85 protein-coding genes are annotated in these 82670 nt (G+C 72.7%); 29 read left to right on the top strand and 56 right to left on the bottom strand.

Annotated elements, in window-relative coordinates:
* On the bottom strand, positions 1-428 hold a 428-nt coding region (locus AB0H83_RS02275; protein ID WP_360085449.1), incomplete at its 3' end, for a class I SAM-dependent methyltransferase.
* 226 nt (positions 429-654) lie between these two features.
* On the opposite strand from AB0H83_RS02275, the gene AB0H83_RS02270 reads away from it, so the two are divergent.
* A complete protein-coding gene (locus AB0H83_RS02270; protein WP_360085446.1) occupies positions 655-1659 on the top strand; it encodes a LacI family DNA-binding transcriptional regulator in 1005 nt (334 codons plus the stop codon).
* 140 nt (positions 1660-1799) lie between these two features.
* Here the strand turns inward: AB0H83_RS02270 and AB0H83_RS02265 are convergent, their stop codons facing one another.
* On the bottom strand, positions 1800-2750 hold the full coding sequence (locus tag AB0H83_RS02265; RefSeq protein WP_360085444.1) for a WYL domain-containing protein: 951 nt from the start codon (positions 2748-2750) through the stop codon (positions 1800-1802).
* A gap of 63 nt (positions 2751-2813) precedes the next feature.
* Between AB0H83_RS02265 and AB0H83_RS02260 the strand changes: the two genes are divergently transcribed.
* From AB0H83_RS02260 to AB0H83_RS02240, 5 genes are all read left to right on the top strand, one after another.
* Entirely contained in the window at positions 2814-3224 is a 411-nt protein-coding gene (locus AB0H83_RS02260; protein WP_360085441.1) for a VOC family protein, read from the top strand.
* Positions 3224-3769, top strand: a complete 546-nt coding sequence (locus tag AB0H83_RS02255) for a YdeI/OmpD-associated family protein (RefSeq protein WP_360085438.1) — start codon at positions 3224-3226, stop codon at positions 3767-3769. The genes AB0H83_RS02260 and AB0H83_RS02255 overlap by 1 nt, the downstream gene beginning before the upstream one ends.
* Positions 3770-3852: 83 nt before the next feature.
* Positions 3853-4764, top strand: a complete 912-nt coding sequence (locus AB0H83_RS02250) for an LLM class flavin-dependent oxidoreductase (RefSeq protein ID WP_360085435.1) — start codon at positions 3853-3855, stop codon at positions 4762-4764.
* Positions 4765-4808: 44 nt separating this feature from the next.
* The gene (locus AB0H83_RS02245; RefSeq protein ID WP_360085432.1) at positions 4809-5312 is read left to right on the top strand and encodes a YbaK/EbsC family protein; all 504 of its coding nucleotides are present in this window, start codon (positions 4809-4811) and stop codon (positions 5310-5312) included.
* A gap of 389 nt (positions 5313-5701) precedes the next feature.
* The gene (locus AB0H83_RS02240; protein ID WP_360085429.1) at positions 5702-6589 is read left to right on the top strand and encodes an NlpC/P60 family protein; all 888 of its coding nucleotides are present in this window, start codon (positions 5702-5704) and stop codon (positions 6587-6589) included.
* 56 nt (positions 6590-6645) lie between these two features.
* On the opposite strand, the gene AB0H83_RS02235 is transcribed toward AB0H83_RS02240, so the two are convergent.
* Positions 6646-7080 carry a cupin domain-containing protein gene (locus AB0H83_RS02235; protein WP_360085426.1) on the bottom strand — a complete coding sequence of 145 codons (435 nt, stop codon included), beginning with the start codon at positions 7078-7080 and terminating at the stop codon, positions 6646-6648.
* A 174-nt stretch (positions 7081-7254) separates the two neighbouring features.
* On the opposite strand from AB0H83_RS02235, the gene AB0H83_RS02230 reads away from it, so the two are divergent.
* Together AB0H83_RS02230 and AB0H83_RS02225 are read left to right on the top strand one after the other, a co-directional pair.
* Entirely contained in the window at positions 7255-7689 is a 435-nt protein-coding gene (locus AB0H83_RS02230) for a hypothetical protein (protein ID WP_360085423.1), read from the top strand.
* Positions 7690-7734: 45 nt separating this feature from the next.
* Complete coding sequence (locus tag AB0H83_RS02225) at positions 7735-8916, top strand: hypothetical protein (protein ID WP_360085420.1); 1182 nt, start codon at positions 7735-7737, stop codon at positions 8914-8916.
* Positions 8917-8966: 50 nt separating this feature from the next.
* On the opposite strand, the gene AB0H83_RS02220 is transcribed toward AB0H83_RS02225, so the two are convergent.
* The 3 genes from AB0H83_RS02220 to AB0H83_RS02210 all read right to left on the bottom strand — a co-directional run bounded on the left by AB0H83_RS02220 (position 8967) and on the right by AB0H83_RS02210 (position 10564).
* Positions 8967-9332 (bottom strand): VOC family protein, encoded by a 366-nt coding sequence (locus AB0H83_RS02220; RefSeq protein ID WP_360085417.1) that lies wholly within the window; start codon positions 9330-9332, stop codon positions 8967-8969.
* Between the two features lie 66 nt (positions 9333-9398).
* Complete coding sequence (locus AB0H83_RS02215; RefSeq protein ID WP_360085414.1) at positions 9399-10007, bottom strand: trimeric intracellular cation channel family protein; 609 nt, start codon at positions 10005-10007, stop codon at positions 9399-9401.
* An 89-nt stretch (positions 10008-10096) separates the two neighbouring features.
* Positions 10097-10564, bottom strand: a complete 468-nt coding sequence (locus tag AB0H83_RS02210; RefSeq protein ID WP_360085411.1) for a hypothetical protein — start codon at positions 10562-10564, stop codon at positions 10097-10099.
* A gap of 201 nt (positions 10565-10765) precedes the next feature.
* On the opposite strand from AB0H83_RS02210, the gene AB0H83_RS02205 reads away from it, so the two are divergent.
* Both AB0H83_RS02205 and AB0H83_RS02200 read left to right on the top strand, forming a co-directional pair.
* Positions 10766-10975, top strand: coding sequence for a hypothetical protein (locus tag AB0H83_RS02205; RefSeq protein ID WP_327005529.1), 210 nt, complete (start codon positions 10766-10768; stop codon positions 10973-10975).
* 345 nt (positions 10976-11320) lie between these two features.
* Positions 11321-11494: a hypothetical protein gene (locus tag AB0H83_RS02200; protein WP_360085408.1), complete on the top strand. Its 174-nt coding sequence runs from the start codon at positions 11321-11323 to the stop codon at positions 11492-11494.
* A 157-nt stretch (positions 11495-11651) separates the two neighbouring features.
* Here AB0H83_RS02200 and AB0H83_RS02195 read toward each other — a convergent pair whose 3' ends face one another.
* From AB0H83_RS02195 to AB0H83_RS02180, 4 genes are read right to left on the bottom strand one after another with little or no spacing between them, the layout of a single operon-like run.
* Complete coding sequence (locus tag AB0H83_RS02195; protein ID WP_360085405.1) at positions 11652-12215, bottom strand: GNAT family N-acetyltransferase; 564 nt, start codon at positions 12213-12215, stop codon at positions 11652-11654.
* A 58-nt stretch (positions 12216-12273) separates the two neighbouring features.
* Entirely contained in the window at positions 12274-13278 is a 1005-nt protein-coding gene (locus tag AB0H83_RS02190; RefSeq protein WP_360085402.1) for an NADP-dependent oxidoreductase, read from the bottom strand.
* Entirely contained in the window at positions 13275-13691 is a 417-nt protein-coding gene (locus tag AB0H83_RS02185; RefSeq protein WP_360085399.1) for an organic hydroperoxide resistance protein, read from the bottom strand. The genes AB0H83_RS02190 and AB0H83_RS02185 overlap by 4 nt, the downstream gene beginning before the upstream one ends.
* Positions 13669-14154: a MarR family transcriptional regulator gene (locus AB0H83_RS02180; protein ID WP_360085396.1), complete on the bottom strand. Its 486-nt coding sequence runs from the start codon at positions 14152-14154 to the stop codon at positions 13669-13671. The genes AB0H83_RS02185 and AB0H83_RS02180 overlap by 23 nt, the downstream gene beginning before the upstream one ends.
* A gap of 76 nt (positions 14155-14230) precedes the next feature.
* On the opposite strand from AB0H83_RS02180, the gene AB0H83_RS02175 reads away from it, so the two are divergent.
* Positions 14231-14842, top strand: a complete 612-nt coding sequence (locus AB0H83_RS02175; RefSeq protein WP_360085393.1) for a DUF998 domain-containing protein — start codon at positions 14231-14233, stop codon at positions 14840-14842.
* Here the strand turns inward: AB0H83_RS02175 and AB0H83_RS02170 are convergent.
* From AB0H83_RS02170 to AB0H83_RS02115, 12 genes are all read right to left on the bottom strand, one after another.
* Positions 14826-15812 carry a GMC oxidoreductase gene (locus AB0H83_RS02170; protein ID WP_360085390.1) on the bottom strand — a complete coding sequence of 329 codons (987 nt, stop codon included), beginning with the start codon at positions 15810-15812 and terminating at the stop codon, positions 14826-14828. The two genes, AB0H83_RS02175 and AB0H83_RS02170, sit on opposite strands and share 17 nt — an antisense overlap.
* 65 nt (positions 15813-15877) lie before the next feature.
* Positions 15878-16102, bottom strand: a complete 225-nt coding sequence (locus tag AB0H83_RS02165) for a hypothetical protein (protein ID WP_360085387.1) — start codon at positions 16100-16102, stop codon at positions 15878-15880.
* Between the two features lie 17 nt (positions 16103-16119).
* Positions 16120-17565: an AAA family ATPase gene (locus AB0H83_RS02160; protein WP_360085384.1), complete on the bottom strand. Its 1446-nt coding sequence runs from the start codon at positions 17563-17565 to the stop codon at positions 16120-16122.
* A 1-nt stretch (position 17566) separates the two neighbouring features.
* Entirely contained in the window at positions 17567-17947 is a 381-nt protein-coding gene (locus tag AB0H83_RS02155; RefSeq protein WP_360085381.1) for a DUF6011 domain-containing protein, read from the bottom strand.
* Positions 17948-18718: 771 nt separating this feature from the next.
* Entirely contained in the window at positions 18719-19225 is a 507-nt protein-coding gene (locus AB0H83_RS02150) for a hypothetical protein (RefSeq protein ID WP_360085378.1), read from the bottom strand.
* Positions 19226-19256: 31 nt separating this feature from the next.
* A complete protein-coding gene (locus AB0H83_RS02145) occupies positions 19257-19760 on the bottom strand; it encodes a hypothetical protein (protein ID WP_360085375.1) in 504 nt (167 codons plus the stop codon).
* A gap of 1070 nt (positions 19761-20830) precedes the next feature.
* Positions 20831-21682 (bottom strand): helix-turn-helix transcriptional regulator, encoded by an 852-nt coding sequence (locus AB0H83_RS02140; RefSeq protein WP_360085372.1) that lies wholly within the window; start codon positions 21680-21682, stop codon positions 20831-20833.
* A gap of 9 nt (positions 21683-21691) precedes the next feature.
* Positions 21692-22195, bottom strand: coding sequence for a DUF6879 family protein (locus AB0H83_RS02135; protein ID WP_360085369.1), 504 nt, complete (start codon positions 22193-22195; stop codon positions 21692-21694).
* Positions 22173-22403 carry a hypothetical protein gene (locus AB0H83_RS02130; protein WP_360085366.1) on the bottom strand — a complete coding sequence of 77 codons (231 nt, stop codon included), beginning with the start codon at positions 22401-22403 and terminating at the stop codon, positions 22173-22175. Before AB0H83_RS02130 ends, AB0H83_RS02135 begins: the two co-directional genes overlap by 23 nt.
* Before the next feature lie 828 nt (positions 22404-23231).
* Positions 23232-23633 carry a sigma factor gene (locus AB0H83_RS02125; protein WP_360085363.1) on the bottom strand — a complete coding sequence of 134 codons (402 nt, stop codon included), beginning with the start codon at positions 23631-23633 and terminating at the stop codon, positions 23232-23234.
* Positions 23634-23641: 8 nt separating this feature from the next.
* Positions 23642-23899, bottom strand: a complete 258-nt coding sequence (locus tag AB0H83_RS02120) for a hypothetical protein (protein ID WP_360085360.1) — start codon at positions 23897-23899, stop codon at positions 23642-23644.
* A complete protein-coding gene (locus AB0H83_RS02115) occupies positions 23896-24336 on the bottom strand; it encodes a carboxymuconolactone decarboxylase family protein (protein ID WP_360085357.1) in 441 nt (146 codons plus the stop codon). Before AB0H83_RS02115 ends, AB0H83_RS02120 begins: the two co-directional genes overlap by 4 nt.
* 97 nt (positions 24337-24433) lie before the next feature.
* On the opposite strand from AB0H83_RS02115, the gene AB0H83_RS02110 reads away from it, so the two are divergent.
* A complete protein-coding gene (locus AB0H83_RS02110) occupies positions 24434-24922 on the top strand; it encodes a hypothetical protein (RefSeq protein ID WP_360085354.1) in 489 nt (162 codons plus the stop codon).
* 15 nt (positions 24923-24937) lie between these two features.
* Here AB0H83_RS02110 and AB0H83_RS02105 read toward each other — a convergent pair whose 3' ends face one another.
* Positions 24938-26536 carry a hypothetical protein gene (locus AB0H83_RS02105; RefSeq protein ID WP_360085351.1) on the bottom strand — a complete coding sequence of 533 codons (1599 nt, stop codon included), beginning with the start codon at positions 26534-26536 and terminating at the stop codon, positions 24938-24940.
* 126 nt (positions 26537-26662) lie between these two features.
* Here AB0H83_RS02105 and AB0H83_RS02100 point away from each other — a divergent pair, with 126 nt between their 5' ends.
* Both AB0H83_RS02100 and AB0H83_RS02095 read left to right on the top strand, forming a co-directional pair.
* Positions 26663-27208, top strand: a complete 546-nt coding sequence (locus AB0H83_RS02100) for a hypothetical protein (protein WP_360085348.1) — start codon at positions 26663-26665, stop codon at positions 27206-27208.
* Positions 27209-27460: 252 nt separating this feature from the next.
* Entirely contained in the window at positions 27461-28468 is a 1008-nt protein-coding gene (locus AB0H83_RS02095) for a hypothetical protein (protein WP_360085345.1), read from the top strand.
* A gap of 65 nt (positions 28469-28533) precedes the next feature.
* Here the strand turns inward: AB0H83_RS02095 and hrpA are convergent, their stop codons facing one another.
* On the bottom strand, positions 28534-32580 hold the full coding sequence (hrpA, locus tag AB0H83_RS02090) for an ATP-dependent RNA helicase HrpA (RefSeq protein WP_360085342.1): 4047 nt from the start codon (positions 32578-32580) through the stop codon (positions 28534-28536).
* Positions 32581-32720: 140 nt separating this feature from the next.
* On the opposite strand from hrpA, the gene AB0H83_RS02085 reads away from it, so the two are divergent.
* Positions 32721-33416 (top strand): pentapeptide repeat-containing protein, encoded by a 696-nt coding sequence (locus AB0H83_RS02085; RefSeq protein ID WP_360085339.1) that lies wholly within the window; start codon positions 32721-32723, stop codon positions 33414-33416.
* 6 nt (positions 33417-33422) lie between these two features.
* Here the strand turns inward: AB0H83_RS02085 and AB0H83_RS02080 are convergent, their stop codons facing one another.
* Entirely contained in the window at positions 33423-33842 is a 420-nt protein-coding gene (locus AB0H83_RS02080) for a RidA family protein (RefSeq protein ID WP_360085336.1), read from the bottom strand.
* A 76-nt stretch (positions 33843-33918) separates the two neighbouring features.
* Here AB0H83_RS02080 and mug point away from each other — a divergent pair, with 76 nt between their 5' ends.
* A complete protein-coding gene (mug, locus tag AB0H83_RS02075; RefSeq protein WP_360085333.1) occupies positions 33919-34578 on the top strand; it encodes a G/U mismatch-specific DNA glycosylase in 660 nt (219 codons plus the stop codon).
* Here mug and AB0H83_RS02070 read toward each other — a convergent pair.
* Genes AB0H83_RS02070 through AB0H83_RS02060 form a run of 3 tightly spaced genes read right to left on the bottom strand, consistent with a single transcriptional unit; the run spans position 34512 to position 36641 of the window.
* Positions 34512-34871, bottom strand: coding sequence for a hypothetical protein (locus AB0H83_RS02070; protein ID WP_360085330.1), 360 nt, complete (start codon positions 34869-34871; stop codon positions 34512-34514). The two genes, mug and AB0H83_RS02070, sit on opposite strands and share 67 nt — an antisense overlap.
* Positions 34872-34896: 25 nt before the next feature.
* Complete coding sequence (locus AB0H83_RS02065) at positions 34897-35979, bottom strand: S-adenosylmethionine:tRNA ribosyltransferase-isomerase (RefSeq protein WP_360085327.1); 1083 nt, start codon at positions 35977-35979, stop codon at positions 34897-34899.
* On the bottom strand, positions 35976-36641 hold the full coding sequence (locus AB0H83_RS02060) for an SDR family oxidoreductase (RefSeq protein ID WP_360085324.1): 666 nt from the start codon (positions 36639-36641) through the stop codon (positions 35976-35978). Before AB0H83_RS02060 ends, AB0H83_RS02065 begins: the two co-directional genes overlap by 4 nt.
* 125 nt (positions 36642-36766) lie before the next feature.
* Here AB0H83_RS02060 and AB0H83_RS02055 point away from each other — a divergent pair, with 125 nt between their 5' ends.
* The gene (locus tag AB0H83_RS02055; protein ID WP_360085321.1) at positions 36767-37936 is read left to right on the top strand and encodes a GAF domain-containing sensor histidine kinase; all 1170 of its coding nucleotides are present in this window, start codon (positions 36767-36769) and stop codon (positions 37934-37936) included.
* On the top strand, positions 37926-38564 hold the full coding sequence (locus AB0H83_RS02050) for a response regulator transcription factor (RefSeq protein ID WP_360085318.1): 639 nt from the start codon (positions 37926-37928) through the stop codon (positions 38562-38564). The genes AB0H83_RS02055 and AB0H83_RS02050 overlap by 11 nt, the downstream gene beginning before the upstream one ends.
* Positions 38565-38577: 13 nt before the next feature.
* Here AB0H83_RS02050 and AB0H83_RS02045 read toward each other — a convergent pair whose 3' ends face one another.
* Positions 38578-39927 carry an aspartate aminotransferase family protein gene (locus AB0H83_RS02045; protein WP_360085315.1) on the bottom strand — a complete coding sequence of 450 codons (1350 nt, stop codon included), beginning with the start codon at positions 39925-39927 and terminating at the stop codon, positions 38578-38580.
* An 89-nt stretch (positions 39928-40016) separates the two neighbouring features.
* Here AB0H83_RS02045 and AB0H83_RS02040 point away from each other — a divergent pair, with 89 nt between their 5' ends.
* On the top strand, positions 40017-40907 hold the full coding sequence (locus AB0H83_RS02040) for a LysR family transcriptional regulator (protein WP_360085312.1): 891 nt from the start codon (positions 40017-40019) through the stop codon (positions 40905-40907).
* A 28-nt stretch (positions 40908-40935) separates the two neighbouring features.
* On the opposite strand, the gene AB0H83_RS02035 is transcribed toward AB0H83_RS02040, so the two are convergent.
* The 3 genes from AB0H83_RS02035 to AB0H83_RS02025 form a co-directional block, all read right to left on the bottom strand.
* The gene (locus tag AB0H83_RS02035) at positions 40936-41763 is read right to left on the bottom strand and encodes a DUF1028 domain-containing protein (RefSeq protein WP_360085309.1); all 828 of its coding nucleotides are present in this window, start codon (positions 41761-41763) and stop codon (positions 40936-40938) included.
* Positions 41764-41877: 114 nt separating this feature from the next.
* Complete coding sequence (locus AB0H83_RS02030) at positions 41878-42432, bottom strand: hypothetical protein (protein WP_033359696.1); 555 nt, start codon at positions 42430-42432, stop codon at positions 41878-41880.
* On the bottom strand, positions 42429-43337 hold the full coding sequence (locus AB0H83_RS02025; RefSeq protein ID WP_360085305.1) for a TetR/AcrR family transcriptional regulator: 909 nt from the start codon (positions 43335-43337) through the stop codon (positions 42429-42431). The genes AB0H83_RS02030 and AB0H83_RS02025 overlap by 4 nt, the downstream gene beginning before the upstream one ends.
* A gap of 49 nt (positions 43338-43386) precedes the next feature.
* On the opposite strand from AB0H83_RS02025, the gene AB0H83_RS02020 reads away from it, so the two are divergent.
* Genes AB0H83_RS02020 through AB0H83_RS02005 form a run of 4 tightly spaced genes read left to right on the top strand, consistent with a single transcriptional unit; the run spans position 43387 to position 46106 of the window.
* Positions 43387-44919 (top strand): MFS transporter, encoded by a 1533-nt coding sequence (locus AB0H83_RS02020; RefSeq protein WP_360085302.1) that lies wholly within the window; start codon positions 43387-43389, stop codon positions 44917-44919.
* 58 nt (positions 44920-44977) lie between these two features.
* Positions 44978-45463, top strand: a complete 486-nt coding sequence (locus tag AB0H83_RS02015) for a phage holin family protein (protein WP_360085299.1) — start codon at positions 44978-44980, stop codon at positions 45461-45463.
* On the top strand, positions 45460-45849 hold the full coding sequence (locus AB0H83_RS02010) for a DUF3618 domain-containing protein (protein WP_360085296.1): 390 nt from the start codon (positions 45460-45462) through the stop codon (positions 45847-45849). The genes AB0H83_RS02015 and AB0H83_RS02010 overlap by 4 nt, the downstream gene beginning before the upstream one ends.
* On the top strand, positions 45846-46106 hold the full coding sequence (locus tag AB0H83_RS02005; protein WP_360085293.1) for a DUF4235 domain-containing protein: 261 nt from the start codon (positions 45846-45848) through the stop codon (positions 46104-46106). The genes AB0H83_RS02010 and AB0H83_RS02005 overlap by 4 nt, the downstream gene beginning before the upstream one ends.
* A gap of 497 nt (positions 46107-46603) precedes the next feature.
* On the opposite strand, the gene xylB is transcribed toward AB0H83_RS02005, so the two are convergent.
* The 3 genes from xylB to AB0H83_RS01990 form a co-directional block, all read right to left on the bottom strand.
* A complete protein-coding gene (gene xylB, locus AB0H83_RS02000) occupies positions 46604-48037 on the bottom strand; it encodes a xylulokinase (RefSeq protein WP_360085290.1) in 1434 nt (477 codons plus the stop codon).
* On the bottom strand, positions 48034-49194 hold the full coding sequence (xylA, locus tag AB0H83_RS01995) for a xylose isomerase (RefSeq protein ID WP_360085287.1): 1161 nt from the start codon (positions 49192-49194) through the stop codon (positions 48034-48036). Before xylA ends, xylB begins: the two co-directional genes overlap by 4 nt.
* 330 nt (positions 49195-49524) lie before the next feature.
* Positions 49525-50808: an ROK family protein gene (locus tag AB0H83_RS01990; RefSeq protein WP_360085284.1), complete on the bottom strand. Its 1284-nt coding sequence runs from the start codon at positions 50806-50808 to the stop codon at positions 49525-49527.
* Between the two features lie 222 nt (positions 50809-51030).
* On the opposite strand from AB0H83_RS01990, the gene AB0H83_RS01985 reads away from it, so the two are divergent.
* A complete protein-coding gene (locus AB0H83_RS01985; RefSeq protein WP_033359691.1) occupies positions 51031-51486 on the top strand; it encodes an Rrf2 family transcriptional regulator in 456 nt (151 codons plus the stop codon).
* A 49-nt stretch (positions 51487-51535) separates the two neighbouring features.
* Positions 51536-51760 carry a hypothetical protein gene (locus AB0H83_RS01980; RefSeq protein WP_360085279.1) on the top strand — a complete coding sequence of 75 codons (225 nt, stop codon included), beginning with the start codon at positions 51536-51538 and terminating at the stop codon, positions 51758-51760.
* Between the two features lie 84 nt (positions 51761-51844).
* Here the strand turns inward: AB0H83_RS01980 and AB0H83_RS01975 are convergent, their stop codons facing one another.
* From AB0H83_RS01975 to gltB, 13 genes are all read right to left on the bottom strand, one after another.
* The gene (locus AB0H83_RS01975) at positions 51845-52345 is read right to left on the bottom strand and encodes an NADPH-dependent FMN reductase (RefSeq protein WP_360085276.1); all 501 of its coding nucleotides are present in this window, start codon (positions 52343-52345) and stop codon (positions 51845-51847) included.
* 354 nt (positions 52346-52699) lie between these two features.
* Complete coding sequence (locus AB0H83_RS01970) at positions 52700-53155, bottom strand: Rrf2 family transcriptional regulator (protein ID WP_360085273.1); 456 nt, start codon at positions 53153-53155, stop codon at positions 52700-52702.
* Between the two features lie 3 nt (positions 53156-53158).
* Entirely contained in the window at positions 53159-54037 is an 879-nt protein-coding gene (locus AB0H83_RS01965; protein WP_360085270.1) for an acyl-CoA thioesterase II, read from the bottom strand.
* A gap of 19 nt (positions 54038-54056) precedes the next feature.
* Positions 54057-55487 carry a pyruvate kinase gene (gene pyk / locus AB0H83_RS01960; RefSeq protein ID WP_360085267.1) on the bottom strand — a complete coding sequence of 477 codons (1431 nt, stop codon included), beginning with the start codon at positions 55485-55487 and terminating at the stop codon, positions 54057-54059.
* A gap of 153 nt (positions 55488-55640) precedes the next feature.
* Positions 55641-56801, bottom strand: a complete 1161-nt coding sequence (locus tag AB0H83_RS01955; RefSeq protein WP_360085264.1) for a mechanosensitive ion channel family protein — start codon at positions 56799-56801, stop codon at positions 55641-55643.
* A 31-nt stretch (positions 56802-56832) separates the two neighbouring features.
* Positions 56833-57786, bottom strand: a complete 954-nt coding sequence (locus tag AB0H83_RS01950) for a S8 family serine peptidase (protein ID WP_360085261.1) — start codon at positions 57784-57786, stop codon at positions 56833-56835.
* A gap of 155 nt (positions 57787-57941) precedes the next feature.
* Positions 57942-59066, bottom strand: a complete 1125-nt coding sequence (locus AB0H83_RS01945; protein WP_360085258.1) for a hypothetical protein — start codon at positions 59064-59066, stop codon at positions 57942-57944.
* The gene (locus AB0H83_RS01940; protein ID WP_360085255.1) at positions 59066-59470 is read right to left on the bottom strand and encodes a hypothetical protein; all 405 of its coding nucleotides are present in this window, start codon (positions 59468-59470) and stop codon (positions 59066-59068) included. The genes AB0H83_RS01945 and AB0H83_RS01940 overlap by 1 nt, the downstream gene beginning before the upstream one ends.
* A 104-nt stretch (positions 59471-59574) precedes the next feature.
* Entirely contained in the window at positions 59575-60627 is a 1053-nt protein-coding gene (locus tag AB0H83_RS01935; RefSeq protein WP_360085252.1) for a S8 family serine peptidase, read from the bottom strand.
* A gap of 32 nt (positions 60628-60659) precedes the next feature.
* Positions 60660-61712, bottom strand: a complete 1053-nt coding sequence (locus AB0H83_RS01930; RefSeq protein WP_360085248.1) for a hypothetical protein — start codon at positions 61710-61712, stop codon at positions 60660-60662.
* A 52-nt stretch (positions 61713-61764) separates the two neighbouring features.
* Positions 61765-62550: a neutral zinc metallopeptidase gene (locus AB0H83_RS01925; RefSeq protein WP_360085245.1), complete on the bottom strand. Its 786-nt coding sequence runs from the start codon at positions 62548-62550 to the stop codon at positions 61765-61767.
* A gap of 56 nt (positions 62551-62606) precedes the next feature.
* Complete coding sequence (locus tag AB0H83_RS01920; RefSeq protein ID WP_360085242.1) at positions 62607-64082, bottom strand: glutamate synthase subunit beta; 1476 nt, start codon at positions 64080-64082, stop codon at positions 62607-62609.
* Positions 64075-68619: a glutamate synthase large subunit gene (gltB, locus tag AB0H83_RS01915; protein ID WP_360085239.1), complete on the bottom strand. Its 4545-nt coding sequence runs from the start codon at positions 68617-68619 to the stop codon at positions 64075-64077. Before gltB ends, AB0H83_RS01920 begins: the two co-directional genes overlap by 8 nt.
* A 477-nt stretch (positions 68620-69096) precedes the next feature.
* On the opposite strand from gltB, the gene AB0H83_RS01910 reads away from it, so the two are divergent.
* The 3 genes from AB0H83_RS01910 (at position 69097) to AB0H83_RS01900 (ending at position 72571) form a co-directional block, all read left to right on the top strand.
* Positions 69097-70344, top strand: a complete 1248-nt coding sequence (locus AB0H83_RS01910) for an Ig-like domain-containing protein (RefSeq protein WP_360085236.1) — start codon at positions 69097-69099, stop codon at positions 70342-70344.
* A gap of 102 nt (positions 70345-70446) precedes the next feature.
* Positions 70447-71307: a CPBP family intramembrane glutamic endopeptidase gene (locus tag AB0H83_RS01905; RefSeq protein ID WP_360085233.1), complete on the top strand. Its 861-nt coding sequence runs from the start codon at positions 70447-70449 to the stop codon at positions 71305-71307.
* Entirely contained in the window at positions 71249-72571 is a 1323-nt protein-coding gene (locus AB0H83_RS01900) for a hypothetical protein (protein WP_360085230.1), read from the top strand. The genes AB0H83_RS01905 and AB0H83_RS01900 overlap by 59 nt, the downstream gene beginning before the upstream one ends.
* A 6-nt stretch (positions 72572-72577) precedes the next feature.
* Here the strand turns inward: AB0H83_RS01900 and AB0H83_RS01895 are convergent, their stop codons facing one another.
* Positions 72578-73888 (bottom strand): hypothetical protein, encoded by a 1311-nt coding sequence (locus AB0H83_RS01895; RefSeq protein WP_360085227.1) that lies wholly within the window; start codon positions 73886-73888, stop codon positions 72578-72580.
* A gap of 146 nt (positions 73889-74034) precedes the next feature.
* Here AB0H83_RS01895 and AB0H83_RS01890 point away from each other — a divergent pair, with 146 nt between their 5' ends.
* Positions 74035-74367 (top strand): helix-turn-helix transcriptional regulator, encoded by a 333-nt coding sequence (locus AB0H83_RS01890; RefSeq protein WP_344503111.1) that lies wholly within the window; start codon positions 74035-74037, stop codon positions 74365-74367.
* 91 nt (positions 74368-74458) lie between these two features.
* On the opposite strand, the gene AB0H83_RS01885 is transcribed toward AB0H83_RS01890, so the two are convergent.
* The 7 genes from AB0H83_RS01885 to AB0H83_RS01855 form a co-directional block, all read right to left on the bottom strand.
* Complete coding sequence (locus AB0H83_RS01885; RefSeq protein ID WP_360085223.1) at positions 74459-75160, bottom strand: permease prefix domain 1-containing protein; 702 nt, start codon at positions 75158-75160, stop codon at positions 74459-74461.
* Between the two features lie 33 nt (positions 75161-75193).
* Complete coding sequence (gene cydC, locus AB0H83_RS01880; RefSeq protein WP_360085221.1) at positions 75194-76825, bottom strand: thiol reductant ABC exporter subunit CydC; 1632 nt, start codon at positions 76823-76825, stop codon at positions 75194-75196.
* 157 nt (positions 76826-76982) lie between these two features.
* On the bottom strand, positions 76983-78683 hold the full coding sequence (gene cydD / locus AB0H83_RS01875) for a thiol reductant ABC exporter subunit CydD (RefSeq protein ID WP_360085218.1): 1701 nt from the start codon (positions 78681-78683) through the stop codon (positions 76983-76985).
* Between the two features lie 16 nt (positions 78684-78699).
* Entirely contained in the window at positions 78700-79668 is a 969-nt protein-coding gene (locus tag AB0H83_RS01870) for a cytochrome d ubiquinol oxidase subunit II (protein WP_360085215.1), read from the bottom strand.
* A gap of 174 nt (positions 79669-79842) precedes the next feature.
* Positions 79843-81096 (bottom strand): cytochrome ubiquinol oxidase subunit I, encoded by a 1254-nt coding sequence (locus tag AB0H83_RS01865; RefSeq protein WP_360085212.1) that lies wholly within the window; start codon positions 81094-81096, stop codon positions 79843-79845.
* A 107-nt stretch (positions 81097-81203) separates the two neighbouring features.
* A complete protein-coding gene (locus AB0H83_RS01860) occupies positions 81204-81740 on the bottom strand; it encodes an ACT domain-containing protein (protein ID WP_360085209.1) in 537 nt (178 codons plus the stop codon).
* A gap of 77 nt (positions 81741-81817) precedes the next feature.
* Positions 81818-82591 (bottom strand): amino acid-binding protein, encoded by a 774-nt coding sequence (locus AB0H83_RS01855; RefSeq protein WP_360085206.1) that lies wholly within the window; start codon positions 82589-82591, stop codon positions 81818-81820.
* Between the last annotated feature and the right edge of the window lie 79 nt (positions 82592-82670).

Genomic DNA, 82670 nt, shown 5'->3' with positions numbered 1-82670 from the left:
AGGGGCACGGTTGAGCCGGAGGTCTGTGCCGCACCCGTAGCAAGGGGCACGGTGGAGCCGGGGGTCCGTGCATCGCCCGTGGCCAGGGGCACGGTTGAGCCGGAGGTCTGTGCCGCACCCGTAGCAAGGGGCACGGTGGAGCCGGGGGTCCGTGCATCGCCCGTGGCCAGGGGCACGGTGGAGCCGGAGGTGAGGCGCGACTTCGCCGTGGTCAGAAACGCCTGTGACGGGTCGATGCCGGTCACCTCGGCCGGTGCGGCGGTGGCCAGGACGGTGCCGGTGAGGGCGCCGGTGCCGCAGCCGACGTCGAGCCAGCGCCGGCCCGGCGGCACTGCCAGCCACGGCACGAACAGGGCCGCGACGGGGCGGCTCCACCGGCCGACGTACGCCTCGTAGGCATCGCCCCCGGCCCACAGGTCCCGCGTCATGCCGTCACCGTAAGACGCGACGACAAGCGCCCAGCCCCGGGGACCGCCGAGAATCACGCCGCGCCACCAAGAGCCGCCACCAAGAGCCGCCACCAAGAGCCGCCGGCAAGAACCGCCAGCAGGAGCCGCCGCCGAGAGCCGCCGCCGAGAGCCGGTGCGGGGTGCGCTGTCCCACGGCGGGACTGCGTCAACCGTGGCGGCCGGTGGATGCTGCCATAATCCTCCGATGGGTAGCCGGCCGAGCCTCGCACAGGTGGCGGCGCTGTCGGGAGTGTCGGTCAAGACGGCGTCGCGGGCGTTGAGCGGCGAGGGGTACGTCGCCGTGGAGACGAAGGCGCGGGTGCAGAGCGCCGCGGACGAGTTGGGGTACCGGCTGAACCGGACGGCCAGGGAGCTGCGCCGGGGCGGGAACACCTCGACGCTCGTCGGGCTGCTCAGCGGGGACCTGGCGAACCCGTTCTACTCGCGGCTGGCCAGCGGGCTGGAGCGGGAGCTGCGGATGCACGGGTTGCAGCTCATCACCGCCAGCACCGACGAGAACCCGGAGTGGGAGGGGCGGCTCACGGACTCGTTGCTGGAGCGCAGGGTCCGTGGGCTGATCGTCGCCTCGACGATGGCGGAGCACGGGCATCTGGCGGCGGAGCGGCGGCACGGGAGTCCGTTCGTGTTCGTGGACCGGCCGCCGGTGAACCTGACCGCGGACGCGGTGCTGCTGGACAACCGGGGCGGGGCGAAGCGGGCGGCCGAGCACCTGCTGGAGCGGGGGCACCGGCGGATCGGGATCGTCGGGGACCTGTCGCGGTTGAGCACCCACCAGGACCGGGTCGAAGGGTTCGCGGAGGCGATGGAGGCCGCCGGGGTCGCGGGTTGGCGGGAGTACCTCCTGGAGGACGCGCACGACGTCGACAAGGCCGAGCAGGCGGTGCTGGCGCTGCTGGCCCGGGACCCGGCACCGACGGCGGTGTTCACGACCAACAACCGGATCACGACCGGCGCCCTGCGGGCGCTGCGGCAGGGTGGTGGCGCCGGGCGCGGGACGGCGTTGATCGGGTTCGACGAGCTGGACCTCGGGGACGTGCTCGGGGTGAGCGTCATCGCGCATGACCCGGAGGAGATGGGCCTGCACGCGGCGCGGCTGTTGCTGTCCCGGCTCGACGGCGACGACGGGCCGGCGCGCAGAGTCGTGCTGCCGACGCGCCTGATCGAGCGGTCCACCACCACCGCGCCCTGACCACGCCACCCACCGGAAGCCGCACGAAGCCGAGCCGCACGAAGCCGAGCCGCACGAAGCCGAGCCGCACGAAGCCGAGCCGCACGAAGCCGCCCGACGGAAACCACAAGAACACCCGGCGGGAAAGCCAGAAGCACTGCCTAGCCGTCGGCCTCGGCAGCCGCGGCCTGGTACCGCGCCGCAAGGTCGCGCAGCAGGTCGCGCAGCTCCGGCGGGTCCAGCACCGTGAACCCGAACCCGATCGCCCCCAGGAAGCCGGCCAGATCCATCAGCTTGTCCGCGCCGGTCTCCAGCTCGCAGGTGGCGTCGCCGGTCGGGGTGAGCAGCCCGGCCGTCGACGCCAGCCGCGCCGTCACCTCCGCGATCGGCGCGTGCAGCCGGATCCGGGCAGGAAACCGCCAGGCCGTGGAGGCGACGCCGCGCAGCACGTGGGCGACGGCGTCGCCGCCGGGTGGCTCGCGGGGGGCGAAGCGCGGGCCGGTCGGGGTGTGCAGCACCACGAGGTCGGCGCGGAACGTCCGCCAGTCGCCCCGGTCGACGTCCCAGGCGAGCAGGTACCAGCGCCGCCCCGTGTAGACCAGGCGGTGCGGCTCGGCGCGGCGCCGCCGGTCCTTGTAGTCGAAGTTGATCCGCTCGTGGTCACGGGTCGCCGCGGCCAGGGCGGTGAGCAGCGCCGCGTCGACGGTGGGGCCGCCCCCGGCGGCGGAGACGGTCGCCGAGCGCAGCGCGTCGACGCGGCGGCGCAGCCGGGGCGGCAGGGTCTGCTCCAGCTTGATCAGTGCCCGCAGCGCCGGATCCTCCAGGCCGGTCACGGATCCGGCGGCCGCCGCGCGTAGCCCGACCGCGACCGCGACCGCCTCCTCGTCGTCCAGCAGCAGCGGCGGGGTCGCGGTGCCCGCGCCGAGGCGGTAGCCGCCGGTCCTGCCGGTGCTGGAGTCGATGTGGTACCCGAGGCTGCGCAGCCGCTCGACGTCGTTGCGCACGGTCCGGGTGGTGACGGCGAGCCGGTCGGCGAGGTCGGCGCCGGACCAGTCGCGGCGGCTCTGCAGCAGCGACAGCAACCGCAGCAGCCGCGCCGAGGTCTCCAACATCCGCTGAAGTCTGCCAGACATTGCGGAACCAACCTTTCCGCAATTGTCGTTAGCGTCGTACCCATGACCACCACGTTCCGCGGATTCGCGACCCTGAGCTTCTTCGCCGCCGACCACGACGCCGCCAAGCGGTGGTATGCGGAGCTGTTCGGCGTCGAGCCCTACTTCGAGCGGCCCGGCTACGCCGAGTTCCGCATCGGCGACCACCAGGACGAGATCGGCATCGTCGACAGCCGGTACGCGCCGCACGACACCACGACCGCACCGGCCGGCGCGTTCATGTACTGGCACGTCGACGACCTCGAAGGCACCCTGCGGCGGCTCACGTCGATGGGCGCGACGCCGCTGCAGCCGGTCACCGAGCGCGGGCACGGGTTCGTGACGGCCGCGGTGACCGACCCGTTCGGCAACGTCGTCGGCGTCATGCACAACCCGCACTACCTCGAGGTCGTCGCCGGGATCGCGGGCGCCTGATGGAGCCGGTCCTGTTCGCCGACGAGGCGGCGTTCGAGGCGTGGCTCGCCGAGCACCACGCCACCGCCGCCGAGGTGTGGATCCTCGTCGGCAAGAAGGGCAGCGGCGTGCAGAGCCTGTCGGTGCGGGAGGCGCTCGACGTGGCCCTGTGCTTCGGCTGGATCGACGGGCAGCGCAAGGGTCTGGACGAGCGGCATTTCCTGCAGCGGTACGTCCCGCGCCGCCCTCGCAGCACGTGGTCCCAGGTGAACGTGGCGAAGGTGGAGGCGCTGACCGCGGCCGGCCGGATGCGGCCCGCGGGGCTGGCCGAGGTGGCGAGGGCGCAGGCGGACGGGCGGTGGGCGGCGGCGTACCCGTCGCAGCGCACCGCGACCGTCCCGCCCGACCTCGCCGAGGCCCTGGCGGCCGACGACCGGGCGCGGGCGGCGTTCGACGCGCTGCCCGGCACCGAGCGGTACCTGCTGATCCTGCAGTTGCTGAAGCTGCGCACCGAGGCCGGCCGGGCCGCCCGCGTACGGGCGATCGTCGGGCAGCTCGGCGGGTGATCGCGCGGCACCGGCGGCGGAAGGCCGGCAGCACGGCGGGTGATCGCGCGGCACCGGCGGCGGGCGGCTGGCAGCATGGCGGGATGACGACTCTGGGTGCCGTGTTCGTGCCGCAGCTGCCGCCCGAGCGGCTGCGCGCCGTGGTCCGTGCCGCCGACGACAGCGGGCTGGAGGAGCTGTGGCTGTGGGAGGACTGCTTCCTCGAGAGCGGGGTGGCGACCGCGGCGGCGGCCCTCGCCTGGTCACAGCGGCTGCGGGTCGGGGTGGGGCTGCTGCCCGTCCCGCTGCGCAACGTGGCGCTGACCGGGATGGAGCTCGCGACGCTGTACCGGCTGTTCCCGGGGCGCGCGCTCGTCGGGGTCGGGCACGGGGTGCAGGACTGGATGGGCCAGGTCGGCGCGCGGGCCGGGTCGCCGCTGACGCTGCTGCGCGAGTACGTGACCGCCCTGCGCGGGCTGCTCGCCGGTGAGCGGCTCAGCGTCCAGGGCACGTACGTACGGCTCGACGGGGTCGCCCTCGACTGGCCGCCGGCCGGTCACGGAGCCGACGGTCAGGCCGGGGGCGACCGGGCGCTGAATCCCGGGGTGCTGGTCGGCGCGACCGGGCCGAAGACGCTGCGGCTGGCCGGCGAGGTGGCCGACGGCACGATCCTCACCGGCGGCACCGACGTCGACGGGGTTAGGGCGGCGCGCCGGCTCATCGACGAGGGGCGGCAGGCCGCCGGGCGCAGCGCCCCGCACCCGGTCGTGGTGTACCTGCACGCCGCCACCGGCGCCGGCGCCGAGGAGCGGATGGCGGCCGAGCGGGTCCGGTGGGGGTACCGCGACGGGCAGGACGTGTCCGTCGCCGGGGACGCACACGCGGTCGCCGACGCCGTCAACCGCTGGGCGGACGCGGGCGCCGACACCGTCGTCCTGCAGCCGACGCCCGACGACCCCGATCCGGAAGGGTTCATGCGGTTCGTAGCGGAGCGGGTACGCCCACTGGTCGGCTGAAGCATGCCGGTACCGTTGCCGGAGAACGACGAAACGGAGCGCCGATGTCCCCTGATCCAGCACCCGGCCCCGGCGGGAACCCGGCGGTGGCGGCGGCCGAGGCCAGCGGGATCGCGTTCCGGGTCGTCGAGCACGGACCGGTCCGCAGCCTCGCCGAGGCCGCCGCGGCGCGGGGCGTGGCGGTCCCTGACGTCGTCAAGACGATCGTGGTGCGGCTCGGCGACGGCGACTACCGGTTCGTGCTCGTGCCCGGTGACCGGGTCATCTCCTGGCCGAAGCTGCGCGCCCTGCTCGGCGTCAACCGGCTGTCGATGCCGGACGCGTCGACCGCCCGCGACGCGACGGGCTACGAGCGCGGCACGATCACCCCGTTCGGCGCGACGACGGCGTGGCCGGTGATCGCCGACGAGCGCGTCCTCGGCCGCGAGATCACGCTGGGCGGCGGCCGGCACGGCGTCGCGCTGGCCGTCGACGCCGGCGCCGCCGTCGAGACCCTGAAGGCGACGGTCGCGGACGTCTCGGATCCCGAGCCGCCGGCCGGGCGCTGATCGACGCGCACGTTTCCGGTTGGTACCCGGCGGCAACAGCCCTCGCCAATAGCAATTTGCGCAAAAAGCCGGACTTATCCGGAATTTGTGGAAACGTGGCGCTGGCCAGCCATCATTACCCGGGTCTCCGGTGCCCCGCGTTCCGGCGGTTTCCGCCGCCGGAGCACGCGATCCGGGCCGTAGTGGCGCACGACGTGCGCCCCGCGGCCGGGTCACCGGAGAGCGCAGGTGAGCCCCGGGCCTAGCGGGGAGTCGCACTGTCCACATATCCGTTACGCCGCCGTGAGGCGGCCCGCCGCGGCCTTGTCGCGGCGAAGACCTCGTACGCCGGCCGGGGGCACCGCCCGCGGATCAACCTCCGGACCCAGCTGCGCACCGGCCTCGGCACCGTGCTCTGCGCGATCCTGTGCACGGTCACCGCGAGCGGCCCGGCGCGCGGCGCCGACGGTGACGCGGGCGCCGCCGGCACCACCTTCGTCAGCATCCAGGCGCCGCCTCCAGGGGTCCGCTCGCTCGCGTACCACCAGCAGCCCGCACTCGACGCGTTCGCCGAGGTCCGCGAGATCCGCGCCGCGAGCCGGGCCGCCCTGCGGGAGCGGCTCACCGCGGCGGCGGCCACGGACCGGCCCGCCTGGCCCGAGGCGGCCACGGTGACCGGCCCCGCAGCGGGGTCGACCGCCACGGGGGCGACCACAAAGACGGCCGCAGGGAGCCGGCCTGCGGGGGCGGCCACGAGCCGCGGCCGGCCGCGGGCCCGGCCGGCGGGTAAGGCCACGCCACGCACGGTGCCCGGCCGGCAGCGCCCCTCGGCCGCCCGGGCCACCACGGCCCGCGGCACGGCACCGCACCAGGCCGCGCCCCGCCGCCCGGCGGCCCGCACCATGCCGCCGCGCCCCGCGCCGGGCACGGCATCAGGCACGGCGCTGTGGACCGGAGCGCCCGCGGTCGGCGGTGACGGGGTGGTCGGGTTCGCGCTTGCTCAGGTCGGCAAGGGGTACGGCTTCGGCTCCGCCGGCCCCGACCGGTTCGACTGCTCGGGGCTGGTGGCCGCCGCGTTCCGGCGGGCCGGGATCTCACTGCCGCACCAGACCGGGGCCCTGGCGAGGGTCGGCCGGCCGGTCGGCCGCGGCGAGCTGCGCCCCGGTGACCTGGTGTTCCCGTCGGCCGGCCACGTCGGCATCTACATCGGCGGGGGCCGGATGGTGCACGCCTCCACCGAGCGGGGCGGGGTGAAGATCTCGCCGGTCTACGCGTTCCGCTTCGCCCGGCGGGTCTAGGCGGCGGACGGGTCCACACCGGACGGTCCACACCGGACGGTGTGGACCGTCCGGCGTCAGTGCTCCAGGCGGAAGTCGGCGAAGTCGAACCCCGGCGCCACCACGCAGCTGACCAGCACCGGCTCGGCACCGGTCGGCGTCGCGGCCTGCCACACGCCGGCGGGGACCAGCACCTGGGGCCGCTGCCCCGCCGCGACGTCGCCGCCGAGCAGGGTGGTCGGCCCGTCGCCGGGGCGCTCGCCGGAGCCGCCGAGGCGCAGCGCGAGCGGGCCACCCGAGTGCCAGAACCACAGCTCGGCGGAGCGCACCACGTGCCACGCCGACTCCTCGCCCGGATGCAGCAGGAAGTAGATCGCGGTGGCCGCGTTGCGGGGGCCGTCGTAGCCGTCCGGGGAGAACGTCACCGGCGAGCGCCACGTCTCCCGGAACCAGCCGCCTTCCGGGTGCGGCGCCAGGTCGAGCAGCTCCGCCAGCCGTGGTCGCGTCGTCATCCCGCCACGGTAGCGACCGCCGCCGGGCAGCCAGCGTCCGGCCGAACGTCCGGTGCGCTCGGGGCGGCGGGCTTGCGATGCTGGGCTGGGTCAACCGTCGCCGTTGCGACGGCGGGCGCAGCGAGGTCGAGATCGAGGTCGAGGAACTGGTGGCACTGTGAAGCTGGAAGCGCTGTGAGGCTGGAGGCACCGGGCGGCGGCACCGTCGAGCTGCGCGTCGTGGACCGCACGCGCCCCCATCCGGATGCTCCCGCCGGACTGCTCGTCGTCGAGGGTGTCGTCGACGCCGGGGACGGGCGGGCGTGGACGTTCCGGGACGCGTGCCTCACCGCGGAGGAGGCGGCGACGCTCGGCGGCTGGCTGCTCAAGGCCGCCAAGGGCCGGCTGGAGCTGCCGGACCGGCTGTCGTTCGCGGCGCCGAGCCTGACGTTCACCTTGGAGGAGCACGACCACCTGCAGCCCCGGGTCACCGTCGGGTTCTCCCTGGCGGCGGCGCCGCCGTGGCTCGGCGAGGAGCGCCACCGCACCTACGACTACCCGGTAACCCTGGACCTCGACCCGGAGACCCTCGAGGCCGCCGCCGTCGACTGGGAGCGCGGACTGCGCTGACGGCACCCTCTCCGCCGCCGCGTCCGGCGGTCGTAGGATCGCCGGATGCGACGACGCGCCCTGGCAGCGGCACTGACGACGGTCGTTCTCGCGCTCGGCGGGTGCGGCGGGTCACCGGCGAAGCCACGGCCCGCTGCGGCCGCCGGCAGCGCTTCGCCGCAGTCCGCGGCGCCGTCGGTACCGGCGACGCCCGGCACCACGCCGCCGTCCAGTTCGGCGCCGGCCGCGCCCGCGCAGGTCAACGGCAACCCGAACGGGCGGGCGAGCGTCCCGGCGGAGGCGCGGGCCGTCGACACGTCCAAGCCGTCCCGGGTCGTCGGCACCGGCACACCGGGCAGCTGCACGTCGGAGGCCGTCGTGTCGGCGGTCGGCGCGGGCGGGATCATCACGTTCAACTGCGGGCCCGACCCGGTGACGATCGCCATGAAGGCCACCGCGAAGGTCAGGAACGTGCAGGGCGCCAAGATCGTGCTCGACGGCGGCGGCAAGGTGACGCTCAGCGGCGAGGGCAGGCGGCGCATCCTGTACATGAACACGTGCGACAAGAACCAGGGCTGGACCACGTCGCACTGCCAGGACCAGGACCACCCGTCGCTGACGGTGCAGAACCTGACGTTCGCCGACGGCAACTCGACCGGCGACACCACGGAGGGTGGCGGCGGCGGCGCGATCTTCGTGCGCGGCGGCCGGTTCAAGGTCGTCAACTCGCGGTTCGTGCGCAACCGCTGCGACCAGACCGGGCCCGACCTCGGCGGCGCCGCGATCCGGGTGCTGAGCCAGTACCACAACCAGCCGGTGTACGTCGTGGGCAGCACCTTCGGCGGTGCCTCCGGCCAGGGCGGGGTGTGCGCCAACGGCGGCGCGCTGAGCAGCATCGGGGTGTCGTGGGTGGTGCTCAACAGCGTGCTGTCGTACAACTCGGCGGTCGGCAAGGGCGCCAACCCGGCCCGCGGCGGCACCCCGGGGGGCGGCAGCGGCGGCGCGATCTACTGCGACGGCAACCTGTTCACCGTGCGGCTCGCCGGCACGCTCGTGGAGCAGAACAAGGCGAACGAGGGCGGCGGGGCGGTGTTCTTCGTCAGCAACGACCGCACCGGGACGATGTCGATCGAGAGCTCGACGCTGCGGAAGAACCCGAGCGCCGGGTTCGAGACGCCCGGCTTCCCCGGCATCTACTTCCTCGGCGCCCGGCCCCCGTCGGTGTCGTCGTCCTCGCTGACCCGCTGACCCGCTGAGCCGCTGAGCCGCTGACCTGCTGATCCGGTGGACGGCCCTCGCTACGACCGCAGGCAGGCGCAGAACGGGTGGCCCGCCGGGTCGAGCAGCACCAGGTACCGCTCGGGCGCGGGCTGGAAGTCCGGGCGGGTCGCGCCGAGCTTGAGCGCGCGTTCCTCGGCGTCGGCCAGGTCGTCGACGTAGAAGTCGAGGTGGAACTGCTTCGGCACCGGCCCCTCGGGCCAGGTCGGCGGCGTGTGACCGGGGATCTGCCCGAAGCCGATGGACGTGGTGCCGTCGCTGATCATCGCGTACTCGGCCTGGGTGTGGGTCACCTCCCAGCCGAGGACCTCGCTGTAGAAGGTGGCGAGCACGGGCGGCTCGGCGCAGTCGATGTTGACCATGATGAGCGTGGCGAATCCAGACATGCCCTCATCCTGCCGCCGGTTCCTGCCACCTCATGTCAGGATTCCCGGACGGGTTCCCGGCGGCCGTCAGGAGGCCGTCGGGGCCGACCAGTTGCGGCGCAGGGCGACCATCCGCAGGACGAAGACGAGCACCGCGGCCAGGCCGATGCTCACCGGGCGCTGGACGTGCAGCGCGTCCAGCGCCGCGACCGAGGCGCAGCCGAGCAGGCCGGCCACGGCGTAGATCTCGCGCCGCAGCACCGTGGGGATCTCCCCGGTGAGCAGGTCGCGGATCAGCCCGCCGCCGATCCCGGTGATCATGCCGATGATGCAGGCGCCGAGGGGCGGGATGCCGGCGTCGAGCGCCTTCAGCGTGCCGGTCACCGTGAACAGGCCGAGGCCCGCGGCGTCCAGCACGAGGACCGTCCAGTGCAGCCGGCTCACCGTCGGGTGCAGCCAGAACGCCGCCGCGGAGGTGACCGCCGCGACGGCCGCGTACCGCCAGTCGACGAACGCGAACGGCTGCACGTTGACGAACACGTCCCGCAGGATGCCGCCGCCGAGCGCCGCCATGAACCCGACGAACACGACCCCGAACAGGTCCAGCTTCTTCGCCACGCCGGCGGTCGCCCCGGAAGCCGCGAACACGGCGATGCCGGCGAGGTCGACGACGAGCAGCAGGTTGAGCTCGGACACGGTTGGGCTCCACCAGAACGGAGTGCGGCAGGACGAAACGGGCGCGGCGCCGCTCGGCACCGCGCCCGTTCTGTATACGGCACGCGCGATCAGATGTTGTTGATGATCGCCATGTTCGTCTCGTGCTGCATCGCCATCATGTCGGAGACGGCGGCGGCGTCGTAGTAGCCGCCCGTGCTGCCGGTGCTCGCGGTGTCGGCGGCCTGGGTCTCGGACTGCACGACGTCGCCGTCGAGGTTGCCGCCCGAGCCGTCGTAGTCGGCGGCCTCGGCGTCGTACTGCGCGACGTCACCGTCGAGGTTGCCGCCCGAGCCGTCGTAGTCGGCGGTGTCGGCGGTGTCGGCGGTCAGGTCGGTGTACTCGCCGGTGAGGGCGTTGTACGACACCTCGTAGACGCCGTCGCCGTTCTCGTCGAGGGCGGCGAAGTCCGCCTCGCCGTCGCCGTTGATGTCGCCGACGATGACGTTCGCGCCGTCGTCGGTCGTGTAGATGACGGCCTGGTCCTCGACGCCGTCGCCGTCGAGGTCGGTGCTGAAGGGGGTGAAGTCGTCGCTCATATCGGTGGCTCCCAGGTATGCGGTTCAAGTGGATCAGGAAACGAGGAGAACCGTACGAGCGGGCCGGGCCCGTTGACTCCCCGATTGCTGCCAACCGGACAGCGACGAAGATCACCAGGCGGGTTTGCGTCAGCGGGGGTACGGGGTATCCAACCGTCGATTCGAAGAAGACGAGTTCGTTCGATAGATGGAGGCAGTCCCGTGGGCAGAGGATCCGGTATCGGCGGGGTCATCCTCGTCATCTGGCTGATCATCGGCGTCATCGCGGCCGGTCAGCGCGGCTACTTCGACAGCGAGGACACCAACTGCGCGAAGACCGGCACGATCCTCGTGACGATCGTCGCCGGCCCGCTGAACTACCTCGGCGTCAACCCCAAGATCAACTGCGACCTGCCGGAGCCCTCGAAGTAGGACGCACGGCCGTTGCCCGGAGCCGGTGCCACCGTCATGGCGCCGGCTCCGGCCGTCTCCGGCGGCGGCAGCCGGGTCGGAGCGGGTTCACGGCGTACTCCCGGTTCGCTTCCAGCGTGCCGCGTCAGCTTCGGCGCATGGACGAACACAAGGCGCGACGGGTGGTCGACGCCCTGCGGGAGCGGGGCGTCCCCGCCCACCTGGAGCCGGCGAAGGCCGGGCTGTCGGCGTTCGGGGTGCGCATCGCGCTGCCCGGCGGGCGCGACGCCATCTGGGACACCGACGGCACCGCCGGCCTGGAGGCGCAGGTGATGCGCGACGGCGTCCTCGTTCGGATACGTGCCGATGATCGAGGGCTCGGACACCTTCACCGAGCCGCAGGTCGTCGACGCGATCGCCCGCACCGACTACGACCGGCCGATCGCCAGGCAGCGCGCGGTCGCGCCGCCGGCCGGCCCGGCGCTGCCCTACGAGAGCGGGTTCTTCCGGCGCTTCCGCTCGGGCTTCCGCACCGGCTGACCATCCCGCCCCGCCGCTTTGATCCTGCCTGGTTGATCGAAGTCGCGCCGTGGTCGTCCAGACGACCGGGACACGACTTGGATCACCACGGCGGCCCGGCCGCCGCGACGGCAACCACCGGCTGCCGCGCGCAGCGCGGGCAGTGCGAGCGGCAACGTCAGAATCCGGCGGCGGGGCGGCGCAGGCGGTACAGGACGTGCTCGACCAGCGGGTGGTCCGGCTCGACGTTGGGGTGGCGGAAGTCGTCGGCCGGGTCGCGGGTCATGCCGATGCGCCGCATCACCGCTTGGGAGGGCTCGTTGGTCCGCGTGGTCATGGACACGATCTCGTCCATCCCGGCGCCGGCCTCACCGGCGGGTCGGAACGCGAAGTCCCGCACCGCCGTCGCCGCCTCCGTGGCGTAGCCGTGGCCCCAGGCGTGCCGGGCCAACCGCCAGCCGATCTCCAGCGCGGGCGTGAAGTGCGCCGGGAACCGCTGCCAGACCAGCCCGACGAACCCGATGAACCCGGTGCCGCCCGGCGCGACGACGTCGACCGCCCACAGCCCGTAGCCGTGCTCGTCGAACGCCGCCTCGATCCGGTCGACCAGCATGTCGCTCTCGGCGCGGCTCAGCGGGCGCGGGAAGAAGCGCATGACCTCGGGGTCCGCGTTGAGCGCCGCGAACGGCGCCCGGTCCTCGTCCCGCCACCGTCGCAGTACCAGCCGGTCAGTTCGCAGCATCCTGCCATTCAACCGCAGCGATGGGCGCTCCGGGGCGCCCCCGTGCAGCGCGGACCGCTCAGGTGAGCCGGACGATCATCTTGCCGACGTTCTCGCCGCGGAGCATGCCGAGGAACCCGTCGACGGCGTGGTCGATGCCGTCCACGAACGTCTCCGCGACCTGCACCCGGCCCTCGCGCAGCCAGCCGGTCATCTCCTCGACGAACGCCTCCCGCCGGCCCCAGTGGTCGAGGACCAGGAAGCCCTGCATCGTGATCCGCTTGCTGATGAGCAGCGTCAGGTTGCGGATGCCGGTCGCGTCGGGATTGTTGTACTGCGAGATCGCGCCGCAGATGGCGACCCGCCCGTGCAGGTTCATCCGGAACAGCGCCGCCTCCAGCTGCTCGCCGCCGACGTTGTCGAAGAACACGTCGATGCCGTCGGGCGTGAGCTGCTTGAGCTGGGTGCGGATCGAGCCGTCCTTGTAGTTGAACGCCGCGTCGAAGCCGAGCTCGTCGACGAGATACCGGACCTTCTCCGCCGACCCCGCTGACCCGATGACCAGCCGCGCGCCGCGCAGCCGGGCGATCTGCCCGACGAGGGTGCCGACGGCCCCGGCGGCGCCGGAGACGAAGACCGTCTCGTCGGGCCGCATCTTCGCGACGTCGAGGAGGCCGGCGTACGCCGTGAGCCCCGGCATCCCGAGGACACCCAGGTACGCCGAAGCGGGCGCGACGGTGGTGTCCACGACCCGCGTGTGCCGGGCGTCGAGCAGCGCGTACTCGCGCCAGCCGAGGCCGTGCAGGACGCTGTCGCCGACGGCGACGTCCGGGCTCTGCGACGCGACGACGGTGCCGACCGCGCCGCCCTCCAACGGCGCGTCGAGCTGGAACGGCGCCACGTAGGACGGCACGTCGTTCATCCGGCCGCGCATCGCCGGGTCGACCGACATGACCTCGTTGCGCACGAGGACCTGACCGGGGCCGGGCGCCGGCAGCTCCTCGGTGACGAGCCGGAAGTCCTCCGGCGCCGGGAAGCCGGTCGGCCGGGCCGCGAGCTGCCAGACCTTGCCGCTGGTGGTCACGCGACCTCCAGCCGCACGTCGATGTTACCGCGGGTCGCGTTGGAGTAGGGGCACACCTGGTGCGCCGCGTCGACGAGCTGCCGGGCGGCGGCCGGGTCGACCCCGGGCAGGGTGACGGTCAGCGTGACGTCGAGGCCGAACCCGCCGCTGCCGTTGGGGCCGATGCCGACCCGGGCGTTGACCTGGCTGCCGTCGACGGACGCCTTGGCGCGGCGGGCGGCGATCCGCAGGGCGCTGTGGAAGCAGGCCGCGTAGCCGGCCGCGAACAGCTGCTCGGGGTTGGTCGCCCCGCCGGCGCCGCCCATCTCCTTCGGCACCGCGACGTCGACGTCGATGATGCCGTCGGAGCTGGTGACGTGGCCGTCGCGGCCGTCACCGGTGGCGGTGACGTCAGCGGTGTACAGGACTGCCATCAGGGATGTCTCCTTGCGGGTCGCTGGGTTCGGTCAGTTCGGTCAGGGCCGTGGTGAGGCGCACCAGGGTCTCCCGGAGCGCGTCGAGCTCACCGGCGCCGAGGCCGCCGTCGCAGACGAGCCGGGCGGGGACGGCGCGGGCGCGGTCGCGCAGGGCGCCGCCCGCCTCGGTGAGCCGGATGATGACGGACCGCTCGTCGTCGGTGCGCCGCGCCCGCGCCACGAGGCCGGCCGCCTCCAGGCGCTTGAGCAGCGGCGACAGCGTGCTGGAGTCGAGCCGCAGCGCGGCGCCGAGCTCCTTGACGGTCCGCGCGTCCCGCTCCCACAGCACGAGTAGGACCAGGTACTGCGGGTATGTGACGCCCAGCTCGTCGAGCAGTGGACGGTAGCGCGCGGTGACGGCCCGCGAGGCCGTGTACAGCGCGAAACACACCTGCTGGTCAAGTGCCAGGACGTCCCTCACCACCGAAACGTAGCACACTATTCAGTCGCGCACGATCTAAATGCACCGCGGAAGGTCCAGGCGGCATACTCCTGGCATGCGTCGCCCGGCCCAACGGCACACGGTGCGGTGGTTCGCGGTGGCCTCCGCGGCCGCCGCACCGGTCCTGCTCATCGGCGGCTGGGCCCTCGCCGCCGCGCTGCAGCCCGCGGGCTTCGACCCGCTGCGCGACACCATCAGCGCCCTCGCCGGGCACGGCGCCGCGCACCGCTGGGTGATGACCGTGGCCCTGCTCGGCGTCGGCGCCTGCCACTGCGTCACCACCCTCGGCCTGCGCCCGCTCGCGACCCCGGCCAGGCTCATGCTCGCCGCCGGCGGCGTCGCCACGGTCCTCGTCGCCGCGTTCCCGTTGCCGCGCACCGGCTCGTCCGGGGCGCATCAGCTGGCGGCGACGCTCGCGTTCGCCTGCCTCGCGGTGTGGCCCGCGCTCAGCCGGGTCCCGGGCGGCGCACCCCAGCCGGTCCCGCCGGCGCTGATGCGGGCCGGGGCGGTGGGGCTGGTCATCCTCGTCGCGCTCTTCTGCGCAGCGCTCGCCGCAGGTGTACTGGTAGGGCTCGCGGAACGGCTCGCCGCCGGCGCCCAGTCGCTCTGGCCTTTGACAACGGTCATCGCCCTCCGCCGGGGAGCCGCGGTCAGCGGCCCGAGGTGATCAGGTCGGCCGCCTTCTCCGCGACCATGTAGACCGGCGCCATCGTGTGCCCCCGGTTGATCGCCGGCAGCACGGAGGCGTCCACGACCCGCAGCCCGGCCAGCCCTCGCACCCGCAGCGACGGGTCGACCACCGCGTCGTCGCCGGTGCCCATCCGGCAGGTGCCGACCGGGTGGTACAGCGTCTCGCAGTTGCCGCGGATCGACTCGGCGAGCCCGTCGTCGTCGAGGACCCCGGCGTACGGCGCCATCGGCGCACCGACGAACGGCGCCAGCGCCGGGGACCGGGCCAGGCGTTCGGCGACCCGTACCCCCCAGATCAGCCGGCGCAGGTCGGCCTCGTCACCGAGGTAACCCGGCTCGATCACCGGTGGCGTGGCGGCCGTCGGCCCGGCGATGCCGACCGTGCCGCGGCTGCGCGGCTGCAGCAGCACCACGCCGATGGTCAGCCCGTGCCCGGGCGGCGGCACCATCCCGTGCTCGACGAACGGCACCGGCGCGAAGATCAGCTCGATCTCCGGCGGGGTGCCGCGGTCCGGGGCGATGAACGCGACCGCCTCGGCGACGTTCGACGACAGCATGCCGGTCCGGCCGAACAGGTAGCGCGCGACGCTGCCGAGCGACTCCGCGGCGAACATCGTGATCGGCTGCGGGCACGTCACGATGATGCCCGTGGACAGGTGGTCCTGCAGGTTCGCCCCGACGCCGGGCAGTTCGTGGACCGGCTCGACCCCGCCGGCCCGCACCGCGGCCGGGTCGCCGATGCCGGACAGCAGCAGGATCTGCGGCGTGTTCACCGCGCCGGCGCACAGCAGCACCTCCCCCGACTCCACGGCGAGCGTGTACGCCCCGTGCGCATCCATCAGGCTCTCGCGGGCTCCGGCCGCACGCTCTCGGGCTTGTCGAATCTGTGGAGGCGTGAGCGGAGCGATCCTCGTTCGGTCTGTCGTCGGCGCGGCGACAGGGTCCACGTCGGCCGTGGAAGTGCCATCGGCGACTGAGCCCCAGATGTTTGCGCCCGGTCCGATTGCCTCGATCACGCCGCACCTCCCGCGCTCCACCGGAGCGAGCCATCGTCACTGACCGTTGAGAAGGCCCGCTCCTCCCGGCGCATCCCCTGCAACACGATGCGGACCGCGGTGCGAGTGGAGTTCATCCGCTCGGCAACCTGTCGGGCGCTCAATGGCGTATCAGCGCTCGCGAGGATGCGCTCCACCTTGGCGGCGACCGCGACGTACGCATACGGCGTCATGCGGTTCATGGTTGTGTGCCCTCCTGTTAGGCGAGAACGATCTTCGTTGAGTTGGACCCAGCGCCAAGCAGGCCAGCCCTGATGCCGGGCTTCACGATGTTGGGCAGATTCGTGGCGCGCACGCCCAAAAGCTTTGCCAGTTCGCCACGCCGGAACGTGGCCACGCCGCCCGCTGCCCGCATCCTGGCGACATCGAGAAGCCGCGCGAGATGCTCACCGCCGCCCAGGGGGCGACCACCCCGGTTCCTCGCCCTCTGGAACGTCACCGGCTCGACGTAGGGCAGAATCTCCAGGCGCGAGCGTGCCCGCGATGCTCCGACGTACCAGTGCCTATTGCGTAGGTCCTGCGGAAGCCACAGCTCATCGGCCCAGTCGGCAACGAGTACCACGTGGTCCCATTCGAGCCCCTGTGATGACCACACGGTCCCAAACTTGCCGAAGCCGGCGGCCACAGCGACACCGGGCCGCGCCAGGGCCTGTGCGGCGATCTCGTACGACTTGAACTCGTTCCATCGACCCTTGTCCGGCTCGATCCCGTGTGGCACGAGCCACTCCGGGGGGTCGTCCCTGTACCAGCGAAAGCCCGTCATCAGCATCGGTAGCTCGATTTCGCGCCCGTCCACGGTGCCGACCACGGCGGTCAGGATGTCGTCGGAGCCTTCCCTCGGCTGCGGATTGCCGCAGACCTCCAGGACGTTTACCAGTTCGTTCCGTAGCAGCCCGAGCGTGTCGTCGCGGGCGAGGATGCGCACCGCGTCACCGGGAACGGGCCGCGCCTGCGGCAACCCAAGCCGAAGCCGTAGCCCTTCGTTCATGCGCACACGGGTTTCATGCTTGAACATCAGCACCGCGCCAGCCGCCTGCATCGACTCGACGTTGAGTCGATCAACGCCACGGAACGTGATGCCCTCGGCGGTGTCCTGGCCCGTCTCCAGCGCCTCCAGCGCCGTATAGACGACGTCGTGGATGCGACTCCCTACGGGAAAGCGGTGCTGCGCGGTGAGCCGGTGCACGGCGGCGGGCAGGTTGAACATGCCCGACAGCCCTTCCCCGACAGGCGGAAGCTGGTACGGGTCGCCGGTGTAGATCTGCCTCGCGAACGAGGCTTGGGCAGCGGCGGCATGCGCGTCAACCAGGTCTTTGCCGTACATGCCGATCTCGTCGTGGATGACCGTGTGGTGCCCGGCATACGAGACGCCCTTCGGCGGGAACCAGAGTCGTCCATCGCTGGTCGTGGCGGGGAACGTCAGAAAGCTGTGCGCTGTCTGGGCTTGCCACCCCATCGACCGCCAGTTCGCCGCCTGGCGCTGCGTCGGCGCCAGCACGAGGACACCCTCCGGCCCGCCGACGTACTCGCGGGCTGAGTGCGACTTCCCGGTGCCGGGTGGACCCTGGAAACTCGTTGCGACGGGCGTCCTACTGAGATCCGTCGGTGTCCTGGCGAGCTTCCCGGACAGGCGTACCAGCGCCATCTCAGCCTGCCAGGCGTGAGGCGCAGACCGGGCCGATCCCGGCAGTGATCGACTTCTCGTCGTCCAGTCGGCGACCGCAGACGACGCAACAGCCGTACTTCTGGCCGAGGCGAGCGGCCTCCCTGGCGGTCAGGACGGCGAGCCCGGCAATGCGACTGATCAGGCCCTGGGCGTACACCCAACGGCCGGTGCGCTTGTAGAGGTCGACCTCCAGGACCTGGGCGTACTTGCGGGAGCCTTCGCGATTCCACTTGACCCACACAATCTCGTCGGCGCCGTACAGGTAGTAGCCGACCTGAATGGTGTTGAAGTCGATGCCGGAGCGGTTCGGCTGCCGATTGGCGGGCCGGTCCAGGTCTCGCTGAAGTCGTGTAAGCGCCATTCTCTCGCCCTCTATCGCTAGCCTCGGCATGGCCGAGTGCGTTTTCCCGACGCCCAATCGGATAGCGGGTGCATGTTGAGATTCGGCTACCAGCCGATAGACACTGGCGAAGCGGAGGTACGCCACCTCGTCGCGATTACCGCAGCCATGGCGAACGCGGCCCCCCTCGACGGTCTTGAACCCGTCAGCGTCGACCGTACAGCGCAACCCGGACACGAGTTCCGGCGAAGCCTTGGGAAGTTAATCGAAAGGCCGGGGAGAGGCTCCAGGAGCCGAAGTTAATCGGAAACCCCGGTATAGAGACTCCGCCCTCCAGGAGACGGAGTTCTTAATCAAGAACCCCGGGTATAGGCATGGAGGGGGTAAGGGGGTGGTGCTCGCTTCGCTCCCACCACCTCTAGGTACCTGCGACGGAGGGGTAATGGGTTGTATCGTTCGAATTACTGGTTGCCCAGCCACACGACCCTTGCCCCTTACGGGGCATAACTGGTTACTAATTGCTGGTTACACGGTTATTGCCCCTTACGGGGCAAACTGGTTACTTGGTTACACGATCGCTGGGCTATTTTGGCGCACCGATACAGCTTCCGTCGCGGAACGCGTCTCGTGTCGGTGAGCGGCCTCACAGGTGTGAGAGCAGTGTCATTGCGACAGCACGAAGCAGCCCCGGCCGCTCGGAACACCTGCGACCGGGACTGCTCTTGCCAACGGTGTAACCATGGACTGTGCGGTCCCTTGGTGTCGACAGCATCAAGGGACCGTGCCCGGCGCTTACGCGTCGACCACCAACCGACAGAAGGCCGGCGGGCTTGTGAACCCGAAGCACGCTGCGGCGAAGTTCGTATCTGGCGACTTGGGCACCGCCAGAATCCCAACTCCGTCGAAGACGTAGATCTCGCCCGGGATCTCCCGGCCCTCGACCGCCAGGGTCGCCGGCTCGCCCGCACTGTCGATCAGCGACATGACGCGCTGCGTTGCGGACTGAACGGTCTCCCCGGCGTGTGTTTCGAGGGGCTGGATGAAGGCCAGTGCTGCCATTCGCGTCAGGTAGCTCGAATCCTGCGCCATTGCGGCCGGATCGAAGGACCACACAACGAAACCGGGTGACATTTCATCCCCCCGTTCAAGTGGTGGCCTCCCACGGACAACAGACACGCCGTCAATTGCGTCGGCCGAGTCGATCGTGCTTCCGAGTTGACTGTCGCGCGGCAAATCCGTCACCACGTCCCACACGGGAAAGTCGATCTCAGCCGAATGCGGGCCGAAGGTAAATCTCATTGCCCCACCTTACGTGCCCGCCTTGTAGGTGTTACGTGACGAGATCCTTGCGGTGCGAGCCGTAGCCCTGCGGCCCACTGGAGTAGGTGTAGAGCTGCCAGGTGCCGTGGATGCAGGTGCAGCCCGTCCAGTGCGTCGGGTACGTGCATGACGTGCTGTTGAGGCACGTGTTGTGGTCTTCACCGGCGAGGGTGTTGTTCGGGTAGTACAGGTAGGCATCGATCGTGATCGTGCCTCGGCTCCACCCGACCGTGACGCCGGTCCACTGGACGGTGGTGCCGTTGGTGCTCAGGAAGCCCTGGGTACTGATGCCGGGCGGGTCTCCGAGCAGACCCTGCTTCCGCTTCTCGTTGTCCGCGTCGATGCGGAGCTTCAGATCCTTGCCGCTGAGTTCCCGGATCGGCTTCGTCATGTACGCGGGTTCAGCCTTCGCGTCCACGCTGCCGCCGACCGGGCTAGCGGTGGCCGGCACGCCGACGAGGGTGGCACCGAGCATCAGCCCGGCGAGCACCGCGCATAGCCTTCGTTTCAACATCCGTTCCTCCCGTACCTCATCCGAGCGATTCCGTCGGAGTTGGGAAGAACATTAGCCAGACATTCACATATGTCAATAGACCGTAGTTGCGCGATTTGAATCGAATTTCGGGCACACGGAATTGGGGAACGGCGTTGATTTCACGCGCGCCCAGAAAAGGCCCGGCCGCCCCTGGAAGTGCAGTTGGCCGGGCCTTTCCCCCGTTGCAGGCGTCGCTCGCGACAAGCTGTACCTGCGCGGGTTGTCGGACGGCGTCAGAGTCCATGTCTTGACGCCGCCCTGCTTTGGATGGTGCGGACGGCGAGCGCCCAGCAGGAACTAGGTGAAGTCCGTCACCGCGTGCCCCTTGCCAGCGCTCGGGTTGCGGCGTCTCGGAGGACGAAAACCGAGCGCTCGATGCCGCGATTACCATTCCAGAGAATCTGCGTTCCGGTGATCTCCAACCAACCTGGCATCGCCGTGCTCATGCTGGCCGCAGTGACGCGGAGTTGGAGGGCGCCGAGCCGTAGAGGTACTCCGCCTCCGGCAAGTTCAGGATGTCGCCAGCCTTGACCGGCAGGCTCTGGTCACTCACGCCGCAGCCACCCTCAGTTTCCAGGCACGGGGTGCCGGCCCGCCACGCGCTGCGGTGGACACTCTGCCGCCGCCGAACCAGTCGACCGGCGACCAGGCAACCCGACACTGGTCGGCCGGCGAAGCCGGCGTGCGCCTCGGCAGTCGAGCCGCGTCATGAAAGGACTTGCCCGCCCGGCCTCGCGCGTCACAGGGCCAGGCGTTTCCGCACTCCATGCACCGGCCGAAACACTCGGGACTGGTGCGGTGATCGTCGATGACTGCCTGCGCAGCATCCAGGACGGCACTGGAGCCAACCCGTGCATGCGACATGAATGCCTCCACTCTGCGCGCTTAAGTGGGGGCTCCGGCTGCAACCGGACGCCCCCATTCCCAGATCGCTGAACCCTCGAAAGGCCGTACCGGGAGTCGATGCGGGGCGTGAGCCCCACGTGACGTTGACGTTATGAGCCGAGGCGAGCGCAGGGGAACGATGTTTCTCGAAGTTGCTCGGCGGTTCAGGCGTCAAGCGCCGTGATCGCGTCGGTGATGATCCGGCGGGCGGCCGATCCAACGACGGCCATTGAGGACAGCTCCACGAACCATCGGGCATAAACGGCGACTTCGCGTGGCTGCGTAACAGTGAGCTGCGCCGAGGGCGTCTCCACAATGACCCGCTCGTCGTCGTAGATCCAGAACCCCGGACTGGCCCACATGGTCCGGTCCGCATCGCGGGGGATGACGCCGACGCTCACGTTTGGCAGCACCGCGACGGTGATGAGGTGGGCGAGCTGGGCCGCCATCATGTCCGTGTCACCGATGCGAGCGTGAAGCGCGTTCTCTTCGAGCACCACGGCGAACGTATGGTCCCCGGCGTGCACAACGCGCTGCCGGTCCATTCGTGCCCGGACGGCGTTCTCCAGGTCGTCGGGTATGCCGTTGAACTCGATGATGCGACGCATGCGTGCCCTGGCGTACTCGGCTGTCTGGAATAGCCCGGGGATCACTCCCGCCTCGTAAATGCGGAACTGCCGCGTGCGCTCCCACAGTGGCACGAAGGAGTCTTGGAAGCGGCGAAGGCCCGTGCGTTGGAGACGTCGAAGCTCAACCCACATGCCTTCGACGGCGTGACGCGTGGCGACCAGGTCGGCGGCTTGGTCCGTGGCGCCGACATGCTGACACCACGTTCGGATGTCGTCGATGCTGGGCGCTTGGCGAGCATGCTCGATCTTGCTGACCTTCGACCGCGGCCAACCCGCGCGCCTGGCGAGATCGATGGCCGAGACTCTGGCATCAGCTCGGATCTCGCGCAGGCGCGCGGCGAGGGCGGCGCGTGCTTCGCCGATCGCGGGGGTTGGTTCGTTGGGCAAGGTGCGGGCTCAGGCGGGACGGTAGTTGCTGTGGTCGACCGCGCGAGCCCATGCCGTTTCGAATGAGTCGAGGCAGAAGGCGATCACGCCTGGATCGTCGTTCGGCTGCACGCCGAGCCACTCACCGTCGCCGCCAGAGAGGTTGAACAACAGCGCATCATCGATGAGCCAAAAGTCGTTGCCGGGGAGCCTGAGATCGGATGCTTGATCGCGCGACAGCCAGCGCACGGCCTCACCCGCAGCAAGGTTGGCGAGCGGCGTGACCTCGTACTCGTAGCGGACGTACTCCGTGATCGGCTCTGAGACGATGCGCAATCGGCGGATGTCCGCGCCGTTCTCCACGAGGGGCGCCAGCAGTGCCCGCCATTCGGCGTCGGCCTCGGCCCGCCCTTCGGTGCTGCCGGCCTTCCAGGCGTCAAACCGAGCCGTGCGGGCGTACGTGTCGCGCATTTCCAGGTGCAGAGCGCGACGCTTGCCCGCCAACAGCAGGTCAGCCAGCTTCGGCAGCGCCATGACCACCGCTCACCTCCGGGAATACAGGCATCAGCCGCTTGGGGATGCGGATCAGGGTCTCATGCGCGGGGATGTCGCCGATCTGGGCAAGGGTTGTAGGGTCGTCGATCCTCCACCCTTGAACGACGTAGGTGTCTCCGTCCTCCCAGACGGTCGGCGATTGCCCCCCATCGGAAGCGGGGTCTTTTCCGAGGTAACGCAGTGCCATGGTGGCCTCCCTTGACAACCGGTGTCGACCTTGTAGCCCGAGTGTGCGTGGAGGCGGAGCCCGGAGCAAGACTTGTTTCTCAAAGTTTCTCGATACCGCGCATAACCGTTCCTGCGGCACGTCGCCGGGAGCGGAATTCGTTCAAGGGATCGCCGTTTAGGCACAAAGACAGTTATTACAGCGCGTAACCGCCGATTTCGGCCGCTTGAGAGCCCTCACGGGGAGAGATCATTTGCCGGTGTCCCGAGATGCCTACGGAGGGGGCGTTTGGCGCTCTACGCGCCTGCTGGAGCTGCGGTTGCGCGCCTCAGATCGGCCCTGAAACCTGCGCTGAATGCGAGGCGCCATCAGTGGTTGGCCTGATGACGCATTGATGGGGGTCACACCCCCCTCCTCTGTGGACAGTCGCTAGAACCGTTGCCACATAAGGGTTTCAGCCGATCCACATTGGACGAGGTTGGTACACCGTCCACAGTGGAATCGTTGCTGTATAAGGGTTGTAGCGCTGGTCCACAGTGGAGTGTCCACATTGGATCGCGCATCGGTGCTGTTCACTGCGTCGTGCGACGGTACCCGCGCTTCGCATGGCCTACCCGGACCGACTAGGCATGAGCCGACGTACAGGCCGGAGAGCTGGAGCGGAGTACCCGCAAGCATACAGCCCTCTAGCCCGCTGTGCTGCACGCTGGCGACCTAAAGTACCGGACCGGTACCCATTGTACCGGACCGGTACCCACCCCCTAGGGGATGCGGCACGGAGGCTCTACACAGCATTCTAGACGCGCCTTACTGTAGGGAGCTGTGCAAGTCAAGGGCTTGCCGACAATCTCACATTTTCAGTAACTCTGCTTGACACGACAGGTCGACGTAGTAGCGCAGCACGATCGCGGCCCGCTCCCGCCGGGTCAGCGACTGCAGCGCGGCGACGAGCGCGGCCCTGTCCTCGACCGCGCCGTGCCCGCCGTCGTGCCCCGTGCCCTCGGCGGGCAGGTCGGCGCGGGGCTGCTCCCGCCACGGGCGCCGGCGCAGCCAGTCGGTGTGCAGGTTGACCATGACCCGCCGGGCGTAGCTCAGCGCGTCGTCGTGCCGGACCCGGTGCCACGCGCCGTACGTGCGGATCAGCGTGGTCTGCGCGAGGTCCTGCGGCTGCTCGGCGTGGCCGGTCAGCAGCCAGCCGAGCCGCAGCAACGGTTGGGTCGCCGCCGCGGCGAACTCGTCGAAGTCGCGCATACCCCCTACTACGAGGCCGGTGCGCCGAAGGTTGAGAGCTTCGCCGGATTCGCGACCCGGAGCCGCTCGAACGCGGTCCGCAGCACGTACCCGGCGCGCTGCGGCGTCAGGCGCTCCATCAGGCGCAGGACCGCGATCGGGGGCCGCGCCACCACCCTGGTCAGGTAGCGGCGCGGCTCGGCGATCTCCGGCCGGTCGGCCCGGGTCCGCCGCGGGTACGCCAGGCCGCGCAGCATCCGCCGGTGCTCGAGGAACGCCCCGGTCATCCGGTCGGCGGCTGGGTCCTGGTCGGCACGGCGAGGCGGTTCCACACGTTGATCGTCGCAATGACCATGAGCAGGTCGGCGACGCCCTTGGTGCCGTAGTGCTCGACGGCGGTGTCCCACACGTCGTCCGGCACGCCGTGCTCACCCAGCCGGGTGACGTGGTCGGTGAGGTCGAGCGCGGCGCGCTCCTTGTCGTCGAAGAACGGCCCTTCCCGCCACGCCGAGACGGCGAACAGCTTGCGGCTGTCCTCGCCGTCGGCGAGCGCCTCCCGGCTGTGCATGTCGACGCAGAACGAGCACCCGTTCAGGATCGACGCCCGCAGCTTGAGCAGGTGCAGCAGGGCCGGGTCGACGTGCGCCCGGATGTACTTCTCCAGGCCGAGGACCACCTGGTACGCCTCTGGGTTGATTTCGCTGAGCGACAGTCGTTGGTTCATGGGAAGAGGACGGGACAGCCCACCTGGAACGTGACACTTCCGGGCCACCGGTGCTGTGGCGTAGGACACCCTTTGCACAGGACTAAGGTTCGACGGTGTGGACACCACCCGCACCCCGTCCGGCTGGCGGCACCTGCCGCCGCCCGCCAGGGCGATCGCGACCGCCGCCTCGGCCGCCGTGGAGGCGGCCCAGGGCCGCGACAAGGAGGCCTACGACGCCGCCGTCGAGCAGCTCGCCGCGCTCGACGCCGAGCAGGTCGGCCTGGTCCTCGGCGCCGTCGTGCGCACCCTGCTGGAGGACCGGCACCCCGACGGCCTCGACGGCGACGACGTGCGCGCCGCGCTCGAGCACGCGGTCCGCTCCGCCGCGCAGTGGCAGGACGTCGACCCGCAGGTCATGGTCGTGCTGCTGGTCGGCGCCCTCGGCGTCCAGGACGACGGCGACGACGAGGGCCGCCCGTCCCCGCAGGCCCTGGCGAGGCACACCCCGCTGCTGCTGGTCGACCTGCTGCAGGCGCGGCCGTTCGCGCGGTACCTGCAGGCCGCGTTCACCGAGATCGAGCGGGCCCAGACCCAGGACGGGTGACACCCGCCGGGCGGGTCAGCGGAACAGTTGCAGGTGCAGCTGGAACGCGACCTCGCTGTGCCGGATCGCCGGCGGGCGCAGGGCGAGCAGCTGGCGCTCCAGGACGACCTGCAGCTCGCGGGGCGGTGCCTCGGGGCGGGCCATGATGCGCACCGCGACCGGCCGGGACGGGCCGAGGCGGAACTCGACCATGAGCTCCTCGGTGCCGTGCCGCACGCCGGTGAAGGCCCGGTCGACGATGCCCCTGGCCCGGTCGATGAAGTCGCCGAGTTCGGCCGCGGTCGTGGCCCGGCGCACCTGCTCCTCCGGCGTGAGCAGCACGATCCGGCCCCGGTCCACGTGCCGCAGCTCACGGCCCACGGCGTCGGGTCCGGAGCGGCCGGTGTCCTCGGCCGGTGGCGGGCGGTAGATGGTGAGCTCGCCGGTGCGGTACCGATCGGCGGCGGCCTGCGCGGCCACGGCCGGGACAGCCGGGACAGCCGTCAGGCCGGACCCGGACCGGCCGTCGACCCCCAGGTCCACCCCCACCGGGAGTGCGGGCAGCGGCGCGGCCTGCGTGCCCGGCCCCGGCCGGACCGCCTGCACCGGCCGCGACGCGGGGCCCCGCCGCGGCTCCAGCCGCAGCGCGATGGTCCTGACCGCGCCGGCCGGCAGGCCGATCTCGATCGGGCGGCCGGCCTCGACGGCCTGGCGGAGGCGGGCGTACATGGCGCCGGTCAGCAGCACCGCGAAGCCGTCCTCGATCTGCCGGGCGGTCGGCTCCAGGGTGCCCCGGACCAGGAGCAGGAAGTTGCAGCCGATCCGGGTGGACCGCTCGCCGCCGGGCGCGACGATCGCGGCGGGTCCCTGCTGGCCGGGCGCCCACACGTACGTCTGCGGGACGTCGGCGAGGCCGGGCAGGAACGCGCACACGTCGGCGGCCTCGCGCAGCGCCTCCTCGAACGCCTCCAGCTCCTCGTCGGCGCCGCCGATGTAGGAGGTCGCGTCGCCCGCGGTGATCGTCAGCTCGAGCCGGTCGCCGATGTGCACGACCCGCAGGAACGGCAGGTTGTACGCGGGCGCCTTGGACAGCATCGTCGCGGCGCGGAACTCGGTGTCGTCGACGACCGGGGCGCGGCCGGGGCGGAACCAATACGGATGGGGGTAGTACCGCTCCTGCGCGCCGAGCAGCGACAGCACCCGCGCGTGCCCGAACCGCTGCACCACCGCGGTCTCGCCGGCCAGCAGCGGCAGCGCGACCAGCGGCGGCCGCTCGAACCTGACCGTCGACGGGATGTCCTCCGGGGCCGCGGCGTACACGAACCCGGTCACCCGCCCGTCGATGTCGATGCCGGGCTGGTTGAAGACGCTGACGTCGCCGGCCTCCACCAGCCGGCCCTCGGCGGCGAGCCGGTGGACGGTGCGGGCCATGGTCAGCGGGTACCCGGGCGCCGGGGTGCCGGTGCGGATCACGGCGAAGACCATCTCCCGCTGGCCGTGCCGCTCCAGGCCCTCGGTGGTGTACAGCAGTGCGGGCAGCATGCCGGAAGCCGTGCGGATGCCACCCTCGTCGATGGCGACCGACAGCTGCCGGGGGATGAGGACCTCCCGGCCGACGGGTAACGCGGAGCCCACGGGGCCGATCATCGCATCCGCGCGCAACAGTTGACCTTGGGCGAACGCGGCCGCCGGTACCGGCGGCGCCCGCCGCACCGCACGGTGAGGGTGGCGCTGTGCCGCGTGGGCGGCGACGATGGTGTGATGCGGATGACGTCGGAGCCGCCCGCCGAGTACGTCGCATTCGTCTCCCGGCACCTGGAGCCGCTGCGGCGCGACGCCGTGCGCGTCGTCGGTGCCGAGGAGGACGCGGATCACCTGTACGCCGACGTCCTCACCGACGTCGCGACCCGGTGGGGCTGGCTGGAGCTGCAACGCACCCGGCTCGGCCACGAGGACGCCGCCGACGACTTCCTCAGCCGCGTGTTCGCCCGCCGGTCCGAGCGGTTCTTCATGGCCGAGGACGGGCCCGGCGCCGACGACCACGAGATCCAGGTGACGCCGTGGCACCCGGACGAGCCGCCGCCGGCGCGCCGGGTGTACGTCAGCACCGCGGTCCGGCTCGCGCCGATGCTCGTGCCCAAGCGCAGGAACAGCCTGTTCGTCGCCGGGCCGGCCTGCGAGGCGGCGATCGCGTGGTGGCACGCGTACGAGACGATCCGCCGGCGCCGGCTGGCCTACGTCGGGTTCGTGGCGCTCGCCCTGCTGATGGCCCTGGCGAACGTCACCGCGCCCCCGCCCGGAGGCTGACCGCGCGGGACGGGACGTCACCGCGCCCCCGCCGGGAGGCCGACCGCGCGGGACGTGACGCATCCCACCTTCCCTCCGGGCCGGCGGCGCCCTCGCCGGGCGGGCCGCCGTTGCGCCTGCTCCCGCTGTTCCCGCCGGGACCGGTGACGGTCCGGCCGGACCTGCCGGAGGGGGTTGACACCGGCGCCCGCCTCAGTCCGGTTGACGGATCCTGCTAGTGTCCGCCGAAGGCCGGTTGGGGGTGACATGAGCATGACGACACGCGTCGCGGGACGCTCGGCGCGGCACGACGCCGCGCATCGCCGGATCGCGGCGGCTGCGCTGGCCGTTGCCGTCGGCGCCGGCCTGGCGGGCGCGCTCGTCGCCGCCCGGCCCGCGCACGCCGTGACCACCGAGGCCGACATCGAGGCGAAGGTGAGGGACGGTTCGATCCAGGGCAAGGCCGGCGAGAAGGCCTCCGTCGGCTACCAGGTGGAGAACCACGGCAAGATCGACGTCGCGGTCGCCATCACGATCAGAGTGCCGGGCAACGCGCAGATCGAGTCCGCCGGCTCGTGCACCGTGGCGGACAGCCGCACCGCGGCCACCTGCCAGGCGACCCTGAAGGCCGGCGCGAGCGCCAACGGCTCGATCCGGCTCCTGCTGCGCAGCGGCGGGGAGGGCGAGGGCACCATCAGCGCCCGGTTCGCCGCCAACCAGAAGGTCACCGACCCCCGGCCCGGCAACAATGACGACAAGTTCAAGCTGCGGGTCACCGGCGCCAGCGCCAGCGCGTCGAAGTCCACCCGCGCGTCGCGCAGCGCCTCCGCCGAGCCGACCGGCACGTCCGACGAGGTCATCGCCCCGCCGGAGGCCGGCAACGGCGCGATCCCGCGCGCCGACCCGACGACGAAGCCCGTCAGCGACAGCGGCGGCCTCGGGTTCGGGTTCTGGATCGGCGTGATCGCCATCGTCGCCGCGCTCGGCCTCGTCGGCAGCCTGTTCTACTTCCGCCGCAAGGACCGGCTCGAGCCGGACACGGGCGTGTTCCACCTGCCCGGCGCCGGTCAGGACCGCCCGACGTCGGTGATCACCCCCGGCGTGTACGGGTCACCGGCGCCCCCCTCGTACCAGGGCGGACCCGGCTACGGCGGCCAGGGCGCGCCCGGCGGCTCGAACGTGTACGGCGCACCGCCCGCCCCGCCGCCGCCGCCCGGCATCCCCCCGGCGCCCGGCTCGAACGACCAGACCATCCTGATGCGCCGCCCCGACGACCTGTAACCCGGCCGGACGGGTGTGACCGCCCCGGCGGTCGGACGGCCCGGGCACGTGGCCGACGGCGCGGGTCAGTCCGGCAGCGCGTCCATCGCCCGGTAGATGCGCACGTCGGAGATCGGGTACGCGGTGCCGAGCGCCTGGGCGAACAGCCCCACCCGCAGCTCCTCGATCATCCAGCGGATCTCGCGCAGCTGCGGGCTCATCGGCATGCTCGCCACCAGCTGGTCGTACTCGCGCTGCACCTCCTGCACGGTCAGCATCCGGTCGCGGTCGCGGGCGGTGTCCGTCGGCACCTTCTCCAGGCGCCGCTCGATGCCGCGCAGGTACCGCTCGATGTCCGGGAGGCGCTGCCAGCCGGTGGCGGTCACGAAGCCGCGGTGCACCAGCCGCCCCAGCTGCCCGCGCATGTCGGTCAGGGCGGGCAGCAGCAGCGGGTTCTTCGTGCGGGCGAGGCGCTGCTCGACGTCGTGGGCGGCGGCGAGGATCCGCTGCACGTTGCCGACCACGTCGAGGGTCAGGTCGACCAGGTCGGCGCGGACCTTGTCGCGCAGCTTCGCGAACGCCTCGCCGTCCCACACCGGGCCGCCGGCGTCGGCCATGAGCTGGTCGACGGCGCACGCGGCACAGTCGTCGAGCAGGTCGACGGCGTTGCGGTGCGGGTTGCGGCTCAGCGCGAGCTTCGCCTCGTTGGACAGCCGGCCCTGCACGAACTTCGCCGCCGGCGGCAGCGTGAGCAGCAGCAGGCGGCGGGTGCCGACCCACATCTCGTGCGCCTGCCGGGCGGGCAGGTCGAACGCCTTCACCGCGACCGACGTGCCCTCGTCGACGATCGCCGGGTACACGGTGATCGTGTGCCCGGCGACGGTCCGCGACAGGCTGCGCGGCAGGGTGCCGAAGTCCCAGGTGGTGCTGCCGGACGTGGTGACCTCGGTCGCAGCCTCGGCGACGGTCTCCTGGACCTTCGGCGCCAGCCGGGCGCGCAGCTCGGGGAGGCTCTTGCTCTCGGCGAGGACCGCGCCGGCGTCGTCGACGATCCGGAACGACATCTTCAGGTGCTCCGGCACCCGGGTCAGGTCCCACGCGTCGCGGGGCACCGTCACGCCGGTCAGCCGGCGCAGCTCGCGCTCCAGCGCGTCCAGCAGGTGCCCGTCGCGGACCGGCAGGCCGGCGAGCGCGTCGCGGGCCGTGTCGGGCGCCGGGACGAAGTTGCGCCGCAGCGCCTTCGGCAGCGACTTGATGAGGGCGGTGACGAGCTCCTCGCGCAGGCCCGGCACCTGCCAGCTGAAGTCGGCGTCGCGGACCCGGCCGAGCAGCGGCAGTCCGATGTGGACGGTCACCCCGTCGGCGTCGGTGCCGGGCTCGAACTGGTACGTCAGCGCGAACCGCTGCCCGTCCTGCTCCCAGGCGTCCGGGTACTGGTCCTTGGCGACGCCGCCCGCGCGGTCGTTGACCAGCATCGCCGGGTCGAAGGTCAGCAGCTCGGGCTGGTCCCGGCGGGTCTGCTTCCACCAGCTGTCGAAGTGCCGGCCGGAGACGACGTCCTCGCCGATGCGCTTGTCGTAGAACTCGAACAGGGTCTCGTCGTCGACGAGGATGTCGCGGCGGCGGGCCCGGTGCTCGAGCTCCTCGACCTCCTCCAGGAGCCGCCGGTTCTCGGCGAAGAACGCGTGGTGGGTGTCCCAGTCGCCCTCGACCAGCGCATGGCGGATGAACAGCTCGCGGGACAGCGCCGGGTCGATCCGGCCGTAGTTGACCTTCCGGGAGCTGACGATCGGCACGCCGTACAGCGTGACCTTCTCCATCGCCATCACGGCCGCCGGTTTCTTCTCCCAGTGCGGCTCGCTGTAGGTGCGCTTGACGAGGTGCTGCGCGAGCGGCTCGATCCACTCCGGCTCGATGCGGGCCGCGACCCGCGCCCACAGCCTGGTCGTCTCGACCAGCTCCGCCGCCATCACCCAGCGGGGCGTCTTGCGGAACAGTGCCGAGCCGGGGAAGACCGCGAACCTGGCGCCCCGGGCACCGAGGTACTCGTGCTTCTCCGCGTCCTTCAGCCCGACGTGCGACAGCAGCCCGGCCAGCAGCGACACGTGGATGTTGTACGGCGCCGCGGGCTCCTCGTTGGGCACCACGTCCATGCCGCGCAGGACTGAGCGCAGCTGGCTGTAGATGTCCTGCCACTCGCGGACCCGCAGGTAGTTGAGGAACTCGGCCCGGCACAGCTTGCGGAACTGGTTGCTGGACAGCTCCTTCTGCTTCTCCTGCAGGTAGTTCCAGAGGTTGACGTACCCGAGGAAGTCGGAGTCCTTGTCGGCGAACCGGGCGTGCTGCTGCTGCGCCTGCGCCTGCTTGTCGACGGGCCGCTCGCGCGGGTCCTGGATCGACAGCGCGGCGGTGATGACCATGACCTCGCGGACGCAGCCGTTGCGCTCGGCCTCCAGCACCATCCGGGCCAGGCGTGGGTCGACCGGCAGCTGCGACAGCCGCCGGCCGAGGGCGGTGAGCCGCTGCCCGCTCTCCAGCGCGCCGAGCTCCTCCAGCAGCTGCACGCCCGCGGTGACGTTGCGGCGGTCCGGCGGGTCGATGAACGGGAACGCGGCCAGGTCGCCGAGGCCGAGCGAGATCATCTGCAGGATGACGGAGGCGAGGTTGGTCCGCAGGATCTCCGGGTCGGTGAACTCCGGGCGGCTGTCGAAGTCCTCCTCGCTGTACAGCCGGATGCACACACCGTCGGAGGTGCGGCCGCAGCGGCCCTTGCGCTGGTTGGCCGAGGCCTGGGACACCGGCTCGATCGGCAGGCGCTGCACCTTCAGGCGGTGGCTGTACCGCGAGATGCGGGCGGTGCCGGGGTCGATCACGTACTTGATGCCGGGGACCGTCAGCGACGTCTCGGCGACGTTGGTGGCCAGCACGACCCGGCGGCCGGGGTGCGGCTGGAAGACCCGGTGCTGCTCGGCGAACGACAGCCGGGCGAACAGCGGCAGGATCTCGGTGTTGCGCAGGTCGAGCTTGGCGAGGGCGTCGGCGGTGTCACGGATCTCCCGCTCGCCGCTGAGGAACACCAGGATGTCGCCGGGCCCCTCGGCCTGCAGCTCCTCGACGGCGTCGCAGATCGCGTCGGTCTGGTCCCGCTCCTCCTCACCCTCGTCGGGCGCCTCGATCGGGCGGTACCGGACCTCGACCGGGTAGGTGCGGCCGGACACCTCGATGATCGGGGCGTCGCCGAAGTGCCGGGAGAACCGCTCCGGGTCGATGGTCGCCGAGGTGATGATGATTTTGAGGTCGGGCCGCCTGGGCAGCAGCTGCTTGAGGTACCCGAGCAGGAAGTCGATGTTGAGGCTGCGCTCGTGCGCCTCGTCGATGATCAGCGTGTCGTACTGCCGCAGGAGGCGGTCCTGCTGCATCTCGGCGAGCAGGATGCCGTCCGTCATGATCTTGACCATCGTCTGGTCGCCGGACTGGTCGGAGAAGCGGACCTTGAACCCGACGACCGCGCCGAGCTCGGTGCCGAGCTCCTCCGCGACGCGCTCCGCCACCGTCCGCGCCGCGATGCGCCGTGGCTGCGTGTGCCCGATCTGGCCGGTGACGCCGCGGCCCAGCTCGAGACAGATCTTCGGCAGCTGGGTGGTCTTGCCCGACCCCGTCTCACCGGCGACGATCACCACCTGGTGGTCGCGGATCGCGGCGAGGATGTCGTCCTTGCGCTGGCTGACCGGCAGTTGCTCCGGATAGGTGACCTTCGGCAGGCCGGCGCGGCGGGCCGCGACCCGCTGCTCGGCGCGCTCCACGTCGGCGCGGATGGCCTCGGCGATCGCCTGCGCGTGCGGCGACTTCTTCGCCCCCTCGATCCGCCGGCGCAGCCGGTGCTGGTCCTGCGGCATCAGCCCGGTCAGGCGGGTGCGCAGCTCGCGCAGGACGGTGAGGTCCGGCCCGTCGGGGCGCTCCTGGGCGGCGGTGGCCTGGTCCCGGCGGGGTCGCCGGTTCGGCCCTTTTCCGCTCCTCCGGCCGGACGAGCCGGCCGCTGCCTGCGCCGCTGCCGTGGCCGGTGGATCGGTGGCGGGCCCGCCGCCCTCGGTGCGGGGCTCGGTCTGGCTGGAGGGCAGGGGCACGTCAGACATAACGCTCGCAAGGATAGGCACGCGTCGCCGCGATTGCCCGGTGATTTTCCGCTACCGGGACCTTCCGGACGGTGAAACCGGCCGCCGCGGGGCTGGAGGTGGCTCGGCAGATCGTCACTGCTGCCACTACCGTCACATCCATGCCCTCCCCGAGCAGACCCGCCGCGCCCGCGAAGCCCAGGCCGCCGAAGGCCCTGGAGCTGGCGACCGTCGACGAGGACGACCTCCGCGACGAAGGCACCTTCACCGGGCTCGGCTTCTACGACCTGGAGCTGACCGGGCGGTCGGCCAAGGGCGCCGAGTTCCGCCAGTGCCGCTTCAACCGTACCGACCTCAGCGGCACGGCGTTCGTCAAGGTGTCACTGACCGACTGCCTGGTCGAGAGCTCGAACTTCGCCAACCTGCACGGTGACCAGTCCACGCTGCTGCGGGTGGCGGTCAGGGACTCGCGGCTGACGGGCCTGCAGTGGCTCGACGGCGTGCTGCGCGACGTGACGCTGCGCGGCTGCCGGATCGACCTGTCGGTGTTTCGCGCCACGAAGTTCGGCGCGGTCCTCTTCGAGGACTGCAACCTCGCCGGCGCGGACTTCACCGGCGCCGACCTCACCGGTGCCACCTTCACCCGCTGCGACCTGACCGGCGCCCAGTTCTCCGCTGCCACGATGACCGGCGCCCGCCTGGAGCACTGCGAGCTGTCCGGCATCGGCGGCGTGACCAGCCTCGCCGGCGCCACCGTCAGCACCGCCGACCTGGTCTCGCTGTCCCACGCCCTGGCCGCCGCCCTGGACATCACGATCGCCGACGACCCCGGCCGGGCCGGCGCCGAGGCCCGGTAGCCGGGGCTACCGGGGCCAGCCGAGCCCGGGCGCGACGCGGCTGGTGGAGCGGCGGGCGGTCACCTCGATCTCGATCCGCATCCGCGGGTCGGACAGGCCGCACACCTGCATCGTCGCGGCGGGGCGGACGTCGCCGAGCCACTCGCGCAGGACCGGCCAGCAGGGTTCGAAGTCGGCGGCGGCGGGCAGCAGGTAGCGCACCCGCACGATGTCCCCGACGCCGGCGCCGGCCTCGCGCAAGGCGGCGTCGATGTTGGCCCAGCACTGCCGGGCCTGGGCCACCACGTCGTCGGAGATCGTCATCGTCGCGTAGTCGAAGCCGGTGGTGCCCGAGACGTGCACCCAGTCACCGTCGACGACCGCCCGCGAGTACCCGATCTCCCGCTCGAACGTGGAACCGCTGGAGATCAACCGCCGCTCACCCATGCCGCCCACGGTAGTGGATCACCGGCGGCTGCCCACGGTCCCCGGTCGCGGCGCCGCCGCTGGCATGCTTGTCCGCATGGCGTCGACAGTGCACGGGGGTGGCCGCCCGAGCCGGGCGGACCTGGCCGCCGCGGTGGACAAGGTGCTCCCGGACGTCATCGCGCCGGGCCTCGACGTGCTGCTCTGCGGGATCAACCCAGGCCTGTGGTCGGCGGCGACCGGGCACCACTTCGCCCGCCCCGGCAACCGGTTCTGGCCCGCGCTGCACCGTGGCGGGTTCACCCCGCGGCAGCTGCGGCCGGACGAGCAGGACCTGCTCATCGGGTACGGCCTGGGCATCACCAACCTGGCCGCCAGGGCCACGGCGCGGGCGGACGAGCTGACCCGCGACGAGCTGACCGCCGGCGGGGCGGTCCTGCGCGAGAAGGTCGAGCGGTTCGCGCCGGCCTGGCTGGCGGTGCTCGGCGTGACCGCGTTCCGCACCGCGTTCGGCGCGCAGCGGGTCACGGTCGGCCCGCAGGACGGCGGGTTCGGCGGCGCGCGGCTGTGGATCCTGCCCAACCCGAGCGGCCTCAACGCCCACTTCACGCTGGACGCCCTCGCCGCCGAGTTCGCCGCGCTGCGGCAGGCGGTCACCGACGGCGCGGAGCCCGGCTCGCCGGCCGTCGCCTACGAGGCGGGCCCCAGCTCGCCGCCGGGCCCCTCGAACCGGGCGGCCCGCTCCCGCAGCAGCTGACCGAACAGCCCGCTCGGCTGGCCGCAGTCGGCGCACACGAAGTTGTCGTCGAGCCGTGGCCCGCCGCAGTGGTCGCACGACCCGCGGTCCCTCGGGTCCTGGTACGCCCGCAGCGCCTCCACGAACGCCCGCGCCGTCCCCGGCGACAGCCGCACCGGCGCCGCGGCACCGACCCGCATCTCGACGCCGTCCGCCGGGCCCGCACCGGGCGCCCCGACCGCGGGCCCGTCGAACACGCCGACCCTGCGCACGAACTCGTCCAGTGCCCGCCCGACGTCACCGGCCATCGTCATCCGGCGACCCTAGCCCAGGGCACGCTCACCGCAGCAGGAGGTTGACGTCGCCGAACTCGTGCCAGAGGTACGCGTGCCCGATCGCCTCGGTGTAGCAGCGGGCGAGCAGGTCCCGGTCGACGACCGCGGCGAGCAGGTCCAGGTGTGACGCCTTCGGCTCGTGCAGGCCGGTGAGCAGCCCGTCGACGGCCCGGACCCCGCGCTGCGGCGTGACGACCAGATCGGTCCAGCCCTCACCGGGGTCGACCCGGCCGTCCGGGCCGGCGACCGTTTCGAGGGCGCGGACGGCCGTCGTGCCCACCGCGACGACCCTCCCGCCGGCCGCCTGGGTGTCGTTGACCAGCCGCGCGGTGCTGGGCGGCACGCGGAACCACTCCGGGTACGGCCGCTCGTGCGCCTCCGGCGACGCGACCCCGGTGTGCAGCACCAGCGGGGCGATCTGCACCCCCGCCGCCACCAGGCGGGTGACGACCCGGTCGGTGAACGGCCGCGCCGCGCTCGGCATCTCGGCGCTGCCCGGCTGGGTGGCGAACACCGTCTGGTACGCCTCGATCGGCCACCGCCGCCGCACGTACGGGTAGCGGATCGGCTGGCCGTACCGCTGCAGGAACTCCACGACGGGGGTACCTGTGCGCACGGAGGCGAACCACAGCCTGCCCCGCGTGTAGGGCTCCTCGAGCGTGACGGTGCCGCCGCCGGGCAGCCGCAGCGGGCCGGGCCGGCCGGGGTGCGGGCCGAGGTCGGGGCCACGGATCTCGACCAGCCAGCGGTCGTCGGCGAGCCGGGTCGAGAAGTGCACGCGCAACGGGGTACCGGCGACCGCCACCGACGCGGGCAGGGTCCCGGACGTGTTGACGACCAGCAGGTCGCCGGCGCGCAGCAGGCCGGGCAGGTCGGTGAAGCGGTGATGGGTGACCGTGGTGCCCTGCCCGGCGAGCAGCCGCACGCCGTCGCGGGCGGTCCCCCGCGCCTCGGGCGGCTCGTGCGCCTCCAGCGCGGGCGGCAGCTCGAAGTCCAGCGGCGCCCGGCCGGTCCCGGGCTCCAGCGGCACCCGGCCGGTCCCGGAGTCCAGCGGCACCCGGCCGGTGCCGAGTTCCAACGCGGTCACAGCCGCACCCGCCCGGACCCGGGCCGGGTGGTGACGAGGTCGACGAACGCCGGGGCCACCGTCTCGGGCAGCGGCCGGTCGCTGATGTCCTCGCCGGGGAACGCCTCGGCATGCATCTGGGTGCGCAGGTCGCCGGGGTCGACCCACCAGACCCGCAGGCCCGGCTCCTCGACGGCGAGCACGTTGCTGGCCTGTTCGGCGGCGGCCTTGGCGGCGCCGTAACCGCCCCAGCCCGCGTACGCCTCGACCGCCGCGTCGGAGGTGACGGTGACGACGGCGCCCTCGTACCTGCGCAGCGCCGGCAACGCCAGCTGGGTCAGCGCCAGCGGCGCGAGCACGTTGACCTCGAACACGTCGCGCAGCGTCGCGAGCGGATAGTCCGCCAGGGGCGGCTGCGGGCTGGGCCCGAGGATGCCGGCGTTGTTGACGAGCAGGTCGAGCCGGCCGGTGCCGAGCGCCGCGTCGACGAGTGCGGCCCGGTGTGCCGGGTCGGTGACGTCCCCGGGCACCCGCACGACGCCGGGCGGGAGCCCGTCGGCCGGGTCGCCGGCGGTGGTCAGGGTGCGGCCGTCGACGACGACGGTCCAGCCGGCCGTGGCGAGGGCCGCGGTGAGCGCCCGTCCGAGTCCGCGGGAGGCGCCGGTGATGATCGCTGTTGGCATGTTTCCGACGCTATGCAGCGCCCGGGCTGCCGCCATCGGGCCGCGGACGGGCGGCCGCCCGGGTATTTGGTCCTAGGTCCAGGAGCCGAGGCGGGGCGCGTCCCGGCGTCGGTACTGTCGGGAGTATGGGCGCCTGTGACCGCGAGGAGCTGCGCGAGGTGAGCGCGGCGGTGCTGGCCGTCACGGCGCACCTGTCGGTCCGCGAGGTCCTGCAGACGATCGTCGCGGCCGCCCGGCGGCTGCTGGACGCGCAGTACGCGGCGCTCGGCATCCCCGACGGCAGCGGCTCGTTCCGCGAGTTCCTCGCCGACGGCCTCTCCGACGCACAGTGGCGGGCGATCGGCCCGCTCCCCCGCCAGCACGGCCTGCTCGGCGCGATGCTGCACGACCCGAGCCCGGTGCGCTCGGCCGACATCCGCACGCACCCCCGGTTCGAGGGCTGGCCGGCGGGGCACCCGGACATGGTCGACTTCCTGGGCATGCCGATCGTCGACGGCGAGGAGATCCTCGGCGAGATCTTCCTCGCCAACAAGCGCCCGCAGCCGGGCCGGCCGCACCGCGACGGCGGGTTCAACGCGCAGGACGAGGAGCTGCTGCGCCTGCTCGCCGCGCACGCCGCGATCGCGATCGTCAACGCCCGCCTGTACGAGCGCGGCCGCGAACTGTCCATCGTGGAGGAGCGCCAGCGCATCGCGCGGGAGCTGCACGACGCGGTCACCCAGAAGCTGTTCAGCCTGCGGCTCACCGCCGAGGCCGCGGCCGCGCTGGTGACCCGTGACCCGCAGCGGGCCCTGGCCGAGCTGGACACGGTGCGCCGGCTGGCCGCCGACGCGACCGACGAGCTCAAGGCCGTCGTGGTCGGCCTGCGCCCGGCGGACCTCGCCGGCGACGGCCTGGCCACGGCGCTGCGGCGGCAGGCCGAGCTGCTCGACCGGGTGCACGCCGCCCGGATCCGGTTCACCGGCGACCAGGTGCCGAAGTTGTCCGGGGAGCGGCAGGAGGCTGCGTACCGGGTCGCCCAGGAGGCCCTGCACAACGCGCTGCGGCACGGCGAGCCCAGCCGGGTCGACATCGAGCTGCGCCGCTCGGGCCGCGGCTTCACGTTGCGGGTCACCGACGACGGCACCGGCTTCGACACCGGCGGCGGCTCCGGCCCGGCCCGCCCGGCCGCGCAGCGCAGGCTGGGGCTCGCCTCGATGCGGGAGCGCGCCCGCAGCGTCGGCGGCAGGCTGAGCGTGACGTCGAAGCCGGGCGCCGGCACGACCGTCACCATGGAGGTGCCCGGTGGCTGCTGAGCCCGCCCCGGCCCGGATCCGGGTGCTCGTCGTCGACGACCATCCGGTGGTGCGGCAGGGCCTGCGCACGTTCCTCGACCTGCAGGACGACATCGTGGTCGTCGGCGAGGCGCACGACAGCGCCTCCTGCGTCGCCGCCGCCGAGGCGACCTCGCCCGACGTGATCCTGCTGGACCTGAAGATGCCCGGCGGCGACGGGGTCGAGGCGCTGCGCGCCCTGCGCCGCCCGGACCCGGCGAAGGTGCTGGTCATCACCAGCTTCACCGACCCGTCCGCGGTCCTGCCCGCCGTACGGGCCGGCGCGGACGGGTACGTGTACAAGGACATCGACCCGCCGGCGCTGGCCGCCGCGATCCGCGCCGTGCACGCCGGGCACGTCCTGCTGCACCCGGACGTCGCGCGGCTGCTCGCCGACAGCGGCCCGCCGCCGGAGGCCGCGCACCTCACCGCGCGGGAGCGGGAGGTGCTCGCCGAGGTCGCCCGCGGCCGGTCCAACCGGGAGATCGCCCGGCAGCTCGGCCTGGCGGAGAAGACGGTGAAGACCCACGTGAGCGCGATCCTCACGAAGCTCGGCGTGCAGGACCGTACGCAGGCCGCCCTGTACGCCGTCCGCTCCGGCCTCGACTGACCGGCTCGCGCGGTCAGGCGGCGCTGACGTCGCCGATCGCCTGGTCCAGCATCTCCAGGCCGCGCGCGATCTCCTCGTCGGTGCTGGTCAGCGGCGGCGCGATGCGGAACGTCCCGCCCATCCCCGGCAGCTGCACCACGTTGAGGTGCAGCCCCAGCTCCAGGCACCGCCGGGTCACCGCCGCACCGATCCGGTCGGCGCCGGCCGCCGGTACCGTGCCCGCGTCCGGATCCACCAGCTCGATGCCCTGCAGGAGCCCTCGCCCCCGCACGTCGCCGACGACCGGGTGGCGGCGCTGGATCTCCAGCAGCCCGTCGCGCAGCCGCGCGCCGAGGACCCCGGCCCGCACGTCGAGCTGGTCGCGTTCGAGCACGTCGAGGACGGTGTTGCCGACCGCGGCGACGAGCGGGTCGGACACGTGCGTGGTGTAGAACAGGTAGCCGCGCTCGTGGGCCCGCGCCTCGATCTCGGCGCTGGTGAGGACCGCGGCCAGCGGCAGCCCGGCGCCGAGCGTCTTGGACAGGGTGAGCATGTCCGGCACGACGCCGTCACGCTGGAAGGCGTACCAGGTGCCGGTCCGGCACAGCCCGGTCTGCGCCTCGTCGAGGATCAGCAGCATGCCGCGCTCCCGGCACTTGCGCTGCAGCGCGGCGAAGTAGCCGGCGGGCGGCTCGATGACCCCGCCCGAGCTGAGGATCGGCTCGACCAGGCAGGCCGCGAGGCTGCCCACGGACTGCGCGTCGACGAGCGCGAAGGCCAGGTCCAGCTGCCGCTGCCAGTCGTGGCCCCCGTCGGGCGTGGTGAAGTCCGGCCGGTACGCGTTCGGCGTCGGGATCGCGATGTTGCCGGGGGCGTTCGGCCCGTACCCCTTGCGGCCGGCGCTGTAGGTCGCCGCCGCGGCGGCCTGGGTCATCCCGTGCCACGACCCGGCGAACGACACGATCTCGTGCCCGCCGGTGACCAGCTTCGCCATCCGCACTGCGGCCTCGTTGGCCTCCGCGCCGGTGGTGAGCAGCAGCACCTTCGTCAGCGGCCCGCCGTCGCCGCCCTGCAGGCCGGTCGCTGCCTTGCTGACGGAGCCGGCGAGGCGGCGGCTGAGCTCGACCACGGGCCGCGACAGCATTCCGCTGAACAGGTGGTCCAGCGTGCCGATCTGCCGGCGCACGGTGGCGACGATCTCGGGGTGGGCGTGGCCGAGGATGGCGCTCATCTGCCCGGACGTGAAGTCCAGGATGCGCCGCCCCTCCTCGGTGTACACGTAGCTGCCCTCGGCCCGCTCGATGATCTCCGGCGTGAACGCGCCGCCGTACCGCACCACGTGCCGCCGCACGTCCTGCCAGAACTCCTGCCGTTCCTCAGCCATGCGACCGACCGTAGGCGAGGGCATTGTCAGGCTCCAGCGCATCATCCCGCACATACTGTGCGGGGGAACCGGACAACAGGGGGTGCCGCGTGCTCGACCCGTGGCGGCTGCGGCTGCTGACCCTGCTGGAGAGCCTCGGCACGGTCCGGGCCGTCGCCGGGTCGGCCCGGCTGAGCCCGTCCAACGTGTCGGAGCAGCTGGCCGTGCTGGAGCGGGAGGCCGGCACGCAGCTCTTCGAGCGCGCCGGGCGCCGGCTGCGGCTCACCCCCGCCGGCGCGGCGCTGGTCCGGCACGCGCGGGTGATCCTCGACCAGATGGACGCCGCCCATGAGGAGCTCGCCGCGTTCGACGCCACGGACGCCGGGCTGACCGGCGCGGTGCGGCTGGGCGCGTTCACCAGCGCGCTGAACACGTTCGTCCTCGCGTCGGTGCGCGACCTCGCCCGCGCCCACCCGCGGCTGCGGGTCACCGTCTGGGAGCTGGACCCGGCCGAGAGCGTGGCGGCGCTGCAGCGCGGCGAGTGCGACGTCGTGGTCACCGCCGACCCCGGCAGCGACACCTCCGACGTCGTGCACACCCCGCTCGCCACCGACGAGATCATGCTCGTCACGGCCGCCGGCGCCGATCACCCGGCGGACGGCGGGCCTGCCGACCTGGCCGGCTTCGCGGGCCGCCGCTGGAGCACGGAGCTGCCCGGCACCTGGACGTACGACCTGGTGACGACCGCCTGCCGGCGGGCCGGGTTCGAGCCCGACCTGGCCGGGTGTTTCGCCTCGTACGGCTCGCTGCTGGCGCACGTGGAGGCCGGCCTGTCGGTGACGCTGCTGCCGGAGCTCGCCGTCGACCGGCGCTTCCGGGTGGCGGCGCGACCCGTCCGCGACCCGATGCGCCGCCGGATCACCGCCGCGGTCCGCCGCAGCTCCGCGGGGCGCCCCTCGATCATCGCGGCCGTCGAGGCGCTGCGCCGCGCCAGCCGCTGACCGCCGCTGCTGCCCGCCGTCCGTGCTTTCAGCTTCCGGCGGTGTCCGGGGTCGCCGCGCGGAGGTGGGCCAGGACGAGCGGGTCGATGGCGTCCTCCACGAGGCGCTCCTCGAGGTTCTCCACGCCCGCCCAGCCGCCCAGGTCGGCGAAGCCGAGGGAGGTCAGCCGCCGCGATACCTCGTCGGCGAGGGCGCCGACCAGCGGCAGCAGGGTTTCCGGGTCGGGCCTGCGGAAGTACAGGTCCCACAGGTCCATCAGCGTGCCGAGCCGGGTCACCGGGTCCGGGTCGTCGTCGACGCGCAGGTCGACCTCGACGTCGCTGAGCCCGCCGTAGCCCGCACCGCGGCGCACGACGATCAGCGCGGCGCTCTGCCGGCCGCGGCTGTCCCCGCCGGCCCGGTCCCCCGCGGCGAGCGCGGCGTGCAGGCGCCGGGCGAGGGGCGCGCCGGGGTCGGCCAGCCAGGCGGACTCCATGTCGAGCACGACGTCGGCGCCGGTGAGGATGTTGCCCTGGATCGCATAGCCGTCCCCGGCCACGCCGCCGGCCCACGGGAAGCACTCGTCGCCGGTGAACGTCGCCCCCGGCCCTTCCCGCCCGACGACGCCGAGCTGCCGGGTGGCCCGCCCCGAATCGGCGGCGGTGAGGCCCGCGATCGTGTCCGCGGCGGCGGTGCCGGTCCGCAGCATCGCCAGCCCCTGCACCCGGTACGCGAGGTTCGCGAACGACTGGGTCGCGAGCGCCCCGACCTCCACCTCGACGGCCGGGACGGCCGCGCCGACACCGAGGAACTTGCTGGCCACCGCCACCCCGAGGGACAGCCCGTCAGGGGACCGCCCGACGATCGAGAACGTCATGGCGCCCACCGTAACGGAACCGCCGCCCGCCGCGGCGGGCGCTGGCCCGGCGGCGCAGGGTGGCCCGGCGGCGCAGGGTGGCCCGGCGGCGCAGGGTGGCCCGGCGGCGCAGGGTCAGGACGGCAGCGCGCTCGGCGGCTGCGACAGGCAGACGAACGGCCCGCGCACCCCGGCGCTGAACCGCTCCGCCGCCCGCAGTGCCACCTCGACCCGCCGCTGCGGGGCCATCCGCGACCCCGCGGTGGCGAACAGCGCGCCGAGCGCGATCTCGTCGCCGACGCCGACCGCCGCGTACCCGTCGGCAGCCTCGGCCACCTGGTAGTCGTCGTGGACGGTGAACAGCCGCCCCTTCACCCCGACGAGGAAGGTGCCGCCCTCCTCGCGCTCGCTGTCGCGGCGCGCCCAGCCGCCGGCCTTCAGCGCCTCGCGGACGGAGTCGATGAAGCGGGTGGCCATGAACCGCTCGATGTCGCCGACCGGTTTCGGCGGCTTCAGCGCGTACCGGATGAGCTGCCCCATCCGGAAGGACGTGGTGAACCCGAACAGGTACCCGTTGTTGTGGAACACCTTGCTGTCGGCGCGCACCGTGAGACTCCACCCGGATGCACCGGCGCTGTCCCCGCCGATGTACACGGTGCCGCTGTGCACCAGCCCGACGATCGCCGTCATACCCCACCCCCGTCCGCGACAGACCCGGCAACCGCCGGCACCACCCCAGGCGACTCAAGCACAGTGGGGGCAGGGGTGGCCTCCGCGGCACCCCCGCTCGTGGTGTCCGTCGCACCGGCGTACCGGGCGAGCCCGTCGACCATGAGGTCGATCGCGAACGCGAACCGCTCGTCGCCGCTACCCTCGGTCATCGCCCCGGCCATCGCGACGAGGTTCGGGAACCGGTCGGCGGGCAGCGACCCGAAGTAGTCGCGGACCTGCGCCAGGTAGGGCCCGGCGTCCGCCTCCGTGTGCCGGCCGTGGCTGGCGTGGATCGCGGACTCGACGGCGTCGGCCACGATCACCAGCGACATCTGGTCCATGCCCCACGCCGCGATCCGGTCGGGGATCCCGGCGCCGCGCAGCACGGCGAGCATCGCCTCGGTGTACCGCAGCGCGTTGGGCCCCACGGGGATGTTGGCCCGGGCGACCTTGACGAGGTCCCGGTGGGCGAGGAACACCGCCCGGCTGTCCCAGCAGCTGCGCTTGACCACCGCCGTCCAGTCCCCGGTGCCGGCCGGGGACCCGGATGCGGGGGTGACCGGCAGCGGGATCTCGCCCATGACCCGGTCGAGCAGCTGCTCCAGCAGCTCGTCCTTGTTGGCGAAGTACGCGTACAGCGACGCCGCACCGGTCCCCAGCTCCTGCGCCACCCGCCGCATGCTCAGCGCGTCGAGGCCGTCGCGGTCGACCAGCCGCAGCGCGGCCTCGATCACGGCCTCCGCGCTGAGTGGCTGCCGCGCGACGGGCGCCTTACGGCGGCTCCGCCACGGCGGCTCCGGCAGCCCAGGCTTCTCCTTCTCGGGCTTCTCCTGCCCGGGCGGGACGCTGGCCTGGTTGGGCTCGGGGACGGCGCGGGCTGGCACCGGCCAATCCTACTTGACACGAACGGTGTTCGTACATAGAACAGTGTTCGTGACTGACGAACAGCGTTCGAACTCCATATCCCCTCACACCACCGCCAAACCGCCCGAGCCGTACCGGTGGCGCTGGGCCGTCCTCGCCGTGGTCCTCGCCGCCGAGGTGATGGACCTCCTCGACGCCACGGTGATCGCCATCGCCGGCCCCTCGATCCGCGCCGACCTGATCGGCGTGCAGACCGCCGGCGGCACCGCGTTCCTGCAGTGGCTCGCCGCGGGGTACACCCTCGCCTTCGCCGTCGGCCTGGTCACCGGCGGCCGGCTCGGCGACATCTTCGGCCGCCGCCGCATGTTCCTGGCCGGCGCCGCCGGGTTCACCCTCATGTCGCTGCTGTGCGCCGTCGCACCCGGCCCGGCGTGGCTGGTGGCGTTCCGCATCCTGCAGGGCCTGGCCGGCGCGGTCCTCATCCCGCAGGGCCTCGGCTTGATCAAGGCCGCGTTCCCGCCGGCGCAGATCGGTGCCGCGTTCGGCGCGTTCGGCCCGGTGATGGGCCTGTCCGCGGTCTGCGGCCCGATCCTCGCCGGGGTCCTCGTCGACGCCGACCTCTTCGGCACCGGCTGGCGGATGATCTTCCTGATCAACCTGCCCGTCGGGGTCGCCGCCCTGATCGGCGCCTGGCTGGTTCTGCCCCGCCCCGACCTGGACCGGTCGGCGCTGCGGCTGGACCTCGCCGGCACGGCCCTGCTCAGCGCGTCCCTGCTGCTGCTGGTCTTCCCGCTGGTGCAGGGGCGCGAGCTCGGCTGGCCCTGGTGGGCGTGGGCCATGACGGCCGCGTCCGCCCCCATGTTCCTGGTGTTTCAGCGGTACCAGCAGCGCCTGCACCGACTGGGCCGCAGCCCGCTCATCGAGCCGAGCCTCCTGGCCAAACAGCGCTTCACCGCCGGGCTGCTCGTCGGGCTGATCTTCTTCGCCGGGCTGATGGGGCTGACCCTGATCCTGAGCGTCTACCTGCAGCTCGGCCTGGGCTTCTCGCCGCTGCGGGCCGGCCTCACCCAGTCGCCGTGGGCGTTCGGCACCGCCGCCGGCGCGGTCGCCGGCCACGTGCTCAGCGCCCGGTTCGGCGGGCGGCGCCTGCTCGTCGGCGGCACCGCCGTGCTCGCCGCGGGCGTGCTCGCCCTGCTGGTCACCCTGGCGGTCGCCGACGGCCCGGTCTCCTCCGTGGCCCTGCTGCCGTCGCTGCTGGTGCTCGGCGTCGGCATGGGCTGCTCCATGGCGCCGTACTTCGACATCGTCCTGGCCGCCGTCGACGAGCACGAGGTCGGTTCGGCGTCCGGCACGCTGACCGCGGCCCAGCAGGTCGGCGGCGCGATCGGTGTCGCCGCGCTCGGCACCGCGTTCTTCGCCTGGGCGCAGCCGCAGCAGCTCGGCCGGGTCTTCGACGCGGCCCTGCGGCACGTGCTGTGGCTCGAGCTGGGGCTCCTCGCCCTGGCCGCCGGCCTGTCGTTCCTGCTGCCGCGGCGGGCCCGCGACGAGCCGCCTCAGGACGCGGCCGTGGCGGCCCCGGAGGTGCCCGCACCAGTGGCGTGACGTGGGTTAACCCGGCCGTTCTCGGGGCAACAGGTACCTGCGGGCGAGAGGAGAAGCGATGACGTACACCGTGAACGACCGGCCGGCCACCGCACCTCGGGTGCAACCCCCAGCGGTCCCTGCCACTGCCACCGTTGCCTCGGCGACCGACCACCGCTCCACCGCGGACCTGGTCAAGCTGGCCGCCGAGCAGATCTCCACCCTGGTGCGCGACGAGCTGAAGCTGGCCCAGGTCGAGCTGGCCCACAAGGGCAAGCGGGCCGGGCGCGGCTTCGGCATGTTCGGCGGCGCCGGCCTCGTCGCCCTGTACGGCGTGGGCGCGCTGCTCGCCGCCGCCATCATCGGCCTCGCGGCGGTCATGCCGGTCTGGCTGTCGGCGCTGATCATCGGGGTGGTCCTGCTGGCCGTCGCCGGCATCCTCGCGCTGCTCGGCAAGTCCCAGGTCAGCAAGGCCGGGCCGCCGGTGCCGCAGGACGCGGTCGCCAGCGTCAAGGCAGACATCGACACGATCACCCACTCCGTGAAGGACCGGGGGCACCGATGACGGCGACGGAGTCGAAGAACAGCCACAACGGCCACGCCACCCCCACCGACCCCGAGGCGCTCCGGCAGGAGATCGCCCGGACCCGGGCGGGGCTCGGCGAGACCGTCGAGGCCCTCGCGGCCAGGGCCGACGTGAAGGCCCGCGCGCAGGAGGCCGTCTCCACCTCGGTGACGGCGGCGAAGCTGCGGATGCGGGAGGGCGTCGAGCAGGTGGCGGTCAACGCCGCCTACGCCGGCCGCGAGCTGCGCATCCACCCGCGCAAGGCCCTGGAGCGGTCGCTGCAACGGATGGTGCACTCGGCCCGTGAGCGCCCGGCACCGTGGGTGGTGGCGAGCGGGCTGCTGGTCCTCATGGCCCTCATCGGGTACCGGAAGGGACACGAGTGAACAAGATCCTGTACAAGCCGTTCAGCATCGCGTTCAGCGTGGCCGGCGGTGTCGCCGCCGGGGTCGTGTTCAAGCAGATCTGGAAGCGTCTCTCCGGCGAGGACGAGGCGCCCCAGGCGACCTCGCGGGACTACGGCTGGGGCGAGGTCCTCGCCGCCGCCGCCCTGCAGGGCGCGATCTTCGCCGTGGTCAAGGCGGCGATCGACCGCGGTGGCGCGGCGGGTGTACGGCGCCTGACCGGCGACTGGCCCGACTGATTCCGTCCCGCACGATCCGATCGTCGACAGGGTCTCCCTCCACTCGGGGAGGCCCTGTTTCGCGCCTGTGCCTTTGTTCTTGTCTTTGTCCACCGGCCCGTGTGTCCTTGTCCACCGGCCCGTGTGTCCTTGTCCGCCGGCCGGTGGACACCATGTCGTCCGGCCTGGGCCGGCAACGCACGCACTCCTGTCGCGGAACCGTCCCGCGCAACACGGCGGGCCCACAGTCAGTCCTGCCAACGTGATCCAGCGCCGGCGCCGCACGAGGGAGCGGCACCGGCGCGTGGGAGTCCGGTGCCGGGCCCGTCGGGCGGACAGACCCGGCACCGGAACCCCGAGTCACGGCGAAGGGCCGGGCCGGCAGGCCCGGCACCGGCACCGGCACCGGCACCCCCGAGTCACGACGAAGGGCCGGGATGCCCCAACAACATCCCGGCCCCTCCACCACACCGGGCGCCTCACCAAACGCCCGTGGGTCGTCCACTCCGCCGCCGCGGCTACCGCAGGAGTGCCTGTGCGCGGTCGCGGACGTCGGCGTACACCTTGCGGGTCTGCGCGGCCGGGCCGGCCAGGGTCTCCGCCGCGGCGGCCGTCCCCGGCACCCGCCAGGCGGGGGCCTCCGCGCCACCGTCGAGGACCCATGCGGCCTGCCGGGCGGCGCCCAGCGCGACGTACTCCCCCGGGTCCGGCACGCTGACCGGGACGCCGAAGAGGGCCGGCGCGACCTCGCGTACCGCTGCCGAAGCCGCGGCACCGCCGATCAGCAGGATCCGCTCGACCGGCACGCCCAGGCCCCGGACCGCGTCGATGCCGTCGGCGAGCCCGCACAGCATGCCCTCGACCGCCGCCCGGGCCAGGTTCGCCGGGGTGGCGTTGCCGCGGGTGATGCCGTTGAGCAGGCCGCGGGCGTCGGGCAGGTTCGGGGTGCGCTCGCCGTCGAGGTACGGCAGCAGCGTCAGCCCACCCGCCCCGGGCGCCGCCGAGCGCGCCAGCTCGTCCAACGTGGACAGATCGACGCCGAGCAGCGTGGCCACCGTCGACAGGACCCGTGCCGCGTTGAGGGTCGCGACGAGCGGCAGGTGCCGGCCGGTCGCGTCGGCGAACCCGGCGACCGTGCCGCTGACGTCGGTGACCGGCCGCTCCGAGACGCCGAAGACCGTGCCGGAGGTGCCGAGCGACACCACCACGTCGCCGGGGCCCAGGCCGAGCCCGAGCGCGGCGGCCATGTTGTCGCCGGTGCCCGGCGCAAGAAGGGCACCGGCGACGGTCTCACCCACCACCTCGGCCGGCCCGGCGACCCGCGGCACGGCCAGATCCCGGCCGAACGCCAGCCGCAGCAGCTGCGGCTGGTACGTCCCGGACGCCGGCGACCAGTACCCCGTCCCGGAAGCGTCACCCCGGTCCGTGGTCGGACCGCCTTCGCCGCCGGCGCGCAGCAGGTGCGTGATCCAGTCGTGCGGCAGCATGACGCTGGCGGCGCGGGCGGCGTTGGCCGGCTCGTGCTCGGCGACCCACCGCAGCTTCGTCACGGTGAAGCTGGCCACCGGCACGAGCCCGGTCGCGTCGGCCCATCCGGCGGCCCCGCCGGGCAGCTCGGCGATGAGGTCGGTGGCGGCGCCGGCGGAGCGCGTGTCGTTCCACAGCAGCGCGTCGCGGACCACGGCACCGGCCTCGTCCAGCAGCACCATGCCGTGCTGCTGACCCCCGATCCCGATCGCGGCCACGCCCTCCAGCAGCGCGCCGTCGCCCGTAGCCTCGCCGAACGCGCGCCACCAGTGGGCCGGGTCGACCTCGGTCGCGTCGGGGTGCCCGGCCCGGCCCTCCCGCACGACCTCACCGGTGTCGGCGTCGCAGACGAGCACCTTCGTCGACTGGGTCGACGTGTCGACGCCCGCGACGAGCCGCCGTCCGCCCGTCAACGGTCCACTCACGAACGGACACCCAGGAGGTGCTCCATCGCCAGCTGGTCCAGGTACTCGAACGCGCTGCCCCGCGCGGCGAGCTTGTCGACGTCGAACTCCTCGGCGCGCAGCGACTCGATCGTCTCGCCCTCGCCGAGGGTCGGCTCGTGCAGCTCGTTGACCCGGGCCGCCTCGAGCGCCGCGGCGACCTCCGGGTCGGCGCGGAACGACTTCACCCGCTCCTTGAGGATCAGGTAGTTGCGCATGCACGCCCGCGCGGTCTCCCACACGCCGTCGTAGTCCTCGGTGCGCGGGGGCTTGTAGTCGAAGTGGCGGTAGCCCGTGTACCCGCCGGTCTCGAGCACGTCGACGGTCCAGAACGCGCCGCGCAGGTTGCCCGCGCCGAAGCGCAGGTCCTGGTCGAAGCGGGGGCCGTGCTGGCCGTTGAGGTCGATGTGGAACAGCTTGCCGTGCCACAGCGCCTGCGCGATGCCGTGGGCGAAGTTGAGCCCGGCCATCTCCTCGTGCCCGACCTCGGGGTTGAGGCCGACACGGTCGGGCTCGTCCAGGGTGGAGATCAGGGCGAGGGCGTGACCGATCGTGGGCAGCAGGATGTCGCCGCGGGGCTCGTTGGGCTTGGGCTCCAGCGCGAAGCGGATGTTGTAGCCCTGGTCGCGCACGTACGCGCACAGCAGGTTGAGCCCTTCGCGGTACCGGTCGAGCGCGGCGGCGACGTCCTTCGCCCCGCCGGACTCCGCGCCCTCACGGCCGCCCCACAGCACGTAGGTCTCCGCGCCGAGCTCCGCCGCCAGGTCGATGTTGCGCAGCACCTTCTTGATCGCGAAGCGGCGGACCGCGCGGTCGTTGGAGGTGAAGCCGCCGTCCTTGAAGATCGGGTGGCCGAAGAGGTTGGTGGTGACCATCTCGACACCCACGCCGGTCGCCTTGAGCGCATCCTTGAAGCGGGCGATCAGGTGGTCGCGGGTCGCGTCGTCGCTGCCGAACGGGAACAGGTCGTCGTCGTGGAACGTGACGGCGGCGGCGCCGAGGTCCGACAGGCGGTGGACCGCCTCGACCGGGTCGAGGGGGGCGCGGGTCGCGGCGCCGAAGACGTCCTGGGCCTGCCAGCCGACGGTCCACAACCCGAACGAGAACTTGTCGGCGCGGGTGGGCTGGTAATCGTTCATGAGTACCTCTTCGCGGGGTGTTCGTTGGCGGATGGCTAGCACCCTACGCCGCTGGGCGGGGTTAGTTCAATATCGGAACTAACCGGGATGCACCTGCCTACGTATCCTGAAAAATCCTGCTCAATCGGTACGAAGCATCGCAGGATTCGGTGTCGTTGCGGGCTTCGGCGGCGGAATGGGCTTCGGCGGCGGAGCGGGTTTGCGGCGCGCTGCGGGCGGCGGGCGGCGCGCCTCGGTGGTGCGGTCGCGTCTGCGCTGTCGGCGCAGCAGTCCCGCGATGCCAGGCGCGCGGCGGTCCCCTGTGGCGCCAGGGGCGGCGGTCCTGTGGCGTCAGGCGCGGAAGACGACGCGGTAGTAGGTCTCCGAGTGCTGCAGCGCCAGGAGCACCGCGCCCCGCACCTCGGCGTCGGGGCCGAGCACCGACGCCCGGATCTCGACGCCGCGCAGGGCCGGGGCCAGGGCGTGCCGGGCCACCGCGGCGCGCAGCGGGTCCAGCAGCAGATCGCCGATCGGGGCGAGCCCGCCGCCGACCACGAGGACCGCCGGGTTGTACGCGTTGATCAGCCACGACGCCGCGAGCCCCAGGTGCGCCCCGATCTCGGCGATCACCGAGGCGGCGAGGGCGTCGCCGGCGCGGGCCGCCGTGGCGACGTCCCGGGCGTCGAACGTGTCCAGCCCGGCCAGGCTCGACGGCTCGCCGGCGGCGAGGGCGCGGCGGACCGCGCGGACGATCGCCGGGCCCGACGCGACGGTCTCCAGGCAGCCGACGTTGCCGCAGTTGCACGGCTCCTCGTTGCCGGGCACCGCGTTGTGCCCGATCTCGCCCGCCGTGCCGCCGACGCCGTGGAACACCCTGCCGTCGGAGAGGACGCCGGCGGAGAGGCCGGTGCCCGCGTACAGCAGCGCCAGATCTCCGACCCGGCCGCCGGCGCCCTCCAGGTTCTCCGCGACGGCCGCGGCCTGGCCGGCGTTGTGGACGTACACGGGGGCGCCGAGTTCGGCGGCAAGAATGTCGCGGACCGGCACGTCCCGCCAGCCGAGGTTGGGTGCGAGCAGGCACACGCCGGTGTGGAAGTCGGTGAGCCCGGGCAGGACCGCGCCGACGGCGGCGAGCCGGGCGGTGGGCAGCGCCGTGCCCTGGATCGCGGCACGTGCCTCGGCGGCCACCATGCGCAGCGCGTCGCCCGGTGAGACGCCGCCGGCGGCCGTGCCCGCAGCGCCGGCGCCACCCGCGCCGCCGGCGGCCGTACCTGCGACACCGGCAGCCGTGCCCGCGACGCCGGCGGCCAGCGCGGTCGGCGTCGGGAACTCCCGCCGGGCGATCTCCTCCCCCGCCGCGTCGCCGATCGCGACGGTGGTGCGCCGGGCGCCGATGTGCGCGCCGACCACCAGTTGGGAGCGGGCGTTGAACTCCAGCAGGATCGGCGGCCGCCCGCCGCTGACCGCGGTCGAGCCGGGCCCCACCTCGCGCACGAGCCCGTCGGAGATCAGCTCGTCGACGATCGCGGACACGGTCGGCTTGGCCAGGGTCGTGGACCGGGCGATGCTCGCGCGGGAGACCGGCCCGCCCTCCTTGACCAGCGCCAGCACGAGCGAGCGGTTGACCTCGCGCATCACGTTGTGATCGGCGCCGCGGCGGGGCTCGGGTGAGCGCTCACCCACGCGTTCGTCTGGTCGCATAATCCGACAACGCTACCCCGGCGATCACGCGCGAGCGCGCACCCTACATTGGTAACGGACATTCCCCACCGGCTAGCTCCTGAAGCTGGCCCCCGCGACGGGTCCCATGGTCCGTCACGGGTACGGCACGCTCTCTGCGGGAAGGCAGTCTTTGCCATGCACATCTCGGCACGCGGCGACTACGCGGTGCGGGCCTCGCTCGGCCTGGCGGCCGCCTACCCGGCGGTCGTGTCGGCCGCCGGTCTCGCCGACGAACAGGAGATGCCCCGGAAGTTCCTCGAAGCGGTCCTGGGTGACCTGCGCCGCGCCGGCCTCGTCCGCGGCCAGCGGGGCGTCGACGGCGGCTACGTCCTGACCCGCCAGCCCTCCGAGATCATGGTCGGCGACGTGCTCCGCGCCGTCGACGGCCCTCTCGCCGAGGTGCGCGGCGTCCGGCCGGAGGAGGCCATGTATTCCGGCACCGCCGAGCACCTCCAGCAGCTGTGGGTCGCGGTGCGGGCCGCCGTGCGCAACGTCCTGGACGAGGTCAGCCTCGCCGACGTGGTGCGCGGCCGGATGCCGGCCCACGTGCGGCGCCTCACCACGCCGCCGCAGGCCTGGCAGCCGCGCTGAAACTCCCGAACCCGGGGTGACCGGCCCGTCACGGACCTACGCTCAGGGCATGTCCAAGGCGCATGACCCCTATCTGCAGGCGGCCGAGGGCTTCCTGCACGCGATCCGCGACGAGCTCGACATGGCCGACGACCTGCAGATGGACCGGACGCTGCAGGTCACGCAGACGTACGCGCTGGTGAGCATCGCCCGGTCGCTGAACGTCCTGAGCGACCAGGCCGAGGGTGCCGACGACTCGCCGCTGGCCATGGCCGGCAACCTGATGGGCCGCTGAGCCGTCCAGTCCGGCCGCTGAGCGGTACGGTCCAGCCGCTGAGCCGTCCGGCCCGGCCGGGGGTCAGACGGCTCCGGCCGGGGATCAGACCGCGGCGTCGGCGGTGAAGGCGTCGCCGACCTGGGCCACGTACCCGGCTGCGGCGGTCCCCGCGTTCGCCAGCTCCGACTCGACGACCGCGAGGCCAGGCGTCACCGGCACCGCGCCGAGCTCGCCGAGCAGCTCGCGCAGGTTCCGCTCGGTCGCGTCGGCCTGCGCGCGGACCCCAGCCGTCACCACGGTCACGGCGGCGACGTCCTTGAGCCCTTCGGCCGGCAGCTGGTCCAGCAGGACCTTGAGCACTCCCGTGTACGTGCCCTTGTACGTCGGCGTCGCCACCACCAGCACGCTCGCCCGCCGGAGCCGCCCCAGCGCGTCCGCGACGGCGCCGTCGCCGGTCTGCAGCAGGCGGGTGCCGAGCGCCGCCACGTCGATGGTGTGCGGCACGGGCTGGCCGAGCCGGTCCGCGAGCGCGGCCCCGACCTCTTCGGCCAGGTGCAGCGTACGGGAGTGCGGACGCGGATTACCGGAGAGCACGACGATCATGCCGCCAATCCTATCTCCTATCGACCCGATCGGAAATAGCAGAAGGTGGAGCCTCGTTGACCTTGGAATGTCCGGCTCGTTCAGGCGGGTCAAAGCTTCCAAGGTCAAACTGCCCCCTCGCCCAGCCCACGACAAGCTCAGCCCACGGGTTTGTTCGCGGCCGCAGGCCGCGTCGCGGCCGTCCACGGCCGCGTTGTCGCAACCGCCAGGTCGCGTCGGGGTGACTGCACGCGGGCCTGGCAGGGAGGGCCGCCAAGGCCCGACCGGTGGCTGACGGGAGCTGCGGACCGCGCCCACGACGGACCGGAGCAATCCGCATCGGCGACCGGAGCAACCGGACCGCGCAGGCGGCGGTCAGACCCAGGCGCGCGGGTCGGCGACCAGGTCGCGGACGCGCTCGGGGAGCTCGCCGGTGACCACGTCGTCGATGGTGACCGTTTCGAGGATGAGCCGCTCGTTGGCCCGCAGCGCGATCCACACGTCCTGCAGCGCGGACGCGGCGCCGTGGTAGCCGAGGTCCTCGGGGCGCTGGCCGCGCACATTGGCGAGAGGGCCGTCGATCACGCGGATGATCTCGGCGAGGCTGATCTCGGAGGCGGGGCGGGCGAGCCGGTAGCCGCCCTCCGGGCCGCGCTGGGCGACGACGACGCCGCCGCGGCGCAGCTGCAGCAGGATGCTCTCCAGGAACTTCGGTGGGATCTGCTGGGCGGACGCCAGACGGTCGGCGGTCACTAGCTTGCCGTCACCGGCCGATGCTGCCAGCTCCGCCACCGCGCGGAGGGCGTAGTCGACCCGGGCTGAAAGACGCATGTCTCATCCTCCCACGCGTCGCAACAGGCCTTCCTGCACGGCCGTCGCGATGTGTCGCCCGTCGCGGGTGAACATGCGGCCCGTGGCGAGGCCGCGGGCGCCGGAGGCGGAGGGGCTGAGCGAGTCGTAAAGGAACCACTCGTCGGCGCGGAAGCCGCGGTGGAACCACAGGGCATGATCGAGGCTGGCGCCGGCGAAGCCGCCGGGGCCCCAGACGGCGCCGTGCACGGCGAGGACCGAGTCGAGCAGGGTGAGGTCCGAGGCGAACGTGAGCGCGCACGCGTGCAGCAGCGGGTCGTCGGGAAGCTTGCCGTCGATGCGCATCCAGACCCGCTGGGTCGGGGACGCGGGGCGGTCGCCGGGGCGGACCCAGCCGGGCTCGCCGACGTAGCGCACGTCGATGGGGCGCGGGATCTTCGACCAGATGCCGGCGCGCTCCGGGTACTTGGCCAGCCGCTCCCCCATCGTCGGGACGTCTTCCGGCAGGGGTACGCCGGCCGGCGCGGCCTCGTGATGGTCCAGGCCGTCCTGGGGCAGCTGGAACGACGCCGACATGAAGAAGATGACCTCGCCGTGCTGGCGGGCGACGGACCGCCGGACCGAGAAGGAGCGACCGTCGCGGATGTTCTCCACCGAGTACGCGATGGGCACGGTCGGGTCGCCGGGCCGGACGAAGTACCCGTGCAGCGAGTGCACCTGGCGCTCGGCATCGACGGTGCGGCCGGCGGCGACGAGCGCCTGACCGGCCACCTGCCCGCCGAAGACGCGCTGGGGGCCGACCGGTGGGCTCATGCCCAGGAACCGGTCGTCCCCCAGCGCTTCGAGGTCCAGGAGTCGGACGAGGGCGTCTACCGCCGCTTGTCCACTTGCGAGCTCATCCACCCCTGCAATCTAGAGGTAATCACGCGCTGTGTTCGTGTGACAGTGCTCCCAGCTGGTGCACGCGCAGCGTGTTGGTCGAGCCGGGCGTGCCGGGCGGGGAGCCGGCGACGATGACGACGTCGTCACCGGCGCTGAGCCACGGCAGGCCGGCCATGGCCATGTCGACCTGCTGGAACATCTCGTCGGTGTGCTCGACGAACGGCACGTCGAACGTCTGCACGCCCCATGACAGGGCCAGCTGGTTACGGACCGTCGGCTCGGGCGTGAACGCGAGCAGTGGCAGCTCGCAGTGCAGGCGGGCGAGGCGGCGGACCGTGTCACCGGTCTGCGAGAAGGCGACGAGCGCCTTGGCGCCGATGTTGCGGGCGATGTTGGAGGCGGCCGAGGTGAGCGCGCCACCGCGGGTGCGGGGGTCGTGCTGCAGCCGCGGCACCGACAGCGAACCGCCCTCGGTGGTGGCGATGATCCGGGCCATCGTGGAGACGGTCAGGATCGGGTACCGCCCGACGCTGGTCTCGCCGGAGAGCATCACGGCGTCGGCGCCGTCGAGCACGGCGTTGGCGACGTCGGACGCCTCGGCGCGGGTCGGCCGGGCATTCTCGATCATGGAGTCGAGCATCTGCGTGGCGACGATGACCGGCTTCGCCGACTCGCGGCACAGCTGCACGGCCCGCTTCTGCACGAGCGGCACCTGCTCGAGGGGCATCTCGACGCCGAGGTCGCCGCGGGCGACCATGACGCCGTCGAACGCCGCGACGATCTGCTCGAGGGCGGCGACCGCCTCCGGCTTCTCGACCTTGGCGATGACCGGGCGGTGCACCCGCTCCTCGTCCATGATCTCGTGGACGAGCTTGATGTCGTCGGGCGAGCGCACGAACGACAGGGCGATCCAGTCCGCGCCGAGCTGCAGCGCGAACCGGAGATCCTCGGCGTCCTTCTCGGACAGGGCGGGGACGCTCACCGCGACGTTGGGCAGCGAGACGCCCTTGTTGTTTGAGACCATGCCGCCCTCGGTGACGAGGACGGTGATGTCGTTTCCTTTGACGCCGGTGACCTCGACGGCAACCTTGCCGTCGTCGATCAGCAGCCGGTCGCCGGCCTTCACTTCCTGCGGCAGCTTCGTGTACGTGCACGACACGCGGTCGGCGGTGCCGACGACGTCGTCGCTGGTGATGATGGCCGTGTCACCGGTGCGCCACTCGTGGGGCCCGTTGGCGAAGCGACCGAGCCGGATCTTGGGACCCTGGAGGTCGGCGAGAATGCCAACGGAACGGCCGGCGGCAGCGGCGGCCTCACGGACGAGAGCGAACACCGCGGCGTGGTCCTCATGGCTGCCGTGGCTGAAGTTGAGCCGCGCGACGTCCATCCCGGCGTCGACGAGGCCGCGAATCCGCTCGGGCGACGATGTAGCGGGTCCGAGCGTACAGACGATTTTTGCGCGTCGAGTCACTCCTTGAGGCTAGCCCCTCCGCACCGTGACGGTTCGGCCGACCCGGGGGTGGCGCCATCAGTTGAGACACTGTCCACCGGCAGTTTCCCGATGATCGTGCGCTGTCCAGGTCGTCCATGTGCCTGGTGGCTGGTCGCTCTGGTGCACGGGAGCTCAGAGCTCGCGTTCGCCGCCCGTGAACGCCTCGGCGCGGGCCCGGCCGTCGACGCTGTGGCTGAACACCCGGGCGTCGCCGTCGGCGGTGTGCGTCTGCCCGGTCAGCGTCGCGTGCAGCGGCATCGCCGACGTCATCTCGGCCCGCACCCGCGGCAGCGACGACGGGTGCGCGTCACGCAGCCACGTCACCATGTGCTCCCTGATGAAGCACCGCAGGTCCCACAGCTTCGGCGCGTCCGTCGCGCTCACCAGCGCCCGCAGCCGCATCGCGCTGCCGGTCGCCTCGACCACCTGCAGGACCGAGACCCGCCCGTCCCACAGGTCCGTCGACTCCAGCGCCCGGCGCAGCTCCTCGCGCGCCTCCGGTACCGGCAGCCACCAGTCGACGTCCAGCATGACCTCACCGAGCAGGGCCGCCTCGGTCCGCGTCCAGTTCTGGAACGGCTTCTCCGTGAAGTACGACGTCGGCAGGATCAGCCGCCGGTCGTCCCACACGTGCACGACCACGTACGACAGCGTGATCTCCTGGATGCGCCCCCACTCCTCCTCGACGATGACGACGTCGCCGAGCCGCACCGCGTCGCTGAACGCCAGCTGCAACCCCGCGAACAGGTTGCGCAGCAGGCTCTGTGCCGCCAGACCGGCGATGATGCCGGCAAACCCCGCGCTGGCCAGCAAGCTCGTGCCCAGTATGCGGGCCTGCGGGAACGTCATGAGCATCACGCCACCGGCGATCACCGCGACCGTCGCGACCGTCACCCGCCGGATCATCACCACCTGCGTGTGCACCCGCCGCGCCTGCCGGTTGTCCGGCACGTCCGTGCGGAACCGCGCCAGCGCCGCATCCTCCGCCACCACCAGCAGCGCCGCGACCAGCCACGCCACCGTCCCGATGATGAGCAGCTGGTCCACGTGCAGGAACGTGTGCCGCCAGTCCGCCTCGTCGGCCGACCCCCGCACCGCGAAGTACACCGACGCCAGCACCACCACCCACTGCGTCGGCCGGTGCGCCTTCGTCGCCAGCTCGGTCAGCAACGCCGAGCGCCGCCCCGCCCGCAACAGCACCACGTGCGCGGCCTGCACCAGCAGTACCGCGACGACCGCCGCCCCGAGCGCGATAACGGGCGGCGTAAGAGTGTCGATGAGCGTCTCTTGCATTCGGCACCAGGTACCCGCGCCCCCTGGCCCCCTAACGTGTCCTGCGTCGCAACCACCAGACAACCGTCCCGGCAACCACCCCGGCACCGACCACCAGCCACCCCGGGCTCACCGCGCCACGCTGCTGCCGCTGCCCGGCCGACGGCTGACCGGCGGGCTGACCGGCGCTGCTGGGCTGACCAGCGGGTTGGCCGGCGCTGCTGGGGTCGGCCGGCAGGGTCGCGGTGAGCGCGGCGACCGGGTTGACGATGCCGTACCCGTACTCGTCGTCACGGCCCGGCTTCCCGCGATCGGTGGCGGTGGCGGTGAGCCGGCGGACCACCTCGGCCGCGGGGAGGTGGGGGTATTTCGCCCGTACCAGGGCCACGACCCCGGCCACAATCGCCGTCGAGTTGCTCGTGCCGTCCCCCGTGCCGTACTTGCCGAAAACGTCCAACGAGATGATGTCCGTGGCGGGTGCCGACAGCACCACTTCCGGCCCTGTCGCCGAGATGGTCGCGTGGGTTCCGTCACGATCGGTCCCACCCACCGCGAGGACGCCCGGGATCTTGGCCGGAAACCCAACGCGTGCAGTCGCCGGGGCATTTCCCGTGCCTGCGACAACGACCACGTCGGCGCGTATCGCCGCTTCTACCGCGTTCTTCACGACGGGATATTCACTGGTCACGGCCGCAATGCAGATGATCTTCGCGCCGTGCGCGGTCGCCCAGTCGATACCGGCAGCCAAGTTGGTCGGTGAGCCGCCGAACTCGCTGTGAACGGTCTGCACCGGAAGGATCATGGCCTTGGGCGCGATGCCGAGCACACCGCTGTCATTGGGCAGTCCCCGCCCCGCGATCAGGCCGGCCATGGCAGTGCCGTGTCCGTCGGTGTCATCCTTTCCCTCTCCGGAGGCACCCTCACCGAACTCCTTTCCTGGCATCACCGCACCGGCAAGCTCTGGGTGCCGATCGTCCACCCCCGTGTCGGCAACCGCGACGATCACGCCCTCACCCTGGCTCAACCGCTGAGCCTGAAGCACATCGAGGGCAGCAAGATGCCATTGCCTACTGCGTACGCTGTCGGCATGGGCAGGCGCAGGCGCAATCAGACCTGCCGCTGTAACCGCCAAGACCAACAGGACCGGTGCTCGACGGGCGGTCACCGATCAATTCCAAGGACTCCGGGGCCGACGTCGTGGGGACGCTCTTTCGTTGCCTCGATCAAGGGTGTCACCCCTCGTGGGACCACCCATTGCGACTCATCGTCGGATTGAGACTGGCTTCGAGCCACATACTCCTCGAAGGAACGGTCGCGGTTGCCGCCCGCAGCGCCATGAGACCTGACCATCGGGCCGCCGACCGGAGCGCCGGACAACCGCTGGGCTGGCTGCGATCCCCCGGCACCTGCGCGAGGCATCGCAGCGCCGGCCGGTGGCATTCCTATGACGGGTCCGCGGGCGCTGGGGGCCCGTGCCTCAGATTGTGCCGGGACGGTAAGAGGACCACCGATGATGCCATTCGAAATTGCTGCCACGTCACGCACGCCTGGAACACCGGTCTTGAGATCAGAATGAGTGCCGCCCGGAATCGACGACGGCTCGAAAGGTCTGCCGGCTGCCAGGTCGAAGTCGTCATCGATCTCATGCACATCGACGGGCGCAGGTGGATCGAAGGTCGGCGGAGCGAGGTTCGTGAGGTGCGTGCCACCGCCACGCCCGGAACCTGTCGTCCTCGGTTTGTTGCCGGAGATCTGTCCCGGTCCGGACGACTCGAGTTCCACACGGTCACGGATGGTGTCGTAGTTCGGCAGGCTGACAGCGAGATTCGCCGTCGCCTCCGCCACCACTTCGTCGGATCTCACGAAGGTCTGACGCGCAAGTTCGTCGAGCGACTTCTGTGTCTGCCGCCTGACCCGCGGATCAGGATATGACGCGGCGGCATTGTATTTTGCGACCAACGGAGCGAGGTCAGCACGCAGCTCGGCTATCACGGCAACGATGTGGGACACATTGGTCCGAACCTCCGCCGCCCCCAATGCTGTCTGCGTCATCGCATCAATCATGTCGTTGACCCGCTGCAGAAATGCCATCGCCGCGGCGCTGCGGTCGGAAGGCCACCCCTCGGCAAGCCGATCCCGCAGGGCTCTCAACCGGTCCCGGTGTACCTCCAGAGCGATCTGCTGACGCCGAAGGGTGGCCAGGTGCAGGTGGGCATCTACGGCGTCGTCGGCGGCGACCATTTCCCACAGCTCCGGCAGCCGCCACCGGCGGTACGACTCGGCCATCAGGCGGACCTGCCCGTCTTCGGGTCGTGCTGCGCGGCCCAGATGGCGTCGTCAACCTTCGTCGAGGCGACGGCCAGGCTGGTCTTGAACTGGTCGCCACTCAGCTGGTCCGCATGCGCATAGGCCGCGACGACCTCCTCGGCCGCCTGGACCAAGACCGCGCCGTTGTGGACGAAGGCGTCCATCAGGTCCAGCAGTTCGATCAGTTTGCGGTGGTACAGCGTGGCCGCCGCCTGGACGTCGGGGCTGGCGGTGCGGGTGCCGAACGACGGGGTGTCGACGAACGTGCGCAGGATCTGGTCGTGCTCGGGTGACAGGTGCGCGGTCAGGTCGGCGTGCAGGCCCGCACCGAACGAGCGGACCGCCTCCAGGTCGACCGTGAAGCCCGACTGGTGATCACTCATCGCGTCCTCCCCGCCACGATGTGCAATAGACAGTCGTGACGGTACAGCAACTCCGAACCCCCGTGACGCCCCGGAATCGCACCAACCGCACAGCGTGACAACCGCTACTCGGACCGGCGGCGGCTCCGGAGCAGCAGCAGGGCGCAGGCAGCCACCGTCCCGCCGCCGAGGAGGACCCAGACCACCGCTGGCAACCGGCCGGAGCCACCGCCCGGCCCGGCGCGGCCAGCGGGGGGCGATGCGGCAGGAGCCGGCGGCCCGATCGACGCGGTCAATGCCGCGACGGGGTTGACGATGCCGTAGCCGTACTCGTCGTCGCGGCCGGGCCTGCCGCGGTCGGTCGCGGTGGCGGTCAGCCGCCGGACGACCTCAGCGGCGGACAGAGTGGGATATTTTGCCCGTACCAACGCCACCACCCCAGCCACGATCGCCGTCGCATTGCTGGTGCCCTGGCTCGTGACGTACTTACCGAACGTGCCGGTCGAGATGATGTCCACGGCCGGAGCGACGAGCGCGATCTCCGGCCCGGTCGCCGAGATCGGCGCGTGGTTGCCCGCCCGGTCGGTCCCGCCGACGGCGAGTACGCCAGGCAGGCGTGCCGGGAAGGCGACGCCGGTGTCCTTCGGGGTGTTGCCCGCGCCCGCGACGACCACGACATCCGCCCGGAGGGCCGAGTCGATCGCCTGGCGCATCTCCGGGTACTCGCTCGTGCCGGCGGCGACGCAGATGACCCGGGCGCCCTTTGACACGGCCCATGCGATGCCGGCGGCGAGCGCCGTGGGGGCGCCGCCGAAGTCGCCGTGGATCGTCTGGACCGGCAGGATGGTGGCCTTCGGAGCGATACCCAGGACACCCGCGCCGTTCGGCAGCCCGCGGCCCGCGATGAGCCCGGCCATCGCGGTGCCGTGGCCGTCGGTGTCGGCGCGGCCGTCGCCGGAGGCGCCCTCACCGAACTCCTTTCCGCCAATGACCGCTCCGGCAAGCTCGCCGTGCCGGTCGTCGACGCCGGTGTCGGCGACCGCGACCAGCACTCCGTCACCCTGGCTGCTCTGGTGCGCGCGGACCACGTCGAGGGCCGTGAGGTGCCATTCGCGGTCCCGGACGCTGTCCGCGTGTGCCGGAGCCGGCGACAGCCACGACAGGACGGCGAGTGTCACGGCAACGCCGAGGGGGCGGAGCCTACGCTTCCTCAACGGTCGATCCCCAGGACGCCGGGTCCTGGGTCGTGGTCCCGGTGGGCCGCCGCGGACCGGGTGATCACTGGGGCGACCCCTTCCCTGACCGACCATGTCTCAGCCTGGGCGTCGTGCGAGTCACGCCGGCGCGTGCCTTCCGCGGCGGGGGTGAGACGACCCGCGTGCGGGCTGCCGATGAACGGGCGTCCGGTCGTCTGCACCGGCACCGTCCGGGAAACGGCCGCCGCCGGGTCTTCGCCCAGCCCGCCTGGTCCGTGCAGGACCAGGCCACCGCTCGCCGTGACACTCCGCACGCCCGGCTGGACGCCGTTCGGGTGAACGCCGGGCGCGGAACCGCCGGGGTCGGCGGCCTGCGGCAGGCCAGTGAGGCCGAAGCCGTCCTGCTCCGGGCCCCCGAGCCCGGTGCGGTCCGGCTCGATCACTGGTGCCGGAGGGTCGAAGCGCGGCGACGGCAGGACCGTCCGCACGGACGAACCGCCGCGCGCGATCGCGCCGCCGGACGACGTCGTCGTCGTCGTCGAGCTGGACTCCTCCCGGCGATCCCAGCTGAAGCGGGAGTAGCTGGGCAATGGGACGTCGAGCTTGCCCAGGGCTTCGGCCACGGTGGCATCCGCGGTGACGAGGATGCGCCGCGCCCGGTCGTCCAGGAGCCGCTGCGCGTTTGCGGTCACCCTGGGGTCGGCGGCCGCGCCCGCCCGTTCATAGTCGGCGACCAGGGGCTCCATCTCGGCTCGCGCCTGGACGATCGCGTCGGTCACGTGCACGAGGTTGGCGCGCAGCTCACCCGCCCCGCGCGCCGTCAGCACAATGGCATCGATCATGTCGTTGACCTGCTGGATGAACGCCATGGCCGCCTCGCTCTTCTCGGGTGGCCACGCCACAGCGAGCTGGTCCCGGAGGGCTCGCAGGCGGTCGCGTTGGGTTTCCAGGGCGGTCTGCTGGCGGCGCAGGGTGGCGAGGTGGAGGTGGGCGCCGGCGGGGTGGTCGGCGGCGAGCATCTGCCACAGTTGCGGCAGCCGCCAGCGCCGGTAATCGTGATCACTCACCGCGTCCTCCCCGCCACGATGTGCAATAGACAGTCGTGACGGTACCGCAGGATCAGCCGTGGTAGGTGGCGGGCATGTCGCAGGCGTCGAGGCTCTGTTCGTAGCCGTCGAAGAAGGCACCGGTGCGTTGGGCGGCGGAGCCGTGGGCGCCTTCCTTGAACCAGGGTTCGTCGTCGGGGTCGGCGACGGAGAGCAGGCCGGAGCGCAGCTCGTCGAGGTCGCCGTCCTCGAGGGTGAAGTAGCCGAGCTTGATGGAGTCGCCGATGTACGCGCCGGCGAAGCAGTCCGCCTGCAGCTCCTGCTGGATGGTGAATTGATAGTTGATGCCGAGGCGTTGCTGGACGGCGTGGCCGTACTCGTGGCCGAGGAGGTAGAAGACGAAGGCGTCGCCGAGCTCCTGGTAGACCTCTTCGGACCAGTTGACGTCGTAGGCGATGAAGTCGCCGAGGGGACAGTAGGCGGCGTTCTGCGTCGGGATCGGCTGTGCGCCGCACATGAGCTCGCCGTCGATGCGGTACGGCACGACCCGCGAAACGGGACGGAAGCCGACGATCCGGGAGCTCCAGTACCGCTCGACGACCCGCAGCGCGATGCTGACGTCGCTGGCGAACGTCGAGTCCGATGAGGGCGACGGAGCCGAGTAGGCCGGAGGCGAGTAGGCGGGGGCCGAGTAGGCGGGCGCCGCGGAAGGGGTAGGAGCGGCGGTAGGCACGGGGAGCGAGGGGATCCGCGGCGCCCAGAACGGCGGCGGGTCGGCCGGAGCGGCCGCCGCGGGACCGCCGAAGACCAGCAGAAACACGGTGCAGAGCAGCGAAGCGGACAGCGGGGTGCGGTTCATGGCCGAGGGGTACCCGGGAAGCGGCCCCACATGAGAGCCGCTCCCGATTCGCAACCCTAGGCGGACAGCGCGACCGCCGACGGCTCGACCGGCGCGGGCAGCGTGCCGTCGCCGCCCAGGTACGCATGGATCGAGGCGGCCGCCGAGCGGCCCTCGGCGATCGCCCAGACGATGAGCGACGCGCCGCGGTGCATGTCGCCGGCGACGAAGACGCCCGGCGCGGAGGTCTGCCAGTCGGGCCCGCTGTCGATGCCGCCGCGGCGGTTGCGGGTGAGGCCGAGGTTGTTGAGCAGCGGGCCGGGTTCGGTGCCCTCGAAGCCGATGGCGAGCAGGACCAGGTCGGCCGGGTAGAGCCGCTCGGTGCCGGGCACCTCGGTGACGACCCGCCGGCCATCCACCCTGGACACCTGGACCTCGGCGATGCGGACCCCGGTGAGGTCGCCGTCGTCGTTGCCCTCGAAGGCGGTGACGGCGACGGCGAAGGCGCGCTCGCCGCCCTCCTCGTGCGCGGGGTAGTTGCGCAGGATCCACGGCCAGGTCGGCCACGGGTCGCGGGACTCGTCGCGCTCGGCCGGGGGCACCGGGTACTGGTCGAGCTGCAGCACCGACCTGGCGCCCTGGCGGTGCGCGACGCCGAGGCAGTCGGCCGCCGTGTCGCCGCCGCCGATGATGATCACGTTCTTGCCGGCGGCGGAGATGGAGGCGGCGGGGACCCGGCCGGCGACGACCCGGTTGGACTCGACGAGGTGCTCCATCGCCAGGTGTACGCCGGCGAGCGAGCGCCCCGGGGTCTCGGGCGTGTCCCGGCCCTGCAGCGCGCCGCAGGCCAGCAGCAGCGCGTCGTGGCGGGCCCGCAGGTCGTCGACGGAGACGGTGATGCCCACGTTGACACCGGTCTGGAAACGGACCCCCTCGGCCCGCAGCTGGTCCAGCCGCAGGTCGATGTGGCCCTTCTCAAGTTTGAAGTCGGGAATGCCGTACCGCAGGAGGCCGCCGAGGGCGTCGTCGCGCTCGTACACCACGACGTCGTGCCCGGCCCGGGCGAGTTGCTGCGCGGCGGCGAGCCCGGCGGGGCCGGAGCCGACGACGCCGACGCTCTTGCCGGACCGCTCGGGCGCCGGGCGGGGGGTGACCCGTCCGGCGGCGACGGCCCGGTTGATGATCTCGACCTCGATCTGCTTGATCGTGACGGGCTGGCCGCCGGCGATCGACAGCACGCACGCGGCCTCGCACGGCGCGGGGCACAGCCGCCCGGTGAACTCCGGGAAGTTGTTGGTCGCGTGCAGGGCCTCGATCGCGAAGTCCCAGTTGCCGGTGCGGACCAGGTCGTTCCAGTCGGGGATGCGGTTGCCGAGCGGGCAGCCGTCGTGACAGAAGGGGATGCCGCAGTCCATGCAGCGGCTGGCCTGCTCGGTGATCAGTTCGTCGGACGCGGACGGGTACACCTCGCGCCAGTCGCGCAGCCGGACCGGGACGGGGCGCCGGGCCGGCAGTCGCCGCTCGTAGCGCAGGAAACCGTTCGGGTCAGGCACGTGCCACCTCCATGACAGCCGCATCAACATCGCGGCCGGCAGCCTCGGCGGCCCGCTTGGCCTCCATGACGCGCTTGTAGTCGCGCGGCACGACGGCGGTGAACTGGGTGACAGATTCGTCCCAGTTGTCCAGGATCCGCGACGCCACGGCGGAGCCCGTCTCCTCCAGGTGCGTGCGCACCAGCGACCGCAGCACAGCGGTGTCGGTGACCGGCTCCAGGTCCACCAGCTCGGCGTTGACCAGCGAACGGTCGAGGTTCCAGACGTACGCGACGCCACCGGACATGCCGGCGGCGAAGTTCCGCCCGGTCGGGCCGAGCACGACCACGGTGCCGCCGGTCATGTACTCGCAGCCGTGGTCACCGACGCCCTCGACGACCGCGACGGCCCCGGAGTTGCGCACGGCGAACCGCTCGCCGGCCTTGCCGCGCATGAACAGCGCACCGCCGGTGGCGCCGTACAGGGCGGTGTTGCCGCCGATGATCTGCTCCTCGGCCGCGAACGGGGCGGTCGGGTCGGGGCGCACGACGAGCCGCCCGCCGGACAGGCCCTTGCCGACGTAGTCGTTGGCGTCGCCGAGCAGGCGGAGGGTGACACCGTGAGGGACCCACGCGCCGAAGGACTGCCCGGCGGTGCCGCGCAACGTAACGTCCACGGTGTCGTCGGGGAGGCCCGCACCGCCGACCCGGCGCACAATCTCGCCGCCGAGCATCGCTCCGACGGAGCGGTGCTCGTTGCGGACGGCGATCTCCAGCTTGATCGGGTTGCCCTCGTCGAGGGCCGGCGTGACCGCCGCGATGAGCTGGTTGTCCAGCGACCGCTCCAGGCGGTGGTCCTGCTTGGTGGTCTGGCGCCGCGCGGCGTCGTCGGCGAGGGGAGGAACGTGCAGCAGCGGGGTCAGGTCGAGCCCGCCGGCCTTCCAGTGATCGACGGCCGGACGCACGTCGAGCAGCTCCGTGTGGCCGATCATCTCGTCCAGCGTGCGGAAGCCCAGCTCGGCCAGGTATCCGCGGACCTCCTCGGCGAGGAACCAGAAGAAGTTCTCGACGAACTCGGGCTTGCCGGTGAACTTCTTGCGCAGCGCCGGGTTCTGGGTGGCGATGCCGACCGGGCACGTGTCGAGGTGGCAGACGCGCATCATGATGCAGCCCGACACGATGAGCGGCGAGGTCGCGAAGCCGAACTCCTCGGCGCCGAGCAGCGCCGCGATGATGACGTCCCGGCCGGTCTTGAGCTGGCCGTCGACCTGGACGCTGACCCGGTCGCGCAGGCCGGACAGCAGCAGCGTCTGCTGGGTCTCGGCGAGGCCGAGCTCCCACGGCGTGCCGGCGTGCTTGAGCGAGTTGAGCGGCGAGGCGCCGGTGCCGCCGTCGTGCCCGGAGATCAGGATGACGTCGGCCTTCGTCTTGGCCACACCGGCGGCGACGGTGCCGACCCCGACCTCGGAGACCAGCTTCACGTGGACGCGGGCCGCCGGGTTGACGTTCTTGAGGTCGAAGACCAGCTGGGCGAGGTCCTCGATGGAGTAGATGTCGTGGTGCGGCGGCGGCGAGATGAGCCCGACGCCGGGGGTGGCGTGGCGGGTCTTGGCGATCCACGGCCACACCTTGTTGCCGGGCAGCTGGCCGCCCTCGCCGGGCTTGGCTCCCTGGGCCATCTTGATCTGCAGGTCGTCGGCGTTGACCAGGTACTCGGTGGTGACACCGAAGCGGCCGCTGGCGATCTGCTTGATGGCGGAGCGCCGGCGCGGGTCGTGCAGCCGCTCCGGGTCCTCGCCGCCCTCGCCGGTGTTGGACTTGCCGCCGATGCGGTTCATCGCGATCGCGAGGGTCTCGTGCGCCTCCATGGAGATGGAGCCGTAGGACATGGCGCCGGTCGCGAACCGCTTGACGATCTCGGTGGCCGGCTCGACCTCGTCGAGCGGCACGGCGGGGCGGACCCCGGTGCGCAGCTCGAACAGGCCGCGCAGCGAGCCGGCCTGCCCGGCGAGCTCGTCGACCTTCGCCGTGTACCGGCGGAAGACGTCGTACTGCCGGGACCGGGTCGCGTGCTGCAGCAGGAACACGGTCTCGGGGTTGAACAGGTGCAGCTCGCCCTCGCGGCGCCACTGGTACTCGCCGCCGACCTCGAGCCGCCGGTGCGCCGCCTCCGCCTCGTTGGCCGGGTAGGCCCGCGCGTGCCGGGCGGCGATCTCGGCGTGGATCTCGGCCAGGCCGATGCCGCCGATCTTGCTGGGCGTGCCGGTGAAGTACCGCTCGACCAGGCGCGGGTCCAGGCCGACGGCCTCGAAGACCTGGGCACCGCAGTACGAGCTGACGGTGGAGATGCCCATCTTCGACATGATCTTCAGGACGCCCTTGCCGAGCGCCTTGACGTAGTTGTGGACCGCCTTCTCCGGGTCGAGGCCGGGCAGCGCGCCGGTCGCGATGAGGTCCTCGGCGCTCTCGAAGGCCAGGTACGGGTTGACCGCGGACGCGCCGAAGCCGGACAGCAGCGCGACGTGGTGCACCTCGCGGCAGTCGCCGGACTCCACGACCAGCGACACCTGGGTGCGGGTCTGCTCGCGCACGAGGTGCTGGTGCACGGCGGCGGTGAGCAGCAGCGACGGGATCGGCGCCAGGTCGACGGTCGAGTCGCGGTCGGACAGCACGAGCACGCGCACGCCGTCCTCGATCGCCTCGGACACCCCGCGCATGATCTCCACGAGGCGGCGCTTGAGACCGGTCGCGCCGTCGCGGATCGGGTACAGGCCGGAGACCCGGACGGCCTTGAAGCCGGGCAGGTCGCCGTCGTCGTCGATGTGCAGCAGCTTGGCGAGGTCGTCGTTGTCGATGACCGGGTACGGCAGGGCGATCTGCCGGCAGGACGCGGGGCCTGGCTTGAGCAGGTTGCCCTCGGGGCCGATGGTGGCCCCGACGCTGGTGACGATCTCCTCGCGGATGGCGTCCAGCGGCGGGTTGGTCACCTGCGCGAAGAGCTGGGTGAAGTAGTCGTACATGAGCCGCGGCCGGGTCGAGAGCACGGCGACGGGCGTGTCGGTGCCCATGGACCCCAGCGGCTCGGCGCCGGTCCGCGCCATCGGCCCGATGAGGATCTTGAGCTCCTCCTCGGTGTAGCCGAAGGTCTGCTGGCGGCGCTGCACGGAGTCGTGCGTGTAGACGACGTGCTCGCGCTCGGGCAGCTGGTCGAGGTCCATGAGGCCGGCGTGCAGCCAGTCCCCGTAGGGCTCGGCCTGCGCCAGCTCGGACTTGATCTCGTCGTCGGTGCGGATGCGGCCGGCGGCGGTGTCGACGAGCAGCATCTTGCCGGGGGCCGAGCGGCCCTTCGCCACGATCGTCGCCGGGTCGAGGTCGAGCACGCCGGCCTCGCTGGCCAGCACGATCAGCCCGTCGGCGGTCTGCCACCAGCGGCCGGGACGCAGCCCGTTGCGGTCCAGGACCGCGCCGACGACGGTGCCGTCGGTGAAGGCGACGCTGGCCGGGCCGTCCCACGGCTCCATCAGGCAGGCGTGGAAGCGGTAGAACGCCTTGCGCAGCGGGTCCATGCGCGGGTCGTTCTCCCAGGCCTCCGGGATCATCATGAGCACCGCGTGCGGCAGGCTGCGCCCGGACAGGTGCAGCAGCTCGAGGACCTCGTCGAAGTTGGCCGAGTCGGAGGCCTCCGGCGTGCAGATCGGGAACAGCCGGCGGATGTTGCCCGGCAGGTTCTCCGTGGCCAGCAGCGCCTCGCGGGCCGCCATCCAGTTGCGGTTGCCCCGGATGGTGTTGATCTCGCCGTTGTGCGCGATCAGCCGGTACGGGTGCGACAGCTCCCACGACGGGAACGTGTTCGTCGAGAAGCGCGAGTGGACCAGGGCGATCGCCGAGGTGACGCGCTCGTCGGACAGGTCGGGGAAGAACGACACGACCTGGTCCGGGGTGAGCATGCCCTTGTACGTGATGGTGCGCGAGGACAGCGACGGCAGGTACAGCTGGATGCCCCGCTCGCGGGTCTCCCGCTCGGCCTGCTTGCGCACGCAGTAGACGACCCGGTCCAGGTCCAGGCCGGACAGCACGCTGCCGGGCGAGCCGAGCTTCTCCGCGGCGATGAAGACCTGGCGGATGCGCGGCATCGCGGTGAGCGCGGTCGCGCCGAGGTCGGTCGGGTCGGTCGGCACGTCGCGCCAGCCCAGCACGTGGGCGCCCTCGACGAGCGCGTACTTCTCCAGCACGCGCATCGCGCGCTGGGCCGCCTCGTCGTCGTTGGGCAGGAACGCCAGACCCGTCGCGTAGGAGCCCGCCTCGGGCAGATCCTGCACGCCGGACGCCTCGCGCAGGAACGCGTCCGGGATCTGGATCATGATGCCGGCCCCGTCGCCGGTGTTGGGCTCGGCGCCGCGGGCGCCCCGGTGGTCCATGCGCTGCAGCGCTGACAGCCCCTTGGCGACGACGTCATGGGACCGCCGGCCGTGGATGTCCGCCACGAACGCGACCCCGCAGGCGTCATGCTCAAAAGCAGGGTGGTAAAGGCCCTGCGGCTGCGGTCCCGGGTAACCCATCGGGCCTCCTGACGTCATCGATTGCGAGTCGGGACAACGTCGGCCCTGGAAACAGCTTGCGGAGCAGTCTTGCCAGTGTACGCGAAGATTGAGGCGGAATCCTCATGTGTGGTCCGCAGCCCGTCACGCATGTTGCCGACCAACGTACCGTCTCCACCTCGGTGCGAGATACAGCATGAGATCGTGACAAATCCCACGAGCTCGCAGGTGGGACCGCATGTGGGAGTTTGACGGCCGCGGCCGGGCGGGTCCGCGACGGTCCGTTACCGAATCGGGACGCAACCTCCGGCAGTCTGGAACACGTCCAAGGGACGGATGGCTCATGCCAGCCGCTACTTCTTACGATGATGCCTGGCAAGATCGCCCGCCACCAGTTCAGCGACGAGATCGCTCAGGCGTTGAACCGACTGGCACAAACCTGGGATACACCGGTGTCACAACCGGTGCATGCTCTAGCCCAACGAAGGAGGTGTGGACATGGGAGTCTCCGCACGCGCACTGGCCACGATCACCGCTCTGGCGGGTCTGATCGCCCTCTCTGCTTGCAGTGCTGACGAAAAGCCCAAATGGAGCAACAGCGGCAGTGCCGGCGGCCCCTCGGCTTCCGCGTCCGCCGCGCAGCCAACCGCGACCCTGACCGCGCCGGCCGACGGTGCGACCGGCGTCTCGACCGCCACCGAACTCGCCCTGCAGGCGGCGCCCGGCGCGAACGCGTCGGTCACGCTGACGGACGCGTCCGGCGCCACGGTCGACGGCGCCCTCCGCTCGGACGGCACCACCTGGATCCCGGGGAAGCAGCTCAAATACGGCACGCAGTACACCGCAACGGTGACCTCGGCCGGCGACAGCGCCGGCAAGAAGATCACGTTCACGACCATGGCGAAGCCCGGCAAGACGGTCAACGTCTCGACGGCCCTGTCCGACAACAAGGTCTACGGCGTGGCCATCCCGATCGTCGTGCGCTTCGGCTCCAGCGTCCCCACGGAGCTGCGGGCGAGCGTCGAGAAGCGGCTGCTGGTCACCAGCACGCCGCCGCAGATCGGCACCTGGTACTGGTTCAACGGCGGCGAGGTGCACTTCCGCCCGAAGGAGTACTGGCAGACCGGCACGAAGGTCAGCGTCCGGCTGGCGACGGGTGGCCTGCAGCTGACGAAGACCGGCTGGGGCACCAGGGACGTCACGACGAACTTCACCATCGGTGACAAGATCATCATGACGACCGACGACAAGACCCACCAGATGACGGTGGAGAAGAACGGCGAGGTCATCAAGACCATCCCGGTCAGCCTGGGCAAGGCCAAGACGCCGAGCTCCAGCGGCCACATGGTCATCATGGACAAGCAGCAGTCCGAGCTGTTCGTGTCGACCGACCCGTCCGACCCGTACCGCGAGACGGTGTACCTGACGCAGCGCACCACCAGCGGTGGCGAGTACATCCACGCGGCCCCCTGGTCCGAGGGCGACCAGGGCAAGCGCAACGTCTCGCACGGCTGCACCAACGTCTCGCAGAAGAACGCGAAGTTCCTGTTCGACCTGACGAGGATCGGCGACGTGCACATCGTCAAGGGCACGCCGCGCAAGCTGGCCTGGGGCAACGGCTGGACCGACTGGGACAAGCCCTGGGAGGAGTACGTCAAGGGCAGCGCCCTCCCGCCGCCGACCCTGCCGGCCGCGGACCCGAGCGCGCAGCCGAGTGCCTCGGCCTCCGTCTCGCCGTCCGCCTGACGAAGGCCGGCCAACGCACGACCAGCAGCCCGAAGGGCCGCTGCCGGTTCCACCGCAACGGTGGGCTGACAGCGGCCCCTTCGCTGGTCCAGGATTGCTGCCGTGCTCGCCTGGATCGACCCGACGTTCCACGCCACCGAGGTCGTCCTCACGGCGCTGGTCGTGCTCGTGCTCACCGCCAGCGTCGTGCGCGCGTCGCCGGACCGGATGCGCTCGCGGATCCGCACCCGCGGACTGGCCGCGGCGTTCCGGCGGTCCGCGGCGACGAACACCCTCGCCGCCCTCATCGCCCTGGAGGCCGTCCTCGTCGGCCCCGACCTCGACCTCGCCGACCTGGGGCTGCGCCCGATCACCGTCGGTGACGTCCTGATCGCGCTGGGGTTACCGGCCGCGGCCGCCGCGACCGCGGCGCTGCTCACGATCCGCGCCGGCGCGATCGACCCCGCCGACGACCCGTTGGCGTTCCTGCGCCCCGCGACACCGGCCGAGCGCCGCTGGGCGGCCGTCGGGGCCCTCGCCGCCGGGGCCGGCGAGGAGATCGTCTTCCGGGGTCTGTTCATCGCCGCCGGTACGGCCCTGGGCCTGCCCCCATGGGCGGCGGCCCTGCTGTCCGCGGGACTGTTCGGCCTCGGCCACCGCTACCAGGGCGTGCGCGGGATGGTCGTGACGACCGGGGCCGCGGTCGTGTTCACCACCCTGTACGCGCTGACCGGCAACCTCATCGTCCCGATCGCCCTGCACGCCACCGTCGACCTGGTGTCGCTGCTGTTCGTCCCGGCACTGCTCGCCCGCCACGATCAGCGCCCCGCCGCGGCGGACACCGCGGGCGCGGCCACCGCCGGGGCGGACACCGCCGCGCTGGACACCGCCGCGGCGGACACCGTGGCGGGCACCGCCGCGGCGGATGTCGTGGGCGCGGACGGCGGCGGGGCAGACAGCGCGGCGGCGGAGGCCGGATCATGACGGCGCGTTCGAATGGACCGATCCGCGCTTCGACGTCGCCGGCGCCGCGCTGACCCTGCTCATCCTGGTGACGAGCGTCGCCGCCGCCCTGCACGGGTCGACGGCGAAGGCTCGCGCCGCCCGTGACCGGCTGGTCGCGACCCCGGGCGGCAGGCTCCGGCTGTACCACGGCGCCACCCGCGTCTCGGTGATGCTGGCGGTGGCCGCGGTCGCCGTCGGGTGGACCGACGGCGTCGACCTCGCCGACCTGGGCCTGCGCGCACCGGTCGCCGGCGACGCGATCATCGCCGCGCTCGCGATGGCCGCGATCATCCCGTCAAGCCTGGCCGGGGCCGCCCGGAGTGACGGAAATCGGATCTCGCGCGGGGATCGACGCACCGCTACCGTCTCGCCCATGGCTCTCGTCCGTCGCACGAACGTGCTCGGCCCCCACTCCAACCGTGTCGTCGCGGCCGCCTCGGTGACGCCCGCCGACGCCCCCGCGATCGGCCGGGCCCACGTGCCCGCCCAACCCGCTCCCGCCCAACCCGGCCCCGTGCAGACCGGCCCCTTCCAGCCCGGCGCCTCGACCCGCTCGGCGAGCGCCGAGGCCACGGCGGACGCCGGCGCCGCGCCCGGCGCGGAGGCGGCCGGGGAAGAGGTCGGGATCGCGATCGCGGCGGCCGGCCCGGCGGAGCCGATGCCCGGCGGCGAGGCCGCGGCCGTCCCGCCGCAGCCCGCGTCGGTGCTGTCGCTGGTGTCGGCGTTCGCCCTGGTCGCCGCCGGTGGCGCCGGGTCCTGGGCGCTGTGGCACTACAAGATCAACGCGCAGGCGATCCACCTGCCGGACGCGACGACGTTCTTCGCGGTGCTGTTCGCGTTCGCGACCGCGATCGAGCGGATCCTGGAGCCGTTCGCCCGGTTCCTGCCCGGCAAGCACGCCCGCGGCGAGCTGGAGGCGGCGGTGGCCAACCTCGCCAACAAGTACCATGACGCCACCCTCGACGACCTGATCCAGGTCGCGCACGCCAAGTCGATGCTGGAGAAGGGGCGGGCCAGCCGCGGCCTCGTCTCGTGGGGCATCGCGACTGCCGTGGCGACCGTCGCGTCGTCGGCCGGCGGCCTGTACCTGCTGCACTCCATCGCCGGGGAGAACTGGGACGGCATCCCGGTCTGGATCGACGCGATCGTCACCGGCATCGTGGTCGGCAGCGGCACGAAACCGCTCCACGACGTGATCAGCAAGGTGCAGAAGAACAAGGAGAAGTCCGAGGACACCCCCTGAGCCGCGTCAGATGACGAGCAGCCCGTCGGTCTGCGCGCTGTGCGTCAGGGTCGACAGGGCTGCCGGCACCTCCAGGAACGGCAGGTACGGCAGGTCGTACGGGTGCATCCGCAGCACCTGCGTGGCGTGGTGCCCGGGGACGACCCCCGTGGGGTAGGCCCGGGCGCAGCGCCGGTCGACGAGCCCGTGCCGGGTCGCGAACCCGGCGACCGCCTGCCACTCCGCCAGGTGCGCGACCGTCGGCAGCGGCATCCCGGGCGGCTCGGCGAACACGTCGACGGACGTGAACGGCTCGCTGCCCGCCAGCCACCACGACAGCGACCGCACCGCAGAGCGCAGCGGGTGTTCGCACCAGTACGGCACGAGCCCGGCCCGCAGCACGTGCCACGGGTCGAGGAGGCGGCCGCACTCCACGACGAGCCGGCCGCCGGTGCGGTCACAGGCCCGCAGCCATTGCCGGTACAGGTCGGCGACGGCCCCGCTGAGCACGTCCGGGTGCCGGTAGAGGACCTGGCGGACCGGGTGGCCGTGGGCGGAGCAGTACCGGCGCAGGTCCTCGACGAGCGCCCGGTCGACGGCCCGCTCGCCGTCGCTGTCCTCGCGGGGTGCCCGCCCGCGCAGCGACCGTTCGTCGCGGTAGTCGCCGGGGCCGAGGCCGCTGGCGCGGCTGCCGAGCTGGAAGCAGTAGCCGTCCTCGCCGGGGGACGTCTGCCAGCGGCTGACGTCGCGCACGACGACGACCGGCGCGTCCGGGTGCAGCCGTTCGGCGATGAACCGGCGGTACGCGGCCGGCAGCCGCCGCCACCGGACGACGGCGTACGCGGTCGCCGGGCCGGACCAGCCGCGCCACACCGGGTCGTACACCTGCCGCACTCCGACGTCAGGGTTGTCGGCGAGGATGTCACGGGCGAGGCGCTCACCGTCGGCCGCGGGGCGCTCACCGTCGGCGACCTCGGGGGTCGGCACCTCGAACGCGACCGGCAGCCACGGCACGCCGAGGGCCATCGCGAGGTGGACCGCGGCGCCGTGCGGCGAGCCGAGGACCAGGCCGCCGTAGCCGCCGTCGGGCAGCTGACCGACGAGCCAGGCGGCGACGTCCTCGGCGTCCAGCTCCCGCCGGGCGTGCCGGCCGGCGCCGCCCCTGTCCGCGCCGACCCGGCCGGCCCGGTCCATCGTCCACTGTGGAGCCGCGACGACCGGCCTGGCGACGCCGCCGCGGTATGCGAGGGCGCGTCCCGAGGCGATCGCTAGCGTGGCCCCCAGCCCGTTGGGCCACAACGACCCGACGTCCTGCGTGGCCTCGACCCGCCGCCTCATACCGCTCCTCGACTCCCGGGCTCCAACCACCGGTCACCCGACAGCGCTCTTCCCAGGCGCACCGCCGGTAAACCCTCGCCGCCCGAACCCGGCGCCGCGAACCCCCTCATGGCGCCGTGAGCTGCGAACCCGTAGACTCGCTACACATGAAGGCGGACGCGCTGCGCGGGCATCTCGACGCACTCCTGCTCGCGGTGCTGGACGGCGAACCCCGCCACGGCTACGCGATCATCGAGGCGCTGCAGGAGCGCAGCGGTGGCTCGCTGGCCCTGCCCACCGGCACGGTGTACCCGGCCCTGCGCCGCCTGGAGCGCGCCGGCTACGTGGAGAGCGCCTGGTCGACGGTCGGCGGGCGGGAGCGCCGCACATACCGGCTGACCAGCGCCGGCCGGAAGGTCCTGGCCGAGGAGCGCTCGGCGTGGCAGGAGTTCACCGCCACGATCGGCGCGGTGCTGCTCCCCCCGCCCGCGACTGCCTGACGCTCCCCCGCCGCGACCGCCGGCTGCCCTCCGCGCCGGCTGGTCGGCACAGCCCGGCGCCGGTCACACAGCGCCGGTCACACGGTGGCGGTCACACGGTGGCGGGGCGGGGTCTCGGGGTGCGGGCGGCGGCGACGCAGCGCACGGCGAGGCAGCCGGCGTAGCCGAACGCGGCCGTGTTGACGAGCATGCCGATGAGGACCGGGGGCCAGGTCGCGGCGGCCGGCCACTGGTGCAGGCTCAGCGCGAACACGGTGGCGCCGAGCAGGGCGTGCATGCCGAGGAAGACGACGGCCGCCTGGCCGACGAGCCGCGCGTACCGCAGGCCGTCGCGCAGGAAACGGCTGCCCCAGCCGAACCCGACGACGGCGAGGCCGGCGGCCCCCGCGGCGAGGAACGACGTGTACTGGAAATGGTCGACGAGCACCCAGTAGACGTGGCTGGCGCGGTCGTCGGTGCTCCACGAGGTGCGCCACCACATGAGCGGCTCGAGCAACGTCATGACCGGCAGGACGAGGGCGATCCAGGTCGAGACGCGGCGGCCCTGCAGCATGGCGAGCTCCGCCTGGTACGCGGGGACGACCTGCCGGTGCGCGCCGAAGTCGGCGACGGCGCGCCGCTGCGCGTCGAGCGGGTCGTGGCCGGCGTCGGCATACGCCTCGGCCGCGTCCAGAAGGCTGTCACGCGCCTCGGTCAGCATGTCGTGCCGGTGCCGGCGCGGCCCCCGCAGCGCGGCGGCGAGCCCGTCGACATAGACGTCGATCGGCCCGGAACCGTGTGAGACCCCGTCCACCCGTCAAGGTTCCCACACGCTGGTCCCGCACCGTCAACCTGCCGCCGCGGTCATGCCCGCCCGGCCGTCCTCGACGCGGACGATCCGGTCGAAGCGGCTCAGCTGCGCCGCGCGGTGCGTGACCACGACGACGGTCCGGGCCCCGGCGGCCCGCAGCGCGGTGTCGAGCACGGCGTCCGCGGCGGCCGGGTCGAGGCCCTCGGTCGGCTCGTCCAGCAGCAGCACGGGCGGCGCCGCGAGCAGCGCCCGCGCCAGCAGCAGCCGCTGCCGCTGGCCGCCGGACAGCTTCGCGCCGTCCTCGCCGACGATGTCGTCCAGGCGGTCGGCGTACTCCGGCAGGCCCGCGTCCATGAGTGCCCGCCGCAACCGCGCGTCGCCGGCGAGCGCACCGGCGCGGCCGACCAGCAGGTTGTCGCGGACGGTCGTGTGGAACACGTGCGCGTCGGCGAACACGCCCCCGGCGACCCGCCACGCCTCGACGCCGGCGGGCATGCCGTCGACGGAGCCAGCGGCGAGGGGTACCCGACCGGCGACCGCGGCGAGCAGCGTCGACTTGCCGGACCCGCTGGGCCCGACGACCGCGACCCGGCTGCCCGCGGGCAGCGCGAGGTCGACGCCGGTGAGCGCGGGCGGCAGGTCGTCGCGGTACCTGACGGTGACGCCGCGCAGCACGAGATCGACCGGACCCTCGAAGGGCTCACCGGCCGGACCGTCATCGGAGGGGTCGGCGCTGCCGGGGGCGCCCGCGGTGGCGATGAGGGCACGCACCCGGCGCAGCCCGCCGCGCAGCTCGGCGTGCCGGACGGCGGCGGCCGCGAGGGGCACCACGACCTCGCCGACGCTGAGCGCGACGAGCGCCAGCACCGGCGCCGCGCGCCCGCCGGCGAGCACCGCGATCCACACCGCGACGAGCGCCGGCACCAGCGCGGCCGCGCCACCCACGACCGCGGCGACCGTCGCGGCCCGGGCCTCCAGGGCGGCCAGGCGCCGGGCGCGGTCGGCGGTGCCGGCGAGGGCGGCGGGCAGGGCACCGTACGCGGCCAGCTCGGCCGCCCCGTGCACCACGTCGACGGTCGCGCTCGTCAGCTCGCCCCGGGCGGCCGGCGCGGACCGCGGGGTGAGCCGGTGCCCGGCCCACGGCAGCAGGACCCCGGCGAGCAGCAGGCCGGCGAGGAGGACCAGCCCGGCGCCCGGGTCGGCGAGCGCGACGCCGGTGACCCCGGCGAGCCCGACCACGGCGGCGACCCCGGCCGGCAGCGCGCCGCGCAGCACCGCGTCCTGCACGCCGTCGACGTCGGACACGACCCGGCTGAGCACGTCGCCGGACGGCACGGCGGCGGTCCCGGCCGCCGGCCGGGCGAGCGCGTCGAACGCCCGGGTCCGCAGGTCGGCGAGCACCCGCAGGACGGCGTCGTGGCCGGCGAGGCGTTCGGCGTACCGGAGCCCGCCCTTGACGAGCGCGAACCCCCGCACCGCCGCGATCGCCACCGCCAGCGCGGCGAGGGGTGGCTGCTCGGCGGCCCGGACGATCATCCAGGTGGCGGTGCCGACCAGGCCGACCCCGGCGACCTCGGTGAGCACGCCGAGGAGCCCGGCGAAGACCAGGCGCAGCAGCGCGCCCGGCCCGAAGAGCCGCACAGCCGGCACAGCGGTCACGGCGGTCACGCCGTCACCTCCGCACTCCGGCGCCGCCGTGCGCCAAGACTGAGCGCTCCTCCGCTGCGCTCCGGGCCGCGCGCCGGCACCTCCGCTGCGCTCCGGCGCCGCCGCGACCCGAACCTGAGCCCATGGTTCGCGGCTCCTCCGCTGCGCTCCGGGCCGCTCACGCCGGCACCGCCCCGGCGAGCGGCGCCGCGACGCCGTCCCTGACCTCGACGACCCGGGTCGCCACCGACAGCAGCGCGGGACGGTGCGCGACGAGCAGGGCGGTGCGGTCCGCGGCGAGCCTGGCGGCGGCCGCGATCACCGCCGCCTCGCTGGCCGGGTCGAGCCGCGCGGTCGGCTCGTCGAGCAGCAACAGGTCCGCCCCCGGCGAGCCAGCCGCCCCGCCTGGAGCAGCAGTGCCGTCCGGAGCAGTGGCGCCGCTGCGCAGCCAGGCCCGGGCCATGGCGAGCCGCTGCCGCTGGCCGCTGGACAGGCCGCGGTGGGTAAGGTCGGTGTCGTACCCGTCGGGCAGGGCGCGGATGAACGCGTCGGCGTCCGCAGCGACGGCGGCCCCGACGACGCGGTCCAGCGGCGTGTCCGGCGCGCCGAGGCGGATGTTGTCGGTGACGCTGCCGGCGAACAGGTGCGGCCGCTGCGGCAGCCACGCCAGCCGGGCCCGCCACGCGGCGAGGTCGAGGCCGGCCAGGTCGGCGCCGCCGACGAGGACCCGCCCCGCGCTCGGCGTGACGAACCCCAGGACGAGGGCGAGGATCGTGGACTTGCCGCCGCCGCTCGGGCCGACGAGCGCGACCCGGTCGCCGGGCGCGACGTCGAGGCTGAGGTCGCGCAGCGCCACCACGTCGCCGTAACGCACCTCGACCCGGTCGAACGCGAGCCCGGCGAAGCCCGCGTCGGGGAGGCGGGGCGATGTGCGTACCGGCGAAACCGGCGGCGCGTCGAGGACCCGGAAGATCTCCGCGGACGCCGCGAGCCCTTCCTGGCTGGCGTGGAACTTGGTGCCCAGCGCCCGCAGCGGCAGGTAGGCCTCCGGGGCGAGCAGCAGCACGACCAGGGCGGCGCTCAGCGTGAGCCGCCCGTCGAGCAGCCGCAGGCCGACGGGGACGGCGACGAGCGCCACGGACACGGTCGCCACGAGCTCCAGCACCAGCGCGGACAGGAACGCCAGGCGCAGCGTGCGCATCGTCGCGACCCGGTACGCCTCCGCCATCGCCCGGACCCGGCGGACCTGGGCCCGTTCGGTGCCGAACGTGCGCAGCGTCGGCAGGCCGGTGACGGTGTCGAGGAAGTGCCCGCCGAGGCGCTGCAGCAGGTGCCACTGGCGTTTGGTGCGGGCGCCGGTCTGCTTGCCGACGAGCACGCCGAAGATCGGGATGAGCGGCAGCGTCAGGCCGACGACGAGGGCGGACCTGGCGTCGGTGACCGCGAGCCAGCCCAGCGTGCCGAGGGGGACGGTGACGGCGAGGAAGACCTGCGGCAGGTACGAGGCGAGGTACCCGTCGAGCCCGTCGACGCCGCGCCCGGCGAGGGTGGCCAGCTCGCCGGCGCGCTGCCCGGCCAGCCAGCCGGGGCCGCGGGCGGTGGCGGCGTCGAGCAGCTCGACCCGCAGGTGCGCCTTGACCTGGGCGGTGGCCCGGCCGGCGAGGGCGGTGGCGGCGGCGCCGTGCACGCCGCGCAGCACCACGAACCCGAGGCAGGCGAGCGCGGCACCGGCGGAGACCGTGCCGGTGACGGCGCCGGACAGCAGCGTGGCGAGGCTGACGGCCTGCCCGACGACGAGGATCGCGGCCAGGACCGCCGAGCCGGCCAGCACCGTCACGTAGTGCCTGACCGGCCCGAGCCGGAGCAGTCTTCTGTCCATGAAACGTCCGCGCGCCCTACCAGTAGAGAGGGGTGGGCTGACTCTCCCGCCGCCTGAACAGCCACCAGCAGGCGATCTGCGCGGCGGCCAGCACCGGCAGCAGCGGCGCGGCGCCGATGGCGAGCAACCGGAGGGTGTCCCCGCCGGCGGCCGCGCTGTCGACGGTCACCGTCGCACCCGGGTCCATCGTGGACGCTAGCACGCCGGGGTACCTGGCCAGGGCGACCGTGATCACCGGTAGGGCGCACGCCACAAGCGTGGCGGTGAACGCCCGCCCGCCGATGAGCCACCGGGTGGCGAGCAGTGCGCCGGCGGTCGCCGCGGCCAGGGTGGTGGCCAGGATCGGGTTGCGGATGCCGGGCGGGTCCTGCCAGTACCAGACGATCGCGGCGAGCAGGACGAGCCCGGCGCCGGCGGGTGCGGCCCGGCGCAGCACGCGGCGGTTCGCCGGGTCGCCGCGCCAGGCGAGGTACGCGGCACCGTTGGCGACGACGAGCGCCACGTTGACCAGCGTGGTGAGCCACACGGCGGGGCTCGCCAAGGGCGCAAAGCCGTGCACGTGTCCGTCGGCGGTCATCGGTACACCGTGCAGCACGACACCGAGCAGGAGTCCCCAGCCGACGGCGAGCGCCGCGGCACCGGCGGTGATCAGCGCGTCGAACCCGCCAGGTCGCGCCGCCCGGCCACGCAGCTGCACGCCGGCGTTCAGGGCGACGAGGCCGAGCACGACGGCGACGACCACCGGGTACGCGGCACCGAACAGCTCCCCTTCCAGGCGCGGGAAGGCGGCGACGAGCACCCCGACCGCGCCGACGATCCAGACCTCGTTGCCGAGGAACCGGGGGCCGACGGCGTTGAGCGCGGCCCGCTTCGCGGGGTCGCCCCTGTGCAGCGGCAGCAGGAGCGCGACGCCCTGGTCGAGCCCGCCGAACGCGAAGTACGCCATGAACAGCAACCCCAGGATTCCGTACCAAAGTGTGCTCATGCCGTCACCTCCGCTGCGCTCCGGCGCCGGCCTGAGCCCCACCCTGAACTGCTGATTCGCAGCCCTCCGCTCCGCTGCGGCCCGCTCATGCCGCCACCTCCGCTGCGCTCCGGCGCCGGCCTGAGCCCCACCCTGAACTGCTGATTCGCATTCCTCCGCTCCGCTCCGGACCGCTCATACGGAGACCTCCTCGCGGGCCGGCTCGGGCTGGGGCAGGAACTCGTCGCCGGGGCCGTGTCTGGCCTTGCGGGCCAGCAGCCACCAGTCGACGGCGGCGAGGCCCACGACGAGCGTGGTGAACCCGGCCGTGGAGGCCAGCAGCGCGCCGTCGCTCATCGGTGACACCGCGTCGGCGGTCTTGAGCAGCCCGTAGACCGCCCACGGCTGGCGGCCCTCCTCGCGGACGATCCAGCCGGCGATCGCGGTGAGGAACGGCACCGGGATGAGCGCGGTGAGCAGCCACAGCATCGGCCGGGCCCAGCGCCGGGTGCTGAGCACGTCGCGGATGGCGAGCACCCGGGCGGCGAGCAGGATGAGGAACAGCAGGTTCGCCACCATGATCATGATGCCGAGCGAGACGCCGACGATGCTGTCCGGGATGTAGTCGCCGGGGCCGTACCTCGCGGCCATCTCGGCCTGCCGGGCGACGGCGTCGTCACCGCCGGCGAGCTTGGTCGGCTGGTTCTCGTCGAGCGGGCCGAACTGGGCATAGCCGAAGCCCATGGTGAGGAACAGGCCGGCCAGCGCGTTGTGCAGGCCGGTGCGCAACGACCGCCGGAACAGCTCGGCGTGCTCGCCGCCGGGGCGGCGGCGCAGGTGCCAGGCGCTGACGCCGGCGACGAACATCCCGCCGGTGAGCATCGCCGCGAAGACGACGTGCGCCAGCGCGAACCACAGGGCGCTGTTGCCCAGCAGCGCGCCGAAGCCGGTGAGCCGCGCCCGGCCGTCGCTGTCGAGCACGTAGCCGACGGGGTGCTGCAGGAACGCGTTGGAGACCATCACCCAGAACGCGCTCAGCAGCGCGGTCGCCGCGACGCCCCAGATCAGGGCCAGGTGCAGCCGCCGGTCGAGCCGCTCCCAGCCGAAGAGCCACATGCCGAGCAGCGTCGACTCGAGCACGAACGCGACGAGGGTTTCCATGGCGAGCGGCGCGCCGAACACGTCGCCGGTGAGCCGGGACAGCCCGCTCCAGTTGAGCCCGATCTCGAACTCCATGACGAGGCCCGTGGCGATGCCGACGGCGTAGTTGATCGCGTACAGCGAGCCCCAGAAGCGGGCCGCCCTGGCGTACACCGGATCGCGGGTGCGCACATAGCGCGTCTGCGTCGCGGCGACGTGGAAGACCAGGCCGAGCGTGAGCGCGACGAACAGGAAGTGCATCGACGCGGTGACGGCGAACTGCCACCGTGCGGAGTCGAGCGCGGTCATAGGTTGCCCCCCGACATGTACCCAACCAACATGTCGGCAGACTACATGTAGCCGCACAAAAAAGCAGCGCCCGCGCTCCATGAGCGCGGGCGCTGCTGTGAAGGCTCTCAGGCCGCGGTGTTGCGCTTCCCCGCCACCTGGGCGAGGCCGACCAGGGCGTGCGCCCGGGCGTACTCGGCCGGGGTGAACGCCGGCGCGGGGCGGCGCACGTAGAGCGTGCCCCCGGCCGGGTCCTGCAGCTGCATGCCGGTCGCGGTGTACCCCTCCGCACCCGTGGACGTGTCCGCCCGCCAGGAGATGTCACAGTCGCCGAGCAGCGATGCGAGCGCCTCCTCCAGGGTCGCGGTCCCGTCCAGGACCTTCGCCGCGAGGGCGAGCACCCGGGTCGGCTCGTCGATGAGCCCCCGCACGTCGGCCTGGGCGATCCACGCGTCCCGCCCGCGGCCCCGCTGGACGGCCTCGGTGAGGTCCGCGACGCTCAGCTCGTCGGGCGCCTCGACCAGGAAGTCGTCGACCGCGCCGGACTCGGTGGTGTGCACCTGGACGGAGAGGATGTTGACCTTGCGCAGCGCGAGGCTGGCGGTCAGGACGGAGAGGAAGCCGGGGCGGTCGTCGACGGTCGCCCGGATACGCCAGAGGGTCATTTCAGAGGGCTCCTTGCTTGTGACGCAGCCCGGGCAGCAGGGGGGGACGGGCCGCGGGTCCACGGGACCCGCGCCGGTCAGGCCGCCCAGGAAGCAGTTGTGCCGGCGGGAGCGGGGGTTCCGGCAACGGAACCGCCCGCTTCACCCAGCTCCGCCAAGCCGGGCCCCGCCAGCCGTTCCCCCAGCACAGATGCGGTTGCACCGACCAGCTGCGCCAGCCTTGCCACTTCGGAGCCGTGGAAGGGTGGTGCTCCAGCGTCGCCGCCCGCCCCGCCGCGGGCGACAACAAGGACCAGACCTCCGCGCTGAAAAGGCGCGACAGCGAGATGGACGCCGTCAGCAGCGCTGATCGCACGGGGTCGGAGTGGTGCGATGTCCACCTGAGGGGGGACATCCGGAGTGCGCCAGCTGGCGCAGATCACCGAGGTGTCGGTCCATGCCTGTGCACGCGCGCCGCCGCCCGCCCAGTCCGATCCGACCAGGATCGCGACCGCCCAGTCCGCGCCGAACAGTGCCGGTGCCGCGTCGACGACCGTTGCCAGGCCGTTCTGCGGGTTTGCCGCCACCTGTCCGATGAGCGCGACCTCGCGGCCACTACTCGGCTCCGACAGCTCCGTGCCGCGCCACACACCGTCCACGCGAACGCCTGGGATCGCCGCGAGACCCGTGAGAACACGGTCGACAGGGGCCGAAGCCGGCCATACCACGGTAAGGTCGTCCACCGCACGGCCACCGACGCGCTCCAGCACTACGACCGAAACGATGTCGGCACCGACCACACCCAGCGTCCGGGCAACCTGCCCGAGTGAGCCGGGACGGTCGGGGAGCGCCACTCGCAGCCTCAGCAGCATGTAGATCGACCTCCCGTTCGTCCTTGGCTGACCTGTACGCCGCCGTTGGTGTACGTCTTGCTCTCCGGTACTGCCAACA

It is taken from the genome of Dactylosporangium sp. NPDC050688 (assembly GCF_040654515.1).
Lineage (GTDB): Bacteria > Actinomycetota > Actinomycetes > Mycobacteriales > Micromonosporaceae > Dactylosporangium.
Note: the sequence above shows the minus strand (reverse complement) of the source record. Positions and strands in the feature narration are given on the sequence as shown.

Coding starts and splice junctions, on each gene's coding strand:
- AB0H83_RS02270 (WP_360085446.1), top strand. CDS start 655: ATGGGTAGCCGGCCGAGCCTCGCACAGGTGGCGGCGCTGTCGGGAGTG.
- AB0H83_RS02265 (WP_360085444.1), bottom strand. CDS start 2,750: ATGTTGGAGACCTCGGCGCGGCTGCTGCGGTTGCTGTCGCTGCTGCAG.
- AB0H83_RS02260 (WP_360085441.1), top strand. CDS start 2,814: ATGACCACCACGTTCCGCGGATTCGCGACCCTGAGCTTCTTCGCCGCC.
- AB0H83_RS02255 (WP_360085438.1), top strand. CDS start 3,224: ATGGAGCCGGTCCTGTTCGCCGACGAGGCGGCGTTCGAGGCGTGGCTC.
- AB0H83_RS02250 (WP_360085435.1), top strand. CDS start 3,853: ATGACGACTCTGGGTGCCGTGTTCGTGCCGCAGCTGCCGCCCGAGCGG.
- AB0H83_RS02245 (WP_360085432.1), top strand. CDS start 4,809: ATGTCCCCTGATCCAGCACCCGGCCCCGGCGGGAACCCGGCGGTGGCG.
- AB0H83_RS02235 (WP_360085426.1), bottom strand. CDS start 7,080: ATGACGACGCGACCACGGCTGGCGGAGCTGCTCGACCTGGCGCCGCAC.
- AB0H83_RS02225 (WP_360085420.1), top strand. CDS start 7,735: ATGCGACGACGCGCCCTGGCAGCGGCACTGACGACGGTCGTTCTCGCG.
- AB0H83_RS02220 (WP_360085417.1), bottom strand. CDS start 9,332: ATGTCTGGATTCGCCACGCTCATCATGGTCAACATCGACTGCGCCGAG.
- AB0H83_RS02210 (WP_360085411.1), bottom strand. CDS start 10,564: ATGAGCGACGACTTCACCCCCTTCAGCACCGACCTCGACGGCGACGGC.
- AB0H83_RS02200 (WP_360085408.1), top strand. CDS start 11,321: ATGATCGAGGGCTCGGACACCTTCACCGAGCCGCAGGTCGTCGACGCG.
- AB0H83_RS02195 (WP_360085405.1), bottom strand. CDS start 12,215: ATGCTGCGAACTGACCGGCTGGTACTGCGACGGTGGCGGGACGAGGAC.
- AB0H83_RS02185 (WP_360085399.1), bottom strand. CDS start 13,691: ATGGCAGTCCTGTACACCGCTGACGTCACCGCCACCGGTGACGGCCGC.
- AB0H83_RS02175 (WP_360085393.1), top strand. CDS start 14,231: ATGCGTCGCCCGGCCCAACGGCACACGGTGCGGTGGTTCGCGGTGGCC.
- AB0H83_RS02165 (WP_360085387.1), bottom strand. CDS start 16,102: ATGAACCGCATGACGCCGTATGCGTACGTCGCGGTCGCCGCCAAGGTG.
- AB0H83_RS02160 (WP_360085384.1), bottom strand. CDS start 17,565: ATGGCGCTGGTACGCCTGTCCGGGAAGCTCGCCAGGACACCGACGGAT.
- AB0H83_RS02155 (WP_360085381.1), bottom strand. CDS start 17,947: ATGGCGCTTACACGACTTCAGCGAGACCTGGACCGGCCCGCCAATCGG.
- AB0H83_RS02150 (WP_360085378.1), bottom strand. CDS start 19,225: ATGAGATTTACCTTCGGCCCGCATTCGGCTGAGATCGACTTTCCCGTG.
- AB0H83_RS02145 (WP_360085375.1), bottom strand. CDS start 19,760: ATGTTGAAACGAAGGCTATGCGCGGTGCTCGCCGGGCTGATGCTCGGT.
- AB0H83_RS02135 (WP_360085369.1), bottom strand. CDS start 22,195: ATGGCGCTGCCGAAGCTGGCTGACCTGCTGTTGGCGGGCAAGCGTCGC.
- AB0H83_RS02130 (WP_360085366.1), bottom strand. CDS start 22,403: ATGGCACTGCGTTACCTCGGAAAAGACCCCGCTTCCGATGGGGGGCAA.
- AB0H83_RS02125 (WP_360085363.1), bottom strand. CDS start 23,633: ATGCGCGACTTCGACGAGTTCGCCGCGGCGGCGACCCAACCGTTGCTG.
- AB0H83_RS02120 (WP_360085360.1), bottom strand. CDS start 23,899: ATGACCGGGGCGTTCCTCGAGCACCGGCGGATGCTGCGCGGCCTGGCG.
- AB0H83_RS02115 (WP_360085357.1), bottom strand. CDS start 24,336: ATGAACCAACGACTGTCGCTCAGCGAAATCAACCCAGAGGCGTACCAG.
- AB0H83_RS02100 (WP_360085348.1), top strand. CDS start 26,663: ATGCGGATGACGTCGGAGCCGCCCGCCGAGTACGTCGCATTCGTCTCC.
- AB0H83_RS02095 (WP_360085345.1), top strand. CDS start 27,461: ATGACGACACGCGTCGCGGGACGCTCGGCGCGGCACGACGCCGCGCAT.
- hrpA (WP_360085342.1), bottom strand. CDS start 32,580: ATGTCTGACGTGCCCCTGCCCTCCAGCCAGACCGAGCCCCGCACCGAG.
- AB0H83_RS02085 (WP_360085339.1), top strand. CDS start 32,721: ATGCCCTCCCCGAGCAGACCCGCCGCGCCCGCGAAGCCCAGGCCGCCG.
- AB0H83_RS02080 (WP_360085336.1), bottom strand. CDS start 33,842: ATGGGTGAGCGGCGGTTGATCTCCAGCGGTTCCACGTTCGAGCGGGAG.
- mug (WP_360085333.1), top strand. CDS start 33,919: ATGGCGTCGACAGTGCACGGGGGTGGCCGCCCGAGCCGGGCGGACCTG.
- AB0H83_RS02070 (WP_360085330.1), bottom strand. CDS start 34,871: ATGACGATGGCCGGTGACGTCGGGCGGGCACTGGACGAGTTCGTGCGC.
- AB0H83_RS02060 (WP_360085324.1), bottom strand. CDS start 36,641: ATGCCAACAGCGATCATCACCGGCGCCTCCCGCGGACTCGGACGGGCG.
- AB0H83_RS02055 (WP_360085321.1), top strand. CDS start 36,767: ATGGGCGCCTGTGACCGCGAGGAGCTGCGCGAGGTGAGCGCGGCGGTG.
- AB0H83_RS02045 (WP_360085315.1), bottom strand. CDS start 39,927: ATGGCTGAGGAACGGCAGGAGTTCTGGCAGGACGTGCGGCGGCACGTG.
- AB0H83_RS02035 (WP_360085309.1), bottom strand. CDS start 41,763: ATGACGTTCTCGATCGTCGGGCGGTCCCCTGACGGGCTGTCCCTCGGG.
- AB0H83_RS02030 (WP_033359696.1), bottom strand. CDS start 42,432: ATGACGGCGATCGTCGGGCTGGTGCACAGCGGCACCGTGTACATCGGC.
- AB0H83_RS02015 (WP_360085299.1), top strand. CDS start 44,978: ATGACGTACACCGTGAACGACCGGCCGGCCACCGCACCTCGGGTGCAA.
- AB0H83_RS02010 (WP_360085296.1), top strand. CDS start 45,460: ATGACGGCGACGGAGTCGAAGAACAGCCACAACGGCCACGCCACCCCC.
- xylA (WP_360085287.1), bottom strand. CDS start 49,194: ATGAACGATTACCAGCCCACCCGCGCCGACAAGTTCTCGTTCGGGTTG.
- AB0H83_RS01990 (WP_360085284.1), bottom strand. CDS start 50,808: ATGCGCGAGGTCAACCGCTCGCTCGTGCTGGCGCTGGTCAAGGAGGGC.
- AB0H83_RS01985 (WP_033359691.1), top strand. CDS start 51,031: ATGCACATCTCGGCACGCGGCGACTACGCGGTGCGGGCCTCGCTCGGC.
- AB0H83_RS01980 (WP_360085279.1), top strand. CDS start 51,536: ATGTCCAAGGCGCATGACCCCTATCTGCAGGCGGCCGAGGGCTTCCTG.
- AB0H83_RS01975 (WP_360085276.1), bottom strand. CDS start 52,345: ATGATCGTCGTGCTCTCCGGTAATCCGCGTCCGCACTCCCGTACGCTG.
- AB0H83_RS01970 (WP_360085273.1), bottom strand. CDS start 53,155: ATGCGTCTTTCAGCCCGGGTCGACTACGCCCTCCGCGCGGTGGCGGAG.
- AB0H83_RS01955 (WP_360085264.1), bottom strand. CDS start 56,801: ATGCAAGAGACGCTCATCGACACTCTTACGCCGCCCGTTATCGCGCTC.
- AB0H83_RS01945 (WP_360085258.1), bottom strand. CDS start 59,066: ATGGCCGAGTCGTACCGCCGGTGGCGGCTGCCGGAGCTGTGGGAAATG.
- AB0H83_RS01940 (WP_360085255.1), bottom strand. CDS start 59,470: ATGAGTGATCACCAGTCGGGCTTCACGGTCGACCTGGAGGCGGTCCGC.
- AB0H83_RS01925 (WP_360085245.1), bottom strand. CDS start 62,550: ATGAACCGCACCCCGCTGTCCGCTTCGCTGCTCTGCACCGTGTTTCTG.
- gltB (WP_360085239.1), bottom strand. CDS start 68,619: ATGGGTTACCCGGGACCGCAGCCGCAGGGCCTTTACCACCCTGCTTTT.
- AB0H83_RS01910 (WP_360085236.1), top strand. CDS start 69,097: ATGGGAGTCTCCGCACGCGCACTGGCCACGATCACCGCTCTGGCGGGT.
- AB0H83_RS01900 (WP_360085230.1), top strand. CDS start 71,249: ATGTCGTGGGCGCGGACGGCGGCGGGGCAGACAGCGCGGCGGCGGAGG.
- AB0H83_RS01895 (WP_360085227.1), bottom strand. CDS start 73,888: ATGAGGCGGCGGGTCGAGGCCACGCAGGACGTCGGGTCGTTGTGGCCC.
- AB0H83_RS01890 (WP_344503111.1), top strand. CDS start 74,035: ATGAAGGCGGACGCGCTGCGCGGGCATCTCGACGCACTCCTGCTCGCG.
- cydD (WP_360085218.1), bottom strand. CDS start 78,683: ATGGACAGAAGACTGCTCCGGCTCGGGCCGGTCAGGCACTACGTGACG.
- AB0H83_RS01870 (WP_360085215.1), bottom strand. CDS start 79,668: ATGAGCACACTTTGGTACGGAATCCTGGGGTTGCTGTTCATGGCGTAC.
- AB0H83_RS01865 (WP_360085212.1), bottom strand. CDS start 81,096: ATGACCGCGCTCGACTCCGCACGGTGGCAGTTCGCCGTCACCGCGTCG.
- AB0H83_RS01860 (WP_360085209.1), bottom strand. CDS start 81,740: ATGACCCTCTGGCGTATCCGGGCGACCGTCGACGACCGCCCCGGCTTC.
- AB0H83_RS01855 (WP_360085206.1), bottom strand. CDS start 82,591: ATGCTGCTGAGGCTGCGAGTGGCGCTCCCCGACCGTCCCGGCTCACTC.